The following is a 115,343-nucleotide window of genomic DNA, read 5'->3' as shown; positions in this document are numbered from 1 at the left end:
GCTCGACTCGGGCGCTCACCCCCACGCTCTGGACGAACGAGACCTCCGCACGCCGCGGGTCGGTGCCGACCGAGGTCATGTAGGCGCTCATCGCCGCCGTTGCCAGCCGCCGCAGATCGCGGGAAGCCATGCCCGCCAATGCTTCTGCGACTGCGTCGCGCGCCGCGTGCTGGATCTCGTCGTACAGCGCGACGAGCAGGTCCTCGCGGTCGCTGAACTCCTCGTAGAACTGCCGGCGCGAGAGTCCGGCGGCCCGGCAGATGGAGGTCACCGAGGAGCCGGCGTATCCGGCGGCACCGGTGAACTCGACGAGGGCGGCGTCGAGGAACCGGCGCCGACGCTCGGCAGCGCGATCGCTGACCGGCCGCCCGGCGTAGGTCCGTTCGGACGCCGTCATCGCGTCAGTCGAGCTTGCTCGCGCGCAGCTCGTGGCCCTTCGACGTCAGGCAGCGGCCCGAGGTCAGATCCCACTGCCAGCCGTGGAGGTTGCATGTCAGCTTCTCGCCCTCGATGACGCCGAACTTGCCGAGGTCGGCCTTCAGGTGCGGGCAGCGACGCTGGATCTCCCAGCCGTCCTTGGTGATCGACGCCGAGTCGTCGTGGGCCTCGGCGAACCAGCCGTCGGCGTAGGCGATGCGCTCGTCGGTCAGGCACTTGAAGAACGTGTAGAGGTACTCGTTGTATCCGCCGATGCGCCACGTGGTGAAGCGCGTGGACAGGAAGATGGTGTTCACCCAGTCCGGCTCGTGGTCGCGGAGAACCGTGCGCACGAGTTCGGTGGCGATGCGGAAACCGTAGCGGTACTTGCCTTCTCCCTCTTTCGGCTCACGCACGATGCGGTTGGGGAAGTCGAGCACCACGGTCTCGGTGGCGTCGTTCGCCGGACCGCCACCCGGGGTCATCACCAGGCCGACGGGGTAGCCGATGCCGTCGCAGACCAGGTCCGACTGGGCCATGATCGGCTCGAAGAGTTCGCGGAGTGCGCCGATCAGCGGCTCGCCTTCGGCGGGTGCCCAGGTGGCCTTGTCCGCGGCGATGACCGGGGCGAACTTCTCCTTCATCCGCTCGAGGTAGGCGCGTTTGTTCTCGCCGAACACGTCGCCCGGGGCGTACGGGTGGCTGACCTCGTTGAGTGTCGAACCGGTGAAGTCGGCGACCGAACCGGAGACCATCATCAGGCCGCGGTGCTTCTCGCCGTCGTCGGTGCCGTGGATGCGCATCTGCTCCAGGAAGGTCTCCTGGTCCGGGAAGATCGAGGTCTCGTCGGCGGTTTCCCCGGAGCCGAAGTCGTTGAGGTAGAACAGCTCCTCGTCGAGGAACATCGGCGGACCCGCCGACGGCACGACCCAGGTCGCGCCGACCTGCTCGATGTACGAACGTGCACGGTCCATTCCGCGCTGACGCTTCTGAGATGCGAAGTTGGCCTTCGACTTCCGCGGTATGTCGTAGACCATCGGGTACCAGATGGCGCCCGAGTACTGCAGCAGGTGGACGTCGACGTGACCGAACGCGTCGTCGATGACGTCGAGGTCGATCGGGCGGGCGTCGTTCATGTTGAAGCAGACGGTCTCGCCGTCGGAGACGATCAGGCCGCTGTCTCCGATCGGCCCGTCGGCCGGCGCGCGCAGCGCGATGATCATGACGTCGAGCGAACCCTTGTCGTTGGTGACCGTCGTCTTCACCGAGTCGGTGGTCTCGATGAACTTGGTGAAACCGAGCTTCTCGAGTTCACGACGCAGGTCTGGCACCGGGTAGTCGGGGAGCAGGACCGTCGCATCCTTGTTGACGTTCTCGCGCAGGTTCTTCTCATCGAAGTGATCCCGGTGGAGGTGCGAGACGTAGAGGTAGTCGCAGTTGCCGAGTGTCTTCCAGTCGAGTTCGGAATTGTCCGGGAACGGCACCCACGAGGCGAAGTAGGTGGGGTTGACCCAGGGGTCGCAGAGGATCGATCCGGCGGTGGTCTGGATGTGGAAACCGGCGTGACCGATGCTGGTGATCTGCACGGAGAGGGCCTTTCCTGGTGTGCGCGGGGCTGCGCGTCAAAGCACTACAGTCCTCCAATGTATCGAGCCGCGCGGACCGCCCGCGTGGGCCATGAGTCCCACCCCGCGCAGATGCGACGATGAACACATGAGTTCGGGTAAGCTGTGGCGCGGGCAGACGCTCGAGGACCGGTCCACCGACCGGCGCGAGCAGATGCTCGCCGTCGCCGAGACCCTGCTGGGGACCGGCGGCACCGCCGCGGTCACGATGCGGGCCGTCGTGCGCGAGGCCAATCTCAGTCCCCGCTACTTCTACGAGAGCTTCTCCTCGACCGAAGAGCTGGTCACCGCGGTGTACGACCGTGTCACCGGTCGGCTCCTCACCCGGGTTGCGGGCCTTGAACGGTGTGCCGATCCGCGTGAGAACGTGCGTGCACTGCTGGAGATCTTCCGCGAGTTCTTCCAGGACGAGCCGGGGCAGGCCCGCATCCTGTTACGCGAGCCGCTTGCCGACGACGTCCTCCGCGCACACCGCGCGGCCACCGTCCCCGGATTCGTCCAGGCCGTCCTGGCCATGGTCACCGACCAGGACTCACTCGCCCCCGAACGCGTCGCGGTGATCTCCTCGGCGCTCACCGGGGCACTCGTGGCGCTGTACCTCGACCACATCGACGGTCGGCTCGCCCTCACACCCGAACAGCTCTCCGACGCCGCCGTCGACCTCGTGTTCGCCGTCACCCGCACGGGTGCCGCGGACGCCTGACCTGCCACACCCGATCACTGGTTAAGCTTTCCGGCATGGAACCCGTCTACGACACCGTGATCACCGCCGCCCGCCTGCTCTGGCTGGCCGAAGGTCTCAAGTTCAAGGTGTCGGGCGTCGAGCACGTCCCGGCCGAGGGCCCCGGCGTCGTCGCGATCAACCACACCGGCTACCTCGACTTCACCTACGCCGGCATCCCCGCACATCTGCAGGGGCGTCGCAAGGTGCGGTTCATGGCGAAGAAGGAGGTCTTCGACAACAAGATCTCCGGCCCGATCATGCGCTCGCTCAAGCACATTCCCGTCGACCGCACCGCCGGTGCCGACAGCTACCGGGCTGCTGTCGAGTATCTCAAGCGCGGTGAGCTCGTCGGTGTCTACCCAGAGGCGACGATCAGCCGCAGCTTCGAGCTGAAGGCATTCAAGTCGGGTGCGGCACGCATGGCGATCGAGTCCGGTGCACCGATCATCCCGACCGTCATCTGGGGTGCCCAGCGCGTGTGGACCAAGGGCCACCCGAAGCGGCTCGGCCGCACCGGCTACCCGATCTCGATCGGGGTCTGCGAGGCGCTCGAACCCACCGGCGATCCCGACGCCCTCACCGCCAAGCTGCACGAGGTCATGAGCGCGAAACTGCTCGAGCTGCAGGACGCCTACGGCGAGCACCCCAAGGGTGAGTTCTGGGTTCCGGCACGCCTCGGCGGGTCGGCGCCGACGCTCGAGGAGGCGAACCGTATGGACGCCGAGGAGCAGGCCGAACGCGCCGCCAAGCGCGCTCAGCGTGACAACCCCTGACCGTTAACCTGGGAGGCATGAGCAGCGGGCCGCGTCGAGGACGGGAGCCGGTCTACCGGACCCTGGAGATCATCGCGAACACGCTCGTCCGCGCCCAGGGGCTCGACCTGCACTTCACCGGGATCCAGAACATCCCGGAGACCGGCGGGGCGGTGCTGTGCATCAACCACACCGGCTACGTCGACTTCATCCCGGCCGCGCTGGGCGTGCAACGTGCCGGCCGGCGGACGCGGTTCCTCATCAAGTCCGAGGTGATGGATGTCGCGATCATGCGCTTCCTGGTCAACCACACGAAGACCGTTCCGGTGGACCGGTCCCGCGGCGCCGACGCCTACCGCGCCGCACTCGAACACCTCCGCGGCGGCCACATCGTCGCGGTCTACCCGGAAGCGACGATCAGCCGCAGCTTCGAACTGAAGGAGTTCAAGAGCGGTGCGGTACGCATGGCCGCCGAGGCCGGGGTCCCGATCGTCCCGGCGATCGTGTGGGGAGCCCACCGGCAATGGACCAAGGGCGGCCCCCGGAACATGGGCCGACGCCGTATCCCGGTGCACGTCCGTTACGGACTGCCGTTCACCGTCGACCCCGGCGAGAAACCCGAGCGCGAGACCCTGCGGTTGCACGAGGTGATGGACTCCATGCTCCACGAGGTCCAGGACGCCTACGGCCCGCACCCGGCCGGCGAGTTTTGGGTACCTGCCCGGCTCGGCGGATCGGCCTCCACACCACAGGAGGCCGCGGTCATCGAGGCCGACGAGGCGCTCCGCAAGGCCGAAGCCCGCGCCCGCAAGGCCGCGGCGAGACAACGCGAGGCCACCCAGGCCCGAGACAGAGGAAACAGATGACATTCGGTCCACCCACCCTCATCGCCAGCGACGTGGACGGAACACTGATCGACGACGAGAACCGGGTGTCGTCGCGAACCGTGTCCGCGTTGTCGGCGGCCCGTGCGGCGGGCGTCGAGTTCGTGCTCGCGACCGGCCGCCCGCCCCGGTGGATCGCCGAGATCACCGACCAGTTCGCCGGCACCGACGCCTTCGTCCGATACGCCGTGTGCGCCAACGGCGCCATCATCTACGACGCCGAGCATGACCGGGTCCTGTGGTCGGCCAACCTCGAATCCGACGCCCTCGTGAAGCTGGGGGAGATCGCCTACCAGCAGATCCCGGGGTGCGGTATCGCCGCCGAACGTTCCGGCCGGTCGGCGCACGACGCCGCGACGCCGCCGTTCGTCGCGAGCGCCGGATACGAACACGCCTGGCTCAACCCGGATCACGTCGAGGTCGGCGACGACGAGGTGTTCAGCGAACCGGCGGTGAAGCTGCTCGTACGCAAACCGGACATGCCCAGCGGCGAGATGGCCGCGCGGTTGCAGCCCTTCGTCGGCGACCTCGCCCAGGTGACCTTCTCCACGGACAACGGCCTCGTCGAACTGTCGGTGCCGGGTACGCACAAGGCCTCTGGACTCGCGCGCCTCTGCGAGGCCACCGGTCTACCCGCCGACGGGCTGATCGCCTTCGGCGACATGCCCAACGACGTCGAGATGCTCACGTGGGCGAGCCACGGCGTTGCCATGGGACACGGCCATCAGGCCGCGCTCGACGCCGCCGACGAGATCACGGTCGGCAACAACGACGACGGCGTCGCGAAGGTGCTCGAGCGCTGGTTCGCCTGAACCGAGCGGCTCGCGCGGCTCACGCTGCCGGCGGGGCTGCCTCCGGCGCGGGGCCGGGCGCCTGCTCGGGTGCTCCGGGCTCGCCCGGCGGTGCTCCTTCCGGAGTCGCCTCGGGCGTCGCCTCCGGGGCCGGCGTCGCGCCACCTGCCAGCGCACGGACCTGCTCCAGCGCCGCATAACCGTGCACGCCAGGGCAACTGGTGCTGTTGTAGTCGCGGTGGCCGGAGATCATCGGCAGGTTGGACTGCGTCCCGGCCGCGAACTTGGTGCCCGCGAAACCCTCCGACATCAGGGTCGCCGTGCCCGCGGGGTTCAGACCCGCCTTGCCGAGTCGCCAGCGCAGGAAGCGTCCGGCCGCGGCGACCGCCGCCGCGGTGGGCGGGACCTCCTCCAGGTTGCCGATGAACGACAAGCCGACCGTGTCCTTGTTGAACCCGCCGGTGTGGGTGCCCTCCACGTTGCGGTCGAGTCCGCCGAACGCGCCTTCGAAGATCTGTCCGTACTTGTCGACCAGCACGTTGTAGCCGATGTCGCACCAGTTCAGGCTTTGTGCGTGATAGGCGTAGATGCCGCGCACGATCTCGACCGACTGCTGCGGGGTGTAGTCGTTGCTACCCGCGGTGTGGTGCACGATCGCTCCCTTGAGCTGCGGCGAGTACACCGGCTGTGAACAGCGGATCCCCTCGTCGGCACCCCACTGCTGACGCGCGACCACCTGCGGTCCGCCGGTCAGCGGGGACAGCAACGACGAACCCAGCGACAGCAGACCCTCCGGGCTGATCAGGGTCGCCTTGAGGGTGTTGAGGGCCGTCTCGGCCAGTTTCGTCACGATCTCGCTTCCGGAGCCGACGGCCAGCTGGGCCAGGTCGCCGCCCTGGGTCTCGGCGGCCGGGATCGCCAGGCCGTCCTTCGACGCGGCGACCTGCACCTCCCGCGCATCGCCGACCCACACCGGTTCGGTGCCCGCCGGCTTCTCGGCACTCGGGACGGTGCCCTTCGAGATCTGCTCCAGGACAGTCCAGGGACTCCATTTCCCGTCGGGCTGCTTGGCGCGCAGCTTCAGGTCGACGTCCACGGGGCGGTCCCAGGTGAAGGCGACCATCTTGATGGGGTCCTCGCGCACGATGTGCGTCACCGCTGCACCCACCTCGCGCCCGTCGCGCATCGTCGTGACGGGAGGGGTCGTGGTGCTCGTCGGAGCGGGAGCCGGATCATCGGTCTCGGTCGTCGACGGCGCAGGCGCCTCGGAGGAGGTGGTCTCGGGTGCGCTCGACTCGGGTGCGCTCGACTCGGGTGCGCTTGACTCGGAAGTGCCCGGTGTGGAGGGGCTCGGCACGATGCCCTTCGGCAGCGGGACCGTCAGATCGGGGAGGGGGAACGCATCGGGATCGATCTCCGGCAGCCCGACGCCCGCGGCGGCGAGGCCCGACGACGCGACGTCGAGGATGGCGGCGGGCAGCTCACGCAGCGGCACCTGCTCGATCTCGGTGTTGGCGATCTTCTGCTTGTTGTCGACGAGCCGGGGGTCGTCGGCCTGCGGGCCGGAGGTGCTCGCGATCACCGCGAACGGACTCGCGACGACCGCCGCGGCGATGGCCGCGAGAGCGATCGAATGCTTCGGTCGGGGGTAACGCACTGGGGGTCTCCTCGCCGGAGGTTGTCCGGTCATCGATGCGATGCGCAGCCTCACACGCCGGGCGGGCGTCGAGGCGTGCTCGGTGTCGGCCGCCATCGTGATGCGGGACGGCCCTCCATCGACACGACACACGCCGACGCCGGACCACTCGTGACTCTCTTGTTACCTATGAGGCCAGTGTTACTGGTGTTATAGGTGAGGTCACAATCGGAGTCACAACTCGTGATCCGGTTGTGATCCGCTCGACTTGGTGAACGCGAATGAGGTTCACTAATGTCACGTAAGTCCCAATCGTCACATCGGCCACGATCGAGTGAAAGTTGTAGCTCTAAGACAACTTCTGAGGCTGGTGTCGTCGCGACCGAAGGATGTGTTCTGCAGTGAACGAACCCCGACCCAGACGGCTCCTGCCGGGGAGGCCGGCGACCGGCTCCCGGCCCGCACGGACTCGCGGAAAGTTGCTGACCTGGGCCGCGGCCGGGCTCGCGCCCGCACTGCTGGCCGGAGGGCTCGTCGCTGCGAGTTCAACGGAATCGACCCTCGGGGTCGAGCTTTCGGTCGGGTCGACGGTGACGCTGATCGGACACGGTCATGGCCACGGCCGCGGAATGGGGCAATGGGGTGCGTACGGCTACGCCCGTAAGGGCTGGTCGGCACAGCAGATCCTGCGTCACTTCTACGGTGGAACCACCGCGGGGAAGGTGGACAGGCCCGAGATCATCGTGGCCCTCACGGGTCAGAACTCGGTGAATGTGCATGCGGACGCCGGAATGCGCGTCGGAGGTCAGACGGTGGCTCCCGGACAGGCGGTCAGCTTGTCCGGGGGCACGGCCACCATCCGCAGCGGCTGCGGCGGCGGTGTGATCCGCTCCGTCCCGGCCACGTTCGTCGAACCGCTGAGCATGGCGCCGAACCGGCCGGCGGCCGAGTTCCTCAAGTTCTGTGGTTCCGAGAAGGCTTACCGAGGCGCACTCGGCCTCGAAGGTGGACGCGTGGTCAACCGCATCCACATCGACGACTACGTCAAGGGCGTCATCCCGCGCGAGAGCCTGCCCGCCTGGGCCGACTCCGGCGGTGCCGCGGCACTGCAGGCGCAAGCCGTCGCCGCCCGCACCTATGCACTCGCCGCGATCGCCGGCGGCAAGAAGATCGACGACACCCAGAACTCCCAGGTGTATGGCGGCGTGTCCGGCGAGGACCGTCGTACCAATGTGGCGGCCGACGCGACCGCAGGTCAGATTCTGCTGCAGAACGGCCAGCCCGCGTTCACCGAGTTCTCCGCCTCGACAGGTGGCTTCTCGGCCGGCGGTCGCTTCCCGGCCGTACCCGACGAAGGCGACACGGTCTCGCCCAATCACAACTGGACCGTGACCATCCCCGCCGGCACCATCGGCTCGGCTTTCGGGGTGGGTGCGCTACGCAGCTTCGAGGTCGTCGAGGCCAACGGCCTCGGCGCTGAGCACGGCCGCGCGATCAAGGTCCGTGCCGTGGGTTCCGGCGGAACCTCCGAGGTCTCCGGTGAGGAAGCCCGCACCAAGCTCAAGTTGAAGTCGTCGTGGTTCACCGTGCAGGGCCAGCCGGCGCCGCGCATCGTCAAGCCGCCCACCGGACCGTCCGGGCCCTCGCTGGGACTCGACTTCGGTAGCTTCGGTCAGCTCGTCGACCAGATCATCCCCGGTGGGGCGAAGTTCCTGGAGATCGCCTCGTCGGCCATGGACGGCAAGTTCGCCGACCTCGGCGGCCTCTCCGGTCCGCTCGGAGAGGCGATGGGGCTCCCGTCGCTGACCCCCGACGCCGCCGGCGTCACGCAGGTCTACGAGAAGGGGATGATGTTCTTCACCCCGGCCACCGGCCCGCGCGTCCTGGTCGGCAAGAGTCTCGCAGAGTTCCAGGAACGCGGCGGCATCCCGGCGCTGGGGTTCCCGAAGGAAGACGGGCTCGGTTAGGAGTTCTCCGGACCGGCCACGACGATCTGCGCAGCGACATCAACCAGCTTGGTGTTGGTGTCCTGCGACAGTCGGGCGAGCAGCGCGAATGCCTCGGTGGCGTCGAGCTTGTAGCGCTCCATGATCATGCCCTTGGCCTGACCGATGATGTCGCGTGAGCTGAGTGCGGCCCGGAGCTGCTGCTTCTCCTGGATGGCACCGAACGCGGTCGCGGCGTGCGCGGCGAACAGTTCGCCGAGCTGGCGCGCCTCGGCCGGGAACGCGTGGGGACGGGTGCTGTGCAGGTTCAGCGCGCCGAAGTCGTCTCCGTCGATGTACAGGAAGAAGCAGGCCATCGACCGGATGCCGATGTCGGCGGCGGCCGCGGCGAACCGCGGCCAGCGTTCCTCGACGTGCATGTCGTCGATCCACACCGTCACGTCGTTGACCGCGGCACGGATGCACGGCCCCTCGCCGAGTTTGCGCTGCAGCTCGTCGGCCTCGCCGCCCAGGTCGCCGATGACGACGGGGGTCTCGACCACGCCGTCAGATACGAGCGTCACCGACGCGTATTCCGCGCCCGGGATGGCGTCGACCGCGTACTTCGTCATCGAGCGCACGGCGGCCTCGGTGTCATCGCTTTGTTTACGCATCTCGCCGGCGATGCGCGTCATCTGCGCTCCGAAGTCCGACAACTGGGTCACTCCTGCCTCCTTGGGAGACCGCATTTCGCGCGTCTCAGCCGGCACGACAGCTGAGCGCAGGAAACGGAACACTCGTTTGTCGAGAATCTATTATGCCGGATCGTATAACCGCGACGAATCGATGAGTCCCTCTCGTTGCGCAACCGACCGTTCAGGTGACAAATGGAGAACATCCAGCCGGAAATCGGTGTCGGAGTACGACGTCGAGGCCACCATCGGAGTTCCGGCCAGGGCTGCGTGGACGTCGTCGCCGGACTGTGGGTACTCGTCGAAACGGTCCGGTGCTCGGCGACCATCGGCCCGGGGCCGGGCGTCGTCCGTCGAATCCGTCGGGAGTGACGATCCCCACGAAACCGTCGGCCCGGAGTCTGCGGCGTCGACGTGGGTGAGCAGCCAGTCGGGCGGCACCGCCGAGTCGGCATCGGACGTCGGGAAGCACGTGGTGCCGGCCGTCGTCGGTGATGCAGCGGCGAAGCCTGTCCGAGGCGCGGTGCCGACGCACCTGACCGTCACGTGGACCCTTGTCTGTGGGCAGGGACGGTGCCGGCGGAGTCGTCGTCGCAGGAGCCGAGGGCCGCGATCACCTGCACCGACGGTCGGACGACGGTGATCGCGGCGTCGAGTGCGGGAAGTGGTGTGGCGCCCCTGGGTGCCGACAACTGGAGTCGAGACGTCACGGTGCCCCGAACCACCCGAGAAGCAGAGGAACCGGCCCGATGTCTGCAGACCGACGATCGAACATTGCCCGGCGACCACCGTGGCTCGGAGAATCCTCAGGATGGGTCCGTTACCCTGAGGACCCGTGGCAACCAGTAGCAGCTATGACCTGATCGTCGTCGGCTCCGGATTCTTCGGTCTCACCGTCGCCGAGCGGGCGGCCACCCAGCTGGGCAAGCGGGTCCTCGTGATCGAACGGCGCAACCATCTCGGTGGCAACGCCTACTCCGAGGCCGAGCCGACGACCGGGATCGAGGTCCACAAGTACGGCGCCCACCTGTTCCACACCTCCAACGACCGGGTGTGGGAGTACGTGAACCAGTTCACCGACTTCACGAACTACCAGCATCGCGTGTTCGCGCTGCACAACGGGCAGGCCTACCAGTTCCCGATGGGTCTCGGTCTCATCAGCCAGTTCTTCGGTCGCTACTTCTCGCCCGACGAGGCGCGCAAGCTGATCGCCGAACAGGCCGGCGAGATCGACACCGCCGACGCCAAGAACCTCGAGGAGAAGGCGATCAGCCTCATCGGGCGGCCGCTCTACGAGGCGTTCATCAAGCACTACACCGCCAAGCAGTGGCAGACCGATCCCACCGAGCTGCCCGCCGGCAACATCACCCGCCTCCCCGTCCGATACACCTTCGACAACCGGTACTTCAACGACAAGTACGAGGGCCTGCCGGTCGACGGTTACACCGCCTGGCTGGAGAACATGGCCGCCGACGAGCGCATCGAGGTGCGCCTGTCGACCGACTGGTTCGCCGTCCGCGACGAGCTGCGTGAGCAGAATCCCGACGCACCGGTCGTCTACACCGGCCCGCTGGACCGCTACTTCGAGTACTCCGCCGGCCGACTCGGTTGGCGCACACTCGATTTCGAGACCGAGGTGCTCGACACCGGCGACTTCCAGGGCACCCCGGTGATGAACTACAACGACGCCGACGTGCCGTACACGCGCATCCACGAGTTCCGTCACTTCCATCCGGAACGGGACTCCTACCCCGCGGACAAGACCGTCATCATGCGCGAGTTCAGCCGCTTCGCCGATGACGACGACGAGCCGTACTACCCGATCAACACCGCCGACGACCGCGCCAAGCTCTCGGCCTACCGCGAACTCGCCCGCACCGAGACCGCCAGTGCCAACGTGTTGTTCGGTGGTCGCCTCGGCACCTATCAGTACCTCGACATGCACATGGCGATCGCCAGCGCGCTCACCATGTTCGACAACACCCTGGCGCCGCATCTACGTGACGGTGCGCCGCTGGTGTCCGACCCCGCAGGAGCCGAATAGATGACGGTGACCCCCGTGAACCAGTCCGAGATCCCCGACGCGGGCATCGGACCGTCGAAGGCGAAATCCCTTCTGCAGCGCGTGATCTTCCCGCGCGCGGGTGAGCCGCTCGACGTGCGGTCGCTGTACCTGCTCGAATCGGACTCCAACAACCGGCGGGCACACGCACCGAGCCGTACCTCGGTGCTGCTCGGCGGCGAATCCGAGGTCAGCTTCGAGACCTACTTCAACGCTTTCGCGGCCGCCTACTGGCGTCGCTGGAGCATCCTGGACTCGGTGGTGCTGCGCATCGAGGTGGTCGGCACCGCTCGTGTCGACCTGTACCGCTCCAAGATCGACGGCTCGCGCATCGGTATCGGCGGCGACCTGATCGCCACCGACGAACACGGCCGCGGCGTGGTCGAATTCGAGCTCGATCTCGGCCCGTTCGAGGACGGCGGCTGGATCTGGTTCGACATCACCACCGACACCGACACCGAGATCGTCTCCGCCGGTTGGTATTCGCCGGTCGACGCACCGACCTCCGACGCCGACACCAAGCGCGTGACCGTCGGCATCCCGACCTTCAACCGTCCCACCGACGCGGTCAACGCACTCGCCGCCCTGACCTCCGACCCGATGGTCGACGAGGTCATCGACGCGGTCATCATGCCCGACCAGGGCACCAAGAAGGTCGTCGACGAACCCGGATACACCGAGGCCGCAACGGCTCTCGGTGATCGGTTGCACATCTTCGACCAGGGCAACCTCGGCGGCTCGGGTGGCTACGCACGCATCATGTACGAGGCGTTGCGACTGACCGATTCGCCCTACATCCTCTACATGGACGACGACATCGCCATCGAGCCGGACTCGATCCTGCGCGCGCTGGCCATGTCGCGATTCGCCAAGTCCCCCATGCTCGTCGGCGGACAGATGCTCAACCTGCAGGACCGCAGCCACCTGCACTGCATGGGTGAGGTCATCCGACGCGACACCTTCATGTGGACCGCGGCGCCATTCGTCGAATACGACCACAACTTCTCCGAGTACCCCCTGCGGGACCGGGAGAACTCGAAGAACCTGCACCGCCGGATCGACGTCGAGGGCAACGGCTGGTGGATGTGCATGATCCCCCGCGAATGTGCCGAGACCATCGGCCTGCCGATGCCGCTGTTCATCAAGTGGGACGACTGGGAATTCGCGCTGCGCGCGGCGAAGGCCGGTTACCCGACGGCCACCATCCCGGGCATCGCGATCTGGCACATGGCATGGAGCGACAAGGACGACGCCATCGACTGGCAGGCGTACTTCCATCTGCGCAACCGGCTCGTCGTCGCATCCATCCACCACGACGGACCGATCAAGGGAATCCTGCGGTCGATGACCAAGGCGACCGCGAAACATCTTCTCTGCCTTGAGTACTCGACGGTGGCCATTCAGAACGAGGCGATCCGGGACTTCCTCGCCGGCCCCGACCACATCCGCAGCCTCCTGCCGACCGCGCTGCCGAAGGTCGCGGCGATCCGCAAGGAGTACCCGGACGCGGTCGTGCTGCCGTCGGCCACCGCGCTGCCCCGGACCTCCGGAGAGGCAACGCATCTGGGCACGTCGATCCCGCTGAACCCGATCAGCAAGATCAAGGCGCTGGCCGCATCCGTGGTCAACAACGCCCGGCCCGCCGACCCCCGTCATCACGAGGTCCCGCAGGCGAACTACCCGCCGATCGAGGCGCGCTGGTTCTCGCTCGGCCGCGTCGACGGTGTCACCGTCACCACGGCCGACGGTCGGGGAGTGGTGTACCGGCAGCGGGATCGCGAGAAGATGATCGCGCTCGCGCGTGAGCATTTCGCGCTGATCAAGGAACTCCAGGACAAGTTCGGCGACATGAAGCAGCAGTACCGCGCCGCACATCGTGAGTTGACCAGTAAGGAGAGCTGGGCGGGTGTCTTCGGAATCGAGTAGTCCCGACGTGCAGGTCGAGGAGTCGGCGAAGCTCCCGGCCGACGACGCACCCAGACCCCTCGCGGGCGAGGAGAAGGTCCTCGTCGCCATCCAGACGGGCATCGGTTCCCGTCCGGGTGTGCGGTCGGCGGCGCGCGGTCTGTCGCACCTCGGCGAACACGCCCTGGGCTGGCTGGCCATCTCCGGTGCCGGCTGGACGCTGGCGCGTGCCCGCGGCGACGTGCGGTCGCAGCAGCTGTGGATCGAAGCCGGTGTGGGTGCCTTCGGTGCGCACGCGGCCTCGGTGATCATCAAGCGCATCGTGCGCCGGCCCCGGCCGGCCCACCCCGCCATCGACATCGGGGTGTCCACGCCGAGCAAGCTGAGCTTCCCGTCGTCGCACGCCACCTCGACCACCGCCGCGGCGATCCTGATCGGCCGTGCGGCCGGCTGGGACGCCAAGGTGCTGCCCGCGGCGCTGGTGCCGCCGATGCTTCTGTCGCGTCTCGTACTCGGCGTTCATTATCCGACAGACGTCACCGCGGGTGCCGCGATCGGTGCCGCGAGCGCAGCGGCCGTCATCGCGGGCGATAAGGTGCTGCTCGAACCCACCCGGAATGCTCCGGCCTCAGGACGTGCCCGCCGCGCGGCGCGCGCCCTGACCCGGCTCGGCCTCACGGCCGCGGTGCCCGGCGGGCCGCTGCGACTCGCCGCGTCCCCCGTCATCGCACGGGTGACACGACACAGGGAGAGTGCATGAGCGAGGAGCCGATCGAGCACGGGAAGGTCGCCGGGCCCCCGAAGAACCTGGCCACCGGGCTGATCAAGGCGATCCGTCCGCGGCAGTGGGTGAAGAACGTCCTGGTGCTCGCCGCGCCGCTGGCCGCCGGCAACATCACCGACGCCTCGGTGCTGGGCTCCGCGGCCATCGCCTTCGTCGCGTTCTGCCTCGCCGCGTCGAGCATCTACCTGGTCAACGACGCGATGGACGTCGAGTCCGACCGCAATCACCCGACCAAACGGTTCCGTCCCATCGCCGCCGGCGTGGTCCCGGTACCGCTGGCCTACGGGCTCGCCGCCGTGCTGCTGGCCGCGTCCATCGGCATCTCGTTCCTCGCGAACTGGCAGACCGCGGTCGTCATCGCGATCTACCTGGTCATCCAGCTCGGCTACTGCTTCGGCCTCAAGAACCAGGCCGTCATCGACATCTGCATCGTGTCGTCGGGCTTCCTGCTGCGGGCGATCGCCGGTGGTGTCGCCGCCGAGATCGTGCTGTCGCAGTGGTTCCTGCTCGTCATGGCCTTCGGCTCGCTGTTCATGGCCGCCGGCAAGCGGTACGCCGAATTGCAGCTCGCCGAGCGCACCGGCGCCAGGATCCGCAAGGCGCTGCAGTACTACACCACCACCTACCTGCGGTTCGTCTGGACGCTGTCGGCCACGGCCGTGGTGGTCTTCTACGGACTCTGGGCGTTCGACAAGGGCGCCGAGAACCATGACACCAACGTCGCCTACGCGATCTCGATGGTGCCGTTCACGGTCGCGATCCTGCGTTATGCGGTCGATGTCGACGGTGGCGCAGCAGGGGAACCCGAGGAGATCGCCCTCGGCGACCGCATTCTGCAGCTGCTGGCCGTGGCCTGGTTAGTATGCGTGGGTGTCGCGGTCTATGCAGTCAATTGACGGTCTGCAACCCACCGACGGTGTCGGTTCCGATCCCGTCGACGACCCCGAGGTAACGGGCACCCGCACGACGGGCGCGCCCGTGGTCGACAAGACGCGGCGTCGTCTCGCCGCGGCCAGTTTCCTGATCGGCGCCGTCGCCGTCAGCACGTTGTTCGCCGTCGGCGCCTGGCAGCGCCGGTGGATCGCCGACGACGGCCTGATCGTGCTGCGCACGCTGCGGAACCTCTTCGCCGGCAACGGGCCGGTGTTCAACGCGGGCGAACGCGTCGAGGCCAACACCTCGACCGCCTGGACCTACCTGCTGTGGTTCTGGGCGTGGGTCACCGACGGCCAGCTCGAGTACGTCGCCCTCTGGGTGGCCCTGGTGTGTTCGGTCGCAGCCATCCCGATCGCGATGTACGGCAGCGCACGTCTCTACGGCAATCGCCTCGGCGGGATCACCGGTGACGGTTGGACGCTGCTGCTCCCGTTCGGTGCCATCATCTACATCGCCATCCCGCCGGCCCGCGACTTCGCGACGAGCGGTCTGGAGAACGGGCTCTGCATCTTCTGGGCCGCCGTCCTGTGGTGTCAGCTGGTCGCCTGGGCCCGACGCGGTCCACAGACGACCCGCCGGGCGTCGGCGGCAACGCTCGCGCTCGCGTTCACCGCGGGTCTCGCTCCGCTGGTCCGGCCCGAACTCACCGTGTTCGGCGGACTGGTGCTCCTGCTCGTCTTCTTCGCGCCGCTCGGTTGGAAGATGCGACTCGGCGTGGCCGTCGTCGCCGGTGCCCTGCCGGTGGGCTACCAGATCTTCCGGATGGGCTACTACGCCCTGCTCGTCCCCAACCCGGCGGTCGCCAAGGACGCCAGCGGTGCCAAGTGGGAGCAGGGTTTCGCCTATCTGACCAATCTGTTCGGTCCGTACGTGCTCCTGCTGCCGGTCGTGATGGCCGTCGTCGCCGGCGTGATCCTCGTCGTCGGTGCACGTCTGCGCGCCGATGCCGCCACGAGCACCGCGGACCCGACCACCGTCGACCCCGACCGCTCCCGCCTGGGCGTGCTCTCGGCCCGACTCCAGTCGTCGACCGCCGTGGTGTCCGTGGTCGTCGTGGCCGGCCTCATCCTGATCGTCTACTGGATGCGTCAGGGTGGCGATTTCATGCACGGCCGCGTGCTGCTCGTGCCCTTGTTCGTCACGCTGCTGCCGCTCATGGTCGTGCCGCTGACGATTCCCGCGCACCTCGGTGCCGCCTTCGGCCGACGCCGTGCCGCGCAGCAATCCGTCATCGACGACGAGCCCGAGCCCGTCGAGGTGTCGCCGGCCGAACGTCGCCGGACCCGCGTCGGACTGGCCGGTGCGGTCGCCATGGCAGGGCTGTGGATCACGGTTCTCGTATGGGGGATCAGCACCCACGCGAACGTGCTACCCAACGCCGGGATCGACATCGGACGCAGCGGCATCGTCGACGAGCGTCGTTTCTATGTGACCAACATGGGCAACGAGAACCCGGTGACCGCCGAGGACTACCTCGCCTACCCGCGGATGAGCGCGATGGTCGAGAAGATCGACAAATATCGCGAGGACGGCGGCGTCATCCTGCCGTCGTTCAACTACGACGAGTGGTACGTGGCGCAGCTGCCCGCGGTGATGCCCAAGGGTGCCGAGCGTCAGGTGACGGTCTACTTCCTCAATCTCGGCATGACGAGCATGAACGCGCCGCTCGACGTGCGCGTCATCGACCAGATGGGTCTGGCGTATCCGCTCGCCGCACACACCGAGCGGCTCGAGGACGGCCGCATCGGACACGACAAGATCCTGCCCAGCGAATGGGTCGTCGCCGAGGCCGGGGCCTATCCGCGCAAGCCGGTTCTGCCGGGCTACCTCGACGAGGACCTCGTCCGGCAGGCGCAGGTGGCGCTGCAGTGCCCCGAGACCAAGGATCGGTTCGCGTCCTTCGAGGGCCCGTGGTCGTTCACCCGCTTCAAGCACAATCTGAAGCAGGCGTTCACGTTCAACAGTTACCGCATCCAGCGCGAGCCGGAGTACGAGATCGCCCGGTGCGGACTCGAGATGCCGCCGCCCGTGAACCCGGAGTAGGTGGAGCCCGGGCGGTATGCGGGTGCGCGCGACCCTGGCACACGAACCCAAGTAAATGCACAGAAAACGCGTACTCTGCGCTGAGGACTTGCCCCGGAACATCTCGGATAGGTAACGTCCCGACGTCAGAGGTCGATAAACCTTTCGTGACCGATGTGTCCTGGAAAGTGCCGGGGCACGCACGGTGACGGGGGTTGTGATCGCGATCACAAGGTTTGTCACGGTCGGGGGCATCGAATAGGCTCGCCGACGGCGAATCGCATGCGAGATCGGCTCGGAAACCATCGTCGCGCGGCGCTCTGCGCCGGGGGACGAGAGATGTGAGACGCACAAGAACCGGTCGGGTTCCGCGGGAGGTGAGACCTCCGGTGATCCGATCGGCCGAAGAGGGAGATTCTGTACATGCGTGAAGCTGCCACTCAGGCGACCAAGCCTGCGCGCGGCCGGATGGGGAACCGGCTGATCGCCGCACTCGTCGCCGTGCTGACAGTTGTGGGACTGACCGGCGTGGTCGCCGGCCAGGCCACCGCCCGGATCGGCGGAACGCAGGTCGGCAAGCAGGAATTCTTTGTCAACGGCTGCGGAATGCCCGATGTGAAGGTCCGCGCCTGGAAGAAGCCGGGCAACTATAAAACCGTCATCCTGCTCGACGGCATGCGCGCCCAGTACGACTACAACGGCTGGGAGATCAACACCAACGTCCAGGAGATGGTGAAGTCCGGCGTCAACGTCGTCGAGCCCATCGGCGGACCGGCCAGCTTCTACACCGACTGGGACGCACCCAGCAACTTCAACGGCCAGAAGTACCGCTACCGCTGGAACTGCGCCATCACCAAGTCGCTGGTCGGTGCCCTCGACAAGCGTGGCTTCCGCGTCGGCGCGTCGAAGCGCTACGCCATCATGGGCCTGTCGATGGGTGGTAACGCCGCCCTCGTCATCGGCGCGCAGAACCGCCAGCACTTCGACCGTGCCGGCTCGCTGTCGGGCTACAACTTCCTGAGCGCCCCGGGTATGCGCACCGCGCTGCGTCTGGCGATGTTCGACGTCGATCCCAAGCCGTGGAACATCGACGCGATGTGGGGACCGCCGTGGAGCATCCGCTGGTTCCAGAACGATCCCTTCTGGAACATCGGCAACATGCGCGGCATGAAGATCTTCGTGGGCTCGGGCAACGGCCTCTTCGGCAAGTACAACGCACTGCCCAACGTCTTCGACGACCTCTTCAAGGGTTCGACGCTGGAGCTGCTGGCGTTCACCCAGTCGAAGGCTTTCGAGGCCGCCGCGTTGGTCCAGGGCGTGCCGCTCATGACGTACTACGCCAACGGCACCCACGCCTGGGGTTACTGGCAGGACATGGTCTGGAACGCCAAGAACCGCGGTTTTTTCCGCTGATCGGCGAGAGACCGGCCTGACACGGCCTGCACGACGCCCCGTCCGGATTCCCGGACGGGGCGTCGTCGTGTTTCGGGAACTGCCGCCGGATGGTTGGTATCAACTGTCACATAAATCCCACGAGTCACAGCGTGGCGTTCGGACACCGGGGTCGGATTGCGTGTAAGAAACTCCTGAGGCGTTTGGTATTGATGATGCAGTTGTGACTGACGGGGAATCGGTCAGAACGTGCGGACGCCGTTGTACTGGGTCGAAGGAGTTCTGGAGAGTGATGCGGCGAATCAGTGGTACCCGACCGGTCGGTGCCCGAGTGGCCTGGCGAGCGGTGATGGCCGCCGTGGTGGCGATCGTGGCCGTGATGACACTTGTCGTGGGTCAGGGCCTCGCGGGCGCAGAGCCCGCGCCGGCACCAGCCCCGGCCTCGCCGGCGGCTCCTGCGCCGGCGTCCCCGGCTGCGCCCCCGGCTTCTCCGGCTGCGCCCCCGTCGTCGGCCCCCTCGTCGGCGGCCCCGGCAGCCGCACCGGCGGCGGTTCCGCCGGGCAAGGTGACAAACACCTACTGGTACACCGATCGCCGAGTCGCCCTGTGGGTGTACTCGCCGTCGATGAACACCAACATCCAGGTGCAGATCCTCTTGGCGCGCGACTGGCATGCCAAGCCCAAGGAGAAGTTCCCGCAGCTGACGATGCTCGACGGTCTGCGTGCGCAGGACGATCAGAGCGGGTGGGTTCTCAACACCAAGATCGTCGACTTCTACAAGGACAAGAACGTCAACGTCATCCTGCCGATCGGTGGTGAGTCGAGCTTCTACACCGACTGGAAGGAACCCGACCGCGGCAAGAACTACAAGTGGGAGACGTTCCTGATGCGGGAACTGCCGCCCATCCTGGAGAACGACTGGCGCTCCACGGACGTCCGCGGCGTCGAAGGTCTCTCGATGGGTGGCTCGGCCGCGATGATGCTGGCCGCGCGCAACCCCGGCTTCTACAAGTTCGCCGCGTCGTTCTCCGGCATCCTGCAGTTCAGCTCGTTCGGTATGCCCCAGGCCATCCAGTTCGCCGTCCGTGACGGCGGCGGCTACGACTCGATGAAGATGTTCGGTCCGCCCACCGACCCGGCCTGGAAGGAACACGACCCGTACGTCCTGGCCGACAAGCTGCAGGGCACGAGTCTCTACGTCTCCTCCGGCAACGGCATGGTCGGCGAGCACGACAAGCCCTCCGACATCCCGCTGCTCGCGACCAATTACTCGGGCGTGGGCCTGGAGATGCTCAGCCGCGTCACGTCCCAGCAGTTCGCGGTCCAGCTGAACCGCAAGGGGATCCCGGGTCAGGCGGTCTACCGCCCGTCCGGAACGCACACCTGGCCGTACTGGGAGTTCGAGATGATGCAGGCGTGGCCGCAGGCCGCCGCGGCCCTCGGGCTCTCACGGGACGCGGTCGCCTGCCGTGTGGACGGCGCCTTCCGCAAGCTCTGGGACGCCAACAAGGGCGACCTGGGGGGTTGCCTGACCCCGGCGTACGGCGTCCCCGGCGGCAAGGCCCAGGACTTCGCGAACGGCCGCATCTTCACCGGCCCGAAGGGTCCGAAGATCGTGACCGGTGCCATCGGCGGTGCCTACGTGGCAGCTGGAGGCCCGGGTGGGCGTCTCGGCAAGCCGGTGAGCAACGAGGAGCCGACCCGCGACGGCAAGGGCCGGGTCAACCACTTCGAGCACGGCCGGATCACCTGGACGGCCAAGGACGGCACGAAGGTCCTCAAGTGAGGCCCCAACCTCGACCGCACGTGTGCGGGCGCTGAGACTTCGCTGAGGAATCGAGGTGTTCGTGCAGGTCGCGCCGGTGGGCGGGATCGTCGGGGTATGCGGGGACGGTAGCCTGACGGGGCGTGCGGTGCAGTGTCCGACTGCGCCGCGTCCGGCGGGATAGAGGTTCGACAGGAAGTGGCGATGACAACGAAGTGTGCTCGGCTGGTGCTGCCCCTGGCGGGACTCGCACTCGCGCTCGGTTCGGTCTCGGCGTGCTCCGACGATTCGACGGCCAGTGCGCCGATCACCAACAACCCGGTCACCACCACGTCGCTGTACTCGGCCGCGGGATCGTCCACGCCCGCGTCGGGTTCGGCCTCGGCCGAGCCGACCGCCAAGGTCTCGGACGCGCCGTCGGGAACCACCTCGAAGCTGCCCGAGACCGAGCCCAACCCGAGCACCAAGGTCCCGGACAACTTCCCCGGGCCCAGCGGTGCCCCGCTCGACGCCAAGGCCAAGGCCTACCTCGCGGCGCTGAAGGCCGACAACGTCACCTTCATGGGCGACAGCGACCACTCCGTCTCGCTCACCATGGCGAAGTACGTGTGCGGCGCCAAGCAGAAGGGCACCGACCCGGGCATGGTGAAGGCCTTCGTCACCGCGTCGGTCGGGCCGGGCACCAAGACCGTCGAAGAGGCGAACACCAAGGCCGACAAGGTGATTCGCGCAGCAGAACAGCACTACTGCTGACGTGATGGCCAGACGCACCGCGGGCCGCGCTCGGAAGAGCCCCGTCCGGCGGTTGGGGAAGTTCTCCCTGTTCCTCCTAACGCTCGCGGTCATCGCGATCGTGCTCATCGTGCTGCTCATCCTGGTGTGGCTGAAGCCCGGGCCGGTCCCGCCGATCGGGCCGCAGGTCCCGTCGACGCCGTCGAAGGAGCGTCCCGAGGCGCAACCCGCGGACTGTCCCGACGTGCTGACCGTGGTGATCCCGGGCACCTGGGAGTCGAGTGCGACCGACGATCCGTACTCGCCCTCGGCGAACCCGAACTCGCTGATGTTGCGGGTCTCACGCGCGTTGTCGAAGGACTTCGACTCGTCGCGGACCGAGATCTACACGGTGCCCTACACCGCACAGTTCCGGAATCCGACGAACCTCGCCGACCGTCAGGCCGACTACAACGTCTCGCGCACCCAGGGGTACAAGCGGGCCGCCGGCAAGATCATCAACACCAACAAGCGCTGCCCGCTCACCAGCTACGTGCTGATGGGCTTCAGCCAGGGGGCGGTGATCGCGGGTGATCTCGCCAGCAACATCGGCAACGGCCGGGGTGTGCTCGAAGACGGTGACCAGGATCTCGTTCTCGGGGTCGGGCTCATCGCCGACGGGCGTCGCCAGCCCGGCAAGCAGAACGATGTGGACCCGAGCCCCGACGGCGTCGGGGCGGAGATCGCACTCGGCGGCATGGGCAACATCGTCCCCGGCATCACCATGACCGGCCCGCGCAACGGGGGATTCGGCGACCTCGAGGACCGCGTGCAGTCCATCTGTGCGCCAGGCGATCTCATCTGCGATTCGCCGACGGTCCTCAATCCGCTCGCCGCCGTGTCGAAGCTGGCCAACGCCGCGAGCAACCCGATCCACGCGATGTATGCCACCACTAAGTACTGGGAGGCCGACGGTCGCACCGCGACCCAGTGGATGTACTCGTGGGCCAAGGACCTCATCGACGAGGCCCCGCGTCCCGCGCACGAGTGACCCCTCGGCGTCCCGCGGTCGGCGAACTCGGTGTAACCCTGTCGCCGACACCACCGATTCGTTTTGCGGGGCCGTCACGCTGCATTAACGTGTTGGGCTGGCCCGGGCTTCGTCCGGGCGATCGACACAGGATGCCGTACGGCGTCCCCGACGGCCGGACACGAGGAGAGGACAGCGATGACGCAACCCCCGAATGATGCGGGTGGCAGCTCCTCCGGTCTGCGCAAGTTCCGCTTCGGTGCGGGTGGCGAGGGCAACAAGGACGAGGGTGGCGCCCGCAAGTTCGTCAAGCTGGCCCAGACCGCCGAGGAATACGGCTACGACACCTTCGCGGTGCCCGATCACCTGGGCAACCAGGTCGGTCCGCTGGCCGCGCTCGGTGCGCTGACCCAGGCCACCAGCACGATCCGCCTGGCCACGTCGGTATTGGCCAACGGCTGGCGCCACCCGGCGCTGCTGGCCAAGGAGGCCACCACGATCGACGTGCTGAGCAAGGGGCGACTCGAGCTCGGCATCGGAGCAGGCTGGATGAAGGAAGAGTTCGACAAGGCGGGGATCGAATTCGAGTCCCCTGGCGTCCGCATCCGCCGGCTCGACGAGGCGCTGACCATCCTCGACGGTCTGATGCGCGGCGAGACCGTCGACTTCGACGGCGAGTTCTACAAGATCAACGGCCTCGAGGGCAGCCCGCGACCCCGTCAGGGACCGCGCCCGCCGATCGCGGTCGGCGGTGGCGGGCCCAAGATGCTGGCTCTCGCCGCCAAGCACGCCGACATCATCTCCGTCGCCCCGGGCACCACGCCCGACGGCAAGATGAAGCTGTCGGACATGACCATCGAGAAGACGGCCGAACGCGTCGACCGCATCCGCCAGGCCGCGGGTGATCGTTTCGACGAGATCGAACTGAACTGGACCATCGCCGTCATCGTCATCACCGACGATCGCGTGGCAACCGCCGAGATGGCGCTGAAGGCCCTCGAACAGGGCTACCCGCCGAACATCGCGCACGACACCGAGTTCACCGTCGCCGACGTGCTGTCCTCGCCGTACATCGCGATCGGCAGCTTCGAGGAGATCGCGGATCAGATCCGCGAGGTCCGCCGCCGGACGACCATGTCCTACGTCGGGGTCTTCCCCACCCAGATGGACGCCTTTGCGCCCGTGCTGGCCCAGTTGAAGGGGGAGTAGGATGGCCGTCTGTCTCGCGAGTGAACCGCGAGGTGGTGGGTCGTTGAACCGAAGGTGTGCGCCGGATGGCCGACGTACGCTCTTTCAAAGCTGACCATGACGATCACAAGGTTTTCGTTGTGTAACTGGACGTGCGCTACCGTATCCCGCGGTCGGCACAGGACGTGGATGGCAGAAGCGCCGGGTGTTGTCGCCGAAGGACGTCACCGGGGAACTGCACTCGCGTGGGGGAGTCCACGAGGGGGCCACAGGAGTAATGAATGCTGAAGACTGAACTCGAAGACTTTCTCGATGAGACCGGAAACATCTCTTTCACCGAGGAAGCGACGCTTGTCGACTATGTCGAGCAGAACGTACGTGAGCAGGCCGACACGCTGGCGTACCGTTTCATCGACTACAGCCGCGAGCGCGACGGCGAAGCCCAGGACCTGACCTGGGCGCAGTTCGGCAAGCGCCTGCGCGCTGTCGCCGCACGCCTGCAGCAGGTGACCAAGCCCGGTGATCGTGTCGCGATCCTCGCGCCGCAGTCTCTCGAGTACGTGATCGGCTTCTTCTCCGCGCTGTACGCCAGCAACGTCGCGGTGCCGCTGTTCTCGCCCGACGAGCCCGGCCACACCGATCGTCTGCACGCCGTCCTCGACGACTGCAAGCCGACCGCGATCCTCACCTCCACCAAGTCCGCCGAGGCGGTCCGCGATTTCTTCGCGCCGCTGCCGGCCAAGGAGCGCCCGCGCGTCATCGCCGTCGACGCGGTGCCCGATTCGGTGGGTTCGAGCTGGGTCGCCCCGGTCGCGGGCAAGGACCACAACAAGGACACCGTCGCGTACCTGCAGTACACGTCCGGTTCGACCCGCGTCCCCGCGGGCGTGGAGATCACCTACCAGGCGGTGGCCGCGAACGTCCTGCAGATCTCCGACACCATCCAGATCGACCGCAATGCGCGCGGCGTCACCTGGCTGCCGATGTTCCACGACATGGGCCTGCTGACCGTGATCCTGCCGGCGCTCGGTGGCCGCTACATCACGATCATGAGCCCGCAGGCGTTCGTCCGCCGGCCCGGCCGCTGGATCAAGGAACTCGCCGCGGCCGCCGACGGCGCGGAGACCTACGCCGCGGCCCCGAACTTCGCCTTCGAGCACGCCGCCGCGCGCGGCCTGCCCAAGGAGGGCGAGGAACTCGACCTGTCGAACGTCATCGGCCTGATCAACGGCTCGGAGCCGGTCACGGTCAGCTCGATGAAGAAGTTCAACGAGGCCTTCGCGCCCTACGGCCTGCCGAAGACGGCCATCAAGCCCTGCTACGGCATGGCCGAGGCCACCTTGTTCGTCTCGGCGACCCAGCGTGAGAACGAGGCCAAGGTCATCTACGTCGACCGCGACGATCTCAACGCCGGCAAGCTGACCGTCGTCGAGGAGGGCACGCCGAACTCGGTGGCCCAGGTGTCCTGCGGCCAGGTCGCGGTGAGCCAGTGGGCGGTCATCGTCGACCCGGAGACGGCCTCCGAGCGGCCCGACGGTCACGTCGGCGAGATCTGGCTGCACGGTCTCAACATCGGCGCCGGCTACTGGAACAAGCCGGCCGAGACCGAGGAGACCTTCCACAACAAGCTCGTCGCCCCGCTCCCGGAGGGCAGCCACTCCGAGGGTGCCCCGGCCGACGGCCTGTGGATGCGTACCGGCGACTACGGCGTCTGGCTCGACGGTGAGCTCTACATCACCGGTCGCGTCAAGGACCTGGTGATCGTCGACGGACGCAACCACTACCCGCAGGACCTCGAGTACAGCGCCCAGGAGGCCAGCACCGCGTTGCGTCCGGGCTTCGTCGCCGCCTTCTCGGTGCCGGCGAACCAGCTGCCCGCCGTGGTCTTCGAGTTCGCCGGCAGCGGTCTGACCCCTGATCCCGACGACGCCTCCGAGCAGCTGGTCATCGTGGCCGAGCGCGGCCCGGGTCGCAAGGCCGACCCGCAGGAGGTCGCCGACACCGTGCGTGCCGCGATCGCGCAGCGCCACGGCGTCATGGCTCGCGACGTCCTGCTGGTTCCCGCCGGTTCGATCCCGCGTACCTCGTCGGGCAAGATCGCCCGCCGGGCCACCCGTGCCGCCTACATCGACGGCAGCCTGCGCGGCGGCTACAAGCAGACGGCGTTCCCGGACGCGGCGGAATAGCGCGTCCGCACCCGTTCACGGCCGCGGTGTCGGTGATCGTCAGCAACAGTCACTCGGCACCCGGTTTCGGGTGTCGACGAGAGCAGTAGTCTGGAAGCGATGTCTGAACTGAATACCGACGAGTCCCGCGGCACCGATCTGCCCCAAGACTCGTCCCTCGAGACCCCCGGTTCGGTAGACGGAGCAACCGCCGACTCGACCGACGCCACGTCGAACGGTGAGGCCACCCCCGGCGAGACCGCCGGTGACCTCACCGTCGACGAACTGCGGGACTGGCTGCGGGAATGGGTGTCGCAGGCGACGGCCGTGCCGGTCGCCCAGATCGACGTCGACCGCCCGATGGAAGAACTCGGACTCTCCTCGCGCGATGCCGTGGCGCTCGCCGCCGACGTCGAGGACAAGACCGGGGTCATCCTGACCGCGACCGTGGTCTACAACCACCCGACGATCTCGTCCCTGGCGCAGCGCATCATCGACGGCGACCCCGACGAAGGCCTCGCCGACACCGTCGACACCTTCTGGCAGCGTGAGCGCAGCGCCGACGACGACATCGCGATCGTCGGCCTGTCGACGCGTTTTCCCAAGTCCGGCACCACCCCGGAGTCGACCTGGGAGGCGCTCGTCGGCGGCGTCGACGGCATCTCCGACCTGCCCGAGGGCCGGTGGACCGAGTTCACCTCCGACCCGCGTTTCGCCGAGATCCTCGAGTCGTCGAACATCAAGGGCGGCTACCTCGACGACGTGCGCTCGTTCGACGCCGACTTCTTCCAGATGAGCCCGCGCGAGGTCGAGATGGTCGACCCGCAGCAGCGGCTCGCGCTGGAGCTCACGTGGGAGGCGCTCGAGCACGCCCACATCCCGCCGAGCGACCTCAAGGGTGCGCCGGTCGGTGTGTTCATCGGTACGTCGACCAACGACTACCAACTGCTCGCGACCCTCGGACTCGGTGAGGGCGCCGAGGACACCGCGGCCTACGCGTTGACCGGTACCTCGACGGCCATCGTCGCCAACCGCGTCTCCTACTTCTACGACTTCCGCGGGCCGTCGATCGCCATCGACACCGCGTGCTCGTCGTCGCTGGTCGCGATCCACCAGGCGGTACGCAGCCTGCGCACCGGTGAATCCGACGTCGCGCTCGCCGGTGGCGTCAACATGCTGATCACCCCCGCCGCGACCCTCGGCTTCGACCGGATCGGCGCACAGGCCAAGGACGGCCACATCAAGGCCTTCTCCGCCGACGCCGACGGCATGATCCGCGCCGAGGGCGGCGGTCTCGTCGTGCTCAAGCGCATGGCCGACGCCCGCCGCGACGGCGACGACGTGCTCGCGGTCATCGCCGGGTCGGCGGTCAACTCCGACGGTCGTTCCAACGGTCTGCCCGCCCCGAACCCCGAGGCCCAGGTCGAGGTGCTGCGTTCGGCGTACACCGACGCGGCGATCGACCCGCGCACCGTCGACTACGTCGAGGCCCATGGCACCGGCACCATCCTCGGCGACCCGATCGAGGCCGACGCCCTCGGGCGCGTCGTCGGGCGCGGACGCACCCCCGACAAGCCGATGCTGCTCGGTTCGGTGAAGACCAACTACGGACACATGGAATCCGCTGCGGGTGCGGGTGCGATCGCCAAGGTCGTCCTCGCGCTGAAGAACGGCGTCATCCCGGCGTCGCGCAACTACAGCGGCCCCAACCCGTACATCCAGTTCGACGCGACCAACCTGAAGGTCATCCCGGAGGCCACCGAGTGGCCCCGCTACTCGGGCCACGCCGTCGCCGGCATCTCCGGCTTCGGCTTCGGCGGCACCAACGCCCACGTGGTGGTCCGCGAGGTCCTGCCGAGCGACCTGAAGCCGGAGACGGTCGCGGTCGACGCCGGGGCATCGGAGCTCCCCGCCACCGGATCGCTGCCCGGCGAACCGGATCTCGACGACGAGGACGAGTTCCTGACCGAGGCCGAGCGGGCCGTCCTGGCCGCGCAGGCCAAGAATGTCGAGCCGGTGGTCGCCGAGACCGCGGCCGACCCGGCCGAGGGTTTCGCGCCGTGTGCCGTCGAGGGTTCGGTCGTCCCGCTGGTGATCTCCGGCTTCCTGCCGTCGCGTCGACGCAAGACCGCCGCCGACCTGCTCGAGTGGCTCGAATCCGACGAGGGCCGGGCCACCCCGCTCGCCGACATCGGACGCGCGCTCGCACACCGCAACCACGGCCGTTCGCGTGCCGTGGTGATGGCCCGCACCCATGAGGACGCCATCACCGGCGTCCGCGCGGTCGCCGACGGCAAGGGCAATCCCCTTGTGTACTCGTCGGATTCGCCGGATGCGGCGTCGGCCGTGTGGCTGCTGTCGGGCTTCGGTTCGCAGCACCGCAAGATGGCCAAGCAGCTCTACACCGAGAACCCGATCTTCGCGAAGTACGTCGACCGCGTCGACGCGCTCATCCAGAACGAGCTGGGTTACTCGATCGCCGAGATGTTCCTCGACGACGAGCAGACCTACGGCATCGAGACCAGCCAGGTCGGCATCTACACCATTCAGGTCGCACTTGCCGACACCCTGCGCCACCACGGCGCGCAACCCGGTGTGCTGGTGCCGCATTCGATGGGTGAGGCCTCGGCGTCGTACATCAGCGGCGGCCTGTCGCTGGAGGACGCGACACGCGTCATCTGCCAGCGTTCGCGCCTGATGGGCGAGGGCGAGTCGATGCTGCAGGGCGACGACATCCGCCTGATGGCGTTGGTCGAGTACAGCGCCGAGGACATCAACGACGTCCTCGTCGACTACCCCGACCTCGAGATCTGCGTCTACGCGGCCCCGACGCACACCGTCATCGGTGGGCCGGAGGCGCAGGTCGACGCGATCGTCGCGCGAGCCGAGGCCGAGGGCAAGCTCGGCCGCAAGCTGCAGACCAAGGGCGCGAGCCACACCTCGCAGATGGACCCGATCCTCGGTGAACTCGCCTACGAGCTCACCGGCATCGAGCCGCGACGTCTCACCACCGGGTTCTACAGCTCGGTCGACCGCGAGGTGTTCTATCGCGCGGGCCACGAGCCGGTCCACACCATCGACTACTTCCTCAAGGGTCTGCGCCACAGCGTGTGGTTCAGCCAGGCCATCTCGAAGTCGGTGGAGAACGGCCACCGCACCTTCCTGGAGCTCTCGCCCAACCCGGCGGTCCTGATCTCCGTTGCCGCCGTGACCTTCTCGGCCGGTCTGCACGACGCCGAGCTCATCGAGACGCTGCGCCGCAAGGAAGACGAGAGCTTCGGTCTGGTCAACGCCCTGATGAAGCTGTACGTGCACGGCCACCCGGTCGACGTCGCGTCGCTGTTCGGCACCGGTGGTTACGCCGCCATCCCGCGGACCCGCTTCGAGCGCAAGGAGTTCTGGCTCAAGGCACAGCTCTCCTCGGGTGGTTCGGCCGGTTCGGTCCCCGGGTCGCATGTCGCGCTGCCCGACGGCCGGCACGCCTGGGAGGTCAACGCCGCCGCCGTCACCGACCCGCGCGCGCTGGTGCACGCCGCCGCCGCTCAGGTGCTGAAGAACGCCTCGGTCGGTGCCGCGGTGTCGCACGGTGAGATCCCGAAGGCGGGCACCGTCACCACCACGCTGAGCCCGCACCCGGGCGGCGCATCGGTGAGCTTACATGTGAAGTCCGACAAGAACTTCCGCCTGCTCTTCGAGGCCGTCGTGACCGGCGACCTCGACGAGACCGCCGGCACGGTGTCCGCGCCGGCGGCGGCGCCGGAGTCCGGTGCCGCGGCGTTCGCCGACGACAAGGTCGTCGTCGAGGACGAGGTCGTCGACGACATCGGCAACAAGTGGAATCCGGAATCCGGTGAGACCGTGGGCGATCGCCTCGCGATCATCGTCGGCGAGTCGATGGGTTACGACCCCGAGGACCTGCCGCGCGAGATCCCGCTCATCGAGTTGGGTCTGGATTCGCTGATGGCCGTACGCATCAAGAACCGCGTCGAGTACGAGTTCGACATCCCGCAGCTGCAGCTGCAGGCGATGCGCCAGGCGAATCTGGCCGACGTCCAGAAGTTCGTCGAGTTCGCGGTGACCCACCGCGATCAGCTCGACGATCTCGCCGGCGGCGGAGGCGAACTCGACACCGCAGCGCTCAACGCCTACATCGACGAGCAGAACGCCAAGGACGCATCGTCGGGTGTCCCGGCCGTCGAGGAGTCGCCGGAGCCGAAGCAGGAGGTGGCCCAGGACGTCGTGGACGTCGAGGAGGCCGTCGCGACCTCACCGGGCACCGACCCGGAACCGGTCACGGCTCCCGCGCCCGCGCCGGAGACCAAGCCGGTCACCGACATCACCTCGCAGAAGGCGGTCGCCGAGGCCGCGGGTTCGGATGTCCCGCCGCGTGATGCGGCCGAGCGCCTGACCTTCGGCACCTACGCGGTCGTGACCAAGAAGTCCGCGGGCGGCATCTTCAACAAGCTGCCGGTCCTGTCGGAGGAGTTGGCCCAGCAGCTCACCGATCGCCTCAACGAGCGCACCGGCGGTGACATCGACGTCGAGGACATCCTCGACTCGGAGACCATCGAGGAGATGTCGAACTACGTTCGCGAGCACCTCGATGCGGGGGCGGCGACCGACGGGTTCCTGCGCTACCTGCGTCTGGTTCCCGAGGGCAAGAAGGTCTACGACCCCGCTGCGGGAGACCCGACACCGATCCTGCTGTTCCATCCGGCCGGCGGCAACACCTCGTCCTACGAGGCGCTGCTCAAGCGGTTGCCCGACGACCGACCGGTCATCGGTTTCGACCGCGGCAGCGAGGGAACGATCGAAGACCGTGTCCGCGAGTACATCCCGCGTCTGCGTGAACTGCAGCCGAACGGGCCGTACGTGCTGGTCGGTTGGTCGTTCGGTGGTGCACTCGCCTACGGCGTCGCCCAGGTTCTCCGCGAAGCCGGTGAACAGGTCGCCTTCGTCGGCCTGATCGACGTCGTGCGTCCCCGTGAGGACATGACCGAGACCCCGGACACCAAGCGGGCCCGCCTGGAACGGTGGAAAGAGTTCGCGATCCGCAACTACGACCTCGATCCGGATGTGCCGATCCCGATGGAGCGGCTCGTCGAGGCCGACGACGAGGGGCAGTTCGCGATCATCATGGAGATGATGTCGATGTCGGGCACCAAGATCCCCGGCGGCATCATCGAACACCAGCGGACCTCGTTCATCGAGAACCGGGTGCTCAGCAACATCGCGCCGGAGCCGTACGACGGCAAGGTCGTGCTGTACCGCGCCGACAAGATGCATGCCGGTGCCATCGAACTCGAACCGCAGTGGGCCGAGATCGACGAGGACGGCCGGTGGGGCGAGGTCGTCGACGACCTCGAGATCATCCACATCGGTGGCGATCACCTGTCGATCGTCGACGAGCCGTACATCGCCAAGATCGGCGCCGATCTGGCCACGCGTCTCGGCGAGCTTGATAAGAAGTAGCTTCAACGAGACATCGTGGTCGCGTAGAAAGTGAAGGACCGTGACTGACACCACCGCAGGCAAGCTCGCCGACCTCCGGCAAAAGCTGGAGGCCGCTCGCGAACCCGGAGGGGAGAAGGCAGTCGCCAAACGTGCCGCGAAGGGGATCTGTTCCCCTCGCGAACGTCTGGCCATGCTGTTCGACCCCGGGACGTTCGTCGAGATCGGCGCGCTCGCCAAGATGCCGGGCGCCGCGGAGAGCGGTTACGGCGACGGTGTGGTCACCGGCCACGGCCTCGTCCACGGTCGGCCCGTCGCCGCGTTCTCGCACGACCAGACCGTCTTCGGCGGCACCGTCGGTGAGATGTTCGGCCGCAAGGTCGCGTCACTGATGGAGTGGGCGGGCAAGATCGGCTGCCCGATGGTCGGCATCAACGACTCGGCCGGTGCCCGCATCCAGGACGCCGTCACCTCGCTCGCCTGGTACGCCGAGATGGGTCGCCGCAACGACCTGCTCTCCGGTCTCGCACCGCAGATCTCGGTCATCCTCGGCAAGTGCGCCGGCGGCGCCGTTTACACCCCGGCCAACACCGACATCCTCGTCGCCGTCGAGGACAAGTCGTACATGTTCGTCACCGGCCCGGACGTGCTCAAGCAGGTCAACGGCGAGGAGATCTCCGCCGAAGACCTGGGCAGCGCCCACAACCAGGCGCGCTGGGGCAACATCCACCACATCGCGCCCGACGAGAAGGCCGCCTTCGACTGGGTGCGTGAGTACCTGCAGTACATGCCGTCGAGCGCCTACGAGCAGCCGCCGGTGATCAACCCGGGTCTCGAACCCGAGATCACCGAGTCAGATCTGTCGCTCAACGACTTCATGCCGGACAACGACAACGCCGGGTACGACATGAAGGACATCATCATCCGGCTGTTCGACGACGGTGCCTTCCACGAGGTGGGAGAACTGTTCGCGCCCAACATCATCACCGGTTACGCGCGTGTCGACGGCCGGTCGGTGGGCGTCGTCGCCAACCAGCCGAGCGTCATGTCCGGTGTGCTGGACACCGATTCGTCGGAGAAGGCGACGCGGTTCGTCCGCATCTGCAACGCCTACAACATCCCGCTCGTGTTCCTCGTGGACACGCCCGGCATCCTCCCCGGCCTCGCCGAGGAGCAGAAGGGCACCATCCGCCGGTCGGGCCGCTTCCTCTACGCCTACGTGGAGGCCGACGTCCCGAAGGTCACCGTGGTGCTGCGCAAGGCCTACGGCGGTGCCTACGCGGTGATGGGGTCAAAGCACCTCGGTGCCGACATCAACTTCGCCTGGCCGACCGCCAAGATCGCAGTGATGGGCGCCGAATCGGCTGCCGCGGTGCTCACCCGCCGTCAGACCGAGGGACTCTCGGCCGCCGAGGCCGACAAGGTCCGTCGTGACTTCATCGACTTCTACAACACGATGATGGCCACGCCGTACCTCGCGGCCGAACGCGGGTATGTCGACGCGGTGATCGAGCCCGCCGAGACCCGCCTGCAGCTCCGGAAGGCGTTGGCGCAGTTACGCGACAAGCAGGTCCTCAAGACCCCGCGCAAGCACTTCCTGATGCCGATCTAGCCACGCAAACCCACCCCTTTTCGCCAAACCCAGCACCACTCGAGGTGCTGGGTTTGGCCATTTCTGGTGGGTTTGCGGAGGTGGGTTTGGGTTGCGTCAGTTACCGATCGCCCGCATCGGACCCGGGGTCCACAGGCCGTTGTGGGTCTCGGTCGTGAGGGTCAGCTCGGCGTCCTTCTGCGGCAGGATGGGGGTGAGGCCCTGGAGTGAGCCCCAGTCCTTGGCCCAGTCGTTGCGCAGATACGACGGGTAGACGCGACCGCGCAGTTCGTTCTCGATGATGCCGAGCGGACCACCGGCGTCGCCGGACATCCAGCGCTGCGAGTTCACCCGCTCGCCCTCACGGTCGGGGGAGATCCGCCAGACCGGGGTCTCGAGGACGCCGTTCTTGACCTGAGCGGGCCGCTGGCACGGGAACGCCAGTCCGGCCTCCCAGTCGATGAGCACCGGCTCCTCGCTGCCCACGAGGGAGTTCAGCGACTCCATCGACGACACCCGCGGCGGGGTCACCGCGAGCCACTGATCGCGCAGCGGGGACGTGTCCTCGGCGAGTACGCGGACCACGGAGGCGCCCGGAGGGGCCTGATCGAGCGGGAAGCGCAGGTTGCGCCACTCGGGTGCACCGCCGATGTCGAGCGGGATCATCTGACCGGCGGGGGCCACCGTGCCGTCCGGTGCGACGCGGCCGAACTGCAGCCGCACCTTCTGGCCCGGCCGGACGACCGCGAGGTCATCGATGTACTCGACGTAGCCGGCGACCGACATCGTGATCAGCGGCTGGGCGTCGGAACGGCCCCCGGGCAGCTGGTACCAGTCGGAGGTGAGGCTTCCCGTCCCGGTCGGGGAGTTGTAGGTGCCCAGCACCGGGGTCTTCGACGGCGACAAGCCGAACGGCAGCTTGACCGTCGAGCCGTTGACACCGGCCTGTGCGGTACGACCGCCGCTGGTGTCGGTCGTCGACGACGAGGTCGTGTCGTCCGAACTGCCGTCCTCGGTCGGATCGGTCTGCGTGCGATCGACCTCGGCGGTCGAGGTGCCCGCGGAGTCGTCGGACTCCTCCTCGGTGTCCTCGGAGAGATCCGATGCGACGCCGTTGGGATCGAAGCCCACCAGGCCGGCGCCCGCGAGAGCTGCGCCCGGCGACGGATTGTTCTGTCCGGCAACACGGGCCGGGGTCAGAAGTCCGGCGGTCGGATCGTTCTCCACGAGGACGGCGTCGGCGAGCGCACACGGTTCGCCCTTGAGGGCGTTCACGTTCGAGCTCAGCCACGACCACGAGTTGCGTTGTGTCCAGTCGGCTTTCGCGAACGACACCAGCGTGAAGCCCAGCATGATCGCCGACACGATGATGATCGACGGGCTCCGCAGGCGGGAGAACAGCGTCTTCGACGACCCGGCACGGACCGCCTCGTCGACGTAGTCGTCCCGGAAATGCTGCCAGAGGCCGAGCAGGGTCAGGGCGACGGCGACGGCGAGGATGCCGGTCCACAGCGGGATGCCCTTGACGTCGGGAACGGCGTCGCGCCACGGGATTCCGTAGCTGCCGACGTACCACCACTGGTTGCGTCCGGAGAACGCGAGGGCGAGCACGTAGGCGCAGGCGGCCGCGAACAGCGTGCGGTTTCGGCGCCGCCGCATGATCGTGCGGTCGGCACACGCGGTCGCCACCGCGGCGAGCGCACCGCCGATCCCCGCGTACACGCCCATCTGGTGGGTCCACTTGGTCGGCAGGAAGGCCATCAGCACAACCGAACCCGCGACCATGGCGAGCAGGCGCCAGGTGGGCGCGGTCGCGATCCCCGGCAGACGACGCCGGTTGAGCAGCATGATCACCACGAGGATGAAGCAGGTGAACACGATCAGGACACCGAAACGTCGGGCGATCCCGCCGTCCGCGGTCGGGTTCATCAGCATGTAGTAGCGCATCGGCTCTTCCCACCACTTGTTGGTGGGACCGACCTGACCGTTCACCGACACCGCTTCCAGGATCGGGGCGAGCGGCTGGTCGGCGAAGATCTCGAACATCACCGCGAGACCCGCGGCCAGGATGGGCAGCAGCAGTGGGAGTGCGCCATCGCGCTTGCGGCGCACCATGAACCGCTTGAGGAGCGGGCGGATACCCGCGACCAGGGCGATCGCCGCGATGACGCCGGTCGGGTGGATCGTCAGGGTGAACGCCGCCGAGATGATGGCGACGGCCAGCGGGAAGAACCGGCCGGAGGCGATGGCCCGTTCCACGCAGACCCACGTGAACAGGGTGCCGAGTGCGATCAGCGGTTCGACACGCAGACCGTTGTTGTACGGCATCCACACGGCGAGGAAGACCAGGGCGGCCGCCCAGATCGCGGGCGTCGACTCACGGACCGCGCGACCCAGACGGGGGATCGCGGCACGGGAGATCAGCCACCAGGACGCCATCGCGAACATGAACGGCAGCAGGCGGAGCCACGGGGTGGCCGTGCTGATGTCCATCCACACCGACAGGTACTGGTAGTGCCAGCCGAACGGATCCTGCGGCACACCGAAGTAGCGGTAGTAGTTGTCGAGATAACCGGCCTCGCGGGCGATCCGGCCCACCGTCACCTGGTATCCGTCGTCGGCGGTGTTGCCACCGACGAACAGCCAGATCCCCAGGATCAGCGCGACGAACCCGTCGACCGGGCGTACCCGCCACCAGCCGGCGGGGAAGATCTTGTGGTGTCCGCGGGCGTCACGGGCGTCGAGAACCGCCAGGGCGGCCAGCGACAGGATGGTCGACGCCACGCCCAGGACCAGCAGCCAGAACTTGAGAGTCGTGGGGGTGGAGACGAATCGGGTGTCGATGGTCGATCGGAACGACAGTCCCTCGGTGGACACGTTCGACGGCAGTCCCGAATAGACGCCGATGATCTGCGGGCGCGCATTCGGATCCCGGAGATCGAACTCGTGGATCGCGCCGTCGGTCTCGGGGACGCCCTGGATCGAGCCGCGGCTGCCGTCGGTGTCGGCGTCGACGACGATCCGGCAGTCGGGGGAGTTTTGTGCGGCTGCACGAGGAGTGTTGAGCAGCACCACATTTCGCTGGACGACCTGCAGGTTGTCCGCGGTGGCCCGGATGAACAGGCCGACCTTTCCGGCTTCCGCGCCACCCTCGGGCACCGTCGACAGCAGGACGCCGCCGTTGCGCGGGAGCGATGCACCCAGCGCACACGGAACGGAGACCTCCATCGACACCGGCACGAACGAGACGTTCGGCGCGGCGACGTTGGCGACCGAACCCTGTTGCGGCCAGACGAGTTCGGACTTCGTGTAGTCGACCGGCAGGAACGGGCTCAGCAGCGCGAGCAGGATGCCGAGGGCGCCCGCCGCCATGGCGACGATGCGTGCCCTGCCCGCATTGCGTTCGGAGAAACTCTGCTCCCGTCGTGTGGGCGGCGGGTCGTCGTGCTCCGGGTCGATGGGAGCGTCAACGCGGTCAGTCATCTTCGGGCACCACCCTGATCGGGCCGGGTCGTGACCATCCCCATGTGGTGGCCGACCCGGTCATCACGTCCGCCGGCCGCGCCTGCGGCACCAGCGGGTGGAGTCGCTGCAGGTTGCCCCACTCGCGATACCAGTCGTTGTCGAGATATGTCGCCACCGTCGTCGGCCGGGTCAGTGCCTCGACCGTCGTCAGCAGGCCGCCGTCCTCGGCGGCCATCCAGGTCTTGGACTGCGAGTTGGCGATCCAGGACTCCGGAAGGATCCGCCAGTCCGGGACGTCGAAGACACCCTCGTGGGCGGTCATCGGCCGCTGGCACGGGAACCAGGCGCCGGCGGCGAAGTCGATGAGAACCGGATCGGTCGATCCGACCACCTGTTGCAGGGTCTCCAGGACCGGGGCGCGCGGCGGCGTGATCGCGAGCCACTGGTCGGCGTCGAGGTTGTTGTCCTTGGCGACGAGACGCATCACGGTCGCCTCGGTTGGCACACGGTCCATCGGGATGCGGAGGTTGCGCCACGGACGGTTGGTGCGCTCGGCGTCGATCGGGACGGCCGGTGCGCCGACCTCGACGAACTGGCCGTCGACCTCGCGGCCGAACTCGACCTGCAGCTGCTGGCCGAAGATCGGGACACCGTCGCGGTCGTAGGTGAACACGGCGCCCGCGGCGGTGACGACGATCAGCGGCGAGGCGTTCCGGTCCGGGAGGCGGTACCAGCCGGTGGTCAGCGTCGCCTGTCCGTCGCTGGTCTCGTGACTGCCCATGACCGGCGTGGTGGCCGGGTCGAGGCCGTACGGGAGCGCCGCGGTGCTGCCGTTGACCCCGCGCGGGCCCTCGCCGCCGGCGGTGCCGGGGTTGGAGCCGTAGACGATGAAGGTCTTGGACAGGTCCGCGGAGGTGTTCATCGCACCGGGCTTCTGGGCGCCGGCCTGCGGTGTCAGGTCGGGCTTCACGCCGTTCGGGCTGAAGCCGTGCGAGTCACCTTCCAGTGTCTTCGACGCCGATCCGCCGTCCGCCGGGGCGAGCGTGCCCTTGTTGGGGTCCGGCTCGACGAGGACCGCCTCGGCCATCGCGCACGTATTGCCGCGCAGAGAGTCGAGGTTGGCCGAGAGCACGGTGAACGTGTCGGCCCGGCTGACGGCGGCCTTGGCGAAGACCGCGAGCTCGCAGACGACGATGAGGACGGCGATGACCGCGATCGGCGCCGAGGCGACACCGATGCGCCACCCGGCCGGGGCGGCACCGCGCTCGTGGGCCAGACCGGTCTCGTCGACGTAGTCCATGCGCAGGTGCTGCCACACGGCGAACACGAGTGCGACGACGGCCAGCGCGAGCAGCACCGTCGAGACCTGCATCCCGGCGACGACCGGTGCCTTGTCGAACCAGGCGATGCCGAAGTTGTACGGCCACGGCCACGCGTTCTTGCCGGCCGCGGCGGCGGCGCACGCCACGAGCAGTCCGGCGATCAGGATCGACAAGTTGCGCAGTGTCCGGCGCGCGGCCTGGCCGATCGCGACACAGGCGACGGCGGCCAGTGCGGCGCCGAGGCCGGCGAAGATGCCGAACTGGATCGTCCACTTGGTCGGCGTGAACGACAGCAGCAGGATCGTCAGCAGTGATGCGCCCAGGACGCGCCACACCGCGCCGGGATCGACCCCGTCGATCCGCTTGCGACGCAACATGATTGCGAGCACGAGGAACATGGACACGGCGAACAGCAGCACCGGGATACGACGTGCGAGTGCACCGTCGGTGTGGTTCACGGCCAGGAAGTAGTAGCGCAGCAGCTCCTGGTACCAGGCCAGGGTGGGCCCGACCGAGTAGCGGATGCGGATCGCCTCGAAGACCGTGGCGAGGGTCTGGTCGCGGAAGACGACGATGACGACGAGCGCACCTGCACCGAGGACGGGGGCGAGGAGCGGCAGCAGACCGTTCTCGCGGCGGCGGCGGACGAGGATGCGCAGCAACGGCCGGGCGCTGGCGATCAGCAGTGCCAGTGCGACGAGACCGTGCGGGGCCAGAGCGAGCGTCAGCAGGGCGGTCAGCGCGGCGAGGGCCGCGGGCAGCATCCGGCGCGTCGAGACCGTGACCTCGACCGCCCACCAGGTGAGGAGCGTGCCGAGCACGATGATGCCCTCACTGCGCAGGCCCGAACACATGGGCAGCCAGAACGCCAGGAACACCGCTGCACCGGTCAGCATGGCCCACTGGGACCGGCGGACGGCGCCGCCCAGTCGGGGCAGCAGGACCCGGCTGAGGATGAACCAGGCAGCCAGCCCGGCGATCAGCGACGGCAGACGCATCCACAGGCCGGTGGTCGAGATCGTCGACCAGTAGGCGAGGAAGTTGTAGTACCAGTCGAACGGCGCCTCGGGGATGCCGTAGAAGCGGTAGTAGTCGGCCAGGTAGCCCGCGTCCGCGGCGTTGCGGCCCATGTTGAGGATGTAGCCGTCATCGGGCGACCCGGCACCCAGGAAGTGCCATACGACGAGCGTCAGGGTGACACCGATGTCGGTGGGCGTCGGACGCAGCACCTTTCCCCAGCGGAGCTTGCCGCCCACCCGGCGATGGTAGCGGTGGATGCGGTCCAGGCGGCCGACCGCGATCAGCGCGACGACCGCCGCGATGACGCCGCCGATCATGACCAGCCACTTGATGACCGACGGCGACGAGTCGAAGCGGTCGTCGATCTCGATCTTCACGTCGATGCCCGAAGCGCGGACCTGTTCGGTGGTCAGACCCGTGAAAACACCTGCGATCTGCGGGTTCGACGAAGGCTCGGCCAGACCCACGTCGCCACCGCCGGCGCTCGCGGCACCCGGCGGCAGGCCGACGAACCGGGCGCCGGTCGTGGTGGTGTCGGAGAAGATACGCAGTTCGTCGCATCCCGACAGAGCCGAACGCGGAACCGAGGCCAGGGTCTTGTTGCGGACCGACACCGAGACGTTCGAACCATCGGCAATGACGAAGAGACCGTTCTCACGCGCCTTCGTGGCGCCCGAGGGCATCGTCGACAGCACCGTCGTGGACGCATCACCCGGTGTGGCCGCCAGCGCCCGGCACGGGATGGTGATCTGCACGTCGCGTGCGGTCTGCGCGACCAGCGGTGCGGTGACCGACGCCGACTCCGCGCCCAGCCCCTGGCCTTTCGGCCACGTGATCGTCGCCGTCGACGTGCTGACCGGCAGGAACGGGGTCAACACACCGGCGGCGAGGGCGACCAGTCCGGCGACCGCGGCCACGATCGCCACGGTGCGCGAGGAGCGGTCGGAAGACCGGTCTACGGGGGTATCGCCGCCGACGGTGGGCTCGTCTGATTCGGACACTCCAGGCGACTTCGGCACAGGCGCATCGTAGTCAGCGATGCTGTGACAATCCCAAATCCTGCTGCTCCCTGAGGAGGCCCGGAGCTTGCGGAGGGCTGTCGGACTCCTGCTCCCTGAGGAGGCCCGGAGCTTGCGGAGGGCTGTCGGACTCCTGCTCCCTGAGGAGGCCCGGAGCTTGCGGAGGGCCGTCTCGAAGGGTCAGGCGAACCTGGCCAGGATCGAGTGCACGGCCTGCGTGACGGTCATCCGGTCGTAGGTCTGGACGAACTCGAAGGTGCGCTCCAGGTCGGGGCCGGCGTCGTGCTGGTCGCGCGCGGAGAGCAGAGCGGCGAAGTGCGGGCCGAGCACCGCGACGTTCCACTCGTTGATCAGGTCGTCTTCGGGGGACAGCGGTGCGCGGTGCACGTTGCCGTCCCGAACGTCGGGGAGCCCGACGCCGTAGACGCCGGCCAAGCCGGTCTTGGTCGACATCTCCCGCCACCGCTTGGCGGTGCGGGGGGTGAAGTGTTCGGCGAACTGGAACGTGCCCAGCACGATGGCAGCGCCCCCGATCGCGGCCTGATGCTCCAGGGCCTTGCTCATCTCGATGAGCAGACGCTTGTTGCCCATGCGCGGCTCGATCGAGGTGGACGCGATGCGATACGGGGTCGACTTCTCCGAGTCCGGGGTGGTCCAGACCGGCATGTCGGGTAGCGGGACGATGGTCCGCGACGCGAGGGTCGAGGGGTCGGACACCGGCGGGTACAGGTCGCCGATACCGAAGGCCGCTCCCATGGTCTGCGCGGTGACGCGCGCCGACTCGTCGTCGACGCCCTCGGCGATGACCACGGCATGACTGCGCTCGGTGTGCGCGGCGAGAGCGTGGGCGAGCTGTGCGGCATCGGCGGTCGCCTGCTTGGCGAGGAGCTCGGCGCCGGTGACGATGATGTCGGGTTCGACGAGCGACAGCAGAGTGGCGGCGTGTTCGCTGCGAACCAGGCCGTCGACGCAGATGATCTTGCCCGCGGCGCGGGCTCGCGCCACCCGGGCGAGCGTGCGTTGGGGACTGCGTTCGACGGAGTCGGGCACGATCACCATGACGTGGCGCTCGAGCGTCTGGGTGGTCTCGTCGTCGAGATTGTCGATCAGTTCCAGATCGAGGTTGACCAGGAGCGGGAGGATCTTGGCCAGCGACTGCGCGCGGGGGTGGGTGGCCATCTTCCGCTTGCGCTCGTCCAGCACCGGATGCTCTTCGACGAGCCGCGCGGCCCGTTTGAGGGCGGCGGCGGTGGCGAGGCGGGTCCCGGCGGGACCACGGAGCTGCAGTTCGACGGCGGCCAACGCTCCGTCCGACAGCCGGCAGACCGGCGCGAACTGCATGTGGAGCTCCAGATCGTTGAACAGCGTGAATGATCGTGTTTCGGCCACACGTACCTCCCCGTCAGAGCGAGGGCGCCCCGATCGATCCGGCGGACGCAATTGTCTTCACATCCTGTTCACGGCCTAAGCCTGTGCTCAGAGTAACAGTGCGTCGTCGTCCGGACGTCCGAGCGCACCCGCACCACATCGAGAGGTCAACTCTCGCAGTGTGTCCGGGTGGGAGGAGAAACCGCGGCCGCGAGTTGGTGGTGGGGGCGGTCGCGACCGCGGTTTCGGTGTGAGGCCGGGGGACGGCCCCACACCGGGTCTGAAGATCAGCGTGCGGCGTCTGCAGCTTCCTTCTCGCCGCTGGCGCCGGAGTGCTTCAGTTCACCCGTGTAGCTCTCGAGGTGGGCGCGGACGAACCACTGGAACTTCTCGAGTTCAGCGGTCTGGCCGATCAGGACGTCCTCGGTGATCGGGTCGAGCTCACCGATCTTCTCGATCGCGTTGCGGTGCGAGGTGATGAAACCGTCGTAGACGAGGTCGAGGGCGCCGAGGTGGGCTTGGGCGGTGTCGCGACCGATCGAGTAGTCACTCCACGAGCGGTCGGCCTCGATCGCCTTCGCTGTGCCGTTCGGCGACGAGCCGAGGGTCGCGATGCGCTCGGCGAGGGTGTCGGCGTAACCGCGGACGAGTTCGACCTGCGGATCGATCATCTCGTGGACGCCGATGAAGTTCGCGCCGACCACATTCCAGTGGATGTGCTTGAGGGTGAGATGCAGGTCGTTCAGCGCGCTGAGACGCTCCTGCAGGATCCCGGCCACCTCATCGGCCGATTCCGTGCTCAGTCCTGGTGCCGTGAATTTACTCATGACACGACGCTAGGCTCCCCGTGGCCGCAAGGGCGAGGGTTGCAACCGATGAGTGACGCAACCGAGATCGGACATCACGGTGCCGTAACGAACCGGGGTCGACAGGTTTCGATGGGAGTGCCACGGGTACCACCGCGACACTCCCATCAGCACAGGTCAGAACCGGTCAGTAACCGCTCGATCGCATCGGCGCGGGGTCGTAGAGCCCCGACCGTCGGGCCTCGCCGAGCTCGATCTCGGCGGGCGGCGCCGGGATGATCTCGGTGAACCGCTGCAGGCCGCCCCAGTCACGTCCCCAATTGTTGCGCAGGTACGTCGGAAGCAGCGTGGGACGCAGCATCGCCTCGGTGATGCCCAACGGTCCGCCCGCAGTGCCCGACATCCAGGTCTGGCTGTTCTTCCGGGTGGCCTCCGCGTCGGGCATGATCCGCCACTTCGGCACCTCGAGCACACCGTGCCGCACCTTCATCGGCTGCTGGCAGGGGAAGACCAGTCCGGGCAGCCAGTCGATGAACACCGGGTCGGTCCGGCCGACGACCTCGTCGAGCGTCGCCAGCCTGCTGACGCGCGGCGGGGTGAAGGCCACCCACTCCGACGACGCCGCCGCGGTGTCCTCGACCAGGATGCGCACCACGGTCGACTGCGCCGGCGAATCGGCCAGCGGGAACCGCAGGTTGCGCCACGTGGGGACCTCACCGATGTCGATGGGGAACATCTGGCCCGTCGGCACCACGCGGCCGTCGGCCCCGACGCGACCGAACTGTGCGACCACCTTCTGGCCCGCATGGACGACACCGATGCCGTCGACGGCCTCGACCGATCCGGCGACCGCCATGGTGAGCAGCGGAGCGTCGTCGGAGCGTTCCGGCAGTTGGTACCAGTCCGTGGTGAGCGAGGCGGTGCCCGACGGCGAGCCGTAGCTGCCGAGAACAGGTGTGGCGGCGGGGTTCAGCCCGAACGGCAGTCGGACCGTCGACCCGTTGATGCCGCGCGCGCCCTGGCCGCCCTCGGTGCCACCCTGCGCCGACGACGAGTCGGCGGACTCGTCCGCACCGGCACCGGTCTGCGCGGTGTTCTGCGCGCTGGTCGTGGCGGAGTCGTTGTTCTCGGTGGCATCCACCGACAGCTTGTCGGGAACCCCGTTGGGGGTGAATCCGGTCGAGTCCGAGCCCGAGAGTGCTTGGGCCACACCGGGTGCCGGCCGCCCGTTCGTCGCTGCCGGTGGGAGCAGGCCCGCCGTCGGATCGGCCTCGACGAGGACGTCGTTGGCCAGACCGCACGAATTGCCGGTCAGGGCGCGGGCGTTGGACTTCATCCAGGACCACGAATCCCGTTGCTCGTAGGCACCCTTCAGGAACGAGGCGACCATGAACAGCACCATCAGGCCGGAGATCACCGGCAACGGCGAGAACTTGAGCTTGGAGTACCACCGGTCACCACCACGGGTCCGGGTCTGCTCGTCGACGAAGTCGTCGCGGAAGTGGAACCACAGGCCGGCCAGAGCCGTGACCACCGCCGCGAGAAGGATGAACCACGCGACGTTGATCCCGCCGACCGCCGGCGGACGGTCCCACCACGGCACCCCGTAGCTGCCGACGAACCACCAGCCGTTGGTGCCGGCGAACGAGATCCCGGTGATCGCGAGCACGGCGGCCGCGAAGAAGGTGCGGTTGCGACGCGACCGCAGCACCGCGGGAGCCATCATCGCGCCCGCCGCGGCGGCGATACCGGCGGCGATGCCCGCGTAGACGCCGAAGTGGTGGGTCCACTTGGTCGGGGTGAACGCGATGAAGAACATGGTGCCGAGAGTGACCGCGATCAGCCGCCAGATCGGGGCCCGCGCAACACCGTTCGGATGCTCACGGCGCAGCAGGCGCAGCAGCACGACGAACAGGCAGAGGATCATCGCCAGCACGCCGAAGCGTCGCGCGAGGGTGCCGTCGGCGGTCGGCAGGATCAGGTAGTAGTACCGGATCGGTTCCTGCCACCACTCCAGGGTCGGCCCCACATCGGAGGCGACCTTGTTACCCGCGATCAGCGGGGCCAGGGGCTGATCGAAGAAGATCTGGTAGAGCACCGCGGTACCCGCGGCCAGGATCGGCGCGAGCATCGGCAGTAGCCCGTCGCGGCGACGCCGGGAAACGAGGGTCTTCACGATCGGCCGGATGCCGGCGAGCAGCGCGGCGACTGCCATCAAGCCGCCGGGGGCGAGAGCGAGGGTGAACGCCGCGGTCACCACCGCGACCGCGTACGGCAACAGGCGCCGCGTCGCGATCGCGCGTTCCACGCAGCACCAGGTGAGCAGTGCGCCCACGGCTTCCGCCGGCTCCGGGCGCAGACCGTTGTTGAAGGGCAACCAGATCGCGAGGAAGACGAACGCCGCCGACCACACCGCGGGCGTGCTGTTGCGGACGGCGCGGCCCAGACGGGGGATCACCTCGCGGCTGATGAGCCACCAGCCGAGCAGGCCCAGCAGGAAGGCGGGCAGGCGCATGAAGGGCGCGGCGACGCTGATGTGCGACATCGCCGAGATGACCTGGAAATGCCAGCCGAACGGGTCCTGCGGGACGCCGAAGTAGCGGAAGTAGTTGTCTGCGTAGCCGGCCTCGCTGGTGATGCGGCCGACGATGAAGTTGTAACCGTCGTCGGAGGTGTTGGCACCGGCGAACCACCAGAAGGCCAGGATCGCGAACACCGCGACGTCGGGCGGGCGGATGGTCCACCAACCGGTTGGCAGAAAACGCTTGTGGGCCCGCCCGTCCCGACTGTCGAGGACACCGAGAGCGATGAGCGAGAGGATCGTCATCACGATGCCGATCACGATCGCCGCGAGTTTCACCGGCGTCGGCGAGGTGACGTAGCGGGTGTCGATGGTGGCGCGCAGCGACAACCCGTCGCGGGACACGTCCGCGGGCAGGTCGCTGTAGACGCCGACGATCTGCGGCCGCATCTCGTGGTCGGGGATGGCGAACTCGTTCAGGCCACCGTCGGCGGACTCGGGTGCGGGCAGTCCCTCGAAACGGCCGTCGACGCCCTCGCCGTCAGCGTGCATCACGATCCGGCAGTTCGGGTTCGCCTGCGCCGCCGCGCGATCGGTGTTGAGGAGCACCACATTGCGGTCGATCATCGTCAGCGTGTCGGCGGTGGCGCGGACGAAGAGGCCGCGGGCGGAATCGTCCTGCCCGCCCTCCGGTGTCGTCGACAGGAGGACCCCACCCTGCGCGGGCAGGCGGGCGGCCAGCGAACACGGCACCGACATGTCCATGTCGATCGGGACGAAGGCCACCAGCGGTGCCGCCACATCCGAGACCGAATCGCCCTGCGGCCAGTCGAGTTCGGCGGTGGTCTGGTTCACCGGCAGGATCGGCGTGACGATCGCGAGCAGGAAACCCAGCAGACCCGTGACGACCGCGACGATCTTCGCGGTGCGGTGGTCGCGCCCGGGTCGCTCATCGGCCTTCGGGTTCGTGCTCGTGGGGTTGGGTTCACTCATGGGATTCGGGCTCCACCCTGATCGAGCCGGCGCGTGACCAGCCCCATTGCGTCGTCTGTGCGGTGTCGGTCTGTGCGTTCGGTGCGTCGGGTACCAGTGGCGTCAGCTTCTCCAGGGCACCCCATTCACGAACCCAGTCGTCCTTGAGGTAGGTCGACACGGCCTGGGCCGAGGTAGTCGCCTCCGAGATGCCGAGCAGGCCGCCGTCGACCCCGGCCTGCCAGGTCTTGGACTGCGAGTTGGTCAGCGGGTAGTCACCCAGGATCCGCCACTGCGGCACCTGGGCGACGCCGTTCGAGACACCCATCGGCTGTTGGCACGGGAAGTGCGAGGCCACCCCGAAGTCGATCAGGGTCGGCGCCGTCGTCCCGACGACCTCCTGGAGGGTCTGCAGCTGCGGCGCGCGCGGAGGCGTGATCCCGATGAACTGCTTGTCACCGAGATTGTTGTCCTGCAACGACAGTCGCATCACGGTCGCAGCCGGCGGGGCGGCCGCCATCGGCACCCGCATGTTGCGCCACGGACGGTTGAGGATCACCGGTCCGGGGTCGATGGGCAGGATGTCCGGGCCGACCTGCTCGAACTCACCGTCCGGGCCGGGCCGGCCGAACTGGACGACCATCTTCTGCCCGAAGTTGCGCACCCCGAAGGTGTCGATGGTCGAGACGGCGCCGGCGGTGCTGAACACGAGCAGCGGCGACGCGGCCCGGTCGGCGGGCAGGTCGTACCAACCCGTCGTCAGGCGCGCCTCGCCGTTGTACCCGTAGCTGCCGAGTACGGGCGTCGTGGCGGGGTCGAGTCCGAAGGGAAGCTTGGCGTTGGACCCGTTGACGGTTTCGGGGCCGCGGCCGCCGGTGGTCCCGGAGCCGAGTCCGCCGGTGATGGCGAACGGGCGCGCCATGCTCGCCGACACGTTCATCTGGCCCGGCCGCTGGCTCCCCGGTTCGGGTTGCAGGTCGCCTGGGATGCCGTTGGGGGAGAAGCCGACCGGGTTCTCCCCGCGCAGTGCCTCGGTCGCCGACGCGCCGCCGGCGGGGGTGAGCATGCCCGCGTTCGGATCGACTTCGACGAGCACCTCGTCGGCGAGTCCACAGGGGTTGCCGCGCAGGGTGTTCAGGTTCTCGGTGAGCACCGTCGGCGCCGGATGGCGGGTGACGGCGGCCTTGACGAACAACAGCATCTCGACGACGACGAGTAGTCCGGCGATCACCGCGATCGGCGAGGACGCGAGGAACAGGCGACGCAGGTCTGCGCGGGTCTCACCGGGACCCGTGTCGCTGTGCGCGAGACCGCGATTGGTGACGTAATCGAGTCGGAGATGCTGCCAGACCGCCAGGGCCGCGGCCAGGACGGCGAGGATCAGGAACAGCGTCGACGCCCCGTAGCCGGCGATGACGGGCGCACGGTCGAACCAGGAGATGCCGTACTCGTAGGCGAACGGCCACGAGTTGTAACCGGCCATCGCCGCTGCCATCGCGAACAACAGACCCGAGACGAAGACGGTCAGGTTGCGGGCGGACCGTGCCGCCGATTGGGCGACGGCGAGGGTTGCGGCTGCGGAGATCGCCGCCGCGAGACCGGCGAGGACGCCGAACTGGATCGTCCACTTCGTCGGGGTGAACACGAACAGCAGCAGGGTCACACCCACGGCGCCGACGAGACGCCACACCGGACCGGGGTCCACGCCGCGAATCCGGGTGCGCCGCAGCATCACCGCGACCACGACGAACAGCCCGGCGAGAAGAAGGAGCAGGGGTACGCGGCGGGTCAGCGAACCGTCGTCGGTGACGACCGAGATGAAGTAGTAGCGCAGGAACTCCTGGTGCCAGGAGATCACCGGGCCGACGGTGTAGCGGAGCTTGATGGCCTCGAGCACCGTCGCGAGCGTCTGATCCCGGAACACGATGACCAGCACGACCATCCCGGCGGCGGCGATCGGGGCGACGAGCGCCGCAGTCGAGGTCCATCTCGAACCGCCGAACTCGTTGCGTCGTCGGAGCAAGATGTGCAGCAGCGAACGGGCGGCGACGAGCAGGATCGCGACGCCGACGACGCCGTGCGGAGCCAGCGCGAGGGTGAACCCGGCGAGCGCGGCGGCGAGCGCCGCCGGCAGCAGGCGTCGGGTGGAGATGGCGTATTCGGCTGCCCACCAGGTCAACAGGGAACCGAGGACGATGATGCCCTCGCTGCGCAGGCCGCTGCAGAACGGCAGCCAGAACGCGGTGAACGTCAGGGCGGCGGCCCAGGTGGCCCAGGAACTGCGACGCACCGCCGGGCCCAGACGCGGAAGCAACACCCGGCTGAGCACGAACCACGACACGAGGCCGGCGACGAGGGCCGGGATGTGCATCCACAGGATCGACGGCGAGATCGACGACCACGTCGAGAGGAAGCTGTAATACCAGTCGAACGGCGCCTCGGGGATGCCGTAGAAGCGGTAATAGTTCGCCAGATAGCCGAACCCGTCGGCGGTGCGGCCCATGTTGAGGATGTAGCCGTCGTCGGGCGAACCGGCCCCGAGAAACAGCCAGACGAGCAGGATCGCCGTCACGACCAGGTCGGCGGCGCGCGGCTTCAGGGAGTGCCACCAGACACGGGTCCGGGCCCCGATCCGGCGGTGATAGCCCTGGATACGGTCGAGGAGGGCCAGGGCGACCAGTGCCACGATCACCGAGATCACGGCGAGGACCATCACGATGATCTTCAGGACCGTCGGCGAGGACTCGTACCGGTTGTCGACGACGATCGAGACCGACATACCGGCGGCGGCCGCGGCGCGGGGGTGCTCGGGACTCAGCTCGCTGAAGATGCCGGCGACCTGCGGGCGCTTCTCGGGCGGTAAGACCGTCGAGTCGCCGAGGCCGACGAACTGGGCGCCGGGTCCGCTCCGGGCGGAGAAGATGTGCAGCTCGCGGCAACGGTCTAGATCGGCGCGGGGCGCGGTGGCCGCGACGCTGTTGCGGAAGGTGACCGTGACGGCCTGATCGGACTTCGTCACCCACAGCGACGAACCCTTCGACTTCGGCGCGCTCACCGGCATCGTCGACAGGACGACGCCGTTGCGAGCACTCGCCAGCGTGGAACACGGGATGCGGGCGTCGAGCGTCTGCGGGGTCTGCGCGATGAGTGGCGCCATCACCGACGACGTCTCGGCGGCGAGCTCCTGACCTGCGGGCCAGGTGATGTCGGCGTCGGTGGCCTTCACCGGCAGCAGCGGCGTCAGAGCGCACAGCACGACGCCGAGAACACCCGCGACGATCGCGATCAGACGAGCGGTATGTGCGGAAACACGGGACGTCGGAGCTGTCACAGGCACGGTGCTTGATCGTATGCGACCGACACCCGGCCACCTAGCGCCCACCCTTCGTGGCTCGCTCCGCTCGCACCTCAGGGAGCAGACACCGGCCTCGCTCCCTGAGTAGCCCGGAGCTTGCGAAGGGCGTATCGAAGGGTCAGTGCCGGAGCGGTGCCGGGCTCCACAGACCGCTGCGGGTCTCCGTGCCGGTGTCGATGTCGGCGAGGCTGTCCACGCCGCCGTACGGCTCGTAGCGCTCCAGCGCGCCCCAGTCGCGGCCGATGTCGGCCATCAGATACGTCGGCAGGGCGGTGGGCTGCTGCGACACGTCGATCCAGCCGAGCGGGCCGCCGCCGTAGTAGTTCTGCCATGCCGAGACCGCGGCCGCCAGATCCGACCCCGGCTTGATCCGCCACTGGGGGATTTCGGCGACGCCCGCGTCGTGGGTGAACGGCCGCTGGCACGGGAAGGCCAGACCCGACGTCCAGTCCACGTGCACCGGGTCGGTGCTGCCGACGACGTCCTGCAGCGTCCTCATCTGCGGGACACGCGGCGGGGTGAGGACGATGAAGCGGTCCTCGTTGAGGTTGTCGTCGGTGGCGACGATGCGGACCGCGGTGGTGTCCGCCGGCAGCTCGCTGGTGTTGTAGCGCAGGTTCCGCCAGGCCGGGCGTGGGCCGGGGTCGATGAGTTCGGTCTCGCCGGCGGCGGTGAGGTCGGCGTCCTTGGTGTCCGGTCCGATGGGGTCGGCGGTGTACTCGAGCATCACGTTCGGGTTGTCGTATTCGCCGGCCACCGACATGGTCAGCAGCGGACGGTCGCGCCAGTCCTCCGGGAGGGCGTACCAGCCGGAGGTGAGCCGGGCCGGGACCTGGTCGAGCTTGGAGTAGCTACCCATGACCGGAGTGGTGTTCGGGTCGAGGAAGAACGGCAACGCGGCGCTGCTGCCGTTGACCCCGGGTTCGGCCAGTTCACCGCCACCGGTGCCGCCGGGATTGGAGTTGACGATCTTCGGGTCGGCCCACACGTTGCCGGACAACACACCCAGCGAGCCCTCACTGGCCGTCGACGCCAGGTCCAGCGGCACACCGTCGGGGGAGAAGCCGACCGTCTTCGGCGAGGTGCCGGGTGCAGGGGCCGGTCCGCCCAGCGGGTTGCCCAGCGACCCGTCGACGGGCCGCAGCATGTCGCGGTTGGGGTCTCCTTCGACCCACACCTTCTCGGCCATGCCGCACGGCTTGCCGGCGAGCGCGGCCAGATTGGAGCGCGGCACCGAGTACGACGACGACTGGTGGATGCCGGCGAACACTGCGGTGACGATCTCGAAGACGACGACGGCCATCGCGAGATAGGCGAGCGGTGCGGCGGCCATCGACGCGGAGACGCGTCGGTACCAGCGCCGGTCGGAGGTGTCCGCCCGCCTGGTGGGATCCCCGTCGGGGGAGTGTGGGTCGGTGCCGGTGAACGGTTCCCGGAAGTGGAACCACAGCGCGAGGAGGAGTAGTGCCAGCGCGGCGTACAGGAACACGCTGCCGAGCATCACCCCGCCGATCTTCACCTGCTCGTAGGCCCAGGGCATGCCCCACGCGGAGTAGTAGTAATAGGAGTTCGGCGCGGTGAACGCCAACCCGCCGATGAACAGGACGAGTGCGCAGAACAGAGTGCGGTTGCGTCGTGAGTGCATCGACTGCTGGCTGGCGGCGATCGCGGCGATGGCGGCCAGCGCGGCAGCGATACCGGCGAAGACGCCGAAGTGGTGGGTCCACTTGGTCGGCGTGAACATGAGGAACACCAGTGAGGCGAAGGTGATCGCGACGATGCGGCGGGTGGGTCCGATGGCGGTGCCGGGGATGCGGTTCTTGCGGATCAGAACCGCGGCGGAAACGACGAGTCCGAGGATCATCGCGAGGACGGCGAAGCGCCGGGCGATGTCGCCGTCGGCGGAGAACGCGAACAGCAGCGAGTAGCGGCCCATCTCGTTGTACCAGTTCATCGAAGGCCCGAGTGCCGTCTTCATGCTCGATGCCTCGGAGAACGAGCGCAGGGTCAGGTTCGAGAACACCACGAAGGCCACGAAACTGCCGGCGGCCAGGATCGGGGCGATGAGCGCGACGTAGGACCACCTCAGCGCGCGGCGCGACGTCGAGTCGCCGGTGATGACCCGGGCGCGCTTGATCAGCGCCATGATCATCGGTCGGGCACCGGCGATCAGTGCGGCGACCGCGAGCAGGCCGGTCGGACCGGCGGCGAGGCTGAACGCGCCGACGGTGCAGGCCACCGCGGCGGGGAGCAATCGGCCGGTGGCGATGGCGCGTTCCACCGAGCACCAGGTCAGCAGCGCGCCGAGGCAGATGATCGGCTCGGGACGCAGACCGTTGTTGAACGGGAACCAGCAGGCCAGGAAGGTGAACGCGGCTGTCCAGGCCACCATCGGGCGGGTCACCGCAGCCCGGCCCAGCCGCGGGATCACCTCGTGACTCACGATGAGCCACACCAGGATTCCGCAGGCCAGTGCCGGCAGGCGCATCCAGGGGCTGGCGACCGACACGTGGCTCAGCAGTCCGAAGACCTGGTAGTACCAGCCGAACGGGGCCTCGGGCGCGCCGTACCAGCGGAAGTAATTCGCGGTGTAGTCGGTGTCCTGTGCGACCCGCGACATCGTCAGGAGGTAACCGTCGTCGGAGGTGTTGGGGCCGACGATGTGCCACAGGATCAGTGCGCCGATCACCACATAGTCGCGCGAGTTGAGGCGCCACCAGCGGGCGGGGAAGATGCGACGGTGCTTGCGGCCGTCGGTTGCGTCGAGGGTGGCCAGCGCCGCGAGTGAGAGCAGCGTCGCGGCCACTCCGACGATGATGACGAGCCACTTGGAGAGGGTCGGCGCGGTGTTGTAGCGGGAGTCGACGGTGACATGTGCGTCGAGACCGTCGATCTCGGACGCGGGCCCGGACAGGTCGGTGAAGAGGCCGGTGACCTGCGGCCGCTGGTCGGGCGAGTTCTTGAAGGCCTCTTTGTCCTCGGTGGTCCCCTCGAGCGGTTCCCCGGCATCGTCGGTCATGCCGACGAATTCGGCGGTCACCGCGTCGGAATCGGCGAGGACGACGATCTCGCGGCAGTCCTGTGCGCGCATGTCCTGGAGCCTGGCGGAGATCAGCGGGACATTACGGATGACCACCTCGACGCCTTGGCGGTCGGCGGTGGCATCGGCGGCACCCGTCTTACGGATGAAGAGGCCGCGCTCGGCGGATTTCTCCGCCTGCTTCGGCGTGGTCGACAGCAGGACCGAACCGCCGGGCGGGAGGTCGTCGACGGCCGTGCACGGGATCGTGACGTCGAGGTCGACGGGCGTGTAGCCGATGAGCGGGGAGGCGACGGAACCGATCTGCCCGTTCTGGGGCCAGTTGATCTCCGCGGTCTTCTGCTCGACCGGCATCAGCGGGGTGGCGAGCGCGAGCAGGAACCCGAGCAGGCCGGTGACTATGGCGACGATCCTCGCTCGTCGAACGGTCTGCGCTGGCACAAAGAGAGATGGTAGCCCTTGCGGTGTCTCGCCCCGGTCGGTGAGGCGACACCCTGCGCGACGCCGCAGGTGCGCCGGGGTCCGGCGACTATGGTGAACCCATGTCCGACTCCACGTCCGATTCGGCCGGTCCCGAACCGCTGCCGATCTTGCTGCTCAACGGGCCGAACCTGAACACCCTGGGTACCCGTGAGCCGGCGATCTACGGCTCCGAGACGCTCGAGGACGTCGTCGACCTCGCCGAGCGGACGGCGTCGGAACTCGGTTTCGGCCTGCGTGCGGCGCAGACCAATCACGAGGGCCAGATGATCGACTGGATTCACGAGTCGGTCGGGAAGATCAGCGGCATCGTCATCAACCCCGGTGGGTGGACCCACACGTCCGTCGCCCTCGCCGACGCCCTGGTGGTGCCCGGTGTGCCGATCTTCGAGGTCCACATCAGCAACGTGCACAAGCGTGAGGCCTTCCGCCACCACTCCTATGTCTCGCCCCTCGCGGCCGGCGTCATCGCGGGGTACGGCATCCGCGGCTACGAGTTCGCGATCCGGCGACTCGCGGAGATCGCGGCCTGAGCCCCCTTTTGCAACCCGAGGGTTGCAAGTCGCGGATATTGGTGCAACCGTTGGGTTGCATCATTCGAAGCGGCCCAGGAGGCGTCATGAGTGCGACCGATCCCGAGACAACCAGTGCGACAATCGATGAGGACCTCGACCGGATCGAGCGGGAGATCGACATCGAGGCGTCCGCCGAGCGCGTCTGGCAGCTCGTCAGCGAGCCGGGCTGGTACATCAACGACAACGCGATCACCGAGCACCGGATCGACCGCGACGGGGACCTGTCGACGGTGCACGATCCGGTCCACGGCGCCTTCGTCTTTCGCACGGTGGAACTCGACGAGCCGCGCTACGCGGCCTTTCGATGGCTTGCCGACGCAACCGATCCCGACTCGGAGTCGACGTTGGTCGAGTTCTGGATCACCGATTCCGGTTCCGGGGTGACCCTCAGGGTCGTCGAGTCTGGATTCGCCTCACTGTCCGGTTCGGACGCGGAACGACGCGCCAGGTTCGACGGCAACGTCGAAGGCTGGAAGATCGAGCTCGAACTCGCATGCGCCCACCTGGAGAGCGGTTCTCGTGGTTGACCTCGTCCCGGTCGAGATCTTCGGTGCCCTGGCCGACGAGAGTCGCTGGCAGATCCTCGTCAGACTGGGAACCGAACCGGCGTCGGCGTCGACCCTCGCCACCGAGTTGCCGATCAGCCGTCAGGCGATCGCCAAACATCTCAAGATCCTGACCGAGGCGGGCCTGGTCACCGCGTCCCGCGCCGGACGCGAAATCCGTTACGAGGCGGTCGGTTCGGAGCTTTCGCGCGTTGCGCAGCACCTGGACACGATCGCCCGCGGATGGGATCGCCGACTGGCCGGCATCAAGAAGGCTGCCGAAGGTGGCTGACTGGGGAGCGCGTAGATGTCGCGAAACGTGGCGGCTGGCGACACGTTCCGCGACATCTGCGTTCAGGGCGCCCCGTCGCCGATGATCTCGTCGAGCGCCCGCGCGGTCTCCGCGGCGTGCGGCGCCCGGATCATCGAGACGTGGTCACCGTCGATGTCGAGGAATTCCACCCTGCCCGAGGTGAAGTGACTCCACAGCGCGGGATCGTCGGTGTTGGTGCGCGCCTTCACCACCGTGATCGGGCCCGAGTAGGGACTGGGCCGGTGACGGCGGATCATCCTGGTGCCCAGGCGGAAGAAGACGACCCACTGCACCGGCGTCGACAACGGGACGAGTCCCGCGGTGAGGACGAGGGCGTTGAGGGCGATCTCCTGCACGACGCGCTGGACCGGTGAGCCGGCGGGCTTCTTCTCCTCGGTCCCGGTACGGTCCGGCAGCGTCTCTTCGGTCTTGGTCAACGAGCGCAACGAGTCTCGGACGCGCTGTGCGACGTTCGGCGCGTTCCCGGAAAGGCGTTGCGCCAGAACCGGGTCGATGACCGAGTCGAGCACCGCGACCGGACGGCAGGTCTCGCCGGCCCGGGTGAGGCGAGCGGCGACCTCGACGGCGATGAACCCGCCCAGCGAGTAGCCGCCGATCTGATACGGGCCATGGGGTTGCACCGAGCGGATGTCGGCGATGGCACGGCGCGCCGCGGCGCGTACGGAATGATCTGCACGGCCGCGTTTTTCGACGCCCCTCGACTGGATGGCGTAGACCGGGCGGTCGCCGGAGAGGGCGCGGACGACCGGTGTCAGGCTCGTCGCGAGGCTGCCGGCCCCGGCGATCAGGAAGATGGGGTCGCCGTGCCCCTTCCGTAGCGGGATCAGCGTGGCGCCGGTCGCGTTCTTCGACCGCTCCTTCGCGGCCGCCTCGATCCGCTGCGCGAACTGCGCGATCGTCGGTGCCTCGGCGAGCATGGCGGTGTTCACCTCCAACTGGAGGTGATGCTGAACCTCGGAGAGCATCTTCGCAGCAGCGAGTGAGTCGCCGCCGAGTTCCACGAAGTCGTCGTGGCGACCGAAGGACTGGGGTTCGAGACCGAGGATCTCGCCCCAGAAGCGGTGCAGCGCCATCTCGGTGAGTCCGCGCGGACGCTCGGGCGTCGGACGTGGAGGGGGAGGCGGCAGGGCACCGCGGTCGACCTTGCCCCGCTCGTTGCGCGGGATCTCCGAGACCACGACGATGTCACGCGGGATCATCCACGGTGTCAGTGTCTTCCCGAGTTCGTGGCGGATCTCGGCAGGCGACGGCGACCACTTCTGCGGGTCGACGGCCACGTGCGCGGTGAGCCGGCCCTCCTCCCGGTCGGCGGTGACGACGGCGTCGGTGGTCCAGGGCAGCGAGCGCAGCGCGGACTCGACCTCGAGGGGTTCGACGAGGTAACCGCGGACCTTGATCGCATCGTCACCGCGACCGAGCAGTGCGAGTGCACCATTCTCGTCGAGACGGCCGAGATCGCCGGTGCGATAACGCCGGCGGCCGTCGGGCAGCGAGGTGAAGCGAGCCGCGGTCAGCTCCGGATTCGCGTGATATCCGGAGGCGATGTTCGCTGATTCGACGATGACCTCGCCGGTCGACCCCGTTGGTAGATCCCGACCGTCCTCGTCGACGATGCGGACGAACTTGTCCGACGCCGGGATGCCGACCGGGATCGCGCCGTCTTCGACCTCGCGTTCCGGCGGGAAGAGATTGAAAGCGAGGTTGCCGACCTCGGATGCGCCTGCCCAGCAGCAGAACACACCCCGAGGGAGGATCGTGTTCCGCGCGAGTTCGACGTCCGTGCGATGTGCGGGCTCACCGCAGGTCGACAACAGGCGAAGGGAATCGACGGCATCCTCGGCGTCGACCTCGCCCAGCCACGACCGGAGCAGTGACGGCGTGCAGTGCGCGGTGGTGGCGCCTTCGGCGGACAGCCAGTCCCGCAACCCGGTGGTGGTGCGGCGCCGGACATCCCACAGCAGCATCGTCGCGCCGTTCAGGACGCTCATCGCGAGCGCGTCGAGCCCGCCGCCGAAGCTCAGCGGCAGTAGCACGGCCGCGCGGTCGTCGGGGCCGAGCTCCATGAACCGGCGGCCGTCACGCGCGTGGTTGACGGGGGTTCGCTGCGCGAGCACCACGCCCTTGGGGGTGCCGGTGGACCCGGAGGTGAACAGCAGGACCGCGGGATCATCGGGGGCGGGTTCGACGACACGCGTCTCGTGAAGTTCGTGATCGATGACAGTCGCCGGGGCGAGGAGATGTGCCCCGGACAGTTCCAGGATGTTCGCGCGGCGGTCATCGGGCAGGAACGGATCGACCATGACGAGCGAACGTCCGGCGCACCAGACCGCGAGCATGGAGATCACCGAGTCGATGTCGGATTCGATCTCGACGGCGACCGGGCTGTCGGTCGGGGTGGTGTCGAGGATTGCGCGGGCGAGGTCGTCCACTCGCGTGGCCGCCTGCGCGAAGGTGATCGACTGCTCGGGAGTGCGGATCGCGGCCGCGTCGCCGCGGCCGCGGGCGATGGCTCGCCACCGGGCGGCGACGGTCGGCGCCGCGGACTCGGCTGATCCGGCTGCGGTGGACAGAAGGGCATCCAGATGTTTGTCGCCGGTCATGTCTCGAACTCCCCAGGTGGCGGGGGTGACCACGGATGCGGCTCCGTGCGGGACTCGGCCCCTCCTCCGGCCCCGGGAAATGAACTCAGGTAAAGCTACCCTTTGTTCGATGCGGCGGCACCGCCGGATGGCGAGAACGTGGCGGGGGTAACAGTAGGGTGAGGACGAATCGGTAGGCCCGGATCGCCCGACGAGAGGGAGCGATGCAGTTCGACGACGTGATCCTGGGGCGGCGCAGCATCCGCGGCTTCACACCGGAGCCCGTGCCCCGGGAACTCATCGAGGAGATCCTCGCGCTCGCCATGCGGGCGCCGTCCTCGATGAACACCCAGCCCTGGAACTTCTATGTGATCACCGGTGAACCACTCGATCGCATCCGCGCGGGCAACACCGAACGCAACCTTGCGGGGGTGCCGCACTCCCGCGAGTTCCGGACCGGGGCGGAGAAGTTCACCGGCGTCCATCGTGATCGCCAGGTGGGCGTCGCGAAGCAGCTGTTCACCGCCATGGGCATCGCTCGCGAGGACATGGAGATGCGACAGGACTGGGTCCTACGGGGATTCCGCCAGTTCGATGCCCCGGTCTGTGTCATCGTGACCTACGACCGCATCCTGGACGGCAGCGACGACACCCCCTTCGACTGCGGAGCGGTCTCCACCGCGCTGGTGAACGCCGCCTGGTCCCGCGGTCTCGGTGCGGTGATCAACAGCCAGGGCATCATGCAGTCGCCCGTGGTCCGGGAACATGCTGGGATACCGGATGACCAGGTCATCATGAAGAGCATCGCGCTGGGCTGGCCGGATGAGACGTTCCCGGCCAATTCGGTGGTCTCCGAACGCAAGACGGTCGAGGAAGCCGCCACGTTCGTGGGGTTCGGCGACTAGTTCAGAGCGCCAGCGCTCGGCGACAGTTCAGAGCGCCAGCGCTCGGCGAGCCGCGTCGGCGACGCTGCCTCGATACAGCGGCCCGTGTCCGGCAAGCAGCAGCTCGGCGTCGAGTTCGGTGAACGTTTCGACGCTCCGACGCGCGGTGGCCTCGTCGTGCTGGAACGGCGACGGAATGCATTGTGGCCCGGCGATCGCCGACACTTCGTGACCGCTGACCAGCGCATCACCGGAGACCAGGGCACGCCCGTCGCCGACCAGGTATGAGCTGTGGCCGTCGGTGTGACCGTGGCTGGAAAGGGCCATCGGTGACCCAGGCAGGTCCAGTTTCTCCGGGAAGGACTCTGCCGCAGACAGTCCGGCCCGACTCAACACCCCGAGAGGTGTGGTCTTCGCGAGCCAGGACCACAGGCGTCGGGTGCCGGCGAGTGGCGCGAGGTCGAGCGCGTTGGCCTGCTGAAGATGGTGCCGCCGGGCGTGGTCGACCTCGACGGGATCCATGTAGATCGGGAATCCGTACCGCGCCTGCAGTTTCGCGAGTCCGCCGAGGTGGTCTACGTGCGCATGGGTCAGCAGCGCACCGCGGATGTCCTCCGGACGACGGCCGATCCGGTTGATCGATTCGACGACCTGCCCGGCCTGTCCGGGGTAGCCGCCGTCGATGAGGGTGAGCTCACCGTCCTGTTCCAGCAGCACCCAGTTCACGACGTCGGTGTGCACGAAATGCGTTGTCGACGAGTCACCGTCGAGGCGCGTGATCTCCAGCGGCCGGGCGGTGCTGATCGGGAGACGCATCGATCACTTCCGGACGACGAGGACGAACGGGCCCACCTCGGTGACCTCGAACCGGGGGTCGTCGAAGACCGAGGGATCGAAGGTGACGGTGTAGCGCTTGACGTTCGGGTCGTTCGGGTAGACGTCCTCGGCGAGGCGGAGGGAGTACCCGTCGGAGCTGTACCGGAACAGGAAGACATCGGGTGCCTTCCACGGTGACTCTTCGAGGTGCCGGACCAGCTGGTCGGCGTCCTCCGCCTTCGCCCAGCGTGCGATGGCCGCGGCGCGCTTGTCGAACTCGGCCAGCGGGTTGGCGTAGTGGGAGGTGAGTCCCTGGAAGCCCCAGTACGGGTAGATCGACAGGAACCCGAAATCGGCGGTGAGGACGACGTTCTCGGTTGCCGGCCGGCCGGTCTGCTCGCCGATGAGCTTGTCGATCTCGGCGAAATACGACTCGGCGCCGGCCGGGCGTTCGTCTGCGCGTTTTCCGTAACCGTCGGTGTCGGTGTACGCCGTGGTGATCTCCGTGCCGAGATGACCGGGGATGCTCTGTGCCGCTGCGATCGCGGCGAGCACGGCCACCGCGCCCACGACGACGCGTACGTCGCCGAACCTGCCCACAGCCCAATGGCCGATGTCGACGACGCCGAAGACGCCGGCCGCGGCGAGCGCGGCCACCAGGATCGGCTCGAGCCGGAAGGACAGCAGGGTGGTGCCCAAAGCGGTCATGAGCATCGACAGCAGGCAGAAGAGGTACACCGTGATCACGGTGGCGCCCATGGCCACTGCGACGGTGCGGGTCCGGAAACGCAGGAGAATCCACAGCAGGCCGATCATCGTGATCGCACCGACCAGGTTGACCCCGAACATGGGCAGCGGGAACGTCGCCCCGCGCTCCGGAAGGTAGTGTTCGGCGGTTCCGCCGCTGGCCGGGGCGCTGGACAGACGCTTCAGCAGATACGGTGCCCAGACCAGCAGCGCGATGAGCCCGGCGATGACGCCCACCGAGAGGAGTCGGCCCATGACGGCGACCACGATCTCGCGGCGGTGCGCCTTGACGGTCCGGGTCGGTGTCGCCTTGTTGGACGCGGCGAGCCAGCCCTGGACGAGGAAGTAGCAGGCCAAGAGGATCGCGGTCAGCGCGAACAGGCCGGTGTAGAGCGTGTAGGTCGCGGCCGAGATGCCCAGGAAGACACCGGCTCCGATCACCGCGGGCCAACTGGTCGAACCCCGGAGCGGTCCGGCCGGTCCCTCGGCGGCGCGTGTGCGTCCCCGCAGTGCGTAGGTGAGGACGATCATCATCGGCACACCGATGATCACGAGGATCGCGGCGTACGGCTCGGGCGAGGCGTACAGCAGCGCCAGCGTGGTCACCGCGAGGCCCAGTGCCACCCCGCGATCCGCACCGAACATCCGATTGAACAGGAGGACGGCGACCGCCGCGGCCACCGCCATCGACACGATGGCCCACGGCTTGTAGGCCTCCCACCCGGGCTGGCCGAGCAGATTCGCGAACCGGCCGCCCCACCAGAACCAACCGGCCGGGTAGTACGGCGGCAGATCCGGGTAGGTCATGTCCGCCAGGCGCGGACTCGACGACATCCGCGTCAGGTACTCGGTGCGGAACTCCTGGTCGACGGACAGGCCGAAGAGGTAGAGACGCGTTGCGCCCAAGGGCATCCCGATGGTGACCGTCACGAACGCCGACATCGCCGCCGCCGACAGGAACGGGACGAGTACCCGCCCTTTCCCGTAGCGGTACAGCAGTGCGACGACGACGAGCACCGCGATCGCGAGGACCTGACCGGCGGTCGTCAGCGACCGGGTCACGTTCGACGAGTTGAAGGCCGGCCAGTTGACGGTCTCGATCGCCTTGAGACCGATGATCGACACCACCGCACCGACCACCACCGCCATCAGCAGGAGCAGTGCTGTCCGGCCCAGGCGTGCGGCCGTGGTCGGACCGGAGTCTGCTTCCTGAGGCGCGGTCGTGGGGTCCTGGCGGTCAGCGCTCACGGAAGTCGTCATCGCTCGCAATCGCAGTCGGCGTCGAGGGCTGCTAGACGGGCAGCTTGCGGAAGATCGGGCGCGGGATGTGGCGCAGGACCATCATGATGTAGCGGAAAGGACCGGGGACCCAGACGATCTCCTTGCCCTTGGTGGCCGCGGCGACCGCCAGGCGACCCACGTCTTCCTTCTCGACGGTCAGCGGCGCTTCCTTGACGTGCGCCGACAGTCGCGTGCGGACCTGACCCGGACGGATCACGAGGACGCGAGGACCGAAGGGGCGCAACGCCTCGCCGAGTCCGAGGTAGAAACCGTCGAGTCCGGCCTTGGTGGAGCCGTAGACGAAATTGCTGCGACGGACGCGCTCACCGGCGACCGAGCTCATCGCGATGATCTGGCCGTGGCCCTGGGCGCGCATCTTCTCGCCGAGGAGCACACCGACGGAAACCGCTGCGGTGTAGTTGATCTGGGCTTCGGCGACCGCGAGACCGTGGTCCTGCCAGGCCTGCTCGTCGTCGCCCTGGATGCCGAAGGCGACGATGGCCACGTCGACGTCGCCGTCGGCGAAGGCCTTCTCGATCACGTCGCGGTGGGTGTCGGTGGCGCGGGCGTCGAAGTCGATGACGCTGACCTCGGTGGCGCCGGCCTTCTTGGCCTTCTCGACCGCGGCCTCGACGGTCGGGTCACCCGGCAGGGCAGCGAGGATGACCCGGGCCGGACCCTTGCTCAGGTACTCGGCGGTGATGGCGAGCCCGATCTCCGAGCTCCCTCCCAGGACCAGGATGGACTGTGGGACGCCGACGGCGTTCATCATCGTGGGTCTTCTCGCTTTCGGTGGTCTGCGGCCGGTGGGCCGCAAAGGTGGTATGAGGGTCGGAACCGGTTGTGGGTCAGGCGAGTTCGAGTCGACGGCCCATGTCGGACATGAACACCCGGTTGGGGTCGATCCGACGCCGCGTGGCGATCCACTCGTCGATGCGCGGGTACATCGAGTGGAAGTTCGCCGCCGATGTCCGCGAGTCCTTCGCGGTGTAGAGGCGTCCGCCCATGGCCATCACCCGACGGTCGAGATCGTTGAGGAACTCGGCGAGCCCGGCCTTGACCGGGAAGTCGAGGCAGACGTTCCAGCCCTTGAACGGGAAGCTGAGCGGCGCCTTGTTGCCGTCGCCGAACAGCTTGATCACGTTGAGGAAGCTGACGTGCCCCGACGCCTGGATGTGCTCGATGAGGTTGGTGAACTCGGCCTCGTTACCGGTGGGCACGATGAACTGGTACTGGCAGAATCCGCCGCCGCGACCGTAGGCGTTGTTCCAGTCACCGAACACGTCGAGCATGTGGTAGAACTGCGCCAGATTCTTGACCTTGCCCTCGCTGGGCGGGCCGATCCGGTAGTACGCCTCGCCGACCGCCGAGAAGCTGAGCTTGTTGGCCAGCCCGCGCGGGAAGACGTCCGGGAACCGCACGAGCGGTTTGTTGTTGAACGACAGCGGGTTGTCGCGGTACTTCTCCGGCAGCTCGTCGACGCGCGCCAGATTGCCGCGCGAGAAGGTGCCGCGACCGAGCTTCGGCGGTGCGCTGATGGTGTCGAACCAGCCCGACGCGTACTCGTAGCCGTCCTCGAAACCGTCCTGCAGATGCAGGTCGAGCGTTTCCTGCAGGGACCCGGTGCGCGCGGTGTCGGCGATGAAGTAGGCGCTCTCGGTGCGCTTCATCTGGATCTTCGCGCGCAGCACGATGCCGGTGAGGCCGATGCCGCCGACCGTTGCCCAGAACAGTTCGCCGTTCGGGTCGTCGCCGGAGCCGTCCGGGGTGAGCGTCAGGATGCGGCCGTCGGCCACGAGGAGCTGCATCTCGACGACGTGGTTGCCGAAGCTGCCCTGGCTGTGGTGGTTCTTGCCGTGGATGTCGTGCGCGATCGCACCACCCACGGTGACCTGACGCGTGCCCGGGAGCACCGGCACCCAGAGGCCGTACGGGAGCGCGGCCTGCATGAGGGTGTCGAGGGAGACGCCGGCGTCGAGGTCGACCGTCGCGGTCTCCTCATCGATGGCGTAGATCCTGGTCAGCGGCGTCATGTCGATCGTGAGACCGCCGCTGTTCTGGCCGGACTCGTTGTACGAACGGCCGAGCCCGCGGGCGATGACACCGCGCTTGAGGTAGTCCGGCTTGTCCGCGTTGTCGTCGGCGACGCGGGCGACCGCCTCGGCGATGACCTCGGGATACGGCGTGGACAGCACGTGCCCCTCGATCGGGGTGGTGCGAGACCAACCCACCAGCTTGCGGGTCGTGATCGGCAACAACTCTTCAGTAGACATCGCAGAAGAGACTACTCGGCCGCCGTAGGCCGACGGCAAGAGACGAGCTGCGACAGTCGTCGCACAAGGGCGGGTTGGGTCGGGACAACGCTTTGTTGTGTGTGGAGACCACACGGTCCACGAGATGGTTGTATGTCGTGGTCAGCGGAGTTGGTGAGACGAAAGGTGTTGTTACCGTGGTCCTTCTACGTGGAGGTGGCGTCGTACGGAGAGTGTTGGCGATATTTGCCGCTGCATTCGCGCTGTCTCTGGTCGTTGCGGGTTGTTCTGGGTCGAACGACTCCGCCGGATCGGGGTCCGCGGCGAGCAGCGGTGCGAGTCCGTCAGGCTCGTGGGATGCCGATGGCAAGCCGGTCAATGGCGGGCCGGTCGGACAGAACGGCTCCACCGGCAACAACCTGACCAAGGACTATTGTGCGCACAACACCGACGAGAAGTGTCCGGTCGGAAGCTACCTGGGCGTGCATGTCGCCGCGCACGCGAAGAGCGGTTCGTGGGATGCCGATGGCAAGCCGGTCAACGGCGGCCCGACCGGTGCGGACGGATCCACGGGGAGTGGTCTGACCCAGGAGTACTGCGCGCGCAACCAGGATCCGGCCTGTCCCCGGAACAGCTATGTGGGGGCCAACGCCGTCCGAAACCCTGATGGCAGCCATTCGTATGTGACCTGTGAGGGCACCGTGTGCACCAATCCCAATCACGGCGGCGGCGACGGTACCGGCGCGTGGGATGCGGACGGTCAGCCGGTGAACGGGGGACCGGGTGGTGCTGATGGGTCGACCGGGAACAACGTGGACCAGCAGTACTGTGCGCAGAATCAGGATCCGTCGTGCCCGCAGGGCACCTATGTCGGCCCCGATGCCATCCAGAGTCCCGACGGCGCCAACCGGTACGTCCCGTGCGAGGGAACGATCTGCACCAACCCCGATCGGGGCGCCGGTGATGATCCGGAAACCGGTGATGCCCCGGACCCCACCCCGGCCGGCGACCCCGATGACGAGGACGGCGGGAACTGAGGGACGGCCAGGCCGGTGCCCGTTCACCGCGGCGCGCCGACCTGTCGATGACATGATCCGTGTCGTACACGCAGTGTCCGAGTCCGGGGGATTGGTAACGATGTCCACACGTCTACACCTGAACGCCATGCGACCACGCGATCCCGATGAAGCGGGACGGACCGCCAGCACGCTCGAGCTCTTCTTCGATCTGGTGTTCGTGGTCGCGGTGAGTATCGCGGCTGTCCAGTTTCACCACGCGCTGACCGAGAACCACATCGTGGACGGCTTGATCTCGTATGCGTTCGTGTTCTTCGCCATCTGGTGGGCGTGGATGAACTTCACGTGGTTCGCAACCTCCTTCGAAACCGACGACTGGCTGTACCGGGGGCTGACGTTCTTGCAGATGGCCGGCGTGCTGGTGTTGGCGTCCGGGATCGGGTCCGCGTTCGTGGACCACGAGTTCGGACTGGTGGTCGTCGGTTACGTGATCATGCGTGTGGCGATGGTGGCCCAGTGGTTGCGCGCTTCCGTCTCGGCCGGGGATCGCCGCCGGACAACCCAGCTCTACGCCGCCGGGATCGCCGTCCTCCAGATTTTGTGGCTGCTGTGGCTGCTCGTCCCGTCGGGTGCGGCCTCGACCGTCGCGTTCGTGGTGCTCGCCGGAGCCGAGCTCGCCGTTCCGGTGATCGCCGAACGACAGGGAACTACCCCGTGGAATCCGCACCACATCACCGAACGGTACGGCCTGTTCACCCTGATCCTGCTCGGCGAGAGTCTGCTGGCGTCGTCGAATGCGATCATCGAGGCGTTGGACAACGACCAGGCGCTCGCTCCGCTGATCTCGATCGCGATCCTGACCTTCATCGCGACGGCGGCGCTGTGGTGGATCTACTTCTGGCCACCCCACCATCGGGCGATCGGGTCGCTGACCGATTCGCTGCGCTACGGATACGTCCACTACTTCGTCTTCGCCGCCGCGGGCGCATTCTCGGCAGGGATCGAGGTCGAGATCGACGCCCTGACCGATCACAGCGTGCTGACCGAAACCCAGTCATCGTTCACGGTCACGATCCCGATCGCCGTGTTCATCCTCGGGATCTGGTGGATCGCGCTGCGCGCCAACGCCGATCGCGTGGTCAACACAGTGGTCCCGGTCGGGGCCGTGCTGGTCTTGTTCGACCCGCTCATCCCGGTCCCGTTCGCGCTGACTGCCGTGTTCCTCATCGCGATCGTCGTCGTGCTGGTGCTCCGGCCCCCGCTGAGCGAGGAGGCGACTCACGCGAGGTGATCTGCGCGGAGTGCGACGCAACGCGCGTAGGGCTCCTGCCGCGATCCCGGGGACCGCCTCAGCCGCCGCCTCCGCTCACTATCGCATCGCGGACCGCGGAGTGGGTGTGCGGCAACCACATCGCCTGTACCGGTGCCAGGGGTGGTTCGTCGAACGCGAGGACGCGGACCGTACCGCCCTGTAGGTCGCCGGGCACATCGGTGACGAACGCACAGGCCTCCGGATACCGCCGCACCGCGGTGAACGGTGGGGTGCCCTGGATCTGGTTCACGACGAGGGTGGGTTCGAAACCCGCACGGCGGCAATAGGAGATGAGGAAGTCGGTGTAGAAGGACTTTCGCTCGGGAGCCCAGACCACGATGGGTGTGTCCGCCAGATCGCGGGCGGTGATCGAGCGCCGGTGGGCCAGGAGATGGTCGGCGACGACGGCGATCCGGAGTTCGTGATACGCGAAGACGGCGGAGGTCAGATTCGCCGGAGAATCGACACCCCGCCGAAGTGCGACGTCGATCTCGTTGGCGAACAACAGTTCTTGGAGCTGTCCGGGAAAGACCTGCCGTGCGGTGATTGGCTGATGCGGCATCGATGCGATCGCAGGCGCGATGAGGTGGTAGACCTCTTCGCCGGAGATCGCCGGCGAGTGTCCGACGACGAAGGGTCTGACGATTCCTCGGGCGGACTCGCGTACTTCGGTGAGTAGCGAGGTGTTGCCCGCCAGCAGGGCCCTGGCCCCCGCGTAGAGCGTGTTCCCGGCGTCGGTGAGGTGCAGTTTCCGGCGGCTGCGATCGAAGAGCGTGACGTCGACCTCGCGTTCGAGCTGTCGGATCGACGCGGACAGGGCTTGCTGGGTCAGGAACAGTTGTTGCGCCGCCGCCGACAGAGTCTCCGATTCGACCGCCACCACGAACTGATGCAGGCGCCGTGTGTCGAGCAGGTCGACGTCTGGTGACGTCATGAACGATCCCCTTACACAATCTCTGTTTGTGAAAGCACCATACATCATCGATTGAAGATTGTTCTTCTGTATCTGAGACTGAACATATGACCACACCGCAGAAGACAACCGAACTCACCCGACTCGACGGACAGGGCGCTCTCGTTGCGGGCGGCGCGAAGAACCTCGGAAAGCTTGTCGCGATTGACCTCGCGCGTCGGGGCGCGAACGTGTTCGTCCACTACAACAGCGACGCGACCAAGGCCGCCGCCGACGACACTGTCGCCGAGATCCGTTCCCTCGGCGTGGAAGCCGTCGCCCACCAGGCCGATCTCACGACTGCAGCGGCGGTCACCGACCTGTTCGACACCGCGTCCAGGGACTTCGGTCGACTCGACATCGCGGTCAACACCGTGGGCAAGGTCCTTCGCAAGCCGATCCTCGAGACCACGGAAAACGACTACGACGGGATGTTCGCCGTCAACTCGAAGGCCGCGTACTTCTTCCTCAAGGAGGCGGGTGCGCATCTCGAACGAGGTGGCAAGGTGATCACCGTCGTCACGAGTCTGCTCGCCGCATATACCGACGGCTACTCGACCTATGCCGGCGGGAAGAGTCCGGTCGAGCACTTCAACCGAGCTGCATCGAAGGAGTTCGCCGACCGCGGCATCTCGGTCAACGCCATCGGTCCGGGACCGATGGACACCCCCTTCTTCTACCCGCAGGAAACGCCCGAGCGAGTCGAGTTCCACAAGTCCCAAGCGATGGGCGGTCGCCTGACCCGCATCGAGGACATCGCGCCGATCGTGACGTTCCTGTGCACCGACGGGTCGTGGATCACCGGACAGACGCTTTTCGCCAACGGCGGCTACACCACCCGCTGACCGCGGCCGCCGGCTCCCAGCACCGCGGCCGCCGCGTTACGGCCCGGGATGCCGCTCACGCCTCCGCCGCGTCGTGCGCCGGCGCCGCAGAGCAGCAACCGCGGGTGGCGGGTCTCCACGCCCCAGGTGCCGACCTCCGTCGCGGTCTCGGCCCACGGCCACCTCAGCGACTGGTGGAAGATGTTGCCGCCGGGCAGCCCGAGCATCTCCTCGAGGTCCTGCGGCGTCTTGGTCTCGATGCACGGGCGGCCGTCGAGGTCGTGGGCGATGACGTTCTGGATCGGCTCGGCCAGGACTGCGTTCAGCGAGGCGAAGGTCGCGCCCACCGCGTGCTGGATGGCACCCGGCTCGTCGAACACGTCGGGCGGCATGTGCAGGCCGAACAGTGTGAGCGTGTGTTTGCCGTCGAGTTCGGGTCCGAGGATGGACCGGTCGGAGAGGGTGTGGCAGTAGATCTCGCACGGGGGGAGGTCGGGGACCTCGCCGCGTGCGGCCTGTCGCCAGGCCTCGTGGAGCTGGCTCGCGGTCTCGTTGATGTGGAAGGTCCCGGCGAACGCCGCCTCCGGCGACACCGATTCGTCGCGGAGTCGGGGGAGACGGTCGAGCAGGAGGTTGATCTTCAACTGCGAGCCGCGCGGTTGCGCCTCGCAGGCGATCGGGTCGTCGAGCAGCGTGTTGAGGACCTGTGGAGCGCAGGCGGCGTAGAGCATCGAACCGCGGACCGTGCGTGTGCCGTGGATGCGGTCGGAGTACTCGACGGTTCCGTCGGCGGGGTCGACGCCGGTCACGGTGACGCCGGTGCAGATCTCGGCGCCCGCCGACGTGGCCGCCTGGTAGAGCGCACCCGAGACGGCGCCCATACCCCCGACCGGGACGTCCCAGTCCCCGGTCCCGCCGCCGATCACGTGATAGAGGAAGCAGATGTTCTGTCGCAGCGACGGATCGTCGAGGTCGGCGAAGGTGCCGATCAGGCCGTCCGTGGCGGCGATGCCGCGCACCAGGTCGTCGTCGAAGTACTGGCTGAGCAGGGTGCCGAGCGGCAGGGTCGTGAGCGCCTCCCACAGCTCGGCGTCGGAGGTGTCGGTGCCGACCGCGAGTTCGTGCATGTCGGCGGCGGTGCGCAGCGGTTCGGTCAGGGTCGGGAAGACGCGCTGGGCGAGGGTGCCGACGCGGCGGTAGAAGGACTGCCACGCCATGAAAGCGGCGTTGGAATAGCCCACGGCGTCGGCCCCTACGCGATCGGCACGGACCACCCGGCGGAAGGATTCCGCGGTCGCGTCGTCGTCCTGGGTGTCGATGAGGATGCCGCGCGTCGGGTCCGACGGCAGCGGTGTGTACGACGAGTAGCGGCGTCGGATCAGCGAGACGTCGAGGTCGAGGTCGGTGATGATCTCACGGGGCATCAGCGAGACCAGATACGAGAACCGCGACAGCTGGGCCGCGAGACCGGGGAAGGGCATCGCCGAGACGGTCGCCCCGCCGACGTGGTCTGCCTTCTCCAGGACGAGGACCCGGCGACCGGCGCGCGCGAGATAGGCGGCGGCGGTCAGGCCGTTGTGTCCCGCGCCGATGATGACGTCGTCATAAGAAGCAACTGCGGTGCCCATCGATCCTGTGCCCATCGCTTAAAGGGTCTCAGATCGACGGACACCGCAGAGGCGTCCTGTGATTCTCGGATCAGCGCAGGATGCGGGCCACGAACGGGGTGGAGTCCTTCATCGAGGCGAGAACCGCGCTGGAGTGGTCGTCCTCGGGGTAGACGAACAGCTCGACGGGCTGGTTGTTGGCCTTCATCTGTGCGTAGAGCGACAGCGCCGACGGTGCCGGCACATCGACGTCACGCAGGCCCTGGCCCAGGAAGATCGGACGGTCGTAACCCTTGTACGGCGTCGCCATGTACTTGTGCAGCGCCGGGCTCAGCCCCGGGATCGACATCAGCGGTGCGCGGAACCAGGTCCGCACGTCGTCACCGGCGAGGGACTTCTTGAGGATCGGGTAGCAGGTGGTGCGACCCTCGGCCAGGCGTGCGATGCCCTTCGGCGTCATGACCTTGGTGATGTTCATGTCCGGGCGGGTGTCGTTGAACCCGGCCAGAATGTAGGCGGTGTAGGCGTTCAGTCCGCCGGGCAGGTTCACCGGCGGGACGACCGGTCCCAGGTTCTGGTACAGGTACTCGAGGTTGGCCGGGATGCCGGTGGCGACGACGCCGCGGTAGTCCAGACCCGATCCACGGCTGAACTCGGTGGCGTAACGAGCCCCGTTCAACGCGGCTGCCGCACCCTGCGACTGTCCGATGATTGCCCAGCGCTTGGCCAGCGGCAGATCCATCTGATGCGAGGCGACGACGATGTCGACGATCGCGTGCGCGGCGGTGACGCCGTTCAGGTAGGCCATCAGGCCGGGGGTGCCCAGACCGACGTAGTCGGCGGCGACGACGGCATAACCCTGCTCGAGCCAGTGGCCCAGGTACTTCTGGTCGCGCTCGCTGCGCGGGAAGGCCGACGGCGTGCAGTCGTCGTTCATGCCGACGGTGCCGTGTGCCCAGGAGATGATCGGCCAGCCGCCGGCGGGTGCTTTGCCCTTGGGCAGGAACACCGCACCGGTGCCCGTCGCCATCTTGCCGTGCTGGTTCAGCGACGAGTACTGGATGCGGTAGGCGTCGTCACCGGCCGCGGGGAGGTTGAGCTCCTCCGCCAGCGGAACCTTGGCGATGAGGGTGCCCGCCTTGGCCGGGATGGGGCCGGAGTACTCGGTGACATCGAGACCGGACCAGTTCGGGATACCGACGGAGACCGCGTCATCCGCATGTGCCGGGGTGGTCGATCCGAGTGCGAGCAGCACCATGCCGAGGCCGGTGATGACGGAGACGAGTGTTCGCGTGGTGCGCGACACCGGTGATCTGGACGTGAGGGCAGACATGTCCAGAACAGTAAAGGCACTCATGTGCCGCGTACACCTCGAGGTGGTGACTATTCGTGCCGTACCGGAGCGGTTTCCGTGCCGCTGCCGGTTTCCAGTTTGGTCTCGGCGGAGAGAACTGCGGCCACAGCCGACCTATCCTTGTCGGGTGGACATCCCCTCGGTCGAGCTCAGCAACCGTCAGTCGATTCCTCTCGTGGGACTCGGGACCTACAACATGCTCGGCCGGCCGTGTGTCGGTGCGGTCGGCGCGGCGCTCAAGTCGGGATACCGACTCCTCGACACCGCTCCCCGCTACAGCAACGAGCTCAGTGTCGGCATGGGCGTGCACGGTTCGGGGATCGCTCGCGACGAAGTCATCATCCAGACCAAGCTCAGCGGCGGTGACCAGGGTTTCGACGAGGCGATCACCGCCGCCAAGGAAAGCGCCCGGCGGCTCGGCGTCGGGTACATCGACGTCTACCTGATCCATTGGCCGTGCCCGAGTCTCGGGCGCACGGTCGAGTCGTGGAAGGCGCTTCTCACACTGACCGACGAGGGGTACGTTCGTACGCCCGGCGTCTCGAACTTCAAACAGCACCAGCTCCAGATGCTTTTCGACGAGACCGGACGTTGGCCCGTGCTCAACCAGATCCAGTGCTCGCCGGCGCTGCCGCGGACCGATCTCCGGGAATTCATGGCCGACAAAGGGATTCACGCCCAGGCGTGGCATCCGACCGGCCGCAAGGAGGGTGTCCTCGGCGACCCGGTTATTCTGCGCGTAGCCCGCAAGTACGGCAAGTCGCCGACGCAGATCGCGCTGCGGTGGGCCGTGCAGCACGGCATCAGCGTCGTGCCCAAGTCCTCGCACGCGGGTCGGCAACTCGAGAACGCCGACCTCTTCGACTTCGCCCTCGACGACGCGGACCTGGCCGACCTCGCCTCGCTGGACCGTGGTGAACGAGCCGCCCGCGACTCGGACGTCGACGAGGAGTTCTAGGTCCCGCTCGTTGAGTAGGCGAGGAGCTTGCGACGAGCCGTATCCCCTGATCGTTGAGTAGACCCCGGAGCTCGCGGAGGGGTCGTATCGAAACGAGCTAGGGTGTCAGCGTGTCTCGACCCGACTCCGGCAACCACGATCCCGCAGGTGAAGTGCCTCCGCATCATCACGAGGACTTCAAGACGCGGCATGCGCCCATGCCGATCGAGTTGCCCTTCGACGACGAAGAGGCGTCGACCGATGTCGACCTGAAGACCCAGCTGATCCGCTTCATCGTCACCGGTGCCGGGTCGGCGGTCCTCGACTTCGGGCTGACGCTGTTCATGCAGTACATCGTCGGTACCCCGGACTGGGTAGCCAAGGCACTCGGCTTCATCCTCGGCACCACCGTCGCGTACCTGATCAACCGTCGCTGGACCTTCCGCGCGGAGCCGAGCGCTGCCCGCTTCATCGCGGTCGTGCTGCTCTACCTGGTCACGTTCGTGGTCAACGTGGGTCTGTACAGCTGGTTGTCGTCGATGTGGGAGAAGACCGCCCTCTACTCGGCGATCGCCTTCGTCATCGCGCAGGGCACCGCGACCGTCATCAACTTCGTGGTCCAGCGGGCGGTCATCTTCCGCATCCGCTGACCGCTTTGCCGCCCGTTCGGGGAGGATTCCGCGCCGCGGAGGCCGCGTTTCGCAGGTAGCTCGAGCTCAAGCCCGCTGCGGCACCTCCGGCGGAATCGCGGCGAGAAGGCTGCGGGTGTATTCGGTTCCGGGATCGTGCAGGATCTGCGACGCCGGTCCCGCCTCGACGACCCTGCCGTTCTGCATCACCGCGACGGTGTCGCTGATCTGCTCGACGACGGCGAGGTCGTGCGCGATGAACAGGAAGGTCAGCCCCTTCTCGTGCTGGAGGCCACGCAGTAGGTCGAGGACGCCCGACTGCACCGACACGTCGAGAGATGCCGTCGACTCGTCGAGGATGAGGATCTCCGGTTCGGAGGCCAACGCCCGCGCGATGCAGACGCGCTGCCGCTGTCCGCCGGACAGCTCGTGCGGATAGCGGCCGAGGAAGGACGCGTCGAGACTGACGTCGTCGAGCAACTGCTCTGCCCGACCCCGCATCTCGTCGCCTCCGGACGTCAGTCCGTGTGCGCGGAGCGGCTCGGCGATCGACGCGGCGACCGTCATCCGCGGGTCGAGCGAGGCGGTCGGGTCCTGGAAGACCATCGCGACCCGGCGGCGGAGCAGCGCCTCGTCGGCACCGCGGACGCCCACCGCCTCGACCTCGCGCCCGTCGACGGCGACCGTGACGCTCCCCGTCACCGTCGTTCCCTGGCCGGAGGTGATCAACCCGGTGACAACGCCGGCGACCGTGGACTTCCCCGATCCCGACTCGCCGACGATGCCGAGGGTGCGGCCGCGCGCCACCTCGAGATCCAACCCGTCGATCGCATGCACCACGTGCCGACCCGTCGGTCCGCGCACCACGTACTCGACGCCGAGCCCGCGTACCTGCAGCACCGGCTTCTCGGCGACGTCCTTCGCCGGTCCCACGCCGGCGTCCCGTTCCTCGACCTTGCTCAACAGCGGCCGCGAGTCGAGGAGCTTCTGGCTGTACTCGTCCTGCGGGTCGTCGAAGAGTGCTGCCACGTCTCGACTTTCGACGATGTGACCCGAACGCATGACCATGACGCGGTCGGCGATCCGGCCGATCACCCCGAGGTCGTGGCTGATCCAGATCACCGCCATCCCGCGTTTGCGCTGCAGGTCGGCGACAAGGTCGATGATCTGTGCCTGTGTGGTGACGTCGAGGGCCGTGGTCGCCTCGTCGGCGATGAGCAGCTCCGGGTCGCAGGCGAGGGCGATGGCGATCATCACGCGCTGGCGCTGGCCGCCCGACAGCTGGTGCGGGTATGCGCGCAAACGGCTTTCGGGATCGGGCAGGTTCACGTCGCGCAGTAGCTGGAGCGCGCGGTCGTGTGCCTGGGCGCGATCGAGGCCGAGGTGTCGGCGGGGTCCCTCGATGAGCTGCTGCTCGATGGTGAGCAACGGGTTGAGGCTCGACGACGGATCCTGGAAGACGAACCCGACCTTCGTCCCGTGGAGGGCACGCAGCGTCGACGGGGTGGCACCGACGATCTCGGTCTTGCCGAGTCGAGCAGATCCGCGGACGTAGGCGCTCGGGGCGTCGAACAGGCCGGTCGCCGACAGCACACTCAGTGACTTTCCCGAACCGCTCTCGCCGACGATGCCGAGTGTCTCGCCGCGTGCGACCGTGAAACTGATGCCGTGCACAATCTCTCGTGGCCCGACCCCGACGACGAGGTCCTCCACGTCGAGCACCGTGTCCTCGGCGACGGCGCGTGCCGGCTTCGGCTTCGCCGTCGCAACGGTGGCGGACCCGCGGTCGTGTCCGCGGTTGCGCAGCAGTGTGCGCTGTCGCGGATCGAGCACGTCGCGCACCCCGTCGCCGATCAGGTTGAACGCGAACACGGTGAACAGGATCGCGAGGCCCGGGAAGACGCCCATCCACCAGGCGGTGGTGATGAATCCCTGGGCGTCGAAGAGCATCCGGCCCCACGACGGGTCGGGCGGCTGCACACCGAGTCCCAGGAAGGACAGTGCCGCCTCCGACAGGATGGCGAACGCGAGGGAGATCGAGGTCTGCACGATGACCGGCCCCGAGATGTTCGGCAGCACATGGCTGAACAGGATGCGGGAGGTGCGCACGCCCATCGTCCGGGCCGACTGCACGTACTGGGTCTGGCGCACCCGCAAGGTGTCCGCGCGGGCGACGCGGGCGAAGATCGGGATGTAGACGACGCCGATGGCGATCATCGCCGACGTGACACCGGGTCCCAGGACCGCGACGATCGCCAGTGCCAGGAGGAGCACGGGGAACGAGAACACCACGTCGACGATGCGCATGAGGGCGGTGTCGAGTACCCCACCGGCGAATCCCGCGACCATGCCCAGGATCACGCCGACGGTCAGCGAGATCGCCACGGCGATCACCGCGACCCGCAGGCTCACCGACGCCGCGAGCACGACCCGGGAGAAGACGTCGCGGCCGAGGTCGTCGGTGCCGAACAGATGCGACCAGCTCGGTGCCTGCAGTGCGTTCGGCACGTCGATCGCGTTGGCGCCGTAGGGCGCGATGAGCGGTCCGAGGATCGCGGCGAGGACGACGACCGCGATGATGACCAGTCCCGCGACCGACGCCCGGTTGCGGAGCAGCAGTCGCCAGGCCGAGTCCGTGGCCGCGGGGGTTTCGGGTGCGGTGGGGGTCATGACAACCGGATCCTCGGGTCGATGACGGCGTAGAGGATGTCCACGACGAGGTTCACGAGCAGGAAGATCACCGCGATCAGCAGGATTGCGCCCTGCAGCACCGGGTAGTCGCGGGCCGCGACCGAGTCGTAGACCAGCAGTCCCAGACCCGGCCAGGCGAACACGACCTCCACGACGATGACGCCACCGAGCAGTCCGGCGAACTGGATGCCGGAGATGGTGAGGACGGGAACCAGTGCGTTTCGGCCCACGTGGTCGAGCATGATCTTCTTCTTGCTCAGGCCCTTTGACTCGGCGGTCGTGACGAACGGCGTGTTCACCACTTCGAGCACGGACGACCGCACGTACCGCGTCATGATCGCGCCGGTCACGACCCCGACCGTGACCGCGGGCAGGACGAGATGCTCGAACCAACCGAGCGGACCGTCGGCGAACGGTTGATATCCCGCCGACGGAAGCCAACCGAGCGCGGTCGAGAAGAGACCGATCAGCAGGATGCCCATCCAGAAGTCCGGAACCGAGATGCCGAACTGGCTGATGACGCGAATGACGTTGTCGGCCATGCGACCTTCGCGGAGAGCCGCCCACGACCCCAGCGGGATCGCGATGAGCAGTGCCACCACGATGGCGGCGAGGGCGAGCGTGATGGTGGCGGGCAGGCGGTCGAACAGCATGGTCGTGACGGGTTCGCTGTTGCGGAAGCTCACCCCGAGATCGCCGGTGAAAGCGTTGCCGACGTAGGCGAACAACTGGTTCGCCAGTGGCTGGTCCAGGCCGGAAGCACTGCGCAGCGCCTCATACGATTCCGGCGTGTACCGCGTGCCGAGCGCGATGCGGACCGGGTCGCCGGGCACGATCTGGATGAGGAAGAAGACCGCGACGATCACGCCGAGCAGCACGGCGACGGTGTAGGCGAGCCGGATGAGGATGAAGCGCAGCAGCGGGGAACGGAGCGCGGTCACGTCAGCTCCTCTCCAGCCGGGCGGACCGGAATCGGACGGCTTTGTCGGACCGGACCGTGTACCCGTGGAGTTCCTTCGAAAACGCCTGCGTGGCAGACGGGTTGTAGAGGTACAGGTAACTCACGTCGTCGGCTATCCGACCGGCGGCATCGGCGTAGATGCCCTTGCGGGCTTCGACGTCGAGTTCGGTGCGTCCCCGGTCGAGCAGTGCGTCGACCTGCGGGTTGGAGTACTTCTGCGAGTTCGATGTCCCCTTCGAATGATGCTGGGCGTAGTAGAAGTCATCGGGATCGATGTTGCCGAGCCAACCGAGTAGGAGCGCGTCGAAGTCGCCGGCGGCCTGGCGGTCGAGCCAGGCGCCGAAGTCGAGTTGTTCGATCTTGACGTCGATCCCGACGTCGGCGAGATTCGACGCGATGACCTGCGCCGCGGTCACGGTCTCGGGGTACTCGGTGGTGACCATGAGCCGCATGTCCATCGACTTGATACCGGCTTCGCGCAGCAGGCTTTTCGCCTTGTCGACGGCCTGGGCACGGTCGAGGCCCGCGGTGTAGCGGTCGTAGGGAGCGAACCACGGGCTGGTCGGGGGGATCGCGAGTTCGTTGGGTGTGGCGGTGCCGTATCCGACGACCTGCGCGATCGACGGGCGGTCGATGGCGTAGGCGACGGCCTGGCGTACCCGGGTGTCCTCGAACGGCTTGGCGTCGAAGTTCATCGTGACGTACCAGTAGTCGTTCGCCGTGACGGTGCCGACCTCGAGCGTGTCGTCCCGGGACAGGATGCTCAGCTGCTGTGCGGGAATCGCGTCCGTCCAATCGATCTCACCGGAGCGCAGCGCCGACACCGCGGTCGTGCCCTGCGAGATGAAGCTGTAGTTCACGCCGTCGATGGCCGGCGGGCCGCCCCAGTAGTCGGGGTTGGACTCGAGCACGATCGAGGCGCCGGGGGAGCGGGAGACGAACGAGAACGGGCCGGTTCCCACGGGTTTCGTGGCGATCTCACCGGATTCGACGTTGCGCCGGTTGACGATCGCCAACCCCTTGAAGCCGCCGATGTTGGTCAGCAGGTTCGGGGTGGGCTCGCGGACGGTGAACTGTACGCGCCGGTCGTCGAGCGCGGTGATCGATTCGATGGCCTCGAGTTTCCAGGCGTTGGACAGTTCCTCGTCGAGGATGCGTCGGAACGAGAACTCCACGTCGGCGGCGGTGAGGGGGTCGCCGTTGTGGAAGGTGACGTCGGGCCGCAGCAGGAACGTCCACTGCCGGGCGTCGGGGCTGACCTCCCAGCTCTCGGCGAGAGCCGGCTGCATCTGCAGGTTCTCGTCGGGTTCGACGAGGGTGTCGAAGACGTTCTCGAGGACCTCGAACGTGAAATACGAACTGGATTTCTGGGGATCGAGCTGGTCGGGTTCACCGGCGATGGCCACGCGCAACGTGTTCGGCGACGTCGACGACCCGCCGCACGCGGCGAGTGCCGAGGCGCCGAGAAGCGCCGTACCGGTGACCCCCGCGGCCTTGAAGAAGGTACGCCTGCTCAGGCGAGATCGACCCCTCACCCGACCGGCCCCTGCCCCGACCACGAGGCCGACCCACCGGGTGAATCGGTCATCGCTGTCCTCCCACCCGGTGATCGCTCACACCTGGGGTCTGCATCGTCCGTGTTCTGCAGTCTGCCCCAGGTGTGGGACCCGTGCAACCGTGCCGGTTCACCGGTGGCGCGATCAGAGATCGGGGCGAATCCTGCTGGCAGGCAACCGGATCAGCCGTTGACCTTCGCGATCACGTTGTCCGCGTACCAGTTCAGATGATCGATCTTCGTCTGGAGTGGCTCGGTGTCGTCGCCCTTCACATAGGGCAGCCGGAAGCCGACGATCACGTCGGTGATCCCCTTGTCCTCGAGTCGCTTACATCCGTCGACGGTGTAGGCGTCCGTCGAGATCACATGGATCTCGAAGGGGTCGTTCGTCTTGCCCTCGGCCTTGCGGATCTCGTTGATCCGATCGAGGAGGGTGTCGAGCTCTTCGTGCGGGCCGCCGCCGTGCATCCAGCCGTCGCCACGGATCACCGCCCGTTTCAGCGCGGCGTCGGCGTGACCGCCGACGAGCAGCGGGATCGGCTCGGTGGGAGCGGGTGTCATCTTGATCTTCGGGATGTCGTAGAACTCGCCGTGGAACTCGAAGTACTCGCCTGTGGTGAGGCCACGGATGATGTCCATGCACTCGTCCATCCGCTTGCCGCGTCGGCGGAAGTCCACACCCATGAAGTCGTAGTCCTCCGGCCACGGGCTCGTGCCGACGCCGAGGGCGAGGCGGTTGCCGGTGAGGTAGGCAACCGAGCTGGCCTGCTTGGCGACCAGTGCCGGCGGGCGAACGGGGAGTTTGAGCACGAACGGGGTGAAGCGGATGGTCGAGGTGACCGCACCCAGTGCCGCGGCCTGGATGAAGGTCTCGATGAACGCCTTGCCGTCGAGGAACTCGCGGTTGCCGTCGGGGGTGTACGGGTACTTGGCATCCGATTCCTCGGGGTAGGCGAGCGAGTCGGGGATGGTGAAGCCGGCGTACCCCGCCTTCTCCGCGGCCTGCGCGAGCGGCGCGTAGTACGACGGGTCGGTCATGGCCTCGGCGAAAGTGAACCGCATCATGCTCCTCAAGGACGTCCAGACGGAACTCTCCCCACAGTAGAACACGTTCTAGTTTGCGCGGGAAGGGTCCGACATCGACGCAGGTGGAAGCTAACGCGTCAATCCGGAAAGAGGGTTGTTCTCCCGTGCGCCCGGCCCCGGGCGCACGCGGAGGTCGGCCAGTTCGACGTGCTCGCCGCAGGCCGAGCAGTGAGGTTCGACGGTCATCGTGTTGCCGCAAGAGTGCGTCGACTCCACTGGGACGCCGTCGTCGGTGGTCCACTTGTCGCCCCACTGGCGTAGTGCGGTGACGACCGTCCACAGATCGCGACCCTTGTCGGTGAGGCGGTAGTCGTAGCGGACCGGGTTGTCCTGGTAGGGCTCCTTGGTCATCACTCCGTGCTCGACGAGGGTGTCCAGGCGCTGGGTCAGGACGTTGCGGGCGATGCCGAGTCGTGTCGAGAACTCGTCGAACCGCGTCACGCCGAACAGGGCGTCGCGAACGATGAGCAGGGTCCACCACTCGCCGACGATCTCCAGGCTCTGGGCGACGGAGCAGTTCATGTCGGTGAAGGAAGCGCGACGCATGACCTCGACGATAGTGGGTTGCATGAAGCAACTCAACCTGCTTGCATGAGTTTCATGAAACAACTCAGCAGGCAGCGGAATGCTGTCACCGGTCTGACAGAAGAATTCGGGGCATTGCCGGTTGGTTCGGGGCGGTGGGCGGCCACCATCGACCAGAGCTGGTGGGGCTGGTCGGGTCCATTCGGTGGGGCGATCGTCGCGCTCGCCGTGCACGTCGCGGCCGATGCCGTCCCAGGGGCGTCGGTCCGTGCGGTGGACCTGCGGTTCGTCGGCAAACCGGCCGGCGGCGAACTCATCCTGACGCCATCGGTCCGGAAGGTCGGCCGGCACACGCGGATCATCGACGTGGCCGTCACGCAGGGAACCGGGGAGATCGCGATCGCCTCGGTGACGGCGGGACGGGTCGGCGACGCAGCTCACGATGACATCGTCGACATCGCGGCGGCCGTGCCGGGTCTGGAGGGGCTCGCACAGTTCAACATCCCGCCGGAGATCGTCCCCATGGGCGGTCACCTCGACCTCCGCCCGGTCGACGGCCCGCTGCCGCTGACCGGTGCCGACGACCCGTGGATGCGTGCGTGGATCGCCACGCGCACCCCCATGTCGCTCGACGCGGCCTACCTGGGCCTGCTGGCCGACTGTCTACCGCCCGCCGTCTTCCCCACTCTGACCGCACCCCTGGCCATCCCCACCGTCGCCTTCTCGATGCACACCACCGCACCGCTCGACGATCCCGAACCCGCGCCGATCCTCGTGCACACCCGCAACATCTCCACGTCGGGCGGCTGGTCCGTCGACGACACCACCCTCCGTGACCGCAACGGTCGGCTCCTCGCCTCCGCTCGGCAGAGCCGCCGCGTCGTGGGGTGGTCGGCCCGATGACCTCCACACGCACCGAAACCGACTCGCCCGCAGGGCCGCCGACTTCGGCCCGACCCGGGCTCTCGCTGCTCATCTTGTCCGGCGCCGCGTTCATGGCCAGCCTGGACGTGTTCATCGTCAACGTCGCGTTCGACGACATCAGCGCTGACTTCGACGGCACCGGCCTGTCCGCCATGTCGTGGATTCTCAACGCGTACGCGATCCTCTATGCGGCGCTGCTCGTTCCGGCAGGTCGGATCGCCGACCGCTACGGGCGCAAGGGTGGATTCCTGCTCGGCCTCGCACTCTTCACCGTCGCCAGTGCCGCCTGTGCTGCGGCACAGGGAGTCTGGTGGCTGGTCGCGTTCCGCGGGCTGCAGGCTGTGGGTGCAGCGATCCTGACGCCGGCAAGCCTCGGGCTCGTGGTGTCGACGCTGCCGCCGGAGCGTCGTGCGCGCGGGGTGAAGATCTGGGCTGCCACGGGTGCGCTCGCCGCCGCTTTCGGTCCCGCCGTGGGAGGCCTGTTGGTCGAGGCGTCGTGGCGGTGGGTGTTCCTGGTGAACATCCCGGTGGGCATCGCCGCTCTCTTCGCGGGTGCGCTCGTTCTCGTCCGCTCTCGAAACGACACCGTGACCGCATTTCCCGACGCTCTCGGCGCCGGCCTGCTCGTGGTCTCGGTGGGCGCGTTGACTCTCGGCCTGGTGCAAGGCAGTGAATGGGGCTGGTCGGACTCCCGCATCGTCGGCGCGTGGATTGTGGCGCTGGTGGCGTTCGCGGGATTCGTCGTCAGTTCCCGACGCCATGCCGAACCCGTCATCGACCCGGCGCTGCTGCGGGTCCGGACCTTCTCCTACGCCAATGTGGCGATGTTGCTCTTCTCGATCCCGTTCGCCGGTGCCCTACTAGCCAATGTTCTCTGGTTGCAACAGGTCTGGGGATTCTCGGCGATCACCACCGGGCTGGCCGTGTCCACCGGGCCTCTCATGGTCCCGGTCTTCGCCGCGGTTGCCGACCGCCTGAGTACGCGGTTTCCGGTCGGAGTGCTGGTGGCGGTGGGGTGCGTCCTCTTCGCCGTCGGCATCGCGATGGTCGCGCTGTCGGTCGACGCCACCCCGGACTTCGCGACCGAGATGCTGCCCGGCTGGCTCATCGGCGGCATCGGTGTCGGCTTCGCGATGCCGTCCATCCTGTCTTCTGCGACGGCAGATCTACCCGCCCATCAGGCGGCCACCGGCAGTGCGGTGGTCAGCATGAGCCGACAGATCGGAATGTCATTGGGAGTCAGCCTGTTCGTCGCCATCGTCGGGACCGCGGTGCTCTACGACGACGTCCACGACGCCTTCGTGTCGGCGTGGTGGGTGCTCGCCGCCATCGGGGTGGTCGGCGGCGGCGCCGCGCTCGGAATGACCCCGCGCGTCGGGCGCTGAAAAAAGTTGCGGCAGTTGGTCCCGGTATTCGGAACCAACTGCCGCAGCAAATTCGCGTACCAGTTCAGGGCCTCGTGAACCGCTCCCGACGACCCAGCCCGCGCAACCGCACCCACTCGGCGAACGCCTTCGGGTCACGTTGCTGGACAAGGAAGAACCAGCCGAAGCGGGCGTACTCCTGTGGGAGCAGCTTGCGCATCCCGGGCTGGCTCATGAGGTAGCCGCGGTTGCGGTAGGTGAAGTAGCGCTTGGTGTCGTTGTCCGGGTACTGGGTGTGCATGCGGCCGCCCAGGATCGGGCGGAACTCCGCGGAACCGTCCGGATGAAGGTAGCCCGCGCGCAGGCAGGTACCGAACTTCACACCGGACCGCACCAGGCGCCGGTGCACCTCGACCTCGTCGCCGCGGAAGAACAACCGCAGGTCGGGGACGCCGACCTGCTCGAGGCACTCGGCAGAGAACAGCGCGCCGTTGAACAGCGACGCGATGCCGGGCAGCAGGTCATCAGACTGCGCTTCACCGTCGGCAAACAGCTCAGAACGCTTACGCCGCCACACGAGTCCCCGCCGCAGAGGGAACGCAAGGGTGTCCGGGTCGTCGAGGTTGGCGACCACCGGCGACACCTCGTCGAGATCGTGACGCTTCGCGCAGTCGAGCAGCGTCGACAGCACCGACGATCCGTCGGGCCGGCCGTCGTCGTCGGCGCACCAGACCCAATCGGCACCGAGAGCGAGCGCATGCAGCATGCCCAGCGCGAAACCGCCTGCGCCGCCGAGGTTGCGCTGCGATCCCAGGTACGTGGTGGGAACAGGCTGGGCGGCAACGAGTTCGGCGACCTCGGGTTCGTCGGCGTTGTCGACGACGATGAGGTGGTCGACGTTCCGGTCCTGACCGGACACCACCTTCAACGACTCGGCGAGCAGTTCGACGCGACGGTGGGTCACCACCACCGCGATCACCTTCTCGGGCCGGGCCTGTACCACTAGGCCGTACCCTCCGAGTCGGCCTTGACCTGGGCGATCACCTTGCGGACGTGGGCTGCGGCGCCCGGGCCCTCGTAGGCCTCGACGACCTCTTCGATGCCACCGTCCATGCGGATCTGGCCGTGGTCGATCCACAGCGCGCGATCGCAGAGCTGGGCGAGGAACTCGTTGGAGTGGCTGGCGAAGACCAGGATTCCGGAGCGTTCGACGAGCGCCTGCAGACGGCCGCGGGCCTTCTTCATGAAGTCGGCGTCGACGGCGCCGATGCCCTCGTCGAGGATCAGGACCTCCGGATCGATCGACGTCACCACGCCGAGTGCGATGCGCACGCGCATACCGGTGGAGTAAGTCCGCAGCGGCATCTGCAGGTAGTCGCCGAGCTCGGTGAACTCCGCGATGTCGTCGATCTTCTTCAGCATCTCCTTGCGGGTCATGCCCAGGAACATGCCGCGGATGATGATGTTCTCGTAGCCCGAGATCTCGGGGTCCATGCCGACACCGAGGTCGAAGACGGGGGCCACGCGTCCCTGCACCCGGCACGTACCACGGGTGGGCTCGTAGATACCCGACAGCAGACGCAGCAGCGTCGACTTCCCGGCGCCGTTGTGGCCGACGAGACCGATGCGGTCGCCGTGCTTGAGGTGCAGGTTGATGTCCTTGAGCGCCTCGACGACCACGACATTCGACGCGTTGGAGCCGATGACACCGCCGGCGGCGCCGAGGACGGACTTCTTCAGCGAACGCGTCTTGGCGTCGAATATCGGGAAGTCGACGCAGGCATCCCACGTGTCGACGCGGACCCGGTTGTCCCCGAGGTTGTTGTTCTTGGCCATCAGTTGAGTCCCTACACCCAGTACGCCACGCGGGCGCGGTAGTTGCGCATCACCAGCATGCCCAGAACCCAGCCGACGGCGGTGCATCCGAGGACGACGGCCCAGTGGTAGAACTCCACCGGCTCGCCGAGCAGCGGTCCGCGCGCGATCTCGAGGTAGTGGAACATCGGGTTCAGCTCGACCAGCTTCAGCCGCGACGAGGTCTCGCCGGTCGCGCTGCTCAGGCTCGACGTCGTCCAGATGATCGGCGTCATGAAGAACACCAGCTGCACCGCGGTGGTCAGGAGCTGGCCGATGTCGCGGAAGCGGGTCGACAGGATGCCGAAGACGATCGTCACCCACACCGCGTTCAGCACGTACAGGCCGATCGCGGGTACGACGAGGAACACCGTCCAGTTCAGTGGCGGGGTGAAGATCGCGAAGATGATCACGATGATCACCACGTTGTGGGCGAAGATGATCAGCGACCGCCACACGACCCGGTAGACGTGCACGCTGACCGGGGCCGGGAGCTGTTTGATCAGTCCCTCGTTCTTCGCGAACACCTCCGCGCCGTCGAGGATCGAGGTCTGGATGAAGTTCCAGAAGATGAAGCCCAGCGCGACGTACGGCAGGAACACCTTGATGTCCATGCCGAACAGTTCGCCGTACAGCAGGCCCATCGCGGTGGCGGTGACGCCGGTGGCGATGGTGATCCACAGCGGACCCAGCACGGACCGGCGATACCGCTGCCTGATGTCCTGCCAACCCAGGTGGAACCACAGCTCGCGGCTGGCGAGACCGTCGCGGAGGTCCTTGATTGCACGCGCGAAGGTGCGTGACTCAGAACTCTCGGGACGCGCGGGTATCGCGTCGTCGTCTACTACCGCTGACACGAGGAGTCAGCGTACCCGCGCCGGGAGTCAGAGGTACTGGCCGGTGCTGTGCCCCGGACCACCGCCGGCTCCCGGCATGCCCGGGGGCAGCGCACCCTGACGCATCTGTTCGAGCTGTGCGCGGGCAGCCATCTGCTGGGCGAACAGCGCTGTCTGGATGCCGTGGAAGAGACCTTCCAGCCAGCCGACGAGCTGGGCCTGGGCGATGCGGAGCTCGGCATCGGACGGCGTCTGCTCATCGGAGAACGGCAGTGCCAGGCGCTCGAGTTCTTCGCGCAACTCGGGTGCGAGCCCCTCTTCGAGTTCGCGGATCGACGACTCGTGGATCTCGCGCAACCGGTTACGCGAGGCCTCGTCGAGAGGTGCGGCCCGTACTTCTTCGAGGAGCTGCTTGATCATCGTGCCGATGCGCATGACCTTCGCGGGCTGCTCGACCATGTCGGCGACGCTCGTCGACTCCGACGACTCGTCGTCGGACTTCGAACCGTCCGCGCCGGCGCCCACCACGATCACGTTGTCGGAGTCACCCGCGCCGAAGGGGCCGCCGGGCATCGAACCGGGTCCTGGAGTGCCATCGATTGCCATGGCAACCATTGTGCCCATTCCGGCCGACCGACACTTCGGCGGGCGCGCAGATCGTTCGTGTGCCGGCACCCGACCGGAGGCGGTGAACGGTGAGAGCAGGGGCGTCTATCCTCGTGCCATGGCTTTCGACGTCGCCTATGTGCGTGGATTGATTCCATCGCTCGGCGACGGCTGGATTCACCTCGACCCGCAAGCGGGCATGCAGGTCCCCGATTCGGTCGCCACGGCGGTGACCACCAGCTTCCGTCATCTCGCGGCGGCCCCCGGTGGCGTGTACCCGTCGGCCCGTGCTTCTGCGGAAGTCACCGACAGCGCTCGACGCGCGATTGCCGATCTCGTGGGCGGCGACGCCGCTGGAGTGGTCCTCGGCCCCTCGCGCTACTCGCTGCTGGCCTGCCTCGCCGAGGCGCTCTCCCCGCACGCCTTTCTGCGCGGCGACGTGGTGGTGACCCGGCAGGACGACGAGCCGAACATCGTCCCGTGGGTCCGCGCGGCCGAACGGTATGCCGGCCGCATCCGGTGGGCCGAGGTCGACGTCGAGAGCGGCGCGCTGCCGGCATGGCAGTTCGGTGACCTCGTCACCCCCGAGACCGAGGTCGTCGCGGTGACCCTCGCCTCGTCGACGACCGGCGCCATCACCGACATCAGTGAGATCACCCCGCTGGTCCGCGAGGCGGGCGCACTGTTCGTCGTCGACGCCACCAATGCGGCGCCCTACCTGTCGCTGGACATCCACGAACTCGGTGCCGACGTCCTGGTGGTCTCCGCCGAACGCTGGGGCGGCCCGCGCATGTCGGCGATGGTGTTCCGCGAACCCCAGGTCATCGACCGTCTGCGGCTGATGTCGATGGACCCGGCCGCCAAGGGCCCGGCACGACTCGAACCGGAACCACACCAGGGGTCGATGCTCGCCGGACTGGTGGCCTCCGTCGAACACATCGCGGGCTTGGACGAGGACGGCATCGGCAAACGCCGTCGGCGTCTGGTCACGTCACTCGACGGTGTCTACGAGTACCTACAGCGTCTGACCTATTACCTGGTGACGACGCTGACCCAGTTCAACCACGTCAACGTGGTCGGCACCGAGGAGAACCGGGTGCCGCTGGTGAGCTTCACCGTCGACGGTGTCAGCGCCGACAAGGTGGTCCGTAGGCTCGCCGACAACGGCGTGTGCGCGCTCGCCGACGTGCCCAACCGAGCGCTGGTCCGTATGGGCGCCCCCGACTTCGGCGGTGCCGTCACCGTAGGCCTCGCGCCCTATTCGACGCCGTACGAGGTCGACCACCTGGTACGTACCCTCGGTTCGTTCGCCTAGGGGCGTGTGCAGCGTTTCTGCACGTAATTCACTATCGCGCGCACAAAATTAACCACCGTGTATGTTGGCATCTTGTGTCGGGAAAACAGGAAGATCCAGCATCAGGTCCTCCACGGGCGCTCACCTCAGCCGAGGCGGAGAGCTGGCTCAATCTCGTCGACGGCGGGTGGGCCCTCTTCGCATGCGTCAACGACGAGTTCGTGAAGCGCGGAATGGCGTTGTCCGACCTGCGCATCCTCGAGGCCATCTCACAATCGCCGAAGCTGGGGGTCAGCGAGGTCGCCGACACCGTGCACATGCGGGTGAGCACGGTGTCGCGGATGATCGCGCGGCTCGATGACGTCGGCGATGTCGAACGCCTCGAGTCCAAAGCGGACGGTCGGCACCGACTCGTCCGCCTCACCGAACAAGGCCACCGAACCCTGGCCTCCCACGTCTCGCTCCGCGACCGCGTCATCCGCAGGTTCGTGGTCGACGCGATGAGCCCCGACGAGTTCGCCTGCCTCGGCACCGCATTCCGCAAGATCCGGGAGGCGGTCGACGCCGCCGAGCAACCTGCCGCCCCCTGAGGGCTCGTTGACCGTCAGCCCCCTTCGCCCACCCAACCACCGGTCGACGTCAACCCGACCGGCAGACTTCGATCGACGTCTGCCGGTCGAGTTGAGGTTCGGCGGTCGAGCTCCGAGGTGAGGGTCAAGGCGACAAGCCGCGAAGGGCCCGCTCAGTCGATCGTCAGCAAGACCTTTCCGATGGCGTCGCCGCTGTTGAGGTGGTCGTGCGCGGCGGCGGCGTCGGCGAGCGGGAAGGTGCGGTCGACGACCGGCACGACCTTGCCGGATTCGATCAGCGGCCAGGTGCGGCCGACCGTCGCGGCGACCACCTCGGCCTTGCCGCCGGGTCCGTGAACGGGACGCGCACGCAGTGTCGTGCCCATCACCGACAGTCGCTTGGCGAGCAGCAGGCCGATGGGGAGTTCGGCCTTCGTGCCGCCCTGCATGCCGATGATGACCAGACGACCGTCGGTGCTCAGTGCCTTGATGTTCGACGACAGGTACTTGGCGCCGATGATGTCGAGGATGACGTCGGCGCCGCCGTTCTCCTTCAGGACCGCGGCGAAATCGTCACGCGTGTAGTCGATCAGGATCTCGGCGCCGTACTCGCGGCAGCGTTCGAGCTTGGCCTGGGTGCGGGCGGTGACCGCGACCCGGGCGCCCATTGCATGCGCGAGCTGCGTCGCGTGGGTGCCGATGCCGCTGGACCCGCCGTGGATGAGGAGGAGTTCGCCGGTGGTCAGTCCCGCGGTGTCGAAGATGTTCGAGGACACGGTGCACGCGACCTCGGGCAGCGCCGCCGCCGACACCAGGTCGACCCCGCGCGGGACCTGCATCACCTGCTCGGCGGGGACGGCGACCTTCTCCGCATAACCCCCACCGGCCAGCAGGGCGCACACGTCGTCGCCCACCGCCCAGCCCGAGACCTGGTCGCCGAGTGCGGAGATCCGCCCGGACACCTCGAGGCCGAGTGTCTCCGAAGCACCGGGCGGCGGCGGATAGTTACCGGCGCGCTGGAGGATGTCGGCGCGGTTGACCCCGGCCGCGACCACGTCGATCACCACCTCACCGGCAGCCGGCGACGGGTCGGGCACGTCCTGCACGGACAGGTTCTCGGATTCGACGACGATGGCTTTCACCCTGTCGATGGTTCCACACCGACGGTCGGGCCGGTGCCGGTCGGCGGCCGGGTCGAACCGGTGTCGCCTCGACCTCGGTAGGCGGACAATGGATTCATGTCCACCGCAATCTGGATCGTCATTGCAGTGCTCGCCATCGGCTCGATCGCGGGAGGGTTGTTGCGGATGCAGGGCTGGCTGCGGAAGCCGGCTCCACCCGAGGTGATCGAAGCGGCGCGGCGTGAGCGGGAACGCGAGGACGACGACGACTGACTGGCCGAAGCTGGTACGAACTGGTAGCGCCCCCGTAATGGGGTGCTGACGGCCGATGTCCGTGTCTGACGTACCCTTGCTGGTCAGGGAAGCGTGGCAGAGCGGCCGAATGCACTCGCCTTGAAAGCGAGCGTGGGTAAAACCACCGGGGGTTCAAATCCCTCCGCTTCCGCCAGGATCGTCGTGTCGGGCCCTCGCGAATGTGTACGTGAGGCACGACACGACCTGCGGCGTCCTAAGATCTTCGCCGTGCAGTTCTCGCGGTTCGTGGCCATCGGCGACAGTCAGACAGAGGGTCTGGGAGACCCGCACCCGGAGTACGAATTCCGCGGCTGGGCCGATCGGCTCGCCGAGCGTATGGCGGCGCTGAACCCTGATCTGCAGTACGCCAACCTGGCCATCCGCGGGAAGCGGACGCGGCAGGTCCTCGAGGATCAGCTGGAGCCGGCGCTCGCCCTCGAACCCGATCTCATCGCCGCTCCGCTAGGTATGAACGACGTGATCGGCCGCTCCCACCTCGCCCAGGTCCGCGCCGATCTGGACACGATCTATCGCCGACTCGCGGAATCGGATGCCACGGTGATCGTCTCGACCTTCCCGAACATCGTCCGCACCATCCCGTTCGCCGCCCGCAAAGAACACCGGTTGCTGGAGCTGAACGAGATGAATCGCGAGTTCGCCGCGACCTACGGGTTCCTTCTGGTCGACCTCCACGCCGCGCCGGTGCTGACGGACCCACGGTCGTGGTCGTCGGACCGCCTGCACGCCTCGCCGTTCGGACACGAGCGGTTCGCCGACGCCGCAGCGCATGCTCTCGGTCTGCCCGACGCCACCGACGACTGGGGCAATCCGCTGCCACCTGCGCCGGTTCCGCACCCGGTGGCGGCCCTCGTTCGCGACACCCGGTGGGCGGTCGAGTTCTTCACGCCGTGGCTGATCCGCAAGCTCCGCGGGGTCTCCCTCGGCGACGGCCGTGAGCCCAAGCGGCCGTCACTGACCCCGATCGTCCTGCGCGACCGCTGAGCCCTGCAACGGGCTCCGACGTGGTTGGTGCGCCACGGTCATTGCGGCAGTGCAACTCCCAGAAGCCGAGCGAAGAAGCGGCCGGCATCCTCGCCCGCGTGCGGCGGAATCCCGGTGTGCCCGCCCATGTTCGCCTGCAGGGTCTTCTCCGGTGAGCCGAGGGCATCGAACAGTTCGAGGGCTCGTTGACGGTCGTTCCAGGCATCGTCCCACTGCATCAGGACGTGCACCGGGACGTCGACCTTGCGGGCCTCCTGCAGTGTGGCGCGCGGTAGGTAGCTGCCGGCGAAGAGTCCGAGGGCGGCGATACGCGGCTCGACCAGGGTGAGGCGTACGCCGATCGCGGTCACACCACCCGAGTAACCGACCGGGCCGTCGACGTCGGGGAGAGTGAGCAGCGCGTCGATGGTCGCCTGCAGCTCCGGCACCGCCCTGTCGACGATCGGGAGCACGAGCCGGTCGATGATGTCCTCGGTGACCGGTCGCCCGGACGCCAGGACAGTGCGGAGTTCGGTGCGGGCGTGATCGACGTCGGGTAGCGGGTCCCGGTCGCCGCTGCCGGGGAGTTCGATCGTCGCAGTCGCGAATCCGCTGGCTGCGGCGCTACGTGCCCTGGCCACGAGTCGGGGGTGCATGCTCTGCAACCCGCCCGGGTGTCCGGCGAGGATGAGTCGCGCGGGTGTCGTGGGAGGCGTCCACAGCGTGCCGGGGATGCCGTCGATGATGAAGTCGCGTTCGAGGACGCCGTCGTCGAGGCGTCGTTCGGTGGTGAAATGCGCGGGGGAGAATGGCATGGTTCCGTCCTCGGGAGTACTCGTCTGCGGCGCTCCCGGACGACCTATCGCCCGACCGTGACCCCTGCGAGGAGCACCCACGTCGAATCGTTCACGGGTACCACCTCCTCGTTCTCGGCACAGTCTCCGGCCAGCATAACCCCGCGCACCCTTGGTTGGTGTCGGCCCGCGCGTGCCACTAACTTGAACGCGACTGAGAGGTGTTCCATGAGTATCGACGGATTCACCGTTGCATCGTTCAACGTCAACGGGATTCGGGCGGCGCGTCGACGCGGTTTCGACGATTGGCTGGCGCAGCGCAATCCCGATGTGGTGGGTCTGCAGGAGTTGCGGTGCGGAATCGACGACGTCGGAGAGTTCGCCGGCTACACCGCTGCCGTCGACGTCGGCACCATCCCAGGCCGGAACGGCGTCGCGATCCTGACCCGCAGCGCACCCGCCGCGGTGCGTACCTGGCTGACGCATCCCCCGAAAGCACGCGGCCAACGCCTTCGCGCTCGAAGGACGGTACGTCGAGGTCGACCTGGCGGACCGGCCGCTCACCGTCGCCAACATCTATCTACCCAAGGGTGGTCTGCCCGCGGAGCTGCAGCGTCCGGGGTCGATGCGGGAGAAGCCCGACGGCGGCGCCAAACATGCACGCAAACAACGGTTCCTGGGGGCGTTCGCCCGTGAGCTGCAGCGCAACCGGCTCGAGGCACGACGTGCGGGGCGGGAGTTCCTGCTGCTCGGCGACCTCAACGTCGCCCATCTCGAACACGACGTCACCAACTGGCGTGCGGCCCGCAAGATGGAAGGCTTTCTGCCCGAGGAACGGGAATGGTTCGGCAGATCACCGGACCGCGCCGCCTCGTCGACGTGGTACGCGCCCTCCACGGCGACCGTCCGGGGCCGCTGACCTGGTGGAGCTGGGCAGGGGAGTCCTTCGTCAAGGACGTCGGCTGGCGCATCGACCACCATCTCGCGACGCCCGGGCTCGCACGTCGGGCGCGGTGGGTCGAGGTCGACAAGGAAGCCGCACCCGAGATGCGGCTCTCCGACCATGCGCCCCTGGTCGTGGAATACGCCGAGGTCGACGACGTGTCGCCGGCGTCCTCGGGCGGTCTGTCCCCCGCAGGTCCTTAGCTGGGCTGATAATCTCCCGCCGGTGACGAGCTCTGCATCGACCACCCGCGACGGCCTGGGCGCGCGCCTCCTGTTCACCCTGGCGCTCCTGTCGGCGACCGCGCCGATCGCAACCGACCTGTACCTGCCGTCGTTCATCGAGGTCCAGGACTCGCTGCACACCGACGCCACGCAAGTACAGCTGACGCTGACCGCGTTCCTGATCGGTGTGGGTGTCGGCCAGGTCATCTGGGGGCCGATCTCGGACCGGTTCGGTCGACGACTCCCGCTCGTCATCGGCTCGGCCGGTGCGGTCATCGCCGGTGTGGTTGTGGTTGCGGCGCCGAACATCGAGGTGCTGATCGGTGCCCGATTCGTGCAGGCGCTCGCGGCGGCATCGGGAATGGTGATCGCCCGCGCGGTGATCGCCGACCTCCTCCGCGGCTTCGCCGGTGCCCGGTCGATGACGCTGATGATGAGCATCCAGAGTCTCGCGCCGGTCGTCGCACCGCTCGTGGGAGGCGTTCTGGCGGGCCATGTTCCGTGGCGCGGCATCCTCGCGGTGATCCTTGCGACCGCAGTGCTGCAGCTGATCGGCGCGGTCACCTCGGTGCCGGAGACCCTGCCGCAGGCGAGTCGCGCACCACGACTTCGGTTCGGGGACCTGCTCGGTCGGTTGAGGCGCCCGGCATTCATGGCCTATGTGCTGACGCAGGCCTTCGCGTTCGGGGCACTGATGGCGTATATCTCGAGTTCGTCGTTCGTCTACCAGAACGTCATCGGGACGTCGGAGCTGGTGTACGGCTGCGCCTTTGCGGCCAACGCCCTCGGAATGATGGGTGGCGGACTGATCTCGTCGAGGCTGGCGCGTCGGCAGATCCATCCCGCGACGACCATCAAGTGCAGCCTGCCCGTACTGATCCTCGCCGCATTCGGGGTGCTCGGCGCAGCGGTGTCGCCGGTGCCGGCCCTGCTCGTCGTCCCGTTGTTCGTGCTCGCCACGGCGATCGGCTTCATCTTCGGCAATGCGGCCGCTCTTGCGATGGAACACACCCACGACGCCGCCGGCGCCGGCAGTGCCCTGCTCGGCGGAATCATGTTCCTCGTCGGCGGAGCGCTGTCCCCGCTCGGCGGCCTCGCCGGTGACGACACCGCGGTCCCGATGGCCTGCATCATGATCGCCTCGTCGATCCTCGCGGCCGTCTGCTTCACGATCGCCCGGCGGTACGTCGTCCGTAACCCGGAATCCGAGGCGGCGTTCGCGAACGCTTGAGCCGAGCCGGGTGGCTCACACGACGGTGAGCACCGCCTGCAGATACTCCCACTCCATGTGGCCGTCGGTGATGTACCGGTTGGCGAGCGCGGCGATGGCGGTGTCGAGTGCGGCGACCCGGGTCGGGTCGTCGGCGATGTTGCGGAAGGTCACGATCGTCGGGCCGTAGTGCGCCTTGAAGAAGTCCCGGAAGGCGGCGCCGTCGGGGAACTCGTCGATCCTCACGGTAGTGGTGGTGAACCGGTGATCGGTCACGCGGCCGTCGAACAGGGATCGCACGTGGTCGGTGCTGCCCCAGAGCGGGCCGGGCTGTGCACCGGGAGGCGGTGGCGGTGCGTACGGCTTCATGACACCGAACAACTCGCCGATGAAACCGGTTGGCGTCCAGTTGATCAGGCCGATCCGTCCGCCGGGTCGGACGACGCGGACGAGTTCATCGGCGCACTTCTGGTGGTTCGGCGCAAACATGACGCCGACGCAGGAGGTCGCGATGTCGAAGTCGTCCTCATCGAACGGGAGATCCTCGGCATCAGCGGTGCGCCAGGTGATGCCGAGATCCTTGTGCCGTGCCTCGCCGGTCTCCAACAGCTCGGGCGTCAGATCAGTGGCGACGACGTGACCGCCGGCCCGGGCCGCGGGAACCGCGACGTTGCCGGCACCGGCCGCGACGTCGAGGACCTTCTCGCCGGTCTGGATATGCAAGGCGTCGACGAGGCGCCTACCCAGAGGCGCGATCAGATCGGCGACGGCGGGGTAGTCACCCGCCGCCCACAGCTTGCGGTGCTTGGCCTTGATCTCGGCGCCGAACGGGGTGGGGTGGATCGTGGTCATGGTGAATCCTCGTGCTCGTGGTGTCTTCGGACATCTCGAGCTTCCGCCGTCCCGGCCACTTCTCGCCAGACCAACATCTGTACCGGAGCCGGTTCACATTCTGTACTGGTCAACGGGGTGCGGTGGGTGTGTACTTGGAGTCGACGACGTGAGGGAGGATTGCGATGACGTCGTACGGACAGTTCTGCCCCGTTGCGAAGGCGATGGAGTTGCTCGACGAACGCTGGACGATTCTGATCATTCGCGAAATGCTGCTGGGGAGTAGGCATTTCAACGAACTTCGACGCGGGGTGCCGAAGATGTCACCGGCGCTCCTGACCAAGCGATTACGCAGTCTGGAACGCGCCGGGGTGGTCCACAGATCGGAGGTCGGTGGTCGTTCGGTGTACACCCTGACGGCCATGGGGCAAGAACTCATGCCGGTGGTGGATGCGCTGAGCGAGTGGGGAATTCGCTGGGTCGGTGAGCTCGGCGACGCCGACCTCGATCCTCACCTGCTGATGTGGGACATGCGACGGACCATCCCGATCGACCGGTGGCCGCGTCGACGGACCATGGTGCAGTTCGTCTTTCGCGATGTGATCGGCAAGTCGCGATCCTGGTGGCTGGTCGTGTCGGCCGGCGACGCCCAGGTATGCGACTTCGACCCGGGGTACGAGGTGGACGCAACGGTCGAAACGGACCTGCGGACTCTCACCGAGATCTGGCGCGGAGACACCGACTGGCGCTGTGCGCTCACCGAGAGCCGTGTCGACATCCACGCGCCCGCCGACGTCGTCCGCGAGATCCCGTCATGGATCGGGCAGGGTCTCTCGGCGGCCATCCCGCGTCCCGCGTGAATCAGCGCAGTCCGACCGACCGCATCAGGATCGGCCAGGAGACAGCCAGCTCGTCCTTCCAGTAGCCCCACTTGTGGGTGCCGCTGGGTCGCAGGTTGGAGGTGTACGGGATGCCGAGGCGCTTCAGGCGATTGCTCATCTGCCCGGTGCAGGTCCAGCTGCCGAACTCGCCGATCATGCCCTGGAGGGTCTCGTCGATCGGGTCGGCGAGCAGGTTGTTGTACTTCCCGGGTAGACCGTTGCCCGACGACATGTAGATGGTCTTGCCGCGCAGCTTCTCCGCGTTGACGTAGGGATCGTGGGCGCTCCACTCGGGGTCGCCCATCGGGCCCCACATGTTGTCCGCGTTACCGCCGCCGCGGCTCACGTCCCACCGGGTGAGCAGCTGGTTCTGGGGGCTCGAGATGTTGGCGCAGTCGCTGTAACCGGCCACCCCGCTGTAGAGCGCCGGGCGGCGTGTGGCGAGTGTGAGGGCAGCGACCCCGCCCATCGACGCCCCGGCGATGGCGTTGCGACCGTTGCCGCCGTATTCCCCGTCGATCAGCGGGGGTAGCTCCTCGGTCAGGAACGTCTCGTACATGTACTTCTTGCCGACGCCGGGATCGACTGCGCGCCAGTCGGTGTAATAACTGTGCGGATCGCCGACCGGCGTCACGACGTTGAGCTTCTCGCCGGCGGCCAACTGCTGCAAATTCGTCATCGCGTACCAGCCGGACTCCTCGTCGTGCGCTTCGGCGCCGTCGAGCATGTACAGCGTCGGCCGCTTGGCGTCCCCGGCCGCATGCTGGACGTCGACGGTGATCTCGCGACCCATCGACGGCGACCAGATCTGCAGGCGCTCACGGCCGTCGAAGGCGGCCGAGGAGACGATGCGAGCGGTGTTGTCGTCGGCGACGGCGGACGGGACTCCCGGGGTGAGTACGAGCGCGACGAGCAACGTTCCGACCGCGGCCAGTACTCCGGTCACCGTGCGGTGTCGTCGCATGCGGCAGCCCCTGTCGTCGGTCGGTCGATCCGTCGAGTATGGGGCAGATGTGACGGAAGGGGCAGGTGTTGTGACCGGATCGCAACGACGGGCCTCAGATGCGCCCCGCCGCAGCCGCAGCTAGGCGATGTCGCGACGCAGCGTCGTGTACCGGCCGATCAGCGCGAACACGGCGATGTAGGCGAGCATCACGAGAGCGCCGGCCCACTGCGGGAGCAGATCCCCGGCACCTTCACCCATACTGGCGTAGAAACTCGTGCCGACCAGGGCGTCGGCCGCGGAGCCGGGCAGGAACTTCGACACCGACGCGGTGGCGTCGAAGGCGGCCAGGGCGAGCCGCGCGATCGGCTCGACGAGCTGGGTGAACGCCAGCAGGATGACGATCGCGGCCACCTGGTTGGAGACGAGGGCGCCGAACGCGACGCCCAGCGCGGTCCACAACACCATCACGAGCATCGACAGGGCGATCACCTCGATGGTCGATGCGTCGCCGAGATAGGCGCCGTCGCCGACCAGTGTGAGGACCGGGGCGGCGGTCGCCACCACCGCGAGCGTCCCGAGGATGCCGTACAGCGCTCCGATCGGGATACCTGCGATCAGCTTGGCCAGCAACAGGACTCCGCGTCGCGGCTCGACGAGGAGGCTGGCGGTGATGGTCTTGTGGCGGAACTCGCCGGTCATCGCCAGGCTGCCGATCACCAGCGCGAAGACGTAACCGATCGGCGAGGTCAGCGCGTAGATCGACCGTGCGAGGTCGCCGCCGGAGAGCAGCACCGGCTGGTTCATCGCGCTCTCGGAGTTCAGCGAAAAGGCAAGTACCGCACCGATGAAGGCCAGATACCCGACCATCGCGACGAGCAGCACCCACCACATCCGGGTCGAGACGAACTTGCGGTATTCCGCGACCAGCGCCGCCCTCATCGCACAGCTCCCATCGACGGCGTGGCCGAACCGGTCAGTTGCAGGAAGACGGTCTCGAGATCGGCTCCGGCGTCGGCGAGTTCGTGCAGCTCGATGCCGGCACCGAAGGCCGCGGAGCCGACGGTGGCGGTGTCGACGCCGTGGACGCGGAAACCTCCGGGGGCGTCCTCGATCTGCCAGTGGCGCTCGCGCGCCAGTGCCACGAACGACGCGGGGCTCGGGGTGCGGACCCCGACCGCGTGGACGGCCAGGCCCTCGAAGTCGGTCAGCGTCGACGCGCGGATCAGCCGGCCGTTGCCGATGACCACCACATCGTCGACCGTGCTACGCACCTCTGCCAGAACATGACTGGACAGCAACACCGTCCGCCCCTCGCGGGCCAGCGACCGCAGCAGCCCGCGCAGCCAGACGATGCCCTGTGGATCGAGACCGTTCGCCGGCTCGTCGAGAATGATGACGCGGGGATCGCCGAGCAGCGCCGTCGCCAGGCCCAGCCGCTGCCGCATCCCCATCGAGTAGCCGCCGACGCGGCGATCTGCGGCCGCGGTCAGTCCCACGTAGTCGAGGACCTCTTTGCACCGGGCCTTCGAGACACCCACCTGCGGTGCGAGCGCGGTGAGATGGCCGAGCCCCGTGCGGCCCGGGTGGAAGCTCGACGCCTCCAATGCTGCCCCGACCTCCTGCGCGGGACGGCGGATCTGCCGGTACGGGCGGTCGCCGATGAGCGCGCGTCCCGCTGTCGGCTCGACGAGCCCCAACAGCATCCGGAGCGTGGTCGTCTTGCCCGAACCGTTCGGACCGAGGAAACCGGTCACGCGCCCCGGCGCGACCGTGAAGGACAGATCGTCGACCGCGGTGACCGCGCCGAAGCGCTTGGTCAATCCATCGATCGTGATGGCAGGGGAGTTCAACGTCGTGTCACAACCAATCGCGGCGTCGGAAGGAGATGTAGAGACCCAGCACGACAACAACTATCAAACAGATGCTCATGATGAAACCGGCGTTGTCGAGATACCCCGGGAACGGCACGTTCTGTCCGTAGAAACCGGTGATCGCGGTCGGTACCGCGATGATCGCGGCCCAGGCGGTCAGCTTCTTCATCACGGTGTTCAGCCGCGCGTCGGCGAGTGTCAGGCTCGTCTCGAAGACGGTGGTGATCATGTCCCGCAACGACTCCGTCCACTCGGTCGCGCGCAGGGCGTGGTCGTAGAGATCGGAGAAGTGGGGGTCGAGTTCGGGCGGCGCGTGGTTCTCGAGACGACGCCGCTGGATGCCGGCGATCACCTCACGCATCGGCAGGACCACCCGTCGCAGCACGACGAGGTCTTTGCGCAGATCGTAGGTGCGGCGCTGGAGCTCCCGGCCCGGGACGCGCTCGTCGAAGAGCAGCGCCTCGAGGTCCTCGATCTCGTCGTCGAGCCGCTGCACAGCGTCGAAATGCCCATCGACGACGACATCGAGTAGGCCGTGGACGAGCGCGCCCATGCCGTATTGCATCGCGCCGCTCTCCGCCCAGCGGCGGACGACCTCGTCCATGTCGAAGTCCGGCGTCGGGCGCACGGTGATCAGGACGTTCCGTTTGATGAAGATCGAGATCCGGTGGAGGTCGAACATCCGGGCGCGGCCGTTCGCCGACGGTCCGAAGTTCGTCGTGGGCTGGTCGTCCGCGACATCGTCGGCCTCGGTCTGACCGGCGTCGCCGTCGTGCAGGGCGATCGCGTAGACCATGACGAACGTGTGGCCGGAGTACATCACCGTCTTCACGCGTTCGGCCGCCGCCACGGTGTCCTCCACCGCGAAGGGATCGAGGTCGAGTTCGGAAGCGACCCTCGACAGGGTCTCGTGGGTCGGGCACTCGAGGTCGGCCCAGATGAGGGTGTCGGGATCGTCGGCATCGAGACAGTCCGAGATCGCGTCGATGTCGAAGCCGTCCACGGCTTCGCCGCCGCGCCACAGCTGGCCGCGTACCCGCTCGTTCGCGTGCTGTCCGGTGTCGGCCTCGGCGGAATCGGTCATGCCCACATCGTGTCAGCCCGGCCACTCGCGTGAGCCCAGGTGAGGAGATCACGGTCACCCAGGCGTGTCCGGAGCCGCGGGTAGCATCGGAACCGGTGTATGCGGAAACGGGGGCGCACCGATTCTCCCAGGTAAGGCGGCAGTGGCATGGTCGAGTACGGCTCGAGAGGGCAGGGGCGGATGCCTGCGCGCAGCAGCGAGCAGATCCGGGAGTGGTGCGACCGGTCGGCACTGCCGGGTGAGCGCCGCGAGCTGTCCGACACCGCAGCGCTGCTCGTCGCTGCCGGTTACCTGACTCCCGGGGGCCGGGCGATCGTGGTGCGGAGGATCTCGACGGGCCGACCGATGCCGACGGTCCCCGCCGGTTTCGGTGACCTGCGCCGCCTGCAGCGCGCGATCGTCCAGCTCGAACACCAGCTGTCCAACCCGGTCGTCCCGAGTGTCGTGGGCGCGGTCATGCGCAACCGGCTGAACGGTCTCCAGCGACGCCGCGACGACGCACGCAAGCACATCGTGACCGCCAAGGGCGTCCTCGCCTCCGGAACGCGAGCGATCCGCCGCGAGCGCCGCGAGAACATCTACCTCGAGATCGAGGAACGCGAACGGCTCTTCTCCGGCCTGCTGTGCACGCCGACCCCCAACGTCAACTCCTCGGGCTACGTCCGACGCGCGGGCACCGCGGCCATCGACCGCATCGCCGGCGTCGTCGGGCAGGTCGCCGCGAAGTCGGGCAACCCGCAGGCCGGGCAGTGGGCCGATCAGCTCCTGACCAACGGTCGCGACTCGGCGCAGGCAGGCGCCCCGCGGTCGGCGACTTTCGTCGACGGCTACGAGACCCTGCTGTTCATCGCCGGCCACTACTACGACCGCATCGTCGGCAATCCCGCGTGGCGTTCGGATCACTTCGAGGTGCAGCGCACCCAGGTCAACCTGCACGCGGAACTGGCCGAGATCGCCGCCGACGTGATCGCCCTGCGCGCGGTCCGCATCGACCTCGACCGCGCGAAACACAACGGCGGATTCGATCGCACCTTCGCAGCCCAGATCGACCAGCGCGAGACGACGCTACGCCCGGTATGGAGTGAACTCATCGATCGCGTCCAGGCCCTCGGCGAGGTTGCGCACGTCGTCGAGTCGGCGGCCGTCGAACTCCAGGTGCTCGCCGAGTACAACAAGGCGATGACCCTGGACGACCGCATCGACGCGCTGGTTGCGCGTTCGGGTGACCGGGAGATCTCGGTCGACAACGCCAAGCGTCTCAGCGAGCAGGTGCGCAGCGGTGAAGAGCAACTTCGGATCTACCGGGATGTGTTGCAGGGCAACATCGCCCGGATCTCGCCGGCTGTACCGCGGGAGCTACCGGCCCGTTACGAGCCGTCGTGACCAGGCCTGGAGATAATCCTTCTCGCCGGGGCTGAGGCGGCGGAGCGTGTGTTTCTCCACGTCGACGACGGCCATCTGGGTGCTCGCCACACACGCCGGGCGGCTCGACGGGTCGGCGTGTGCACCCCGGATCTCGTAGCCGATGGTGAAATCGACCGAGCGGAAGTTCTTGATCCACATGCCGATTCGCAGCGGCGAGTCGTCGTGTCGGAGTTGGGCCTGGTACCGGATGTCGACGTGGACGATCATCGCGCTGGTGATCAGCGGGGCGTACTCCTCACCGGCGCTGAGGAGCCATGCGATGCGCGCCTCTTCCATGAGGGTGACCATGCGCGCGTGGTTGATGTGCCCGAATGCGTCCATGTCCGACCACCGGACCGGGACATCGGCGGTGTAGGCGTACCCGTTGTCGTCCAGACCCCCGTCCTCGACCCTGTCTTTCGGCGAGTTCTGTCCGTTCGGAGGTTTTTGCATCGCGACTTTCACTCGGGGACACCGATTGTGTGGTGGTTGGTATCGGATCGGCCACTTTCGCGACGTCCCGACCTGCCGAGCGGCAGGTAGTCTGACAGTCTAGATGTCGCCACGTGTCCAGATGGTCGGCGCGGAGCCCATGCATGGCGAACGAGGGCTTCCGGTGCGGTCGGGGTTTGCCGGGTAAGGGAGTTTGACGTGAGATCGAGGCGCTTGATCGCGGGTCTTGCCAGTCTGGTGATGACGGCCGCATTGACCCCCGTCGTGGCCCATGCGGCCCCGCGGCATGCGGAAACGAAACCTGTCGCGCGCATCGCCAAGACCGTGGAGATGAGTGCCCAGCGTACCGACATCTGGGTGTACTCGCCGGCCATGAACGACCGCATACGCGTCTCCGTGCTGACTCCCGTAGGAGCCACCTCTCCGCGGTCGACGTTGTACATGCTCGACGGCGCCGGCAACTACAAGGACGTCAACGACTGGATCACCAAGGGACGCGCCGGCCGGTTCTTCGCCGACAAGAACGTGAACGTGGTGCTTCCGGCCGGAGCGTCGGGCACCTTCTACACCGACTGGAAGCAGCGCGACGCGAAGCTCGGCAAGCCGATGTGGGAGACGTTCCTGACCAAGGAGCTGCCGCCCCTCGTCGACCGCAGGTTCAACGGCAACGGGCGCAACGCGATCATCGGCCTGTCCATGGGTGGACAGGCGGCGTTCGCGCTCACCGTCCGGAACCCGGCGATGTACACCGGCGTCGCATCGCTCAGCGGTTGCCCGCCGGTGACGGGACCGTTCAACGAGGCCTACGTGCGCTCGACGGTCGGGCGTGACGGCGGCGACGCGACCAACATGTGGGGGCCCTTCGGCTCCGCCGGGTGGCGCGCGCACGACCCGAACCATCATCTGGACAAACTGCGCGGGAAGAACATCTTCCTCTCCGCCGGGTCCGGGGCCATCGGTCCGCTCGACCTACAGCGCCGCATCGACCCCGAGGAGGGGTCCCGCGACGTCGTGACAGCGTCGTCGTCGGCCCTCGAGCTGGGCGCCTACCGCTGCTCGCTCGAGTTCGCGGTCACCCTGCGCGCCGCGCGTATCCCGTACACCGACGGCTTCCGCCTCATCGGCACCCACACGTGGGGTTACTGGGAGCGCGACCTCGAAGTCGCCTGGCCGACCATCGCCCGCGGTCTCTAGGCCCGCGGGCCGCCCCAGTTCTCGGCGAACGCCAAGAAGACGTCACCTTCGACGGCGTTGGTGACCGTCACGCGCACACCGTCACCGTCGAACGGTCGGATCACCACACCGGCGTCGACGCCGGCCCGCGCGAACTCCATCGCCGCGTCGCCCAGATCGAGCCAGACGAAGTTCGCTTGCGATTCGGGCACTCGGTAGCCGGCGGCCCGTAGCCGCTCGGTCACGCGGGCACGTTCGGCGACCACGGCGTCGGTCCGGGCGACGAGCTCATCCGCGGCCTCGAGGCTCGCGAGCGCGGCCGCCTGGGCGACGCTGCTCACCGAGAAGGGCACGTGGACCTTGCCGAGCGCAGTGATGACCTCGGGGTCGGCGATCGCGTAACCGACGCGGAGACCGGCGAGGCCGTACGCCTTGGAGAAGGTGCGCAAGATCACGAGATTCGGGAACTCGCGGCGCAGTTCGAGTGCGTCATAGGCCTGGCTCTCCGGCAGGCGCAGGTACTCGAAGTACGCCTCGTCGAGCACGACGAGGATGTCCGACGGCACCTTCTGCAGGAACGCGCGGAGGTCGGCCGCCTCGACGACGGTGCCGGTCGGGTTGTTCGGATTGCACACGAACATCAACCGGGTCCGGTCGGTGACAGCCGCAGCCATCGCGTCGAGGTCGTAGGTGAGGTCGCCGGTCAGCGGCACCTGGACCGGCGCCGCCCCCGCCACCCGCGTGGCCAGCGGGTAGGTCTCGAACGACCGCCAGCCGAAGACCACCTCGTCGCCGGGGCCGCTGGTGATGGTGATCAGGTTCTGGCAGAGGATCACCGATCCGCAGCCCACCTGGACCTCGTCCTCGGTGACGCCGAGTTTCTTCGCGAGCGCTGCGGTGAGTTCGACGATGCCGTTGTCGGGGTAGCGGTTGACTCCGGCCGCGGCTGCGGCGATGGCGTCGACGACGCTCGGCAACGGACCCTCGGTGACCTCGTTGCTCGCGAGCTTCACGGCCCCGGGAAACGTCTTGCCCGGAACGTAGACGGGAAGGGTGTCGAGATCGGGGCGGATTCGCAGGCTCACCAGACCAATGTAGGCCGACCCGTCAGAGGGGCAAAAACCGGCTCTGACCAAACGGTTTGCTTGTGGACGCGGCGGGTGTGTAATCTTTCGTCCGGCAGTTCGAAAGGACTCCGCCAAGGAGGCGTGCCAGAGCGGCCGAATGGGACTCACTGCTAATGAGTTGTCTCGCTAAAACGGGACCGGAGGTTCAAATCCTCTCGCCTCCGCCACCGCAGTCGGCCGACGGCGGTACAACTGAATAACACGCGCCCGTAGCTCAACGGATAGAGCATCTGACTACGGATCAGAAGGTTTGGGGTTCGAATCCCTACGGGCGCACAGAGAGAAACCCGCCACCGGTGACCGGTGGCGGGTTTCTTCGTTCATTACCGAGGTGGTCTACGTCTCTGTGGTGAGTACCACCAATTCGTTCGTCGCCCGCGTCATCGCCACGTATCGGTCCACGGCTCCTTCGATGCCCTCACCCAAGGACTCCGGATCGACCAGCACCACGAGATCGAACTCGAGTCCCTTGGCGAGGGTCGGGGTCAACGACCGGACCCGCTCGTTCCCGGCGTATCCCGGGTCGCCGATCACACAGACCGTGCCGTGGTCGTGCTCGGACAGCCAGCGGTCGACGACGGCCGCGAGCTCGGATCGTCGTCCGTACCGTACGGGCAGACCGCGACGGCGTACCGAGGTCGGGACGTTGGCGTCGGGCAGCGCGGCACGGATGACCGGTTCCGCGGCGGCCATGATCTGCTCGGGCGTCCGGTAGTTGATGGTCAGACCCGACTGGGCGACGTCGTCGAACCCGACTCGCCGCAACCGATCCGACCACGACTCGGTGAATCCGTGGCGGGCCTGTGCTCGGTCGCCGACCACCGTGAAACTCCTCGACGGGCAACGGCTCAGGAGCATCTGCCACTGCGCGTCGGTCAGCTCCTGTGCCTCGTCGACGACGATGTGCGCGAACGGGCCGGCGAGCCGGTCCGGGGTGTCGCTGTCGGCGAGGACGCCGTCGTCGAGTGCGTTGCGCAGGTCCTCGCCGCGGAGCATCGTCATCAGACCCTCGCCGTCGTCGTGCACCTGCGCGGCGATGAGATCGTCGACCACCTGGCTCATCCGCGCGTGCTCGGTCTCGACGGTCGCACGCCTCCGACGTCTGCGCAGCGCGGCTTCGGGGTGCCCGACCCGGCGACGCGCGGCGTCGAGCAGCGGGAGGTCGGCGTCGGTCCAGGCGTCGGCGACGTCGCGCTGCAGGGCGCGCACCTCGTCCGGCGACAGCCACGGTGCGCACCGGCGCAGGTAGGCGGGCACCGACCACAGATCGCCGACGATGTCCGCCGGCTGCAGAACCGGCCACGCGCGATGGAACGTCGACGTGAGCTCCTGGTTGGTGGCCAGCGCCCGCCTCAGTGCGTGGAAGGGAACCTCGTTGTCGTGCTTGGCGGCGATGATCGAGACGAGTTCCTCCCACACCTCGTCGCGGCCGTCGTTGTGCGGCGTTCCCGGCCCGGGCACGTCGAAGGCCTCGGCCCAGTCCGCTGCCGTGAGAGTGACCTCGTCCCAGGGGGTTTCGACGACGAGCGGCGTCGTGGGTGGTTGTTCGTAGAAGGCGACCGCCGGCTCGACGGCCCCGACCATCCGCGCGGTCGACTTCAGCTGCGCCACCCGTTCGTCGGATTCCGTTGTCGCCGAATCGCCTTCGGCGACCAAGTCGGACAGGGTGCAGGTCTGCACGCTCTCCTCGCCGAGGCTCGGCAGTACATCGGCGACGTAGGCGAGGTACGGGCGGTGCGGACCGACGACGAGAAGTCCTCCACGGTTGCCGGCGAGGCGGGGGTCGGCGTAGACGAGATAGGCCGCCCGGTGCAGGGCCACGACCGTCTTGCCCGTGCCGGGGCCGCCGTCGACGACCAGCGCCCCGCGCGAACCGGCGCGGATGATCGCGTCCTGGTCGGCGGCGATCGTGCCCAGCACGTCCCGCATCCGCGGCGAACGAACTGCGCCGAGATCCGCGATGAATGCCGACTGGTCGTCGAGTGCGGCGTGACGATCGAGGACCGCAGGGTCGTCGACGAACACCTCATCCCAGTAGTCGGTGATGTGTCCGCGCGTCCACCGGTAGCGGCGTCGGCTGACCAGGCCTGCGGGATCGCGCAGGGTGGCGGCGAAAAACGGTGCCGCCGCGGGGGTGCGCCAGTCGACGAGCAGGGCCTCGCCGGTGGAGGCAGCCAGGCCGAGTCGGCCGATGTAGAGCACCTCACCGTCGGCACCGACGATGCGACCCAGACACGCTTCGAGGCTGAAACGCTGCAGCGCGCGTACGCGGGAGAGGGTTTCGTGGATCTCGAGATCACGGTCGAGGGCCCGGCGACCTCCGCCGCCCTCGGACCGGCGGAGTACATCGATCCGGTTGGTGGCGTCGGCGATGCTCTTGGCGAGACCGGCGGCGATGGTGGCGAAATGGCGCTCGTCCTCGGCGATGAGAGCGGGGTCGGCTTTGGCGGACAGTCTGGTCGGCAGGTCGAAGACGGTGCTGGGTTCGGGGGCGACCGGGGCGGACGGCACTGACAAAGAGGCTCCGAGGGTGCGATGCGGGTGGGACTTCTGACAGGTGGGAAGGCGATTCTGCACCCCGCAGGGGGTCTTGCGGCAAGGCCCCGTCCAGCGCTTATGGTGAAGAGGGAAGAACATTCGGACACCTGGTGCGTTCTGGATTCAGACGCGCCGATCGCATCTGTTGCACGGTGTTTCCAGATGTGTGAAGGTGTCATCAGTTCACTCGGTGAACGATTTCGGTGGGGCCTGTCAGGGGGCTGCCGCCCCCGGGTATGGGGGTAGGGGCGGCAGCGCGGCGTCGGTCGACGTGGATTCCGCAGGGACACCAAGCCTCAAGTGCCGCCTTCGATCTCATTCGGTCAGCCGGTTTTGCTACGTACTGAGCCTCGCGTGACCTGCATTTCCAGACCGCGCGGGGTCACCGGAACAACGACCCGCCGTAAGGTCGAAGACAGACGACACTTCGACCGGAGGCCGACGATGGGACAGCCGTACAGCGGGCCGAACCGCGACGCCCGCGACCCGCGGGATCGCGGCAACGACCCGTACACGCAGACACCCGTGTCGCCGCAGCTGTACCCGCCACTCGGTTACGCCCCGGACGGCACCGCACTGTTCACCCCCGGCCAGCCGACGAACACCGAACTCCGGGCCGCCGAGCAGGCCGAGCGCGAACAGGCCCGCGCCGCCGCCGAGTCGGCAGCCGGGGCGGACGACGAGACCCGCATCCCGAAGGTGTCCACCACGTCGCTCATCGTCTGCCTCGGACTCGTTGTGCTGGTGGCGGTGGCGATCGTCGGGTTCAGCGGCATGTTCCGGAACGAGCCCACCGAGCCGCCGCTCGCCGACCCGCCCACCACGATCGACACGGTCCCGCTTCCGCGCACGTTCGAACCGCCGCGGTTGACCCCCGAGGGTCCCGGCCGGTCGGCGCCCGGCGGACCCGACCAGCGCGTCAACCCGCAGGACAAGCCGGTGACCTACGAGGTCGCCATCGACGGCCAGGCGACCATCCTCTACGTCGACGCGATGGGTCTGCGGTCGGAGTTCGCGCCGTCGAATCCGTGGAGCGTCGAGTTCACCGGCAGCGACAATCCGTTGCGCCTGCTCGTGATTGCCGGGACGGGGAGCGGCGCCAAGTGTTCGATCACCGTCGACGGCAAAGTGGTCGTCGAGGACACCGTGACGGCGTCGTCGGCCCGGCGGACCGCCTCCTGTATTGCCTGACCGGCTGTGATGGGTGTCTCCGCGGTCGTCCACTTGGTGGAGTGACCAGCACGTCCGATGTGTGATCGGCCCGCCGGCTCGCTACCGTAGTCGTGTGAGTTCCCCGCAGACAGCCCCCGACAGTGGGCAGTCCTCCGCCTCCACGGACGAGTTCAAGACAGTGCTGACGTGGCGTGGTGAGGACACCGATCGACTCGAACAGGTGCGCCTGGTGGTCTCCGGCACGCGCGTGAAGGCCTACGGCCGGATCATCGCCGCCGAGACCGACGACCACGAGGCCTTCTCGGCATCGTACGAGTTGCAGACCACGGAGTCCGGCGTCACCAAACGCCTCACCGTGCACCTCATCTGCGAAGCGGGGGAGACCCAGTTCGGCATCACCCGCGACAACGAGGGCACCTGGCTCATCCGGCGCCCCGACGGCGAGATCATCCAGTCGGACTTCGACGGTGCCGAGGACGTCGACCTCGCCCTCTCGCCGATGTTCAACGCGCTCCCGCTGCGCCGCAAGGCGCTGACCGCGGCAGACGGGGCCGTCGACGTCCCGGTCGTGTACATGTACCTGCCGAGCGGCGAGGTCAAGGCGGCGACGATGTCCTACACCGCCACCGCGAACGGCATCGACCTCGTGTCGCCGCTGGCGACCACCACGATCACGCTGGACGAGAACGGCTTCGTCGCCGACTACCCGGGACTCGCCCGCCGGGTCTAACCCACCCAGACCCTCCCCTGATGGGCCTGGCGGCGGAGTTCCTCCTGCCAGCCCGGCTCGCCGACGGTCACCCCGCTGATCGGTTCCGGCTCGCCCTCGTGCAGCCGCTCGTAGGCGACGCGTGCGCGATGTCCGTCGTCGACCAGGATCTCCGCGGTGCCGTGGTCACGCAGCTCGTCGCGTGCGGCGATCAACCGGTCGATGGTCTCGCTGAGCACATTCAGGACGGCGATGCCGTTGGCCTCGATCATCGCCCGCTGCAGCGCGGGTGCGGTTCCGGCGACCCGGGTCCCGTCGCGGAAACTGCCCGCCGCCAGACGCAGGGCGAGGTCGCTCTCACCGGCGCCGACCGCGGCGGTCGCGGCCGCCGTCAGATGCGGCATGTGCGAGATCGCGGCAACGGCTCGATCGTGGGCGTCGGGCGCCACCGGCACCACCTGCGAGCCCGCCAGCCGGGCGATCGATGCGACGGCCAGCCAGTCGTCGGCGTCGCTGTGGTCGGTCGTGGCGACCGCCCACATCGCTCCTCGGAACAGCGTCGGATCGGTCGCCGACCAGCCGGATCGGCTCGTACCGGCCATCGGATGTCCGCCGACGTAGCGCGCACCGGGATGCGCGCGCGCGATCACCTTCTCGACTTCCTGCTTGACGCTGATGACGTCGGTCAGCAACGCGCCCGGCGCATGTTCGGCGGTGGCCGAGACGATCGGCTCGATGGTCGTGACCGGCGTCGCGAGCACCACGACGGCGTCGGACTCGGCCGCCCGGCGCAGGGTTGCGACGAGATCCGTCGACGCCTGGTACCCGTCCGCAGTCGCTGCATCGACGGTCGCCGACGAGCGGTTGTAGCCGAACGCCTCGTGGCCGGCGTCGTGCAGGACGCGCAGCAGCGAGCCACCGATCAGACCCAGACCCAGCACGCACACCGGCGGCGTGGGCGCAGAACGCGAGGACGACGAGTCAGCAGTCACGCTGACAACGTTCCCATACCCTGATCGATGCCCGTCCCGGGACTTGGGACTGCCGGTGATAGCGGCTACGGTTTCTCCATGGCCGGTGCCGGATTTGGGAAGTCGGGGTCGAACGCGCAAGACGTGGACGACGACATCGACGGTTTCGCCGTTGCGGTGGTCCGTGACGAGAGCGGATGGAAGGTCTCCGCGCTCAAGCCGTCGGCGCTCACCGATCTCGAGGACGCCGAGAGACAACTCCGCGAGCTCCGTTCCGCCGGTGCGGTCTTCGGCCTGCTCGACGTCGACGACGAGTTCTTCATCGTCATCCGTCCCGCGCCGGCGGGCGCTCGTCTGCTGCTCTCCGATGCGACCGCGGCGATCGACTACGACGTCGCGGCCGACGTCCTCGACGCCCTGAACCTCGACGTCCCGGACATCGACCCGGACGAGCTCGACACCATCGACCCCTGGGAGGAAGGCGACCTCGCCGTCCTCGCCGACCTGGGCCTGCCCGACGCGGTCATGAGCATCATCGTCGGCGACACCGACCTCTACGCCGACGAACAGCTCGGCATGATCGCCGCCCGACTCGGCTTCGCCGACGAATTGGGCAAGGTTCTCGACTCTCTCGGACACTGACCGGCGCCCGATGAGCGCGCCCGCGTGGGAGAGCATGGTCCGCGCGGCACTCGACGCCGCGTCGTTGTCGGGAACCGACGACGTCCCGATCGGTGCCGTGGTCTTCGACCCCGAGGGCGTCGAACTCGCCCGCGCGGCCAACCGCCGGGAAGCCGACGGTGACCCGACCGCACACGCCGAGGTTCTGGCCCTCCGTGCCGCCGCTCAGGCGTTCGGCGACGGCTGGCGACTCCCCGGGTGCACGATCGCGGTGACCGTCGAACCGTGCACGATGTGCGCCGGTGCGATCACGCTCTCCCGCGTCGACGCGCTCGTGTTCGGGGCGTGGGAGCCCAAGACCGGTGCGGTCGGGTCCCTGTGGGACGTCGTACGCGACCCGCGCCTCACGCATCGCCCCCAGGTGAAGGGCGGCGTCCTCGAGGGCGAGTGCCGGGCGCTGATGGTCGACTTCTTCGCGGCCAAGCGCGAGCACTGAGGACGACGGCCGCGCGGACACAAAAAGATCGGGGAGATCTCAGGGTCGCGACCGATGGTCGGCGTCGTGCTGCTCTGGCAGATTGGACAGGTAGTCCCATCAGATCTCGAGGAGTAGCCATGTCCGACCCGGCCGACAAGGTCACCGCAGCCTTCGACACCGCCAAGTCCAAGATCAACGAACCGGCCGAGAGCGGCAAGGTGCAGGAAGCGCTGGGCACCGCCCGCGACAAGATCGACGAGTTCGTCGAGAGCAAGCAGGTCCAGGATGCGCTCGGCACCGCCAAGGACAAGCTGAGCGAACTCGCCGAGAACGAGAAGGTCCAGGACGCCGTGACCACGGCCAAGGACAAGATCACCGAGGTCGCCCAGAAGTTCGGCAACCGCTGATCACCCTCTGACCTGCAATTTCTGCAGGTCGGTGAGCGTCTGTGGCACCGTGGAAACCAGGAGTCAGCTCCTGACGACCCCCCGCGTCGAGCCACTGGCGCGACGGTCGCCGAGTTCTTCCACCTCGGCCGGCACCGGGCCGCGCCGAACCTCACCGAGGAGGCTTCATGGGAACCACTGACGACGCCAAGAACAAAGCCGAAGAGCTGAAGGGCCGTGGCAAGGAAGCTGCCGGCAGCCTCACCGACGATCAGGATCTGAAGAACGAGGGCAAGGGCGACAAGGCCCAGGCCCAGGGCAAGCAGAAGATCAGCGAGGCCGCCGACGCCGTCAAGGGCAAGGTCGACGACGTCAAGGACAAGCTCACCGGCCACTGAGGTGCCCGCTGCACCCGGTTTTATGGCTCTGACCAGCTGATTTAAGACTCGCAGCCCTGCTGCGGTACAGTCTTTCGCGGTGGCGTGTCCGAGCGGCCGAAGGTGCAGCACTCGAAATGCTGTGTGCGGTAACCCCGTACCGAGGGTTCAAATCCCTCCGCCACCGCCAGAGATGACCCCCCGTCCTCACGGATGGGGGGTCATTTCTCTTCGGGGACCCCGTCGCGGAGAATCCTGAGCGCATTCTCGGTCTCGGCGACCCGGTCCGCGCCGAGTGCCGCCTCCCACCGCACGCGAATGCGGTCGAAGGCCGCGCTTCCGACTCTGATGGCCTCGCGTCCGCGGGCGGTGATGCGCAAACTCTTGCGCCGGGCGTCGTCGGCGTCCGCGGCGCGTTCGACGTAACCCAACCCTTCCAGCGCGGTGATCGTCTTCGCGGCGGCCTGACGCGAGACGCCCAGGCGCCGGGCGAGAGATGCCGCGTTGCCCGCTCCGTCGTCGATGGCCTCCATGGCGAGTTCGTTGGACACCGTCAGGCCCGGGTGTCCGGCGTCGGCCAGTTCGTCGACGACCTCGCGCGTCATCGCATCGAAGGTCTCGAGCAGCAAGCGGGCGAACTGGGCCCCGCGGGAAACATCCACGACCGGAGGTTACCGACCGCCTCGGCTATTGACAACCAGGTTGACAGATACCTACCGTATTGACAACCAGGTTGACAGAACGAGGAGTGGTCATGAGTGTGGAAGCGCGCAGTGCAACCAGGGCGACGATCCCCGAGGTGGAACACCACGTCGCGTACGTGAACGGGACGTCGCTGCACTATGTCTCGGCGGGGAGCGGTGGTTCGCCCATCCTGCTCGTCCACGGATTCCCGGAGTCGTGGTGGACATTCCGCCGACTGATTCCATTGTTGGCGAAGGGCCACCAGGTGTTCGCCGTCGATCTGCGCGGTTTCGGTGACTCTGCGGTCGCGGGCGAAGACTTTGGTGGTGCCATGGCGGCGGATGATCTACATCAGCTCATCCGGTACCTCGCTGTTGGTCCCATGCATGTTCTGGCGCAGGACATCTCGGGCGGCTCGGTCTATCGGCTCGCCTCCGCGCATCCCGAACTCGTGCGGAGCCTGATCGGGGTGGAGATGGGGCTCGCCGGGTTCGGTCTCGAAGGGTTTTGCCGATGTCGTCCACGGGGGATCGTGGCACATCGGTGCGTTGGCCGCACCGGGGATCGCCGATCTGCTGTTCGCTGGGCGGGAACGGAAAGTCCTCGGCGGCTGGGCGTTTCCGACGATGACGCGTGTCGAGGGGGCGGTCGACGAAGCCGATCTCGACGAGTTCGTGCGGGTGTTCGCGCGAGAAGGTGGCTGGCGAGGAGCGGCAGGCCTGTATCGATCCATGCTCTCCGAGGGTGATGAGTTCCGGGCCAAGGCGGTGGTGCCGTTGACCATGCCGATGCTCGCGGTGGGAACCTACGGTGGCCCGTTCACCGCTCGGACACTGGCTCAGATCTCCGCAGGGCCCGTCTCGACGATCGAGTTCGACGGCGTCGGGCATCATGTCGCGCTCGAGGCGCCGGACCGCTTGGCGCAGGCGATCGACGATTTCCTGACCGACGTCGACGGCTGACCCCTCGACGGTCGGTCGCGGTCACGCGAGATGCATTTGTGCTCCGAGCACAAACGCCCCTCCCAAGTCTGGCCTCCCAGGCCGTTCCAGATCACTGTGCGGTTCCTTAGTGTTCTGGATCACACACCGGAGTACAAACGCCGATCTGCCTGGGGAGGACCTACCCGTGACCAGTTCCTATTTCGCCTGGGACCTGACGAAACGCGGCGACGCACCGTGCGTACGCGACGACGTGACCGCACTCGACTACGCGGCATTCGCCGAACGTGTCGACGCCGCGGCCGAGCAGTTCGCCGCTCGAGGTGTCGGACGGGGTGACGTGGTGGCGACCTTCCTGCCGAACCGCGTCGAACTACTGATCACGTTGATGGCGGCCTGGCGACTCGGGGCGGTCGCCACGCCCGTCAATCCCGCCTTCACACCCGACGAGGCCCAGTACCAGCTCGCGGACTCGGGTGCGCGCCTCGTCGTCGGAGTGACCGCCGGCGGCACCGATGCCCATCGCGACTTCCTCCCCGTCGACGACCTCGCCACCTCGCCGAACCCGCGCTGGCGGGCCCCGGCCGCGCCGAGCTTCGACGACGACGCCCTGCTCATCTACACGTCCGGCTCGACCGGCCGCCCCAAGGGGGTGCGCCTTTGCCACGGGAACCTGCACCACATGGGATCGTCGATGGCGCAGCACTTCTCGCTCACCGATCGGGACCATGCCCTTCTCGTGTTGCCGCTGTTCCACGTCAACGCCATCTGCGTGAGCTTCCTGGCGCCGATGCTCGTCGGCGGGCAATTGAGCATCACCGGCAAGTTCTCGCCCAGCCGATTCTTCGACGACGTCGCGCGACTGAGACCGACGTACTTCTCTGCGGTTCCGACCATCTACGCACTCCTCGTCTCGCAGCCCGGCCTCACCCCGGATGCCACCGCGTCGCTGCGATTCGCGGTCTGCGGCGCTGCCCCGATCTCCAAGGAACTCCTCGACCGCGTCGAACAGGCCTTCGGCATCCCGATCGTCGAGGGTTACGGGCTCACCGAGGGCACGTGTGCGTCTGCCTGCAACCCGGTCGACGGAGTGCGCAAACTCGGCACGGTCGGGCCTGCGCTTCCGGGCCAGCACATCGTCATCGTCGACGCCACGGGCGCGGAGGTGCCGGTCGGAGAGATCGGCGAGGTTGTCATCAGCGGCCCGAATGTCATGCGCGGCTACCTGAATCGTCCCGACGCCACTGCGTCGACGGTCGTCGACGGCCGGTTGCACACCGGTGACGTCGGCCGCCTCGACTCCGACGGCTACCTGACCCTCGTCGACCGGATCAAGGACATGATCATCCGCGGTGGCGAGAACATCTACCCGAAGGAGATCGAGAACGCGCTCGCCACCCACCCCGACGTCCTCGAATGCGCCGTCGTCGGCGCCCCCGACGAGCTCTACGGTGAGTTGCCGGTCGCTTTCGTGGTCGCCTACCCGGACCGGAACCCGTCGGCCGAGGAACTCGCCGCCCACATCGCCGACCGACTCGCGAAGGTCAAGCAGCCCAGCTTGATCCACGTCGTCGAAGCCCTGCCGCGCAACCCGGTCGGCAAGATCGACAAGCCGGCCCTGCGCAACGAGTTGCGCAGCCCGGCACCCATCTGACGACCCCCACCGATCCGTCACCTCGCAGCCGTCCCCGGCTGCCGGGGCGATACCCCACGCGCCACGGACCCCCGCGACGCCCGAATCCAGTGACATCCACCGGAAAAGGAGTGCACAGCAATGGGACTCACCCAACCCGATTTCCCCCAAGTGGACCCGGAGACATTTCTCCAGAGACCGTTCTTCGACCGGATCCGCACACTCGGTGCCCATTGGGCCGATTACGGATTCGGCACACCGAAGATGGTGCACATCATCTATCTGGCGAAGGTCTTCGTCTTCTACGTCGGCGTGGGGATCACCATCGCGACCCTGACGTCCGGGCTCAACCCGCTCCACGTCACCGAGTGGTGGAACCAGCCCATCGTCTACCAGAAGGCGATCCTGTGGACGGTGCTGGTGGAGATCCTCGGCATCGGCGGCTCGTGGGGTCCGCTGGCCGGCCACTTCAAGCCGATGACCGGCGGCCTCCTCTACTGGTTGCGACCCAGGACGATCCGGCTCCCACCGTGGCCCGACAAGGTGCCCTTCACCAAGGGTGATTCCCGCACACCCTTCGACGTCGCGATCTATGCGCTCATCCTCACGAATCTCGTTGTCGCGATCGCACTTCCGGGTGTCACCTCGAACTCCCTCGACGCCGCGATGGCCGACAACCACGGCCTGGTGAACCCGACGCTGATGTACCCGCTGATCGCCCTGATCATCGTGATGGGACTACGGGACAAGGTCATTTTCCTGGCCGGACGATCCGAGCAGTACCTGCCCGCCATGATCTTCTTCGGAATCCTGCCGTTCGTGGACATGATCCTCGCGCTCAAGCTGCTGATAGTGACCGTCTGGGTCGGTGCCGGCATCTCCAAGATGGGGCATCACTTCTCGATGGTGATCGCGCCGATGCTGTCGAACACCCCGTGGCTGCCGAGCAAGACCATCAAACGTGCGCACTACCGCAACTTCCCCGAGGACATGCGGCCGTCGAAGCTGGCCGGCGGTGTCGGACATGTGCTGGGCACCATCGTCGAGATCGTCACACCCCTGGTGCTGCTGTTCTCCACCAACAAGACCCTCACCGTGGCGGCGGTCGTGCTGATGGTGTGCTTCCACCTCTTCATCCTGTCGACGTTCCCGCTGGCCGTTCCCCTCGAATGGAACATGCTGTTCGCCTACGCGTCGGTGTTCCTGTTCCTCGGGTTCCCGGCTTGGGACGGCTACGCCCTCACCGACACCTCGACCCCGTGGGGCCTGGTGCTGATCGTCGCGGCGCTCTGTTTCTTCCCGGCTCTGGGCAACCTGCGGCCCGACCTCGTCTCCTTCCTGCCGTCGATGCGTCAGTACGCCGGCAACTGGGCGTCGGCGACCTGGGCGTTCGCGCCGGGCGCCGAGGAGAAGCTCGACAAGTACGTCGTGCGTCCGGCCAAGAACACCCGCACGCAGTTGCTCGAGTCGTACCCGCCCGAGGTCGCCGACGTCGTGATGCACCAGCTGCTCGCCTGGCGGTCGCTGCACAGCCAGGGTCGCGCGCTGTACTCGCTGATGATGCGGCATCTCGGCTCCGACATCGACACCTACACCCTGCGGGAGGCGGAGTTCTCCTGTAACTCGCTGGTGGCCTTCAACTTCGGCGACGGGCACCTCCACGACGAGAAGCTGATCGCCGCCCTGCAGCGACGCTGCAACTTCGCGCCGGGTGAGTTCACCGTCGCGTGGATCGAGTCGCAGCCGATCCACAAGGGCACGCAGAGCTACAAGGTGATCGACGCCGCGCTGGGTGTCATCGAGACCGGCACCTACCGGGTCGTCGACGCGATCAACGAACAGCCCTGGCTGCCGAACGGGCCGATCCCGTTCGAGGTCGAGTGGACGCTCGACGTTGACGCCCGTCGCGCGGTCACCGATCCTGAGGTGGTGCGTGAACCGCAGATGCGCCGCAACGACCGCGGCACGTCGCCCGTACCGGCGACAGACCAGGTGCAGCAGTGACCACTGCTGTCGTGGTCGGCGGCGGGCCCAACGGGCTCGCCGCCGCCCTGCACCTGGCCCGCAACGGGGTGCAGGTGACGGTGCTGGAAGCCGCAGACACGGTCGGGGGTGGCGCACGGTCCGGCGAACTGACCGTCCCGGGCGTCATCCACGACCACTGCTCGGCGTTCCATCCGCTCGGAGTGGGATCGCCGTTCTGGGCCGAGGTCGGGCTCGAGAAGTACGGGCTGGTGTGGAAGTGGCCGGAGATCGACTGCGCCCACCCGCTCGATTCCGGTGACGCCGCGCTGCTGTACCAGTCGATCACCGAGACCGCCGCCGGCCTCGGTTCCGACGGCAACCGCTGGCGGTCGCTCTTCGGCGACCTGGCCGAACACTTCGACGACCTCGGCGAGGACCTGCTCCGGCCGATCGTCAACGTCCCCGGACACCCGATCCGCCTGGCGGCCTTCGGTCCCCGCGCGGTACTGCCGGCGACCGTGCTCGCGCAGTGGTTCCGAACCGACCGGGCGCGTGCGCTCTACGGCGGCATCGCCGCGCACCTGTTCTCTCGTCTCGACCGGCCGTTGACGGCTTCACTCGGTCTGATGATCGCCGCAAGCGGCCATCGATACGGGTGGCCGGTCGCCGAGGGCGGTTCCGGCGCCATCATCGCGGCGGTGTCGGCAGCGCTGCTCGACGCCGGCGGCAAGATCGAGACCGGAGTCCGGGTCAGCTCCCGTGCGGACATACCGTCGGCCGACCTCGTCCTGCTGGATCTGTCGCCCGCACAAGTGCTCTCGATCTACGGTGACGCCATGCCTGCGCGGATTCGCCGTTCTTACCGGCGGTACCGCGTCGGGTCGTCGGCCTTCAAGGTCGACTTCGCCATCGGCGGCGACATCCCGTGGACCAATCCGGATTGCGTGCGGGCCGGAACCGTCCACCTCGGCGGCGATTTCGATGAGGTCGCGTACACGGAGAAGCAGCGCGCCGCGGGGGTCATGCCGTCCCGGCCCTTCGTCCTGCTCGGTCAGCAGTACGTCGCCGATCCCAGCAGGAGTGCGGGCGGCATCAACCCGATCTACGCATACGCGCACGTCCCACGAGGCTTCGACGGCGACGCCACCGATCAGATCGTGGCGCAGATCGAGAGATTCGCGCCGGGCTTCCGCGACCGCATCGTCGCCACGACGAGTATGGGCACCGAGGCGCTGCATCAGGGCAACGCCAACTTCGCGGCCGGCGACATCATCGGCGGCGCCAACGACGGGCTGCAGATGGTCCTGCGACCCCGCCTCGCGGTCGATCCGTACTCGACAGGCGTTCCGGGCGTGTACATCTGCTCCCAGGCGAGCCCGCCGGGCGCCGGTGTGCACGGGCTGTGCGGCTACCACGCCGCCGAGTCGGCGCTACGGCACAACCGTAAGAGCTTGGTGCGGTGACCGGTTCGGGTTCCTTCCGGTCGATGTCGACGGCCGCCGGTGACGCCGCCCGCGACCGACTGGCCGGGGTACCCGCCGCCGCCGGTTCCGAGCTCCTCGAACATGCGGCACTGGTGGCGAAGATGTTGCGGGAGAGCGAACCCGAGATCGTCGCCGAGCTGAGCTCGATGATGACGGGCATCGATCAACTCGACACCGACCCGAAACTCGTCGAGCTCCTCGAGGCCAGCGTCCACGGCAACGTGTCGACGATCATCCACGTACTCGCCAACGACATTCCCATCAAGCACCTCCAACCCGCCACTGCAGCAGTGGAATACGCGCTCCGACTGGCGCAGCGTGACGTGCCGTCGAACTCGCTCGTCCGCGCGTATCACCTGGGTCAGAACAATGTGATGCACCGTTGCTACCGGTTGGTGGAAGAACTCGACCTCGACGCCGAGGCGTCGATGGCACTGACCCGACACATCTCCGACGTCGTCTTCGGTTACATCGACTGGATTACGCTCTACGTGTTCGAGGCCTACGAGGACGAGCGTCGCCGGTGGCTGGGCGTCGAGGGCAACGTGCAGTCGGCCGCCATCCACACGTTCCTCGACAGCCTCGACGCCGACGACCGCGACTTCGAGAGCGAGACCGGATACCGCCTGGACCGGCGGCATCTGGCGCTCATCGTGTGGTCGGCCGACGACGACCCGCGCGAGCTGGGCGTGCTCACCCGCGTGGCACGCGATCTGGCCGTGCAGATCGGTGGGGGAGGGGACCCGATCGTCACCGCCATCGACCGGTCGACCGTGTGGGCCTGGATTCCGCTGGGGGTTCGCGGTGGGGACGAGAACCTCGCGCAGGCCCCGGTGCCGCCGGGAGTCAGGGTGGCGTGGGGACTCCCCGCATCGGGAGCCCGCGGCTTCCGGCGCACGCACGAACAGGCCCGTGCCGCCTATTCGGTCGCGACGACGCCGGGGAGTTCGGCGGGCCAGGTCGTCGGCTTCGGCGACCGGGGCCTCGCCGTCGTGTCCCTGCTTGCCCGCGAACTGGATTCGACGCGGGCCTGGGTCCACGAGGTGCTGGGCGGGCTCGCCGAGGACACCCCGAACGCGGCGATGCTGCGCGAGACGCTGTCGGTGTACTTCGCCACGAAGGAGAGCCACCTCCACACCGCCGAACGGCTGAACCTACACCGCAACACGGTGAAGTACCGCGTCGGCAAGGCGCTGGCCGAGGTTCCGCGCGACCGCGACCGCCTCGACCTCGCCCTGGCCCTCAAGGTCTGCGAGTTCCTCGGCCCCACGGTGCTCGACCGCTAGGTGTAACTCTTGGGGAGGTTGTGAACGGCGTGGTG

Annotated in this window: 91 protein-coding genes, 4 tRNA genes and 1 pseudogene (1 of these 96 running past the window's edge); 55 read left to right on the top strand and 41 right to left on the bottom strand. The window is 67.7% G+C overall.

Going from position 1 to position 115,343, the window contains the following annotated elements:
- Together M1L58_RS06500 and M1L58_RS06495 are read right to left on the bottom strand one after the other, a co-directional pair.
- Window positions 1–397: the 5' portion of a TetR/AcrR family transcriptional regulator gene (locus tag M1L58_RS06500; protein WP_248658261.1), read on the bottom strand. 224 nt of this gene lie to the left of the window's left edge; only the first 397 of its 621 coding nucleotides appear in the window; its start codon is at window positions 395–397; the stop codon falls past the left edge of the window.
- Between the two features lie 4 nt (window positions 398–401).
- Entirely contained in the window at window positions 402–2,003 is a 1,602-nt protein-coding gene (locus M1L58_RS06495; RefSeq protein ID WP_248658260.1) for a Rieske 2Fe-2S domain-containing protein, read from the bottom strand.
- 127 nt (window positions 2,004–2,130) lie between these two features.
- On the opposite strand from M1L58_RS06495, the gene M1L58_RS06490 reads away from it, so the two are divergent.
- Genes M1L58_RS06490 through M1L58_RS06475 form a run of 4 tightly spaced genes read left to right on the top strand, consistent with a single transcriptional unit; the run spans window position 2,131 to window position 5,214 of the window.
- Window positions 2,131–2,745 (top strand): TetR/AcrR family transcriptional regulator, encoded by a 615-nt coding sequence (locus M1L58_RS06490; RefSeq protein ID WP_006867050.1) that lies wholly within the window; start codon window positions 2,131–2,133, stop codon window positions 2,743–2,745.
- Between the two features lie 35 nt (window positions 2,746–2,780).
- Window positions 2,781–3,539: a lysophospholipid acyltransferase family protein gene (locus M1L58_RS06485; protein ID WP_006867051.1), complete on the top strand. Its 759-nt coding sequence runs from the start codon at window positions 2,781–2,783 to the stop codon at window positions 3,537–3,539.
- A gap of 17 nt (window positions 3,540–3,556) precedes the next feature.
- Window positions 3,557–4,384 carry a lysophospholipid acyltransferase family protein gene (locus tag M1L58_RS06480; protein ID WP_248658259.1) on the top strand — a complete coding sequence of 276 codons (828 nt, stop codon included), beginning with the start codon at window positions 3,557–3,559 and terminating at the stop codon, window positions 4,382–4,384.
- The gene (locus M1L58_RS06475) at window positions 4,381–5,214 is read left to right on the top strand and encodes an HAD family hydrolase (RefSeq protein ID WP_248658258.1); all 834 of its coding nucleotides are present in this window, start codon (window positions 4,381–4,383) and stop codon (window positions 5,212–5,214) included. Before M1L58_RS06480 ends, M1L58_RS06475 begins: the two co-directional genes overlap by 4 nt.
- A gap of 19 nt (window positions 5,215–5,233) precedes the next feature.
- Here M1L58_RS06475 and M1L58_RS06470 read toward each other — a convergent pair whose 3' ends face one another.
- Window positions 5,234–6,850: a peptidoglycan recognition protein family protein gene (locus M1L58_RS06470; protein WP_248658257.1), complete on the bottom strand. Its 1,617-nt coding sequence runs from the start codon at window positions 6,848–6,850 to the stop codon at window positions 5,234–5,236.
- A gap of 458 nt (window positions 6,851–7,308) precedes the next feature.
- Here M1L58_RS06470 and M1L58_RS06465 point away from each other — a divergent pair, with 458 nt between their 5' ends.
- Window positions 7,309–8,796, top strand: coding sequence for a SpoIID/LytB domain-containing protein (locus tag M1L58_RS06465; RefSeq protein WP_248658329.1), 1,488 nt, complete (start codon window positions 7,309–7,311; stop codon window positions 8,794–8,796).
- Here M1L58_RS06465 and M1L58_RS06460 read toward each other — a convergent pair.
- Together M1L58_RS06460 and M1L58_RS06455 are read right to left on the bottom strand one after the other, a co-directional pair.
- Window positions 8,793–9,479, bottom strand: coding sequence for a GAF and ANTAR domain-containing protein (locus M1L58_RS06460; RefSeq protein WP_248658256.1), 687 nt, complete (start codon window positions 9,477–9,479; stop codon window positions 8,793–8,795). The genes M1L58_RS06465 and M1L58_RS06460 overlap by 4 nt on opposite strands.
- A 90-nt stretch (window positions 9,480–9,569) precedes the next feature.
- Window positions 9,570–9,992 carry a hypothetical protein gene (locus tag M1L58_RS06455; RefSeq protein WP_248658255.1) on the bottom strand — a complete coding sequence of 141 codons (423 nt, stop codon included), beginning with the start codon at window positions 9,990–9,992 and terminating at the stop codon, window positions 9,570–9,572.
- A gap of 289 nt (window positions 9,993–10,281) precedes the next feature.
- Between M1L58_RS06455 and glf the strand changes: the two genes are divergently transcribed.
- The 13 genes from glf to M1L58_RS06390 all read left to right on the top strand — a co-directional run bounded on the left by glf (window position 10,282) and on the right by M1L58_RS06390 (window position 32,469).
- On the top strand, window positions 10,282–11,490 hold the full coding sequence (glf, locus tag M1L58_RS06450) for a UDP-galactopyranose mutase (protein WP_154885272.1): 1,209 nt from the start codon (window positions 10,282–10,284) through the stop codon (window positions 11,488–11,490).
- Entirely contained in the window at window positions 11,491–13,434 is a 1,944-nt protein-coding gene (locus M1L58_RS06445) for a glycosyltransferase (protein ID WP_006867058.1), read from the top strand. It begins immediately after the preceding gene.
- A complete protein-coding gene (locus tag M1L58_RS06440; protein WP_006867059.1) occupies window positions 13,415–14,173 on the top strand; it encodes a phosphatase PAP2 family protein in 759 nt (252 codons plus the stop codon). Before M1L58_RS06445 ends, M1L58_RS06440 begins: the two co-directional genes overlap by 20 nt.
- Window positions 14,170–15,093 carry a decaprenyl-phosphate phosphoribosyltransferase gene (locus M1L58_RS06435; protein WP_248658254.1) on the top strand — a complete coding sequence of 308 codons (924 nt, stop codon included), beginning with the start codon at window positions 14,170–14,172 and terminating at the stop codon, window positions 15,091–15,093. Before M1L58_RS06440 ends, M1L58_RS06435 begins: the two co-directional genes overlap by 4 nt.
- On the top strand, window positions 15,080–17,176 hold the full coding sequence (gene zomB, locus M1L58_RS06430; RefSeq protein WP_248658253.1) for a flagellar motor control protein ZomB: 2,097 nt from the start codon (window positions 15,080–15,082) through the stop codon (window positions 17,174–17,176). Before M1L58_RS06435 ends, zomB begins: the two co-directional genes overlap by 14 nt.
- 402 nt (window positions 17,177–17,578) lie before the next feature.
- Window positions 17,579–18,568, top strand: a complete 990-nt coding sequence (locus M1L58_RS06425; RefSeq protein ID WP_248658252.1) for an alpha/beta hydrolase — start codon at window positions 17,579–17,581, stop codon at window positions 18,566–18,568.
- 271 nt (window positions 18,569–18,839) lie between these two features.
- Window positions 18,840–20,333, top strand: coding sequence for an alpha/beta hydrolase-fold protein (locus M1L58_RS06420; RefSeq protein WP_248658251.1), 1,494 nt, complete (start codon window positions 18,840–18,842; stop codon window positions 20,331–20,333).
- 183 nt (window positions 20,334–20,516) lie between these two features.
- Complete coding sequence (locus M1L58_RS06415; RefSeq protein WP_006867064.1) at window positions 20,517–21,065, top strand: DUF732 domain-containing protein; 549 nt, start codon at window positions 20,517–20,519, stop codon at window positions 21,063–21,065.
- 1 nt (window position 21,066) lies between these two features.
- On the top strand, window positions 21,067–22,074 hold the full coding sequence (locus M1L58_RS06410) for a cutinase family protein (RefSeq protein ID WP_248658250.1): 1,008 nt from the start codon (window positions 21,067–21,069) through the stop codon (window positions 22,072–22,074).
- Between the two features lie 177 nt (window positions 22,075–22,251).
- Window positions 22,252–23,262, top strand: a complete 1,011-nt coding sequence (locus M1L58_RS06405) for an LLM class F420-dependent oxidoreductase (protein ID WP_248658249.1) — start codon at window positions 22,252–22,254, stop codon at window positions 23,260–23,262.
- A gap of 260 nt (window positions 23,263–23,522) precedes the next feature.
- A complete protein-coding gene (gene fadD32, locus M1L58_RS06400) occupies window positions 23,523–25,427 on the top strand; it encodes a long-chain-fatty-acid--AMP ligase FadD32 (protein ID WP_006867067.1) in 1,905 nt (634 codons plus the stop codon).
- A gap of 99 nt (window positions 25,428–25,526) precedes the next feature.
- Window positions 25,527–30,878, top strand: coding sequence for a polyketide synthase Pks13 (gene pks13, locus M1L58_RS06395; RefSeq protein WP_248658248.1), 5,352 nt, complete (start codon window positions 25,527–25,529; stop codon window positions 30,876–30,878).
- 40 nt (window positions 30,879–30,918) lie between these two features.
- Complete coding sequence (locus M1L58_RS06390) at window positions 30,919–32,469, top strand: acyl-CoA carboxylase subunit beta (protein ID WP_006867069.1); 1,551 nt, start codon at window positions 30,919–30,921, stop codon at window positions 32,467–32,469.
- A 96-nt stretch (window positions 32,470–32,565) separates the two neighbouring features.
- Here M1L58_RS06390 and M1L58_RS06385 read toward each other — a convergent pair whose 3' ends face one another.
- From M1L58_RS06385 to M1L58_RS06355, 7 genes are all read right to left on the bottom strand, one after another.
- Complete coding sequence (locus tag M1L58_RS06385) at window positions 32,566–35,931, bottom strand: arabinosyltransferase domain-containing protein (RefSeq protein WP_248658247.1); 3,366 nt, start codon at window positions 35,929–35,931, stop codon at window positions 32,566–32,568.
- Entirely contained in the window at window positions 35,924–39,274 is a 3,351-nt protein-coding gene (locus M1L58_RS06380) for an arabinosyltransferase domain-containing protein (protein ID WP_374112670.1), read from the bottom strand. The genes M1L58_RS06385 and M1L58_RS06380 overlap by 8 nt, the downstream gene beginning before the upstream one ends.
- Before the next feature lie 180 nt (window positions 39,275–39,454).
- The gene (locus M1L58_RS06375) at window positions 39,455–40,663 is read right to left on the bottom strand and encodes a DICT sensory domain-containing protein (RefSeq protein WP_006867094.1); all 1,209 of its coding nucleotides are present in this window, start codon (window positions 40,661–40,663) and stop codon (window positions 39,455–39,457) included.
- 266 nt (window positions 40,664–40,929) lie between these two features.
- Window positions 40,930–41,469 carry a Dps family protein gene (locus tag M1L58_RS06370; protein ID WP_040536276.1) on the bottom strand — a complete coding sequence of 180 codons (540 nt, stop codon included), beginning with the start codon at window positions 41,467–41,469 and terminating at the stop codon, window positions 40,930–40,932.
- A 166-nt stretch (window positions 41,470–41,635) separates the two neighbouring features.
- Window positions 41,636–44,962, bottom strand: a complete 3,327-nt coding sequence (locus M1L58_RS06365) for an arabinosyltransferase domain-containing protein (RefSeq protein WP_248658246.1) — start codon at window positions 44,960–44,962, stop codon at window positions 41,636–41,638.
- Complete coding sequence (locus M1L58_RS06360; protein WP_374112669.1) at window positions 44,955–48,278, bottom strand: arabinosyltransferase domain-containing protein; 3,324 nt, start codon at window positions 48,276–48,278, stop codon at window positions 44,955–44,957. Before M1L58_RS06360 ends, M1L58_RS06365 begins: the two co-directional genes overlap by 8 nt.
- Window positions 48,279–48,414: 136 nt before the next feature.
- A complete protein-coding gene (locus M1L58_RS06355; RefSeq protein ID WP_248658245.1) occupies window positions 48,415–51,777 on the bottom strand; it encodes an arabinosyltransferase domain-containing protein in 3,363 nt (1,120 codons plus the stop codon).
- Window positions 51,778–51,878: 101 nt separating this feature from the next.
- Here M1L58_RS06355 and aroQ point away from each other — a divergent pair, with 101 nt between their 5' ends.
- The 3 genes from aroQ to M1L58_RS06340 all read left to right on the top strand — a co-directional run bounded on the left by aroQ (window position 51,879) and on the right by M1L58_RS06340 (window position 53,228).
- Window positions 51,879–52,349 carry a type II 3-dehydroquinate dehydratase gene (aroQ, locus tag M1L58_RS06350; RefSeq protein ID WP_006867099.1) on the top strand — a complete coding sequence of 157 codons (471 nt, stop codon included), beginning with the start codon at window positions 51,879–51,881 and terminating at the stop codon, window positions 52,347–52,349.
- 86 nt (window positions 52,350–52,435) lie between these two features.
- Window positions 52,436–52,918 (top strand): SRPBCC domain-containing protein, encoded by a 483-nt coding sequence (locus M1L58_RS06345; RefSeq protein ID WP_248658244.1) that lies wholly within the window; start codon window positions 52,436–52,438, stop codon window positions 52,916–52,918.
- Window positions 52,911–53,228 carry an ArsR/SmtB family transcription factor gene (locus M1L58_RS06340; protein ID WP_248658243.1) on the top strand — a complete coding sequence of 106 codons (318 nt, stop codon included), beginning with the start codon at window positions 52,911–52,913 and terminating at the stop codon, window positions 53,226–53,228. The genes M1L58_RS06345 and M1L58_RS06340 overlap by 8 nt, the downstream gene beginning before the upstream one ends.
- A gap of 62 nt (window positions 53,229–53,290) precedes the next feature.
- Here the strand turns inward: M1L58_RS06340 and M1L58_RS06335 are convergent, their stop codons facing one another.
- Entirely contained in the window at window positions 53,291–55,870 is a 2,580-nt protein-coding gene (locus M1L58_RS06335) for an alpha/beta fold hydrolase (protein WP_248658242.1), read from the bottom strand.
- A gap of 203 nt (window positions 55,871–56,073) precedes the next feature.
- Here M1L58_RS06335 and M1L58_RS06330 point away from each other — a divergent pair, with 203 nt between their 5' ends.
- Window positions 56,074–56,754, top strand: a complete 681-nt coding sequence (locus M1L58_RS06330) for a nitroreductase (RefSeq protein ID WP_248658241.1) — start codon at window positions 56,074–56,076, stop codon at window positions 56,752–56,754.
- A 27-nt stretch (window positions 56,755–56,781) separates the two neighbouring features.
- Here M1L58_RS06330 and M1L58_RS06325 read toward each other — a convergent pair whose 3' ends face one another.
- The 4 genes from M1L58_RS06325 to M1L58_RS06310 form a co-directional block, all read right to left on the bottom strand.
- Complete coding sequence (locus M1L58_RS06325; RefSeq protein WP_248658240.1) at window positions 56,782–57,549, bottom strand: MBL fold metallo-hydrolase; 768 nt, start codon at window positions 57,547–57,549, stop codon at window positions 56,782–56,784.
- Window positions 57,550–57,552: 3 nt separating this feature from the next.
- Entirely contained in the window at window positions 57,553–59,556 is a 2,004-nt protein-coding gene (locus M1L58_RS06320) for a galactan 5-O-arabinofuranosyltransferase (protein ID WP_374112668.1), read from the bottom strand.
- 31 nt (window positions 59,557–59,587) lie between these two features.
- Window positions 59,588–60,349 carry a decaprenylphospho-beta-D-erythro-pentofuranosid-2-ulose 2-reductase gene (locus M1L58_RS06315; RefSeq protein WP_248658238.1) on the bottom strand — a complete coding sequence of 254 codons (762 nt, stop codon included), beginning with the start codon at window positions 60,347–60,349 and terminating at the stop codon, window positions 59,588–59,590.
- Between the two features lie 76 nt (window positions 60,350–60,425).
- Entirely contained in the window at window positions 60,426–61,850 is a 1,425-nt protein-coding gene (locus M1L58_RS06310) for an FAD-binding oxidoreductase (protein ID WP_248658237.1), read from the bottom strand.
- A 221-nt stretch (window positions 61,851–62,071) separates the two neighbouring features.
- Between M1L58_RS06310 and M1L58_RS06305 the strand changes: the two genes are divergently transcribed.
- Entirely contained in the window at window positions 62,072–62,866 is a 795-nt protein-coding gene (locus tag M1L58_RS06305; protein WP_248658326.1) for a Mesocentin, read from the top strand.
- A gap of 100 nt (window positions 62,867–62,966) precedes the next feature.
- On the top strand, window positions 62,967–64,136 hold the full coding sequence (locus tag M1L58_RS06300) for a low temperature requirement protein A (RefSeq protein ID WP_248658236.1): 1,170 nt from the start codon (window positions 62,967–62,969) through the stop codon (window positions 64,134–64,136).
- Window positions 64,137–64,194: 58 nt separating this feature from the next.
- Here the strand turns inward: M1L58_RS06300 and M1L58_RS06295 are convergent, their stop codons facing one another.
- Window positions 64,195–65,091 (bottom strand): LysR family transcriptional regulator, encoded by an 897-nt coding sequence (locus M1L58_RS06295; protein WP_248658235.1) that lies wholly within the window; start codon window positions 65,089–65,091, stop codon window positions 64,195–64,197.
- Window positions 65,092–65,177: 86 nt separating this feature from the next.
- Between M1L58_RS06295 and M1L58_RS06290 the strand changes: the two genes are divergently transcribed.
- Window positions 65,178–65,954: an SDR family oxidoreductase gene (locus tag M1L58_RS06290; protein ID WP_248658234.1), complete on the top strand. Its 777-nt coding sequence runs from the start codon at window positions 65,178–65,180 to the stop codon at window positions 65,952–65,954.
- Here M1L58_RS06290 and M1L58_RS06285 read toward each other — a convergent pair.
- Together M1L58_RS06285 and M1L58_RS06280 are read right to left on the bottom strand one after the other, a co-directional pair.
- A complete protein-coding gene (locus M1L58_RS06285; protein ID WP_248658325.1) occupies window positions 65,939–67,561 on the bottom strand; it encodes a phytoene desaturase family protein in 1,623 nt (540 codons plus the stop codon). The two genes, M1L58_RS06290 and M1L58_RS06285, sit on opposite strands and share 16 nt — an antisense overlap.
- A 70-nt stretch (window positions 67,562–67,631) precedes the next feature.
- Window positions 67,632–68,873, bottom strand: coding sequence for an alpha/beta hydrolase family protein (locus M1L58_RS06280; protein WP_248658233.1), 1,242 nt, complete (start codon window positions 68,871–68,873; stop codon window positions 67,632–67,634).
- Window positions 68,874–69,021: 148 nt separating this feature from the next.
- Between M1L58_RS06280 and M1L58_RS06275 the strand changes: the two genes are divergently transcribed.
- Together M1L58_RS06275 and M1L58_RS06270 are read left to right on the top strand one after the other, a co-directional pair.
- On the top strand, window positions 69,022–69,852 hold the full coding sequence (locus M1L58_RS06275) for an aldo/keto reductase (RefSeq protein WP_248658232.1): 831 nt from the start codon (window positions 69,022–69,024) through the stop codon (window positions 69,850–69,852).
- Between the two features lie 110 nt (window positions 69,853–69,962).
- On the top strand, window positions 69,963–70,481 hold the full coding sequence (locus M1L58_RS06270; RefSeq protein ID WP_248658231.1) for a GtrA family protein: 519 nt from the start codon (window positions 69,963–69,965) through the stop codon (window positions 70,479–70,481).
- 66 nt (window positions 70,482–70,547) lie between these two features.
- On the opposite strand, the gene M1L58_RS06265 is transcribed toward M1L58_RS06270, so the two are convergent.
- The 5 genes from M1L58_RS06265 to M1L58_RS06245 form a co-directional block, all read right to left on the bottom strand.
- Entirely contained in the window at window positions 70,548–73,130 is a 2,583-nt protein-coding gene (locus M1L58_RS06265; RefSeq protein WP_248658230.1) for an ABC transporter ATP-binding protein/permease, read from the bottom strand.
- Window positions 73,127–74,092, bottom strand: a complete 966-nt coding sequence (locus tag M1L58_RS06260; protein ID WP_248658229.1) for an ABC transporter permease — start codon at window positions 74,090–74,092, stop codon at window positions 73,127–73,129. The genes M1L58_RS06265 and M1L58_RS06260 overlap by 4 nt, the downstream gene beginning before the upstream one ends.
- 1 nt (window position 74,093) lies before the next feature.
- On the bottom strand, window positions 74,094–75,647 hold the full coding sequence (locus M1L58_RS06255; RefSeq protein WP_248658228.1) for an ABC transporter substrate-binding protein: 1,554 nt from the start codon (window positions 75,645–75,647) through the stop codon (window positions 74,094–74,096).
- A gap of 203 nt (window positions 75,648–75,850) precedes the next feature.
- Window positions 75,851–76,729, bottom strand: coding sequence for a TIGR03619 family F420-dependent LLM class oxidoreductase (locus tag M1L58_RS06250; protein ID WP_006867114.1), 879 nt, complete (start codon window positions 76,727–76,729; stop codon window positions 75,851–75,853).
- A gap of 93 nt (window positions 76,730–76,822) precedes the next feature.
- Window positions 76,823–77,299 (bottom strand): winged helix-turn-helix transcriptional regulator, encoded by a 477-nt coding sequence (locus M1L58_RS06245; RefSeq protein ID WP_006867115.1) that lies wholly within the window; start codon window positions 77,297–77,299, stop codon window positions 76,823–76,825.
- A gap of 54 nt (window positions 77,300–77,353) precedes the next feature.
- On the opposite strand from M1L58_RS06245, the gene M1L58_RS06240 reads away from it, so the two are divergent.
- Both M1L58_RS06240 and M1L58_RS06235 read left to right on the top strand, forming a co-directional pair.
- The gene (locus tag M1L58_RS06240; RefSeq protein ID WP_248658324.1) at window positions 77,354–78,181 is read left to right on the top strand and encodes an acyl-CoA thioesterase; all 828 of its coding nucleotides are present in this window, start codon (window positions 77,354–77,356) and stop codon (window positions 78,179–78,181) included.
- Entirely contained in the window at window positions 78,178–79,587 is a 1,410-nt protein-coding gene (locus tag M1L58_RS06235; RefSeq protein WP_248658227.1) for a DHA2 family efflux MFS transporter permease subunit, read from the top strand. The genes M1L58_RS06240 and M1L58_RS06235 overlap by 4 nt, the downstream gene beginning before the upstream one ends.
- 64 nt (window positions 79,588–79,651) lie before the next feature.
- On the opposite strand, the gene glfT1 is transcribed toward M1L58_RS06235, so the two are convergent.
- From glfT1 to M1L58_RS06215, 4 genes are read right to left on the bottom strand one after another with little or no spacing between them, the layout of a single operon-like run.
- Window positions 79,652–80,569 (bottom strand): galactofuranosyltransferase GlfT1, encoded by a 918-nt coding sequence (gene glfT1 / locus M1L58_RS06230; RefSeq protein WP_248658226.1) that lies wholly within the window; start codon window positions 80,567–80,569, stop codon window positions 79,652–79,654.
- Window positions 80,569–81,402, bottom strand: a complete 834-nt coding sequence (wzt, locus tag M1L58_RS06225; protein WP_248658225.1) for a galactan export ABC transporter ATP-binding subunit Wzt/RfbE — start codon at window positions 81,400–81,402, stop codon at window positions 80,569–80,571. Before wzt ends, glfT1 begins: the two co-directional genes overlap by 1 nt.
- Window positions 81,403–81,413: 11 nt before the next feature.
- Window positions 81,414–82,277, bottom strand: a complete 864-nt coding sequence (gene wzm, locus M1L58_RS06220; protein WP_006867120.1) for a galactan export ABC transporter permease subunit Wzm/RfbD — start codon at window positions 82,275–82,277, stop codon at window positions 81,414–81,416.
- Between the two features lie 27 nt (window positions 82,278–82,304).
- A complete protein-coding gene (locus M1L58_RS06215; protein ID WP_083876419.1) occupies window positions 82,305–82,862 on the bottom strand; it encodes a bacterial proteasome activator family protein in 558 nt (185 codons plus the stop codon).
- Between the two features lie 118 nt (window positions 82,863–82,980).
- Between M1L58_RS06215 and M1L58_RS06210 the strand changes: the two genes are divergently transcribed.
- Both M1L58_RS06210 and M1L58_RS06205 read left to right on the top strand, forming a co-directional pair.
- Window positions 82,981–84,177: a cysteine desulfurase-like protein gene (locus M1L58_RS06210; RefSeq protein ID WP_248658224.1), complete on the top strand. Its 1,197-nt coding sequence runs from the start codon at window positions 82,981–82,983 to the stop codon at window positions 84,175–84,177.
- A gap of 74 nt (window positions 84,178–84,251) precedes the next feature.
- Complete coding sequence (locus tag M1L58_RS06205; protein WP_248658223.1) at window positions 84,252–84,746, top strand: MarR family winged helix-turn-helix transcriptional regulator; 495 nt, start codon at window positions 84,252–84,254, stop codon at window positions 84,744–84,746.
- 152 nt (window positions 84,747–84,898) lie between these two features.
- On the opposite strand, the gene M1L58_RS06200 is transcribed toward M1L58_RS06205, so the two are convergent.
- On the bottom strand, window positions 84,899–85,867 hold the full coding sequence (locus M1L58_RS06200; protein ID WP_248658222.1) for an NAD(P)H-quinone oxidoreductase: 969 nt from the start codon (window positions 85,865–85,867) through the stop codon (window positions 84,899–84,901).
- 96 nt (window positions 85,868–85,963) lie between these two features.
- On the opposite strand from M1L58_RS06200, the gene M1L58_RS06195 reads away from it, so the two are divergent.
- The 3 genes from M1L58_RS06195 (at window position 85,964) to M1L58_RS06185 (ending at window position 87,142) form a co-directional block, all read left to right on the top strand.
- Window positions 85,964–86,119, top strand: a complete 156-nt coding sequence (locus M1L58_RS06195; RefSeq protein ID WP_248658221.1) for a hypothetical protein — start codon at window positions 85,964–85,966, stop codon at window positions 86,117–86,119.
- An 87-nt stretch (window positions 86,120–86,206) separates the two neighbouring features.
- A tRNA-Ser gene (locus tag M1L58_RS06190) sits at window positions 86,207–86,294 on the top strand.
- 74 nt (window positions 86,295–86,368) lie between these two features.
- Window positions 86,369–87,142 carry an SGNH/GDSL hydrolase family protein gene (locus M1L58_RS06185; protein WP_248658220.1) on the top strand — a complete coding sequence of 258 codons (774 nt, stop codon included), beginning with the start codon at window positions 86,369–86,371 and terminating at the stop codon, window positions 87,140–87,142.
- A 38-nt stretch (window positions 87,143–87,180) separates the two neighbouring features.
- Here M1L58_RS06185 and M1L58_RS06180 read toward each other — a convergent pair whose 3' ends face one another.
- A complete protein-coding gene (locus M1L58_RS06180; RefSeq protein WP_248658219.1) occupies window positions 87,181–87,936 on the bottom strand; it encodes an alpha/beta hydrolase in 756 nt (251 codons plus the stop codon).
- On the opposite strand from M1L58_RS06180, the gene M1L58_RS23600 reads away from it, so the two are divergent.
- From M1L58_RS23600 to M1L58_RS06170, 3 genes and pseudogenes are all read left to right on the top strand, one after another.
- Window positions 87,916–88,611 (top strand): endonuclease/exonuclease/phosphatase family protein, encoded by a 696-nt coding sequence (locus M1L58_RS23600; RefSeq protein ID WP_374112667.1) that lies wholly within the window; start codon window positions 87,916–87,918, stop codon window positions 88,609–88,611. The genes M1L58_RS06180 and M1L58_RS23600 overlap by 21 nt on opposite strands.
- Window positions 88,541–89,061 (top strand): annotated as a pseudogene (locus M1L58_RS23595) (exodeoxyribonuclease III). The gene M1L58_RS23600 and the pseudogene M1L58_RS23595 overlap by 71 nt, the downstream one beginning before the upstream one ends.
- A gap of 22 nt (window positions 89,062–89,083) precedes the next feature.
- Entirely contained in the window at window positions 89,084–90,313 is a 1,230-nt protein-coding gene (locus M1L58_RS06170) for a multidrug effflux MFS transporter (protein WP_248658218.1), read from the top strand.
- A gap of 15 nt (window positions 90,314–90,328) precedes the next feature.
- Here M1L58_RS06170 and M1L58_RS06165 read toward each other — a convergent pair whose 3' ends face one another.
- A complete protein-coding gene (locus M1L58_RS06165) occupies window positions 90,329–91,144 on the bottom strand; it encodes a class I SAM-dependent methyltransferase (protein ID WP_248658217.1) in 816 nt (271 codons plus the stop codon).
- A gap of 164 nt (window positions 91,145–91,308) precedes the next feature.
- On the opposite strand from M1L58_RS06165, the gene M1L58_RS06160 reads away from it, so the two are divergent.
- Window positions 91,309–91,983: a winged helix-turn-helix transcriptional regulator gene (locus M1L58_RS06160; protein WP_248658216.1), complete on the top strand. Its 675-nt coding sequence runs from the start codon at window positions 91,309–91,311 to the stop codon at window positions 91,981–91,983.
- Between the two features lies 1 nt (window position 91,984).
- Here the strand turns inward: M1L58_RS06160 and M1L58_RS06155 are convergent, their stop codons facing one another.
- The 4 genes from M1L58_RS06155 to M1L58_RS06140 all read right to left on the bottom strand — a co-directional run bounded on the left by M1L58_RS06155 (window position 91,985) and on the right by M1L58_RS06140 (window position 95,905).
- Window positions 91,985–92,968 (bottom strand): alpha/beta hydrolase, encoded by a 984-nt coding sequence (locus tag M1L58_RS06155; RefSeq protein ID WP_006867132.1) that lies wholly within the window; start codon window positions 92,966–92,968, stop codon window positions 91,985–91,987.
- A 120-nt stretch (window positions 92,969–93,088) separates the two neighbouring features.
- On the bottom strand, window positions 93,089–93,889 hold the full coding sequence (locus M1L58_RS06150) for an ABC transporter permease subunit (RefSeq protein ID WP_248658215.1): 801 nt from the start codon (window positions 93,887–93,889) through the stop codon (window positions 93,089–93,091).
- Window positions 93,886–94,800 carry an ABC transporter ATP-binding protein gene (locus M1L58_RS06145; RefSeq protein ID WP_248658214.1) on the bottom strand — a complete coding sequence of 305 codons (915 nt, stop codon included), beginning with the start codon at window positions 94,798–94,800 and terminating at the stop codon, window positions 93,886–93,888. The genes M1L58_RS06150 and M1L58_RS06145 overlap by 4 nt, the downstream gene beginning before the upstream one ends.
- A 7-nt stretch (window positions 94,801–94,807) precedes the next feature.
- Window positions 94,808–95,905 carry a magnesium transporter CorA family protein gene (locus M1L58_RS06140; protein WP_248658213.1) on the bottom strand — a complete coding sequence of 366 codons (1,098 nt, stop codon included), beginning with the start codon at window positions 95,903–95,905 and terminating at the stop codon, window positions 94,808–94,810.
- A 147-nt stretch (window positions 95,906–96,052) separates the two neighbouring features.
- Between M1L58_RS06140 and M1L58_RS06135 the strand changes: the two genes are divergently transcribed.
- Window positions 96,053–97,288 carry a hypothetical protein gene (locus M1L58_RS06135; RefSeq protein WP_248658212.1) on the top strand — a complete coding sequence of 412 codons (1,236 nt, stop codon included), beginning with the start codon at window positions 96,053–96,055 and terminating at the stop codon, window positions 97,286–97,288.
- On the opposite strand, the gene M1L58_RS06130 is transcribed toward M1L58_RS06135, so the two are convergent.
- Window positions 97,262–97,762: an acyl-CoA thioesterase gene (locus tag M1L58_RS06130; protein ID WP_248658211.1), complete on the bottom strand. Its 501-nt coding sequence runs from the start codon at window positions 97,760–97,762 to the stop codon at window positions 97,262–97,264. The genes M1L58_RS06135 and M1L58_RS06130 overlap by 27 nt on opposite strands.
- A 240-nt stretch (window positions 97,763–98,002) precedes the next feature.
- On the opposite strand from M1L58_RS06130, the gene M1L58_RS06125 reads away from it, so the two are divergent.
- Complete coding sequence (locus M1L58_RS06125; RefSeq protein WP_248658210.1) at window positions 98,003–98,956, top strand: alpha/beta hydrolase; 954 nt, start codon at window positions 98,003–98,005, stop codon at window positions 98,954–98,956.
- On the opposite strand, the gene hisC is transcribed toward M1L58_RS06125, so the two are convergent.
- Entirely contained in the window at window positions 98,953–100,020 is a 1,068-nt protein-coding gene (hisC, locus tag M1L58_RS06120) for a histidinol-phosphate transaminase (RefSeq protein WP_248658209.1), read from the bottom strand. The two genes, M1L58_RS06125 and hisC, sit on opposite strands and share 4 nt — an antisense overlap.
- 117 nt (window positions 100,021–100,137) lie before the next feature.
- Here hisC and M1L58_RS06115 point away from each other — a divergent pair.
- Both M1L58_RS06115 and M1L58_RS06110 read left to right on the top strand, forming a co-directional pair.
- Window positions 100,138–100,229 (top strand) — tRNA-Ser (locus M1L58_RS06115).
- 36 nt (window positions 100,230–100,265) lie between these two features.
- A tRNA-Arg gene (locus M1L58_RS06110) sits at window positions 100,266–100,338 on the top strand.
- Between the two features lie 60 nt (window positions 100,339–100,398).
- Here the strand turns inward: M1L58_RS06110 and helR are convergent.
- On the bottom strand, window positions 100,399–102,579 hold the full coding sequence (gene helR / locus M1L58_RS06105) for an RNA polymerase recycling motor ATPase HelR (RefSeq protein WP_248658208.1): 2,181 nt from the start codon (window positions 102,577–102,579) through the stop codon (window positions 100,399–100,401).
- A gap of 465 nt (window positions 102,580–103,044) precedes the next feature.
- Here helR and M1L58_RS06100 point away from each other — a divergent pair, with 465 nt between their 5' ends.
- Window positions 103,045–103,791: an MmpS family transport accessory protein gene (locus tag M1L58_RS06100; protein ID WP_248658207.1), complete on the top strand. Its 747-nt coding sequence runs from the start codon at window positions 103,045–103,047 to the stop codon at window positions 103,789–103,791.
- A 61-nt stretch (window positions 103,792–103,852) separates the two neighbouring features.
- The gene (locus M1L58_RS06095; protein WP_248658206.1) at window positions 103,853–104,503 is read left to right on the top strand and encodes a putative glycolipid-binding domain-containing protein; all 651 of its coding nucleotides are present in this window, start codon (window positions 103,853–103,855) and stop codon (window positions 104,501–104,503) included.
- Here the strand turns inward: M1L58_RS06095 and M1L58_RS06090 are convergent.
- Entirely contained in the window at window positions 104,500–105,474 is a 975-nt protein-coding gene (locus M1L58_RS06090; RefSeq protein WP_248658205.1) for a prephenate dehydrogenase, read from the bottom strand. The genes M1L58_RS06095 and M1L58_RS06090 overlap by 4 nt on opposite strands.
- Window positions 105,475–105,552: 78 nt before the next feature.
- On the opposite strand from M1L58_RS06090, the gene M1L58_RS06085 reads away from it, so the two are divergent.
- From M1L58_RS06085 to M1L58_RS06065, 5 genes are all read left to right on the top strand, one after another.
- Window positions 105,553–106,095: a tRNA adenosine deaminase-associated protein gene (locus tag M1L58_RS06085; protein WP_040536308.1), complete on the top strand. Its 543-nt coding sequence runs from the start codon at window positions 105,553–105,555 to the stop codon at window positions 106,093–106,095.
- A 10-nt stretch (window positions 106,096–106,105) separates the two neighbouring features.
- The gene (locus M1L58_RS06080; protein ID WP_248658204.1) at window positions 106,106–106,570 is read left to right on the top strand and encodes a nucleoside deaminase; all 465 of its coding nucleotides are present in this window, start codon (window positions 106,106–106,108) and stop codon (window positions 106,568–106,570) included.
- Window positions 106,571–106,689: 119 nt separating this feature from the next.
- Window positions 106,690–106,959: a hypothetical protein gene (locus M1L58_RS06075; RefSeq protein ID WP_248658203.1), complete on the top strand. Its 270-nt coding sequence runs from the start codon at window positions 106,690–106,692 to the stop codon at window positions 106,957–106,959.
- Between the two features lie 167 nt (window positions 106,960–107,126).
- Window positions 107,127–107,336: a CsbD family protein gene (locus M1L58_RS06070; protein ID WP_006867147.1), complete on the top strand. Its 210-nt coding sequence runs from the start codon at window positions 107,127–107,129 to the stop codon at window positions 107,334–107,336.
- Window positions 107,337–107,414: 78 nt separating this feature from the next.
- Window positions 107,415–107,505, top strand: a tRNA-Ser gene (locus tag M1L58_RS06065).
- 31 nt (window positions 107,506–107,536) lie between these two features.
- Here the strand turns inward: M1L58_RS06065 and M1L58_RS06060 are convergent.
- Window positions 107,537–107,977 (bottom strand): MarR family winged helix-turn-helix transcriptional regulator, encoded by a 441-nt coding sequence (locus M1L58_RS06060; protein ID WP_006867162.1) that lies wholly within the window; start codon window positions 107,975–107,977, stop codon window positions 107,537–107,539.
- Window positions 107,978–108,069: 92 nt separating this feature from the next.
- Between M1L58_RS06060 and M1L58_RS23590 the strand changes: the two genes are divergently transcribed.
- The 6 genes from M1L58_RS23590 (at window position 108,070) to M1L58_RS06030 (ending at window position 115,308) form a co-directional block, all read left to right on the top strand.
- Window positions 108,070–108,747: an alpha/beta fold hydrolase gene (locus tag M1L58_RS23590; protein ID WP_374112672.1), complete on the top strand. Its 678-nt coding sequence runs from the start codon at window positions 108,070–108,072 to the stop codon at window positions 108,745–108,747.
- Window positions 108,731–108,961, top strand: coding sequence for an alpha/beta fold hydrolase (locus tag M1L58_RS23585; RefSeq protein ID WP_374112665.1), 231 nt, complete (start codon window positions 108,731–108,733; stop codon window positions 108,959–108,961). Before M1L58_RS23590 ends, M1L58_RS23585 begins: the two co-directional genes overlap by 17 nt.
- A 166-nt stretch (window positions 108,962–109,127) precedes the next feature.
- Window positions 109,128–110,594, top strand: coding sequence for a class I adenylate-forming enzyme family protein (locus M1L58_RS06045; RefSeq protein ID WP_248658202.1), 1,467 nt, complete (start codon window positions 109,128–109,130; stop codon window positions 110,592–110,594).
- Between the two features lie 120 nt (window positions 110,595–110,714).
- Window positions 110,715–112,577 carry a DUF3556 domain-containing protein gene (locus M1L58_RS06040; RefSeq protein WP_248658201.1) on the top strand — a complete coding sequence of 621 codons (1,863 nt, stop codon included), beginning with the start codon at window positions 110,715–110,717 and terminating at the stop codon, window positions 112,575–112,577.
- Window positions 112,574–114,001, top strand: coding sequence for a phytoene desaturase family protein (locus M1L58_RS06035; protein ID WP_248658200.1), 1,428 nt, complete (start codon window positions 112,574–112,576; stop codon window positions 113,999–114,001). Before M1L58_RS06040 ends, M1L58_RS06035 begins: the two co-directional genes overlap by 4 nt.
- Before the next feature lie 23 nt (window positions 114,002–114,024).
- Window positions 114,025–115,308 carry a PucR family transcriptional regulator gene (locus tag M1L58_RS06030; protein ID WP_248658323.1) on the top strand — a complete coding sequence of 428 codons (1,284 nt, stop codon included), beginning with the start codon at window positions 114,025–114,027 and terminating at the stop codon, window positions 115,306–115,308.
- The last annotated feature ends 35 nt before the right edge of the window (window positions 115,309–115,343 follow it).

The organism is Gordonia sp. C13, assembly GCF_023218005.1.
Taxonomy (GTDB): Bacteria; Actinomycetota; Actinomycetes; order Mycobacteriales; family Mycobacteriaceae; genus Gordonia; species Gordonia namibiensis.
This window is presented reverse-complemented; position numbering and strand designations above follow the sequence as displayed.

What these genes read in the sequence shown, in the direction of transcription:
- M1L58_RS06490 (WP_006867050.1), top strand. Translation starts at nt 2,131, where the DNA reads ATGAGTTCGGGTAAGCTGTGGCGCGGGCAGACGCTCGAGGACCGGTCC.
- M1L58_RS06485 (WP_006867051.1), top strand. Translation starts at nt 2,781, where the DNA reads ATGGAACCCGTCTACGACACCGTGATCACCGCCGCCCGCCTGCTCTGG.
- M1L58_RS06480 (WP_248658259.1), top strand. Translation starts at nt 3,557, where the DNA reads ATGAGCAGCGGGCCGCGTCGAGGACGGGAGCCGGTCTACCGGACCCTG.
- M1L58_RS06475 (WP_248658258.1), top strand. Translation starts at nt 4,381, where the DNA reads ATGACATTCGGTCCACCCACCCTCATCGCCAGCGACGTGGACGGAACA.
- M1L58_RS06445 (WP_006867058.1), top strand. Translation starts at nt 11,491, where the DNA reads ATGACGGTGACCCCCGTGAACCAGTCCGAGATCCCCGACGCGGGCATC.
- M1L58_RS06435 (WP_248658254.1), top strand. Translation starts at nt 14,170, where the DNA reads ATGAGCGAGGAGCCGATCGAGCACGGGAAGGTCGCCGGGCCCCCGAAG.
- zomB (WP_248658253.1), top strand. Translation starts at nt 15,080, where the DNA reads ATGCAGTCAATTGACGGTCTGCAACCCACCGACGGTGTCGGTTCCGAT.
- M1L58_RS06425 (WP_248658252.1), top strand. Translation starts at nt 17,579, where the DNA reads ATGCGTGAAGCTGCCACTCAGGCGACCAAGCCTGCGCGCGGCCGGATG.
- M1L58_RS06420 (WP_248658251.1), top strand. Translation starts at nt 18,840, where the DNA reads ATGCGGCGAATCAGTGGTACCCGACCGGTCGGTGCCCGAGTGGCCTGG.
- M1L58_RS06415 (WP_006867064.1), top strand. Translation starts at nt 20,517, where the DNA reads ATGACAACGAAGTGTGCTCGGCTGGTGCTGCCCCTGGCGGGACTCGCA.
- M1L58_RS06405 (WP_248658249.1), top strand. Translation starts at nt 22,252, where the DNA reads ATGACGCAACCCCCGAATGATGCGGGTGGCAGCTCCTCCGGTCTGCGC.
- fadD32 (WP_006867067.1), top strand. Translation starts at nt 23,523, where the DNA reads ATGCTGAAGACTGAACTCGAAGACTTTCTCGATGAGACCGGAAACATC.
- pks13 (WP_248658248.1), top strand. Translation starts at nt 25,527, where the DNA reads ATGTCTGAACTGAATACCGACGAGTCCCGCGGCACCGATCTGCCCCAA.
- M1L58_RS06385 (WP_248658247.1), bottom strand. Translation starts at nt 35,931, where the DNA reads ATGACTGACCGCGTTGACGCTCCCATCGACCCGGAGCACGACGACCCG.
- M1L58_RS06370 (WP_040536276.1), bottom strand. Translation starts at nt 41,469, where the DNA reads ATGAGTAAATTCACGGCACCAGGACTGAGCACGGAATCGGCCGATGAG.
- M1L58_RS06365 (WP_248658246.1), bottom strand. Translation starts at nt 44,962, where the DNA reads ATGAGTGAACCCAACCCCACGAGCACGAACCCGAAGGCCGATGAGCGA.
- aroQ (WP_006867099.1), top strand. Translation starts at nt 51,879, where the DNA reads ATGTCCGACTCCACGTCCGATTCGGCCGGTCCCGAACCGCTGCCGATC.
- M1L58_RS06345 (WP_248658244.1), top strand. Translation starts at nt 52,436, where the DNA reads ATGAGTGCGACCGATCCCGAGACAACCAGTGCGACAATCGATGAGGAC.
- M1L58_RS06335 (WP_248658242.1), bottom strand. Translation starts at nt 55,870, where the DNA reads ATGACCGGCGACAAACATCTGGATGCCCTTCTGTCCACCGCAGCCGGA.
- M1L58_RS06330 (WP_248658241.1), top strand. Translation starts at nt 56,074, where the DNA reads ATGCAGTTCGACGACGTGATCCTGGGGCGGCGCAGCATCCGCGGCTTC.
- M1L58_RS06325 (WP_248658240.1), bottom strand. Translation starts at nt 57,549, where the DNA reads ATGCGTCTCCCGATCAGCACCGCCCGGCCGCTGGAGATCACGCGCCTC.
- M1L58_RS06320 (WP_374112668.1), bottom strand. Translation starts at nt 59,556, where the DNA reads ATGACGACTTCCGTGAGCGCTGACCGCCAGGACCCCACGACCGCGCCT.
- M1L58_RS06315 (WP_248658238.1), bottom strand. Translation starts at nt 60,349, where the DNA reads ATGATGAACGCCGTCGGCGTCCCACAGTCCATCCTGGTCCTGGGAGGG.
- M1L58_RS06310 (WP_248658237.1), bottom strand. Translation starts at nt 61,850, where the DNA reads ATGTCTACTGAAGAGTTGTTGCCGATCACGACCCGCAAGCTGGTGGGT.
- M1L58_RS06300 (WP_248658236.1), top strand. Translation starts at nt 62,967, where the DNA reads ATGTCCACACGTCTACACCTGAACGCCATGCGACCACGCGATCCCGAT.
- M1L58_RS06295 (WP_248658235.1), bottom strand. Translation starts at nt 65,091, where the DNA reads ATGACGTCACCAGACGTCGACCTGCTCGACACACGGCGCCTGCATCAG.
- M1L58_RS06290 (WP_248658234.1), top strand. Translation starts at nt 65,178, where the DNA reads ATGACCACACCGCAGAAGACAACCGAACTCACCCGACTCGACGGACAG.
- M1L58_RS06285 (WP_248658325.1), bottom strand. Translation starts at nt 67,561, where the DNA reads ATGGGCACCGCAGTTGCTTCTTATGACGACGTCATCATCGGCGCGGGA.
- M1L58_RS06280 (WP_248658233.1), bottom strand. Translation starts at nt 68,873, where the DNA reads ATGTCTGCCCTCACGTCCAGATCACCGGTGTCGCGCACCACGCGAACA.
- M1L58_RS06265 (WP_248658230.1), bottom strand. Translation starts at nt 73,130, where the DNA reads ATGACCCCCACCGCACCCGAAACCCCCGCGGCCACGGACTCGGCCTGG.
- M1L58_RS06250 (WP_006867114.1), bottom strand. Translation starts at nt 76,729, where the DNA reads ATGCGGTTCACTTTCGCCGAGGCCATGACCGACCCGTCGTACTACGCG.
- M1L58_RS06245 (WP_006867115.1), bottom strand. Translation starts at nt 77,299, where the DNA reads ATGCGTCGCGCTTCCTTCACCGACATGAACTGCTCCGTCGCCCAGAGC.
- M1L58_RS06240 (WP_248658324.1), top strand. Translation starts at nt 77,354, where the DNA reads ATGAAACAACTCAGCAGGCAGCGGAATGCTGTCACCGGTCTGACAGAA.
- M1L58_RS06235 (WP_248658227.1), top strand. Translation starts at nt 78,178, where the DNA reads ATGACCTCCACACGCACCGAAACCGACTCGCCCGCAGGGCCGCCGACT.
- wzt (WP_248658225.1), bottom strand. Translation starts at nt 81,402, where the DNA reads ATGGCCAAGAACAACAACCTCGGGGACAACCGGGTCCGCGTCGACACG.
- M1L58_RS06215 (WP_083876419.1), bottom strand. Translation starts at nt 82,862, where the DNA reads ATGGCAATCGATGGCACTCCAGGACCCGGTTCGATGCCCGGCGGCCCC.
- M1L58_RS06210 (WP_248658224.1), top strand. Translation starts at nt 82,981, where the DNA reads ATGGCTTTCGACGTCGCCTATGTGCGTGGATTGATTCCATCGCTCGGC.
- M1L58_RS06195 (WP_248658221.1), top strand. Translation starts at nt 85,964, where the DNA reads ATGTCCACCGCAATCTGGATCGTCATTGCAGTGCTCGCCATCGGCTCG.
- M1L58_RS23600 (WP_374112667.1), top strand. Translation starts at nt 87,916, where the DNA reads ATGCGCGGGGGAGAATGGCATGGTTCCGTCCTCGGGAGTACTCGTCTG.
- M1L58_RS06180 (WP_248658219.1), bottom strand. Translation starts at nt 87,936, where the DNA reads ATGCCATTCTCCCCCGCGCATTTCACCACCGAACGACGCCTCGACGAC.
- M1L58_RS06165 (WP_248658217.1), bottom strand. Translation starts at nt 91,144, where the DNA reads ATGACCACGATCCACCCCACCCCGTTCGGCGCCGAGATCAAGGCCAAG.
- M1L58_RS06160 (WP_248658216.1), top strand. Translation starts at nt 91,309, where the DNA reads ATGACGTCGTACGGACAGTTCTGCCCCGTTGCGAAGGCGATGGAGTTG.
- M1L58_RS06155 (WP_006867132.1), bottom strand. Translation starts at nt 92,968, where the DNA reads ATGCGACGACACCGCACGGTGACCGGAGTACTGGCCGCGGTCGGAACG.
- M1L58_RS06150 (WP_248658215.1), bottom strand. Translation starts at nt 93,889, where the DNA reads ATGAGGGCGGCGCTGGTCGCGGAATACCGCAAGTTCGTCTCGACCCGG.
- M1L58_RS06140 (WP_248658213.1), bottom strand. Translation starts at nt 95,905, where the DNA reads ATGACCGATTCCGCCGAGGCCGACACCGGACAGCACGCGAACGAGCGG.
- M1L58_RS06135 (WP_248658212.1), top strand. Translation starts at nt 96,053, where the DNA reads ATGGTCGAGTACGGCTCGAGAGGGCAGGGGCGGATGCCTGCGCGCAGC.
- M1L58_RS06130 (WP_248658211.1), bottom strand. Translation starts at nt 97,762, where the DNA reads ATGCAAAAACCTCCGAACGGACAGAACTCGCCGAAAGACAGGGTCGAG.
- M1L58_RS06125 (WP_248658210.1), top strand. Translation starts at nt 98,003, where the DNA reads ATGACGGCCGCATTGACCCCCGTCGTGGCCCATGCGGCCCCGCGGCAT.
- M1L58_RS06100 (WP_248658207.1), top strand. Translation starts at nt 103,045, where the DNA reads ATGGGACAGCCGTACAGCGGGCCGAACCGCGACGCCCGCGACCCGCGG.
- M1L58_RS06085 (WP_040536308.1), top strand. Translation starts at nt 105,553, where the DNA reads ATGGCCGGTGCCGGATTTGGGAAGTCGGGGTCGAACGCGCAAGACGTG.
- M1L58_RS06080 (WP_248658204.1), top strand. Translation starts at nt 106,106, where the DNA reads ATGAGCGCGCCCGCGTGGGAGAGCATGGTCCGCGCGGCACTCGACGCC.
- M1L58_RS06075 (WP_248658203.1), top strand. Translation starts at nt 106,690, where the DNA reads ATGTCCGACCCGGCCGACAAGGTCACCGCAGCCTTCGACACCGCCAAG.
- M1L58_RS06070 (WP_006867147.1), top strand. Translation starts at nt 107,127, where the DNA reads ATGGGAACCACTGACGACGCCAAGAACAAAGCCGAAGAGCTGAAGGGC.
- M1L58_RS23590 (WP_374112672.1), top strand. Translation starts at nt 108,070, where the DNA reads ATGAGTGTGGAAGCGCGCAGTGCAACCAGGGCGACGATCCCCGAGGTG.
- M1L58_RS23585 (WP_374112665.1), top strand. Translation starts at nt 108,731, where the DNA reads ATGCTCTCCGAGGGTGATGAGTTCCGGGCCAAGGCGGTGGTGCCGTTG.
- M1L58_RS06040 (WP_248658201.1), top strand. Translation starts at nt 110,715, where the DNA reads ATGGGACTCACCCAACCCGATTTCCCCCAAGTGGACCCGGAGACATTT.
- M1L58_RS06030 (WP_248658323.1), top strand. Translation starts at nt 114,025, where the DNA reads ATGTCGACGGCCGCCGGTGACGCCGCCCGCGACCGACTGGCCGGGGTA.